The following is a 101341-nucleotide window of genomic DNA, read 5'->3' on the forward strand; positions in this document are numbered from 1 at the left end:
GTCTCCTTCGACATCGACGCGAACGGCATCATGCACGTCACGGCCAAGGACCTCGGCACGGGCAAGGAGCAGAAGATGACCGTCACCGGCGGCTCCTCCCTGCCCCGGCAGGACATCGACCGCATGGTCCGCGAGGCGGAGCAGCACGCCGAGGAGGACCGGCGCCGCAAGGAGGCGGCCGAGACCCGCAACAGCGCCGAACAGCTCGTCTACCAGACGGAAAGGCTGCTGCGCGAGAACCAGGACAAGATCCCGGACGAGGTCAAGTCCGAGACGGAGACCTCGATCGCGGAGCTGAAGGAGAAGCTCAAGGGCGAGGACACCGCGGAGATCCGCGCCGCCACCGAGCGCACCGGCACGGTCGCACAGAAGATCGGCGCAGCCCTCTACGCGCAGTCCCAGGGAGCGTCCGGCGAAACCGGGACCCCGGGGGCCTCGACGGACGGCGAGCAGCACCAGGACGATGAAGTCGTCGACGCGGAGATCGTCGACGAGGAAGGCGCGAAGGGAGGCAGGGGATGAGCGAGCCGGACCGCTCCGGGCCGAGGAAGCGGCCGCCCGCCCCCGTCGTGATCCGGGACAGGCGACGCATCGACCCGGAGACCCTCCAACTGCGGCCCGCCGACCCCGTGGAGGCCGGCGAGCGCCGTGACAACGTCCGTGAGGAGCACCTCGCCGACCCCGGCGGCCCGGCCCACCCGGCCAGCCCCTCCGGGGTCGGCGGCCCGCCGCCCGGCCGCACCGCGGAGGCGGGCGGTGGCGCCGAGGCGGGCCGGATCGCCGAACTGGAAGGGCAGCTCGCCGAGCGGACCGCCGACCTGCAACGACTGAAGGCCGACTACGACAACTACCGCAAGCGCGTGCAGCGTGACCGCCTCGCCGTACGGGAGATCGCGGTGGCCAACGTCCTCGGCGCTCTGCTGCCCGTCCTCGACGCCACCGACCGAGCACGCGAGCACGGCGAACTCACCGGCGGGCTGCGGGCCATCACCGAAGTCCTGGAAACGCAGCTGGCCACGCTCGGGCTGGAGACCGTCGGGACCCCAGGAGAGCCTTTCGACCCGACCCGCCACGAAGCCGTCTCGTACGAGCGGTCCGCCGCCGCCGTCGACCGTCCGACCTGCACCGTCGTGCTGCGCCGCGGCTACGCCGTGGGGGAGCACCTCCTGCGTCCCGCGCAGGTCGCGGTGAGCGAGCCGCCCGGCCCCGAGCCGTCCGGCGATGAGCCGCCGCCCCGTCAAGGGCGGTCGGCGCGAGCCGGGGCGGCCGACTCCTGAGTCGGCCGCCCCGGCTTGAGTAGGTCTGTCAGCCCGCCGTCGGCACCGAGGCGTGGCCGGCGCTTCCGGCGGGTGGCCCCGGTTGTTCCGGCTGGGCGTGCGCGGTGGAGCCGAGCAGGGACGCGCCGTGCCGCTCGGGCCGGTGACCGGCGGTGTCCATGATCTCCTGGCGTGGCGTGCCGACCGGTCCGGGGGCCGCCGGAATGTGCCTGCGGGCCAGCAGGCGGCCCACCCAGCGCCGACCGCACTCGGGACACGGCGGCGCGCCGGCGGGGGTGTACGGGGAAGCCGCGGCGACACCGTCGAGGGAGAAGTACTCCCAGCTCCTGCCCTCATCGTCCCGGTACTGCTGCACGTCGTAATCGACGGTCCACTCGTACCAGCAGCGGCCGCACGTGAACTTCACCCGTTCCAAAGCCAGCCCGGTGATCATGTCTCTCCCCTCCTCCACCGGATCCCGTCGGATCGTGCTCGCGGTACGTCCCGCGACGTCACGCATCCTCACATAAGGGATATACCCGGCACGGGAATCTTGACAACGTTCGATGCCGGTTTTATCCAGGTGTGGAAAGGATGCCAAGGGTGCCTTCCTGTGCGATCCGGAGGTGTCGGCCATGGACAGCCCGCACTCCCGGCCCGACTACTACGCCGTTCTGGGCGTCCAGGCGGCGGCCTCCGCCGAGCAGATCACCAGCGCCTACCGCGCCCTCGTCCGCTTCCTCCACCCCGACGCGCGCGCAGGTCGGCCGTCCGCCGACGAGGAGCTCGCCGAGGTGGTGACCGCGTACCGGGTCCTGCGCGACCCCCGGCAGCGGGCCGCCTACGACGCCGAACGCGAGCGGCGGACCTCCCCACCGCCCCGCCATCGGGTACGCGTGCCGGTACGGGTGAGGTCCACGACGGCGTCCGCCGCACCGCCGACCGTCCCCCTGCGAGCGGGTCCCGTCCGTACGATGCGCGCCGCGCCCGCGCCCGCGCCCGCGTCCGCGGCCGCGCCGTTCGCCGGACCGCTCGATCGCCTGCTGGTCTGGCTGTACGAGGAGTACGGGGAGTACGAGGAGGACCCCTGGTGGTGGTGACGTGGGCGGGAGATGACCGGCTGAGGAGCGATCCGGTCGGGCCGTCTGCCGGGGGAGGCGTCTACCAGGGGATGTGCGCGCGGATGGTCTTCCCGCCGCCGGGCGCGGGTTCGATGTGGAGGCCGCTGGTGAGGTGGTTGACGAGGAGCCATCCCCAGCCCCCGGTCCCCTCGGTGTGAGGTGCGCGGGGCGTGGGCGGGTCGGGGCTGGTGTCGCTGACCGCGATGTCGATTCCGTCGCCGTGCAGCGCCAGGTGCAGCGTGCAGGGGCCCTCGGTGTGCCGGATCGCGTTCGTGACCAGTTCGCTGACCACGAGCAGGACCCGATCGGGGGTTCCGCGCTGCGCGGGGGGCCGTACCCGGGTGACGCGGGCCAAGAAGGTACGGGTCGCCTCCCGCGCCGACGCGGCGGCTTCACCGACGTGGGGCAGCGACCGGTCGAGCACGGGTTCCACGGGGGCTCCCTCCGCCGGCGGGCTCATGCCTGCTGCCTGCCCTGTCCAGGGGACGCGATGCACAGGACCCGGCCCCATCGGCAAAGACCGTACGTAGCCAGGAGCGAGGAGCCATGAGCCGCGCCCGCGGCCGCTCGGGGCCCGCGCCGCCGCCGCGGTGGTTTGGCTGGATCCAGGCCGGTAAGGCGCCGTGTGTACCGCGCCTCCACGGCTTCCCTCCGTAGGCCGGACGCGGTACGCGGAAGGAGGCATCATGCACAGCAGATTCCTGACGGCGGCCGTCATCTCGCTCGCCGTGACGGGCTTGAGCGTGCCCCAGGCGATGGCCGCTTCAGCGGCGGCTCCCGCCGTCGTGGGCAGCCAGGACGTAGCCTTCGCCACCATGGCACACCAGGGCAACCTCGCGGAGATCGCGGCGGGCCAGGACGCTCAGAAGAACGCGACGACATCCTGTGTGAAGGAGGTCGGCGCCGTCCTGGTGCGCGACCACAACAAGCTCGACGCCGACCTGGCCACGCTGGCGAAGCAGGAGGGCATCACCCTGCCGACCGCCCCCACCGCCGAGCAGCGGGCGGCCCTCGCGGACGTCCAGTCCAAGGCGGGCTCGCGTGCGTACGACCAGGCCTGGCTCGCGGTCCAGCAGGACGCGCACACCAAGACGCTCGGGCTGATCGACCAAGAGATCAGGCAGGGACAGGACCCCGATGTGATCCAGGCCGCGCGGGACGCCCGCCCGGTGGTGGCCATGCACCTCGACATGGTCCGGGGTGGAACCTGCAACCGCATGTAGGAGCGCCGACGGCAGCGGCCGGCGGTCAGCGGGCCGGCAGCCGATGGAGGCGGACCTGGGACAGCACGCCGTCCGAGGCGACAGCCGTCATGTACGTGTGATGGGGCTGGCGCCGCCGGTCGGTCGGGGAGCCCGGATTGAGCAGTCGCAGCCCACCGGGAGCCAGTGAGTCCCAGGGAATGTGGCTGTGACCGAAAACCAGTACGTCCAGATCGGGAAACCGCTGCGCGCATCTGCGCTCCCGTCCCTGCGCCGGGCCGGTCTCGTGCACGACGCCCACGCGTACGCCTTCCAGGCAGGCGCGGGCGACCTCGGGCAGCCGGGTTCGCAGCTGGGGACCGTCGTTGTTCCCGTACACGGCGAGGAGGCGCCGGGCCCGGTGCTCCACCAGGTCGAGCGTCGCCACGTCCGTCCAGTCGCCGGCGTGGACGACCACGTCGGCGCGGTCGATCTCAGCGAGCACTGCGGGGGGAAGTCCCCTTGCCCGCTTGGGGACATGGGTGTCCGAGATGAGCAGCAAGTGCATGAGTGCCACGGTAGTATCCCCGCCCGCGAAAGCCGGAGCGCCCCATGGGCGCGCGGCCTATGGGGCGGGCATCGCAGGTGCCGTGCTGCGACAGGGGGCTTGACGGACCCGACGTGGCCGTGGCGGCGGAGGCCCGGGTGCGACCCGAGGCCTCCGCCGCCCTGCCGGCGAACGCCGGCGGTGCAGCGCGGCACGTACCTCGTTGAGGACGGTGCCGGCCGACCGGTCAGCGTCCTTCGCTGAACCTGTCGTCCACGTTCTCGTGCAGTTCCTGGGTCTTCTTCCGCAGCCGCTCCTTCTCACTCTGAGCGCGCTGGGAGGCCTCGTCCTGCCGCCCCTGCTTCCCTTGCTTTCCCTGCATCTCCTGCATCTTCTGCTTGGCCTGCTGACCCTTTTCCTGCATCTGGTCCTTGATACCCATGCGTCTTTCACTCCTAGTGAGAGGTGCGGGCCGCATCGAGCGGCTCCGGCACCAGCCTGCCACGCGCCGTCACGATGAGCACCTCGGACGGCTACGCTGCGTAACCCTCGGGGGTGCGAGTCCGGAGGTCCGGGGGAGGGGCGGCCCTCCTGCGGCAACGCGGCCCTGCAACTGCGCACCACGTACGCCCAGTACGGGCCGCCCTACCACCTTCTGCTGCTTCTCCCCGCGAGAACACGCCGCGCGGGAAGGGCTGAAAACCTCCGAGCGCCGATGTTCCGCCCGCGGTGACTCCGTTCGGGTGGCGTAACCCGTTCGCCTGCCGGACGGTACCGCCGGGGTGTGCCGGCGCGTGCTGTTCTGAGTCAGCGGCCGACGGCCGTACGCGGGCCCGCCCGCTGTTTCCAGGCAGGCCTGCCCGAACAGCGAAAGAGGACTGATGTCTCGACACCAGGACAGCCGGCGAACCGGAACCACCGTCAGGAAGCTGCTCTGCGCAGTGCTCCTGTTCCCCGCTGCCGCACTGCTCAACATGTCCGGCGCCCATGCCGCCGTAACGCATTCCAAACCGCGCGCCGACTGGGACGCCATCGCCCGGTGCGAGTCCGGCGGCAACTGGCGCGCCAACACCGGCAACGGCCATTACGGCGGGCTCCAGTTCACCCAGTCCAGCTGGAGGGCCGCGGGAGGCCGGAGATACGCGCCGCGAGCCGACCTCGCCACGAAGGCGGAGCAGATCGCGACGGCCAGGAGACTGGCCGCGATCCAGGGCATGGGCGCTTGGACCTGCGCCCGCAGGTAGGACCGCCGAGGTCACCCGCCGGCGGTATGCCGCTGGTCGCCCCCCGCCGGAGCTGACCCGCCCGGCGCGGTCCGCCGAGCGCCCGGGCGCAGCGCTACGGCGCACCAGACGGCCGCCGCCGTCAGGGCGGCCGCGGCCATCGCACCCGCCACCGGTGCCTCCGGCCGCCAGCCCAGCGAAAGCCGCGTGCCCAGGGCCGTGAGCAGGGCCGCGATCCGGCCCACGGCGTAGACCGGCACCCTGGCGGCGGTAGCCCGCAATGCTGCTGCCGCCGCCAGGCCGGTCGCGGTCCAGGTGAGCAGGTACGGCCAGAGCGCCCCCGGGGCGGCGGACGGCAGGCCGTACTCCTCGGGACCGATGCGGAACAGTGCGCTTGCCCAGCCCAGGCCCACCCCGAGGGCGGTGACGCCCGCCACCCACAGGGCATGGCGCCACAGCGGTCCCGGCCGCACGGTCTCTTCGTCGTCAGAGCCGGAGGAGTCGATGAATGCGATCACGCAGAGGAGGACGCCGATCGGCGGCCGCGCGTTGCCCCGAGGACCGGGGAAGCGCGTCAGTACAGCGGGCCGGAAGGGAACATGTGGTCCGGCGGGAAGGGATCGGGCAGCGGCGGGGGCGGCTGCGCGGCCGTCTGGGTGGACCGGGTCACCAGCCGCGCGGGCCACTCCGCCGCCCACATGATCGCGGCGGTCCCCGCCAACTGCCAGAAGCCTTCGATGGACAGCCGGGGTTCGGTGAGCGGAAGGACCTGGCAGATCAGCCACAGGAGGAGGCAGTGGTAGGCGACGATGACGAGCGAGGCGGCGCCGGGCACGGGCAGTGACAGGGTCACGCGCGCCAGCATGAAGAGGCACACCACCGCGCACAGCGCGACCGACTGCCGCCAGCCCGGCGCGGCATCGATCCGGACACCGTCGAGCAGGAGCGCGGCGAGCGCGAGGCCGCCGGCGTTGAGGACTAAGGCGGCCAGCCAGCACCCGGCGGCCCGCCTCGTACGCCGGCGGAACAGGGTGAAGCAGAGCCGGGCCGTCTTCGCCACCGTCGCGACGACGAGCGCGGACACGAAGACCGGCCCCAGCCCCGTCAGCCGCGCCGGCAGACCCACCGCCGCGCAGATCCGCAGGCCGGCCCAGAGCGCGAGCGGGTACACGAGCACGACGATCAGCAGGCTGACCAGGGTGTGCAGCACGCCCAGGAGGAACAGGCGGCGCACGGGGGCGAAGAACTCCTTGTCGGATCCCGCGAAGTCCGGCTCTTCGCCCAGGGTCCGCTGGACACGCCGCATGGAGGGCCGGGTCACTACGGCCACCAGGCTCGACGCCATCCACACCGCCGTGGCGACGACCGCGGCCGTGAACACCACCGCCAGCGCCTGTCGGACCAAGTCACCGGTCAGCCGGAAGCCGACGACGAAGAGCTCCGCCACTCCCACCCCGGCAGTCACGGAGGCCAGTCGCGGCAGGACGCCGCTCCACCTCCGTCCGGTCCGTCGCCCGGCATCGGCCGTCATCGCCCCGCCCCCTCACTGGTCGCACACCTGACGAGCCGGACACTGACCGGACGGGCATCGACTGGTCGAGCACCTGACTGGTCGGCGTCCCCTAGAAGGCATGCCCCGGCCGAAACCTCGCCCCGGTCAGCCCGCGATGACGGCGGTACGGGAGTCCACCCGGAGTCCACCCCTTCGGCGACTGCCCCCCCCGGCTGCCGGCAGCGATGAAGGCGGTGCGTGAACAACCAACGCCGGAACAGGGACGACGATGCGGCCCCGACCGGCGGACCTGACCATGCCGGAGGAGGACGCCGCACCACTACGGCGCGACGGTCAGGCCTGCGGGGCGGAGCCGGTGTCCGCATCCGCCGGGGCGGAGCCCGCGGGGGTGTAGTAGACGGAGCGGCCCTGCTTCGCGCGCTCAAGGAGGCCGCGGGCGACACCCTGTTCCAGGGCGTTGCGGATGACGGCCGCCTGCACATTGCGCTCGGGATGCGTCGCGCTCATCACGTCGGTGACTTCGGCGGCGGACTTCGGTTCGGCCTGGCCGGCGACGACGGCGGTGACCAGCTCGACCCAGGTCTGTCCCACCTCGTCCTTCTTCTTCCCCGCATCGGCCTTCGCACCGGTCGCCCGCGCCCGGGAATCCTTGCCGGCCGCCGCCGACTTGGCCGTCCCCGCCTTCTTCCCCGCCGGGGAGGCGCTGCGCGCGGCGGGCACCGAAGCACGCTTCGCACCGCGCTTCGTGACCGCGGCCGACGCGGACTGCGAAGCGATACCCAACGCCGCCTGCATCTTCAGGAGTACCTTTTCGTTGTCCTCCAGCCGAGTCAACTCTTCCTGAAGACGGTTCAGTTCGGCCCGCGTCTGTTCCTGAGCGGCCTGGTTCGCCGACAGGTCGCTGGAAATCTGCTGCGCGTAGTCGTCTTTGATGTGCGCCGTGTGGGTGGCTGTCGTCATGAAACCTTCTCCGTCTTTTGTGGGAAACGTGTGTGACGCGATGGTACGCAGTAAGGGCCGACGCGACACCGCATCGCATCCCGGCTGCCCTCAAAGCACCCTCCAGGGGAGACCTCTCCGGTCTGTTCGACGCGTAGGGTCCACGAGGTGGGTACGGATTCGGTGATCGTCGGACGCGAGACGTCCCGATGTGTCACCTTGCGATGTGTTGTGAACGCGTAGCCACCATCGAGGAGCAGCATGCCCGCGCCCACCGCTGAACAGGACGACGCGATCGACACCTTCCGGCGTGGGGACCACCTCGTCCTGCAGGCCGGCGCGGGAACGGGCAAGACGACGACCCTGTCGATGATCGCCGCCAGCACCGGCAAACGCGGCCGGTACATCGCCTTCAACAAGGCCATCGCCACCGAGGCGGCGCGCAAATTCCCCGGCAACGTGCTGTGCAGGACCATGCACTCGCTGGCGTACGCCGCGGTCGGTCACCGCTTCAGGAACCGGATGGACGCGCCGCGCGTACCGGGGTGGAAGACCGGCGCGGCCCTGGGCATCGGCTTCAACATGCGGGTCCGTATCGGGGAGCGCAACGTCACCAACAAGGCCCTGTCCTACACCGTGCTGCGGACCGTCACCCGCTTCTGCCAGTCCGCCGATCCCGCCATCCGGCGCCACCACGTCCCGCGCCTGCGCGGCATCGAAACCGAAGACCTCCACGCCCAACTGGTCGACCTCGTCCTGCCGTACGCGGACCGCGCATGGAAGGACCTGGAGAACACCGAAGGAGGCGCCGTCCGCTTCGACCACGACCACTACCTCAAGCACTGGGCCCTGACCGAGCCGCGCATCGCCGCGGACTTCCTGCTCCTGGACGAGGCCCAGGACACGAACCCCGTGGTCGAAAAGGTCTTCAACGACCAGCGCGAGCACACCCAGTTGGTGATGGTCGGTGACTCGGCCCAGGCCATCTACGGATGGCGCGGAGCCCGGGACGTGATGAGCGGCTTCGACGGTACCGAGCTCGCGCTGTCCCAGTCCTTCCGCTTCGGTCCCGCCCTCGCCCAGGAGGCCAACCGGTGGCTGAGCATCGTGGACGCGCCCATCCGGCTGGCCGGCACCGCCGCGATCAACACCCGTCTGGAGCGTGTGCGGCAGCCTGACGCGATCCTGTGCCGCTCCAATGTCGGCGCGATGGTGGAAGTCATGCGTCTGCTGGATGAGGGCCGCCGCGTCGCCCTCGTCGGCGGCGGAGAGTCGCTGAGGGCCCTCGCACGGGCCGCCCGTGATCTGAAGGCCGGCAAACGCAGCACCCACCCCGAACTGATCCTTTTCGACTCCTGGGGCGAACTCCAGGAGTACGCCGAATACGACCCCTCCGGGCGGGATCTGCTGCCGCTGGTCGACCTCGTCGATGAACACGGCGTCGACGTCATCCTGGGCGCGGTGGACCGCCTCGCCGCCGAGGAGGGCGCCCAGATCGTCGTCTCCACCGCACACAAGGCGAAGGGCCGCGAATGGGCCTCCGTCCGGATCGGCGAGGACTTCACCGAACCCGCCGACCAGGAGGAGACCGACGAGAACGGCGACCCGTTGCCCGGTGACATCGACACCGCCGAGGCCCGCCTCGCCTACGTCGCCGTCACCAGGGCCCGCCACCAGCTGGATCTCGGTGGCCTGTCCTGGATCAACCAGCACCCCCGAGGCAACCCCGGTGCGGTGCGCGCGCCGCGAGAGGCGACCGGTCCGGCGTCACCCTGGGACCGGCTCGGCAGGGGGCAGACGGACGGCTGACCGGCGGCGCGTCGGGCCACCGCGGCCACCGTGATCGCCTGGCTGCTCACCCTCGACCGTCTCGATTCGATCTCACCCTCGGGCAGGCCATTGCCGCCGCAACGTACCCACGTTGTCCCCCACGTGGAGACACGCGCCTACATTCCTCGCCCCCGGGCCGAGGCCCCCTGCCCGCCCCTGGCCGCCGCACCCGACCCGGACACCGGCCGCACCGACCGGCCCCGCGCCGTGACGCGCCGACGACTGGCCCGGCCGGGTGACCGGGAGGCCGCCACGGCCGTCGGCGAGCCCCTGCCGGGCCACGACCAGGAAAACGGTGCGCCCGGCCGGTCATGGCGGGTCCACGTCGTCATGCTGACGCTGTCCACCGCGACCGTGATCACCGCCGCGGCCCTTCCCTGGGCGTGAACGTGCCCGTACGGGCCCCGCGCCGCGTCCCCCGCACACCGACGCACAAGCGACGCACACCGGTCACTGCTCCGGCACCTGGGAAAGAGAGCGGACCGGGGGCGTAACCGGGGCGGTGGCGGATCGTTTCCCTTCATGTCGCGTCAGATGCACACATCCCCGCACCCCACGGGTACGCGACCCCGGAGGCCCTGAGCACCATCTCTCAGGGCCTCCGGCCTTCTTCCGGCCCCGCCCACAGGGAGTGCCACCCGGCGCGGGCCGTCCGGGGACGGTTCCCCCATGTGCGTGCCTCCTCTGGCCGATGCCGTCCATCGCCTTGAGGCTGGTGCGGTGCCCTGTGATCGCAGGGCAGCGGACCCTGGAAGGATTCACGATGACGGAGCGCAACACGGTTATGCGCAGCATGCACGACATCGGGCTGGCGGCCTGGTTCGGGGGCTCCTTGATGGGAGCCGTCGGCTTGAACGGGGCGGCGAGGGAGACCAGCGGCGGGCCGGTTCCCGCCTCGCGGTTCGTCAGCGCCGGCTGGGCCGCGTGGACGCCGGTGAACGCGGCCGCGATCGCCGCCCACCTGGTGGGCGGCGCTGGCCTGCTCGGCGCGAACCGGGCCCGGCTGGCCTACCAGAGCGGAGTCGGCGCCTCCACAGTGGCCAAGACGGTCCTCACGGGAGCGGCGCTGGCCGCCAGCGCCTACAGCCGCGTGCTGGGCAAGAAGGTCGAGCTCGCCACCTCCCCGGACCCCGAGGACGCCGAGGCGGCCGCCGATCACCCGGTGGGACTGCAGCAGGCGCAGCGACAGCTCACGGTGCTCCAGTGGGCCGTACCGGCGCTGACGGCCGGTGTGCTCGTACTCAACGCCCTCCACGGCGAGCAGCAGCGCCCCCTGCAGCAGAAGCTGGGCATGCTCCGCCGGGCCGCCTCGACCCTGCCCGTGGCCGGAGTCGGCGGTCTGGCCGCCATGGGGCGGGGCGGCCGGCACGGCGTGATGGCGGGGCACTGCTGACCCTCGGCCCGGCCGTACCGGCTGCGCCCCCCCGCACCCCCCCCGCGCCCGGCCGCCGCGCGGCGCCGAGGCGCCGTACGCAACCGAGCAGAGCCGCCTCCAAGGCAAGGAGAATCGTCATGCCCAAGGTCACACAGCCCGTCACGGACGACAGCATCAGGGTCCGTCAGCTCAACCACTACCAGTTCAGCTGGGTCGCCGGCGAACCTGGTGCCCGAGGCACCCTCACCTTGCAACTGGTGCTCGACGAGGGCGCGTGGGAAGAGGTGCTGACCGTCGACGCCGATGACGCCGACGTCCTGCAGGACCTCCTCAGCAGCACGCCGACCGTCCACTACGACATCGGCCGCCGCACCCTGATGTTCGGTGTCACCCCCGTCGGCAGCTGACTGCCGACACCGGCCCGCAGACCCGGCACGGACGGCGACACCCGGCTCCGTCGCCGCACGCACAGTGCCGGGCGGGTGAAGACGGAACCCACCCGGACGCATGCGGGTGCCGAGCCCGAGCAGGGACCGGAGGATGAGCTGAAACAGCCCGCCCCCACCCCCAGGAGCCCCTGCCATGCTCGAACGCCAGCAGCTCAAGGACCGCGCCCAGGTCACCTTCGTCCTGCCCGCCGACACCCCACCCGGACCGGTCAGCGTCGTCGGCGACTTCAACGACTGGCAGCCCGGCACCCACACCCTTGAGCCCCGCAGTGACGGCACCCGCGCGGTCACCCTCGCCCTGCCCCGCGAGCGCGTTCATTCCTTCCGGTACCTGGCGGCGGGGGACTACTGGTTCAACGAGGACCACGCGGACGAGCACGACGGAAGCAACAGCCTCCTGCGCACCTGATCCGATGATCCGGCCCCGGCGGGCCGGGGCCGCACCCGAGCACCCGAGTCGCCCCGTCCGCCGGCCCCGGCGCCCGTCGGGGCCGCCTTGCTCCCCACAGAGAGGAACACCGCCTGATGACCACAGCACGCGAGATCATGACGGAGGGCGCCGAGTGCATCGGCGCCGAGGAGACCGTCCTCGCCGCCGCCAAGAAGATGACCGAGCTCGGCGTGGGAGCACTGCCGATCTGCGGTACCGACGACAAGCTCAAGGGCATGCTCACCGACCGCGACATCGTGGTGAAGGTCCTCGGCGCAGGCAAGGACCCGGCCCAGGTCAAAGCCGGTGATCTCGCTCAGGGCGAGGCGGTCACCATCGGAGCCGACGATGACGCGCAGGAGATCCTGCGGACCATGAGCGAACACAAGGTACGGCGCCTGCCCGTCATCGACGGCCACCGCCTGGTCGGCATCGTCGCGCAGGCGGATGTCGCCCGCGCCCTGCCCGACCCCCAGGTCGGCGACCTCCTGCAGGCCCTTTCCACCGACTGACCCGCCTCGCCCGTCACCTACCCCCCTGGCCCGCGGGCCGGCGTACGGCGTGACCGGGCACCCCTGAGTCACAGCGAACGGGCCCGGCCTCCCATCCAGCGAAGGCCGGGCCCCCCGACGTGCGCGGTGACCCCTGCCGGCACCACGACGCCGTTCGAAGCTGATTCGAGTGATCAGCTGATCGGTAGGATCACCGGGATGGGGCGCGCCGTCCGTCCCCGTCCACCGCCGACAACGCCACGATCCTGGGGGTTCGCCGTGCCTCTTCCACGCCTGAGTCGTACTCCGCTGCCCGGTATCGGGGTCCGTTACGACCTCACCACGCGCGAGCACCGCCGGCTGTCGGTGATTGCCCACCGCGACGGCGCCCGGACGGTGAACGCCTACCGCAGGGACGACCCGGACGAGTGCGCGCTGTCGGTGAAGCTGACGGCCGGTGAGACGGAGGCGCTGATCGACGCGTTGATGCCTTCGCACCACAGCCCGAACCTGCTGTCCACGACCGACCTCGGTCTGGTGGCGGAGCGCATCGAGCTGTCCTCCCTCTCGCACTGGAACGGGCGGGTGCTGGGCGAGACGAGGATCCGTACCGAGACGGGAGCCTCGATCGTCGCCATCCTGCGCCGTGCGGACGCGATACCCTCACCCGCTCCGGACTTCCGGCTGGCGGGCGGCGACACGCTGATCGTGATCGGCACCCGCGAGGGCGTCGAAGCCGCTGCCGCGATCCTCGGCCGGGAGTGAGCGCGATGCACTCCTCCGCTGTCTTCCTGATCGAGTTCGGCGCGATCATCCTCGCCCTGGGCCTGCTGGGCCGTTTCGCCGGACGCTTCCGGTTCTCACCGATACCCCTGTACCTCCTGGCCGGTCTGGCCTTCGGCGAGGGCGGGCTCCTGCCGCTGGGCACGAGCGAGGAGTTCGTCGCGATCGGCGCCGAGATCGGCGTGATCCTGCTCCTGCTCATGCTCGGCCTTGAGTACACGGCGAGCGACCTGGTCTCCAACCTCAAGACCCAGTACCCGGCGGGGCTGGTCGACGCCGCGCTCAACGCGCTCCCCGGTGCGGTCATGGCCCTGCTCCTCGGCTGGGGGCCGGTCGCCGCCGTCGTTCTCGCCGGGGTCACCTGGATCTCCTCCTCCGGCGTCATCGCCAAGGTGATGGGCGACCTCGGACGGCTCGGCAACCGTGAAACCCCGGTGATCCTGAGCATCCTGGTCCTGGAAGACCTCGCGATGGCCGTCTACCTGCCGATCATCACCGCCCTGCTGGCCGGGGTGAGTCTGGCAGCCGGAAGCCTCACCCTCGCCATCGCCCTCGGTGTGGCCGGGCTCGTCCTCTTCCTCGCCGTCCGCTACGGGCGGGTCATCTCCCGCTTCGTCTCCAGCGATGATCCCGAGAAGCTCCTCCTCGTGGTGCTGGGCCTGACCCTGCTCGTCGCGGGCCTCGCACAGCAGCTCCAGGTCTCCGCCGCCGTCGGAGCCTTCCTCGTCGGCATCGCCCTCTCCGGGGAGGTCGCGGAGGGCGCCCACACCCTGCTGAGCCCCCTGCGCGACCTGTTCGCCGCGGTGTTCTTCGTCTTCTTCGGCCTGCACACCGACCCGGCCAGCATCCCCCCGGTGATCCTCCCCGCCCTGGCCCTGGCCGTCGTCACGGCCGGTACGAAGATCGCCACCGGTTACTGGGCCGCCCGGCGCGCCGGGATTTCGGTCAAGGGACGGTGGCGCGCCGGCGGCACGCTCGTGGCGCGCGGCGAGTTCTCCATCGTCATCGCGGGCCTCGCCGTCACCGCGGGCATCGAGCCGTCCCTCGGCCCGCTGGCCACCGCCTACGTCCTGGTCCTGGTCATCGTCGGCCCGCTCACCGCCCGCTACACCGAACCGATCGCCGGCTACGTCACCGGGCGCCGCCGTCGGCAGCCGCCCGAGGTGCGCGTGGCGGCGGGCCTGATTCCGGCCCGGCAGGAGGCGCGGGAAGCGATGGACGACTCGGGAACGCGAGGCCGCCCCTGACCACCCGGCTCCGGCGGTGACCAAGGCCCGGAATACGGGCGGGTGCACCTGTCGGCACGCCGCACCCTCCTTCACCGCTACGCCGCGCCGTCGTTCCCGTTGGGGGGCCGGTTCGTCCCGAGGCGGACGGCGCCGGCGAAGCGGGTCAGCAGCGGGCCGGCGAGGGCGAGGAGGAAGACGTAGGCGGTCACCAGCGGACCGAGGGTGTCGTGCATGGTGCCCACGAGCCCGACCATCACCAGGGAGAACTCGCCCCGGGCGATCAGCACCGTGCCGGCACGCAGCCGCCCGCGCCGGCCGACGTGATCACGCGCCGCGGCGAAGCTGCCCGTCATCACCTTCGTGGCGCTGGTGACGACGGCGAGCGCGAACGCGGCGGGCAGGACGGGCAGGAGGTCGGCGGGGTCCACGGACAGTCCGATGGCCAGGAAGAAGACGGCGGCGAACAGATCCCGTAGGGGGCCGAGCACGGCGCGGGTCCGGGCGGCCGTCTCGCCGGTGAGGGCCAGACCGACGAGGAAGGCCCCCACGGCGGCCGAGGCGTGGACGGCCTCGGCCAGGGCAGCGACGATCAGGGTCAGGCCCAGCACCCGCAACAGGAGCTGCTCCGCGTCCGGGTGGGAGACGAGGCGGCCGACGTGGTGACCCCAGCGGTAGGAGACGGCGAAGGCGACGCTGACGGCGCCCACGGCGGCGAGTACGCCGAGGAGCGCCTGCCACCACTGGCCGCCCGACGCGAGGACGGCCAGGACGGGCAGGTACAGGGCCATGGCGAAGTCCTCCATGACCAGCACCGACAGGACCGCCGGTGTCTCCCGGTTGCCGAGCCGCCGCAGGTCGTCCAGCAGGCGGGCGACGATGCCGGAGGAGGAGATGTAGGTCGCGCCCGCCAGCGCGAGGATTCCGATGCCGTCCAGTCCGAGCAGCCAGCCGGCGACCGCCCCCGGGACGGCGTTCAACCCCACGTCCAACACGGCTGACGGCACATGACGCCGCATGCCGACCGTGAACTCGCGCAGCGAGAACTCCAAGCCCAGGGTGAGCAGGAGGAGGACCACCCCGATGGCGGCGCCGGTCTGCACGAACTCACCGGCGGCGGGTACGGGAGCGATGCCCCCCTCACCGATGGCGAGCCCGGCGAGCAGGTAGAGCGGGATGGGGGAGAGGGTGAAGTGCCGGGCCAGCGTCCCCAGCACGCTCAGCGCGCTCAGGATGATGCCGAGCTCCAGGAACAGCGCGACCGGCGTACTCACCCGCCTCAGCCCCGGAGGATCTCTTCCACGCCCGTGACGCCCTCGTGGGTTCCGATCACCACCAGCACATCTCCACCTTGCAGGATCTCCCGGGGCGTGGGCGAGGCCACGATGTCCGCTCCCCGGACGATCGCGACGACCGAGGCACCGGTCAGCGTCCGCGCCCGGGTGTCTCCGAGCGGCCTGCCCGCGTACGTGCTGCCCGTGGCCACCTTGACCTGCCCGGACAGCAGCCGCGGCACCTCCTTGGTCAGGTCGGCGAACCGCTCGGCGATCCGGTGTGCGCCCAGGATCTCCGCGACCGCCTCTGCCTCCTCGCCGTTGAGCTGGAGGACCGGCTGCCCTTCGTCCGGGTCCTCTCCGCCGTAGACGACCAGCTCGAAGTCGCCCGTACGCCGGGCCACCACACCGATCAGGTCACCACGGTGGTTGGTGAACTCGTAGCGAAGGCCCACACCGGGCAGAAGTACCTCGGTGACGTCCATTTACCCATCATCGGCGGGAAGGGGGCGGGCGGCATGCGGGAGGCCGGGTGCCGGCTTGGCGACGCCTGGCGGGGCAAGGGCTGCTGCGCCGCACCGGCGCGCCGTGATGCCGGCAGGCGGTGCGGCCGACGCGTGCGGCTGCCGTACCGGTGGTGAGTGCCGCGCGGCGTGGAGAGTCCGTCCGGTGCGTCGTCCTGCGCATGCACCGCCGGTGTCATCAACCGTGGGCGGCGTCCACGGTGGGTGTCATCCACGGCGGGTTGGCGGGTTCATCCGCCGTCGGTGCGCGGGCGGGCCGGGAGTGCGCCGGAGACTGTGCTGTCGGCCTTGGCCGCGTCGGCGAGTGCCTCGGCCGCAGCTTCCGCGGCCCGCGCCGCGTCGTCAGCGGCCTGGGCAGCCGTGTCCCGAGTGGGCCTCTCACGGGTGGCCGGCGACTGGGGCAGCACCTCGCTGAAGGCGCGCGAGACTCCCTGGAGTGCGGAGGTGACCTCGCTGGGGATCATCCAGAAGGTGCTGCCGGGGCCCTGCGCGAGCTGGGGCAGCATCTGGAGGTACTGGTAGGCCAGCAGCTTGGGGTCGGGGTCGTTGCGGTGCACCGCCTGGAACACCTCGTCGATGGCCCGGGACTGGCCCTCGGCCTTGAGGATCGCAGCCGTACGGTTGCCCTCCGCGCGAAGCACGGCGGACTGCTTGTCACCCTCGGCGGTGAGTATCTGGGACTGGCGCTGTCCTTCGGCCCCGAGGATCGCGGCCCGCTTGTCGCGCTCGGCGCGCATCTGCTTCTCCATCGCGTCCTTGATGGACTGCGGCGGGTCGATCGCCTTGATCTCCACCCGGTTGACCCTCAGCCCCCACTTGCCCGTGGCCTCGTCCAGTACGCCCCGGAGCTGGTTGTTGATCGTGTCGCGTGAGGTGAGGGTCTTTTCCAAGTCCATGGACCCGACCACGTTGCGCAAGGTGGTGACGGTGAGCTGCTCCACCGCCTGAAGGAAGTTCGCGATCTCGTAGGCGGCCGCTCGTGGGTCGGTGACCTGGAAGTACAGGACGGTGTCGATCTCTACGACCAGGTTGTCCTCGGTGATGACCGGTTGCGGTTTGAAGGAGACGACTTGTTCACGCAGGTCGATCTCGGGATGGATGCGGTCAATATACGGGATGACGACATTGAGGCCGGGTTTCAGGGTGCGGTGGTAGCGGCCGAGCCGTTCCACATTGCGTGCGCGCGCCTGCGGCACGATGCGGACCGCCCGCAGCACGGTGAAGACGGCGAACAGTGCCACGAGCAGGGCAGCGACGAGGAACGCCGAAACTTCCATGGTTCACTCCCGGGGGTAGACGAGGGCGGTGGTACCGCTGATCTCCATGACGTCGACGGTCGTTCCGGGAGGAATCACCAGGGTCTCGTCGTAGGCGCGGGCCGTCCATTCCTCGCCGCCGATGCGGACCCTGCCGCCCAGGCCCGTCACCTCGGAGACGACGTAGGCGGCCTTGCCGACGAGTGCGTCGACGCCGAACCGTTCCGCTTGCGGCGGGAGCAGATGGCGCACGGCGAGGGGGCGCACGAACAGCACGCTGACCGTCGCGACGACGGTGAAGACCAGGAATTGCAGGGGCAGCGGAAGTCCGAGCGCGGCGAATCCCGCCGTGACCAGCGCGGCCCCGCCGAGGAGTCCGAGCGCGGCCGTCAGAGTGAAGATCTCCGCCACAGCCAAAAGTGCTGCGGCGATCAACCAGAGCAGCCATGGATCCATTGCGTGCCCCTCCTGACCCGTACGGGTGCGCGAATGGCTTGACGATTCGCCGTCGACCGCGCCTCAGGTGGTTTTTGTCCGCTTTTAGAATATTTTACTATGCCCGTTTGGGCCACCCACATGGGTGATCGGCTCTGACCCCTTGCGAGGTGCGGACTGGGCTGGGTGGGCTCAGTGCTTGGTGAGTTCCCCGGTGAGCTTGCCGTGGAGGTCCGCGCTGGGATCGTTCAGTCCGATGATCTCGACGATCTTGCCGCGCTGCGCGTATTTCGTTTCGACGGCGTCCAGGGCGGCCACCGAGGAGGCGTCCCACAGGTGGGCGGCGGTCAGGTCGATGACGACCTTCTCCGGGTCTCCGGCATAGTCGAACCGGCCCACGAGCTCGTTGCACGACGCGAAGAACAGCTCACCGGTCACGGAGTACACCACGGTGGCGCCGTCGGGGTCCGTGACGGCGGTGATGTCGGCGAGGTGGGCGACGCGCTGGGCGAAGATGACCATCGCGGTGACGGGGCCGACGACGACGCCGATGGCGAGGTTGCCGGTGGCGACCACGCAAACGACCGACCGCCTCGACGGCGACTCCCACGGCCACGGCCACGGCGACAGCGCGCTCGACGGCGACGGCGACGGCGACGGCGACAAGACGGCCGAAGGCGACGAGGTGCTCGACCCCGCCGAGCGGGAGGCGCTGCTGACCCGCGTGCGCGCGTACGAGTGGGCCGCCACCGAGCAGGTCGACAAGCTCCGCGCCCCGTTGGCGCGTGCGGAGGAATTCGCCGCGACGCTCCGCGCCCGCCTGGAGCAGAGCGTTCCGGCTGCCGACCGCCCCTGAAGCCCTCCGCCGCAGCGCACTCACCGCTGGTTCTGGTCCAGGAAGTGCTCCATCAGCCGGGCGGCGCTGATCGCTCCCGTGGTCCATGTCCGTTCCCCGTCGGATTCGATGACCGCCACCAGGGGGGTGTGCGTGGTCACCATCAGCGCGGCCACTTCCAGTACACCGGCACTGGGGCCGACCACGGTGGGCAGAATCCGCTGCTCCGGCAGCCACTGAGCCACCGACATCCCCGCCAGTGCCTCCGGAAGGCTCTCGGTGGCCCCTGCCGTGAGTGCCTGGGCCAGGGACGGATCTCGCAGCACGAACTCCGGCACCATGATCTTCAGGAGCTGCGAACCGGGCACGATGGCGTACGGGCGCCCATCGCGGTCGACCACCAGCAGCGCCGGCAACCGGCGCTCCACGAACAGCCGGGCCGCCTCGATGGCGTCGTTGTCCGTACACACCGTCGGATACGGCTCCGCGAGATCACCCGCACGCATACGTCTCCCCTTGCGGTCACTACGGCCACGAGTGCGCTAACCGGCCCACCGTGCGGCGGCCAGCTGACCGTGACCGACCAGATTTCTGGACATATCACCTCGAACCCTACCGCCGCTCTTGCAGAACGGATGAATACCGACCCGAGTTCCGTGCACACCCGGGCACCCGCGCCCTGATCCGATGCCGTTCACCCGGGCAGAGCAGAACCGTTTCCGCGACGCGTCGTTGACATGCTGGCGCACAAGACCAGGGCCGTACGGTGCACGCCGCGCGGCCCCGGTGCCGTGGTGAGCGGCGGTTCATGGCGTGTGCGAGCGCCCTGGCCGGGGTTGGGGCCCCGGCCAGGGGCGGCCGGTCGTGCACAGAGGTGTCGCGCCAGGGTTCGGCGAAGGGGCCGACCGGGCGTCGGCCCCGTGCGGGAAGCGGTTACCGGAGCGAGGAGACGGTGAACACGGCTGCTCGGGCGCCGACCGTGGCGGACCAACCGGCTGCTGAGGCGCGCACCGCCCAATAGGCGGCACCTGACCGGTGGGGGGAGCCGGTGCGCGCGCAGGCAACGCGAAGGCCCGTGCCCGTCACGCGACGGGCTGGGTGGTGCAATGCCTACCGCCGACCGCCGGCGGGCGCGGTCCAGGGAGCAGGCGCGATGACCCGTGCCAGTTGCTGCTGGATCTGCTCCGCCTCACGGCGCACCTGGCCCGGAACATCACCGCGTTCCCGTATGAGTTGGGCGTAGATCGGCGCTTCACTGGCGATGGTCACGTTCTTGCTCTCCTTCTCGGGCCGGCGCCCTCAGTCGGGCTGCCCGAGTCTAGGCTGCGGCCAAAGCCCTTCGGAGCGCGGCGTGGACGGACCGATCGCCTCTCGCGGACAGAAGCGGCGCGCGGCCCCCTTCGGCAGGGCGTTCCCGGGACCCCGCACCCGCCCCCGGAGTCAGTGCCGTACCTGTTCCCCTCGGCCGGGGAAGCGGCCCTGCTGCTGCGGAGCAGCTGGGCTTGGGGGAGTAGCCCCCGCTCCGGCGAAGAACTCCCAAGACTTTCTTACCCAGTTGGGCGAGGCGGTGATGGGGCGCGGGCCGTCCCACCAGCCTCTGGCGGGACATATCCCGGTCGCCCGGACGGATTCGCCATGAGAGCCTCACGCCCGTGGCTACTGAAACCGAGGTGGGAGAGCTGCTGCGCCGGCGAGGCCGGACCGCGTTCACGGTGGCGGAAAGGGTGCACGCGTGGGCCGCCCTGGTCAGCGCCATCGAGCGCGGCTACGGCGACGACATCTACGACTACACCAACGGCCTCTACTGCCGCAACTGGCTGCACGAGGCGTGGCTCCTGCTGGACGACCACCTCATCCAGCTCAGGACCCCTCAGATCAGAGCACTGGACGATCAGTACAAGGCCGCGACCGTCGACGACGACGGCCAAGGACTCGGCCAGTTCCACCGGCTGCCCGGCCTCGACCTGTGGTGGTGGCGGCGACACCCCCGCATCCTCACGGGAGACCCCGGGCGTTCGCTTCGCTCGGCCGGTGCCATCGGCACGGACCTGGACCCAGCATGACCCCCAGCACCGCGGGATTGCCGGACAACTTTTGAGGCGGATGAGGCAAGCGCCCTGTGCGCCTCGATCCGGCCCGCTTCACCGGCCGGGCGATGAGCCGGCGAGCCGCAGCCGGATATCTGTGTTCGCCGCATGAGGGTTTAACGAGCCTGGCCGGGAGAGTTTTTGCGGCGACGGGCGGAGCGGAATTACTTAACACCCAAAACGGATCGAGCGTGCTACTGTTGATCTCAGTTGCAGTTGTGGTTCCCAAAACTTCAAGTGCCCTCAGTCGGCTTCCGTGCCGCCTGGGAGTGCTTTTGTATTTCCGGTCATTTCCGGGCGGGGTAATCATCGCGGCGACACGGAATTCGCACAGTGCGGATCCCGATGTACTGCCCCAAAGGAGATATGACATGGCTGCTGGTACCGTGAAGTGGTTCAACGCGGAAAAGGGTTTTGGCTTCATCGAGCAGGAGGGTGGCGGCGCTGACGTGTTCGCCCACTACTCGAACATCGCCGCCCAGGGCTTCCGTGAGCTTCAGGAAGGCCAGAAGGTCATCTTCGACATCGCGCAGGGCCAGAAGGGCCCGACGGCCGAGAACATCGTTCCCGCCTGACGCTGACGCGTACTTCGTAGCTGGGGCCCGCATCCTTCGGGGTGCGGGCCCCAGCTGCACCCTGTGACTGCGGTCCCTTCGTGCGCCCCGGCGATTCCGTCGGCCGCCCGTACCCGGTGGAATCCGCAGCCATCGCACGGTGGACGTTCCACCCCGCTCCGGATGTGCATTCCGTACGAGCTTGCGTGCTGCCGGAGCACCCGACTTCCTCGTCCGGATCGTTCCGCGCACCTCAGTGACTGACTCGCCTCCTTCGCCGGTCAAAGTCGAACCGGATTTAGCTTCTGCTTTCGCTGTGGCCATTCTTACGGTTCCCCGCGCCACCCATTGCCTGGCGCGATAGCCGAGGCCGCCCGGTCACGGCACCCGTCTCCGACCGGCCCGAGCGCAGCGACAATTCCACACGCGGACGGCGCGGTCCCGGCTCCGCGACCCAGCGGGCAGCGACGCCACATTCCTTCGACGCGGCGGCCTCGGCACCCGTGCTCGAAGCTGACCCGCCCGCTCCCTCCCTCCCCCTCTCTGTAGGAGCCACCTTTGACGCTGGTCCAGACGCAGCCCCGCCCGGTGGACTTCGCCCCGACGAACAGGACCGTGGCCGAGGCCATGGACGCGTCAGGGCCGCAGGTCTGTGACGACATGACCGTCGAAGTGGCCCTGTTCGTCATGGCCAGTGCCCGCGCGGGATACCTCCTGGTCTGCGACGAGGACGGCCTGTGCAGGGGAGTGGTCACCGAGGCGCAGCTCACCGCCGTCCGCGACGGCTCCGCGTACACCGACCGCATCCGTCTGCGCGAGATCTTCGGCGGCGACGGACCCTTCACCTCCACCGTGACGACGATGGCCGAGGCCGACCACGCGATGCGCTACCGGCGCCTCGCGGCGCTGCCCGTCGTCGACGAACACGGTTGTGCGCTGGGCGTACTGGCCCTCGCGCGCTGACCGCGTCACCGCCGCAAGACCGTCCCGTTCCGGCTCTCTCCCTGTGAGGCACCATGCGCTGCGTCATCGCCCGTTTCCCGTTCGACCTGACCAAGAGCGGAGTGCTGGCGTCCATGAAGGGCGTGAAGCCCGAGCCGGTCACGGGTGAGTCCGTGATCATCGGCCGCCGCTCCTACCCCGTCAAGCAGGTGGGCCAGGTCATCACCCGGCAGGACCGCCGGGACTTCAGCGCCGGCGAAGTCACCCGTGCCATGACCCTCCTCGGCTTCACCTGCCGCGCTCTGCCCAGGACTGTCGCACCCGCACGGGCGCTCACCCCGCTGCAGAGGGCCTCCGTCATGCTCGGCGTCCCCTCTCCCGTCTGACCGGCCGCGCTCCGGCCCGGGACGGCCGAGGCCGAGCAGGTACTGCGGCGCGAGGGGTTCGCACCGCCCGCAGCAGTTCTGGACCCGAGCGGACAGATGGCCGGAATCCTTCGGCCGGCTGTCGGGGCGGTCAGCCGGCCCGGTCAGCCGTACATCGCCACGCGGTACAGAGTCGCGAGCGCGTCGTCGATGGGATGGGGCTGCGGCTTGCCGGAGGAATCGAGCCTGTTCCACCTCTGCATGTTCACCGCGACCGACATCTGCCGCTCGCCGTCGGCACGGATCATGGCCAGCGCCCCACCACCCCAGACGGAGCCGCCATGGCCCCAGAAGGTGGCCTGACCGGGACCCTCCATGGGGTGGAGGCCGAGGCCGTAGTCGATCGCCCTTCCTTCTTGGGAGACGACCGGGACCATGCGCTGCATCTGTGCCAGCGAGGCCGGGCTGACGATCTCTCCGGCGAGCAGTAGGCGGTAGAAACGGTTGAGGTCCGCGACGGTTGATATCAGCGAGGCCGCCGGGCCCACCCATGACATGTCGTAGACGCTGTAGTCGCGCGGGGGGTCGATCATGCCGAACCATGCCTCGTAGAGCTGCGAGTGCGGCCCGTCGACGTACGGTCCGGCGGGGAATCCGGTGTCCCGGAGCCCGGCGCGCTCGATGACGTTCCGGGTGATGTACCGCTCGGCCGTGGCGCCGCTCACCTCTTCCAGGAGCTGGGCGAGGAGCAGGTAGTTGGTGTTGGAGTACACCCCCGGAGCACCGCCCGGGGCGCCGGCGGCAGGTGCGGTGACCCCCATCTCGATCAGTTCGGTGGGGTCGAACCGCGTGAACCGGTGGTCGTCCAGGCTCTGGGGTCCGGTTTCCGCGAGGGCGGGGAACGCCTTGAGGGAAGGGTAGGCGTACGGGAGGTACTCGGCGAGGCCGCTGGTGTGGTTGATCAGCATCCGGACCGTGATCGCGTCACCGCGTCGTCCGGGAACCAGTTTCGGAAGGTACCGGCCGATCGGTGTGTCGAGACCGATCTGCCCGCTCTCGACCTGCTGGAGGACCGCTGCGGCGGTGAAGGTCTTGGTGATGCTGCCGACGCGGTGCCGCATGTCGGCGGTGACGGGGCGGCCGGTGGCGACGTCGGCGACCCCGGCGGCGCCGCGCCAGACCTGCTCGCCGACACGCACCTCGGCGAACAGGCCCGGCATCCCGGCGCGGTGGACGTTCTCGATGGCGGTACTCAGCGCCGCGGAATCCAGTGAGTTCCTCACGACATGCGTCCTTTCGCAATGCTCGGGATGAGCTCCACGTCGGTCGACCGACCCGGGTGAGGTGACAGGGCGCGCGTGGCACGTCGCCTGCCTGCTGCCGGGTCCCTGGCATGCTCATGCCCTCATTATGCACGCGGTGCGTGCAACACCAAGCGCATAGGTTAGAGTGAGTCCGAAGATAGGGGCGAAATGGCAGGTCGAAGGCGTTGGTCGTCCGAGGAAATCCTGGATGCGGCAGCGGAGTTGCTGCGCACGAGCGACACGGAGTCGTTCAGCGTGCGCAAGCTCGCCGCGACCCTCGGGACCGATTCATCCAGCCTCTACCGGCACTTCCGCAGCAAGACGGAACTGCTGCGCGCGGCCGCCGACCGGATCCTCCTGGCTTCCATGGACGGCTACCGCGCCGAGGGCGACTGGAAGCAGCGCATCACCGCCCTGGCCATGCGGGTGAGAGAGGCGTTCGGCCAGCAGCCCCAGCTCGCCGCGGTCTGGGGACGGTACGCGTCAGGCGGCGCCGGTTCCCGGCTGGTCATGGAAGAGGTCCTGCAGGCCCTGCGCGCGTCGGGGATGCCCGACGAGGAGATCCCGGCGCGCTACCACCGGATCGCGGTCCTCATCGCCGCGTTGATCGCCTCCGAGGCCGGAGTCAGCACCATCACCCCAGAGGAGTACGAACAGGGCATGGAGCTGTTCCGCGTCGCGGTACTCGGCGCCGACCCCGAACGCTTCCCCGCCCTGGCCCACTTCGCCCGCGACATCCGCCCCCTCGGGGCGGATCGCCGCGCCGCGTTCGAAGAGATCCTCGCCGCCCAACTCGCCCACATCGAGGCCGCAATCGGCCCGAGCTAGGGCACCCCCGCCCGCCCCGACAACGCACGGGGTGGCCGGTCGGCTGTGCGGCCGCCCGGATGCTCGTCGGAGACGAGGTCGCCGGGGGTTACCTCTCGCCGCGTCTGCGGATGCGGCTGGCGTCCCCCTGCGGCTGCTGCTCGCAGTCCGCTGCTTCCCGAGGAACCGGAGCAGTGATCCACTTACCGCCGACCGTGGAGAGGGGCATGAGCGGCCCCGCCGGCCGGATGGCGGGCGGGGCGGCTGGGGTTGGAGGCGGCGGTGGGGCGGTCCTAGGATCCGTTGGCGATCCGGGTCTGGGACGGTGCTCCGCGCAGCTGCACGTCGGTGGCCGCCAGGGTGAAGGAGTGGCCGGCCGGGTCACTGAAGAGGCGGGCCTCCCGGGGGCCGTCCTCGGCGTCGGACGACACCGGGCGGGCGCCGAGCGAGACGGCCTCGCGCTCCGCTTCGTCCAGGTCCGCGGCGGCCACGAGGATGCGCAGGTGCGCTTGTTGGGAGTCTTCCGGCCGCGGCCAGCTCGGCGGGGCGTAGCCGTTGTCCCGGCGCACCGCGAGGTGGACGCCGGATCCGCCGACGACCTCCACGAGGTCGGGTCCCTGTCCCGGCCGTACCTCGGCGCCGAGTAACTCGGCGTAGAACAGGGCCAGTGACTCCGGTTCGGCGCAGTCCAGTACGAGAACGCTCGTCTTCGCGACAGTCATGGGCCGCGCTTACCCGCGCAGCGGCGCCCGATGCGCCGACCGTCGGGTGATCGTGCTGTCAGCGGCTGTCAGCGGCTGTCCGGTCGTGCCGGTTCTGGTGTTGGTGACGGTGCTGACGGTGCTGACGGGGCCCGGGCGTAGTCGGCGAGCGCGGGGCCGAGCAGATCGAACGCCAACGGGGCTTCCTTCGCCAGGACTTCCGCGATCGCGGGATTGGTGCTGCCGGCCACGGTCAGGTCCTGGATGCGGCGGAAGAGGACCCGGTGCACACCGCCCAGAAGGGCCGCGGCGGTGCGGGGCGTGATGTCGCAGGCCGGCGCCCCGGTCGCATGGGCGAGGGCCATCGCCAGTGCCTCCTCCCGCTGGTCGTGCAGGCCTCGCAGGCAGGCGGAGAGGGTGGGACTTTCCGCGATCATCCGCGTGAACTCCGGTCCGAACGGTTCGTCGCGACCAAGGAGGCCGAGTCGCCCTCCCAGGAGGCCTACTTGCTGTTCGACGTCGAACGCGGAGAGGAGTTCTGCGGAGCCGTGCCCAACGACGCGATGGCCGCCCTCGCGGCTCGGGGCCGCACGCTGCTCACCATCGAGGAGGGCATCGCCCTGGTCACCCGCGTGCCGCAGGTGCTGGTCAAGAACAAGTGCTTCTCGCTCGGCGGCTCACGCTCCGGTGACCGCCGCGTCCCGGCGATCTGGATCAGCCAGAAGGCCCCCAAGCTCGGATGGTGCTGGGCGGGCAACCCGCATACCTGGCTCGGCATGGCCTCCGCGGCCACCCGCCGCTCTGCGGCGGGCTCGCCGTGACGGCCGTGCACGCGTGTGGGCTGGCCTGACGAACTGAAGGCCCCCTGCCCCGAGCCCAGTTACCGCAACCGGTCGGGACCGGCGACGCCGATCGGGTGATAGCAAGGCCCTAGAGTGACGTTATGTCTGATGATGTGTTTCCCCTCGGAGCCGACGTCGAGGGGATCGGGGCGCGGCTGCTGCGGCTGCGCACCCAGCAGGGTGCCACGCAGGCGTACCTGGCCGGGGAGGCTTTCACCCGCGCCTACGTGTCATCGATCGAGGGAGGCAAGCGCACCCCGTCCGCCCGCGCCAGCGCATACTTCGCGGAGCGCCTCGGTGTCGCCCTGGAGGACCTCTGCTATCCGTACGAGCCGGGCCGGCGCCGGGCGCTGCGGACCGCGGCCGCCGAAGCCCGGCTCGCCCTCTCCCGGGGGGAGGTGGCGCAGGCTTCGGCGGTGTACCAGGAGGTCGCCTCCGCCGCCGAGCTCGACCACGACCCGGAACTCAGCGCGGCCGGCCACTGCGGGCTGGGCCTCATCGCCCGACACGAAGGCGACCCCGACCGCGCCCTGGAGTTGTTCACCGCGGCCGGCGAGCTGCTGGCCCAGCAGCCCCTGACCGTCCGGCTGCCCGCCGTACTGGGCCGGATGGGAGCGCTGCTCGCGCGCGGTGCGCTCTACGAGGCCCTCCGCCTGGCCGAGGACGAGCTGAGGGCGGCACCCCGGAACGGGGAGACGGCCGCCAAGTTCGCGCTCCGCGCGGCAACGGTGCTGCCGCGGGTCGAGCGGGGAGACGTGGAGCAGGCGCGGGCCGCCGCCGACGCCGCGTTGGAGATGGCCCCGCAGGTGAAGGATCCCGAGATCCTGGCCCAGGGCTACTACGACGTCACCCGCGTGCTGATCGCGCAGGGGCGCTACGAGGAGGCCGAGCAGGTGCTCACCCGGGCTGTGGCCCTGTACGAGCACCTGCGGCTGCACACCGAGGCCGGCATGTGCCACGCCGCCCGCGGCTGCCTTTCGGCCCGCAAGGGTGACCTCCCCCGTGCGCAGGACCGGCTGCGTCAGGCGGTGGACGTGTTCGCTGAGACGCACGCACTGCCGCGGCAGGTCACCGCGACGGCCGAACTCGCGGACGTGCTCCGCAGGATGGGCCGTACGAGCGAGGCGGGCGCCTTGGTCGAGGAGTGCAAGGCCCTGGCGCTCGGCTGCCTCGGCCCGGAACAGGCCGCCGAACTGGATCGCGTAGGCGCCCGCATAGCGGTGGAGCGCGGTGACGAGGCCGGTGCCGAAGCGTTGTTCCGGTCTGCGATCGACCGGTACCAGGAGGTCGGCGCGATGCACGAGGTGGCGACGACCTGCCGTCTCCTCGGGGACCGCCTGATCGTGCGGGGCCGCACCGAGGAAGCGGCCGCCGTCTTCCGTCGTGGGCTGATGTCACTGGAGAAGGCGTAGCGGTACGAGATCGCTCATCGACCCGGCGGGCCCGGACGGCCGGGGACCGGTGGAAGCGGCCGGACCCCCTCATCCCGGCGGCGACCTGACAGCCCGAACAAATGCGGGGCCTGCACGCTCTCTTGACGCGCCGTCGGCGCCGCGGGCACACTGCCATCCGGTGACGTAACACACTCCGATATCTCTGTTGACCTAGTGGGCGCGACCTCCGGGCCCGTGGTCCGGCCCCATGCTTCGGTCCGCCCTGCCTCGCAGGCCACACCGAAGGGCGCCCGCACCCCGCCGCCCCGCGGATCGCCTCGTACCTCCCCCCCCCGCATCCACACCGCGCCTCCGACCCAGGGACGCGGCGCACTACAGCCGTACCTCACCGCCATCCGGCCAGCGAAAGGTCTGGTGTACACATGCGACGACCCCCCACACGCCGAGTCAGCGCCCTCGTCCCCGCGTTACTGCTCACGGCGGCCCTGCAGGGCGCGGGTTCACCCGCCCAGGGCGCACCCGCTCCTCGCGGTGACGTACGTCTTGCCCCTGCTGAGACGGCGATCCCCGACAGCTGGATCGTCGCCCTCAAGCCGGACACCACCTCCACCGTTCCCCTCGCGCACGAGCTCACGCATCACCACGGGGGCCGCCTCACCCACGTGTACCGCACCGCGCTGAACGGATTCTCGGCGCACCTGACGCATGTTCAAGCGCGCCGGCTGGCCCTGGATCCCCGCGTCGCCTACGTCGAACAGGACTCGAAGGTCACCATCGCCGACGAGCAGCCGGACCCCACCTGGGGCCTCGACCGCATCGACCAGCGGGAGCTGCCGCTCGACAACACCTACGCCTGAAGCAACACGGCGCCGGGCGTGCGGCTGTACGTCATCGACACCGGGCTGCGTACGAGCCACAGCGAGTTCGGGGGCCGGGCGTCCATCGGAACCGACACCGTCGGCGACGGCCAGAACGGCCAGGATTGCCAGGGGCACGGTACCCATGTGGCCGGTACCGCCGCCGGGGCCACCTACGGTGTGGCCAAGAGGGCCCAGATCATCGGCGTACGTGTACTGAACTGCCAGGGTTCCGGTACCAACTCCGGTGTCATCGCCTGTGTGGACTGGGTCACCGGCAACGCCGTCAAGCCCGCCGTGGCGAACATGAGCCTGGGCGGAGGCGCCAACACCTCACTGGACAAAGCGGTGAAGAACTCCATCGCATCCGGCGTCACCTACGCCGTCGCCGCCGGGAACGGCAACTTCTTCGGCTGGCCCGAGAGCGCCTGCAAGGTCTCTCCGGCACGGGTCACCGAAGCCATCACGGTGGGGGCCACCGACAGCTCCGACAGGCGGGCTTCCTTCTCCAACTACGGTGCCTGCCTCGACCTGTTCGCCCCCGGTGTCAGCATCACGAGCGCCTGGAAGGACACCGACACGGCCACGAGGACCATCAGCGGCACATCCATGGCGTCACCGCACACGGCCGGCGCCGCCGCGCTCTACCTCCACGCCCACCCGTCGGCCACACCCGTCCAGGTCCGCGACGCCCTCGTCAGCGGCGCCACCCCCGGCCAGGTCCAGGACGCCAGGAACGGATCCCCCAACAGGCTGCTCTACACCCGCTTCTGGTAACCACCGGCGGGCTGCCCCAGTTGACCGAGAACGCGCAGTGCGGGAACCGCTCCCGCCCCGCCGCCGCGGACGGGAGCCACCCGGCTCCCGCCCTCCCCCCTCCATCGGAGTTCCTTCATGCGCATTTCATGCCGTGCCGCGCTGGGCACACTGGCAGCCAGTACGCTCGCCGCCCTCTGTCTGCACGCACCGGCAGCCGGTGCACAACCCGGCCCGCTCGGTCCCGATCCGATCGTGTTCGTCCACGGCTGGAATTCCAACGGGTCCACCTGGGACACGATGGCCAGCCGTTTCAGGGCCGACGGCTGGCCGGACAGCCACCTCCACCAGTGGACCTACTACGCCAACCAGTCCAACGCCACCACGGCCTCTCAGCTCGCCGAGGAGATCGACCGCGTACTCGCCGCCACCGGCGCGCGGAAGGTCGATGTCGTCACCCACTCGATGGGCGCACTGTCCTCCCGCTACTACACCAAGAACCTGGGCGGCGACGCCAAGGTGGACGCCTGGATCTCCCTCGGCGGCCCGAATCACGGCACCGACACCGCGTACTGGTGCGGTGGAGCCTCCTGCACGGAGATGCGCCCCGGTTCCACCTTCCTCAACAGCCTCAACTCGGGCGACGAAACCCCGGGGACCTCGCGGTACGCCACCTGGGCGTCTCCCTGCGACAGCGTCATCAACCCCGACAGCACGGTCGCCCTTGCCGGCGCCGTCAACACCAGGACGGCCTGCCTCAGCCACGGTGAACTGCGTACGGACCCCACCGTCTACGGGCAGGTCAGGGCCTTCACCAGCTGACGCGGCAGCCGGCCGGGCCCGGCTCCGTCGAGGGACGGAGCGGGCCCGGCCGGGGTGACACCACGTGCTCTGCCGCAGCGCCGGTCAGGCGCGGCAGCGCAGCATCTCCAGCGGGGGGTTGGCGAGGCAGTCCACCCAGAAGTCCGCCCCGAACTCGCGCACGCCGGGTTCGGACACCTCCACCGGAACCCAGGTCAGCTCACTGAATCCGGCCGCCCGCAGACACTGTTCGTAAACCTCGCGGCGCGGGCGGGCGCTGACGAACGAGATCGGCGGGTCGAGCAGCGCCGTGATCCGGACGCGCGGCCCGGTCTCGATCTCCTCGCCGGTCGCCTCGCAGCGAAAGCCGTACTTGTCCAGCGGCGGCCCGTCGAAACGGAAGCCGGGTGACTGGGCGAACACGAAGAACTCGCCGCCGGGCACCAGGCTCCGGTGGGTGTTGCGGCACATCCGCTCCAGGGCGGCGATGTCCTGCGCGTAGTTGAGCAGCTGCACCCCGATGGCAATGTCGAAGCGCCGCTCCAGAGGCCGCAGTTCGGATACATCGCCCACCTCGTACCGCACGCCCAGCGGCTCGCGCTCCTCGAACCCCCGTGCTACGGCGACCATCTCACCGGAGATGTCCACTCCGAGCACCTCCGCGGCGCCGCACCGCTTGAACTCCCTGCTGTAGAAGCCCGTACCGGAGGCCAGGTCGAGGATCGACTTCCCGCGCACGTCCCCGACCATGGCCAGGAAGCTGGGCACCTCCCCGTACTGCACCAGCGGCAGGGCCTTGAAGCCCTCGAACGCCTCACCGATCTCGTCATACAGCTGACCGCTCATCGTGCTGTTCTCCCCGTGCTACGTCATGTCCTCGGTCTCGGCCCCCGTGCCCCGTCCCCGGGGCGCGCCGCAGCCTTTGGCGAGCAGTCTCCTCGCACCCCGGCGGAGCGTCGTACTGACAGAAGCCACGAAGATCCGGACGTCGTCTTGGCCTCGTGCACGGGCAGGCGTACGAGTCCGAGCGGACGCCGGCCAAGAGCGCGTCCCCGCTGACCTGAGGACGGAGGACCCGTCCGGTCCTGGCGGAGTGAACGGTCTGCTGATGCCGTGTCACTGCGCGTTTTCCGGGCAGGCGCGTGGCATGACCGGAAAAGAGAGTTCTCGGTTACGGGATGTCAGCTGGCTGGTGGGACCGACCTTGCCCGCCTTTCAGCGGGCGGTACTGGAGTCGGTGCTGCGCCGTCATGAAGGCAAGCCGGTCGCGGAGAACGAGAGGAGGCGGCGATGAGCTGGTCGACGGTGGCAGGTCCGGTATGGCTGCACGTGGTGGTAATGGCGGTGGCCCTGCTGGTGTTGGTCTACAACCTGGCCAGGGACAGCAGGTGACCCGGGCGGGGGCGCGGAGGTAGAACAGGTACCTGCGCCGACCGAGCCCGCGGTGAAGCGGGAACGGTGCCCAGCGGCCCGGGCCGGCCTAAACGTCATGGCCCTGAGCGGTCAGCCACCGATGGACGGCCGCCTTGTCGGCCACACTGATGCGCACCGGCCCGTCGGGAACGGGCCCCTCGTCCGCGTTGAACGCCGTATCGGTGACCCGGGCGGTGACCCAGTCGGCGAGTTCCCGGGCGGCTTCGGAGGACAGGCGGCGCCCGTCCCAGTCGCGTCCGGCTTTTTCGGCGGTGGGGGAGTTGTTGCGTGCGGCTTCTGCAAGCCACACCGGTACGAGACGTTCGACCACTTGCTCGTCGGCCGACGGCGAGGGGGTCTTCGCGGATTCGGTCATGGTGACAGAGTGACCGGCTGGTCGGTCCGCCATGCGTTTGCGCGACCATTCGGCCCACGGCGGCACCCCGGCGTACGGCCGCGCATGGTGGCCGTGGCGGCGGGTACGACCCTTCTTGTACGGGGGCGTCGAAGCGGACGAGGACGAGGGGTGTCGGAAGTGATTCGAAAGCTGCAGGCAGTCGCGCTGGACTGCGCCGATCCGGTCCGGCTCGCGGAGTTCTACGCGGAGCTGCTCGGCGGCCGGGTGGTCGCGGACGCGGCGGATGAAGGCTGGGTCGAGGTGCACGGGTTCGAGGGAACGCCGCTGGCCTTCCAGCAGGTGGACGGCTACCGGCCGCCCGAGTGGCCCGGCCGGCAGCACCCGCAGCAGCTCCACTTGGACTTCGACGTGGATGACCTCGACGGGGAGGAGAAGCGGGCGCTCGCCCTCGGCGCGACCGTGCTGGAGCGGACGGACCAGCTCCGCGCTGAGGCCAACTGGCGGGTCTACGCGGACCCGGCCGGCCACCCGTTCTGCCTCTGCCTCCACTGAGCCCACCACTGCCACGGAGGCCGCAAGCACCGCCGGCACACTCCGCTCGCCCGCCTACGGCGGGACCGGCGTCAGGTGTGCCGGCCCGTCGCCTCCGGACGGCAGGTCATAGCCGTGGCCGTGACCGAGAAGACCAGGCCCCAAGGCGCGGCGACCAAGAGCAGGAGCGGCCACCACCGGGAAGCCACCAGGCCCGCGGTGATCGCCGCAGTCGTACCGCAGGTAAAGGCCAGCGCGAGGAGCACCCGCAGGAGTGCCGAGCCCACCCGGTACCGCAAGGCCCGGCTGAGGGACCTCGCCGCCGTCCATGCGGCTGCCGCCGTGAAGAGCGGCAGCAGCGGGCCGAGGAAGCCGTACGCGTTCATCACCCCGTCCAACTGCCCGGGGCAGGGGGTGTTACGGGGCGCTTGTAGTACCGCCAGGGGAAGGAGCCGGCTCCTACCTGAGTCCAGCCGTCGGCCGTCAGGCGCCGGCGCTGGCCGCCGATGGTGCGCCGGTGTTCCCAGGTGAGGCCGGAGGCTTCCACGACCAGGTAGAGCGGTCCGTAGTCCACCAGGTGCCAGCCCGCGCGCGCGGCCTCGTCCAGCTCGGCCATCTCGTTGAACGCCGTGACCGGGCTGATCACCCGGCGCTCCGGGCCGTCGCCCTCACCCGGACCCGAGTCGACGGCGGACGGGGGAGACTTGACGGCGAACCGCTGCTGGGCGGCCTGACGGCTCACACCCAGGAGGCCGCCCACGGTGTCCCAGCTGTGTCCGGCGGACCTGGCTCCCTGCACGGCCTCCCGCAGGAGTCGACTCGACTCCTCGGCACCGACGCGGGCCGCCGCCACCAGACGCAGGAACCCGTCGGGGTCGTGCTCCAGCGAATCGGCGAGTCCCTCGTGCGCCCCCAGGACGGCGCCGGCGATCTCCTCGCGGATGCGCGCGATCTCGTCAGGGCTGAGGAGTTCCGTCGCGCTCATCGGCGGCCGCCCGAAGGTCCGGCGGGAATGCGCAGGGGTTCCAGTGCGTCCAGCAGCTCTTCCTCACGCCGCCGTGATGACGGCTCGGCCGCGGTGGCTGCCTCGGCGAGGCCGGGGGCGGGGGCGTGGCGTACGACCGCGCAGAGCACCCCCATGACGGCGATCAGGACGAGATCTGCGGCGATCAATGCCGCGGTCGCCCCTGCTCCCATGCCATCGGTGAGGGCGAGGGCCATGCTGATCAAGCTCACGGCGAGCGCGAGCATGCCGAACATCATGGTCACCGGGGTCGTACGGGGGTTGGTCGGGGAGTGCGGCTGCGTAACGTTCATGGTGTCAAGGAAACCTTGACGCGGTGGAGGTTGTCAAGAAAACCTTGACGTGGGTCGTCCATCCGCGGCTGAGGGCGCCTTCACCGGGAATCAGCCCGCACGACCCGCCGCCTCCGCCAGCGGGTGCGGCGTACGCCCGGATGGTGGAAGCTGGGTGGTGGCCGCAACGCCGACGCCGGTACAGGCATGCGAGGAGGGCCCGTGGAGGCTTCAGGAGACGACCGGCCCGGCCGGTGCGCTCGCACGATCCGGTCCAGACTGCGCACGACCACTCTGCTGTGCGCGGCGGTGACCCTCGCGGCGGCCACGGTAGCGGCCTCCCCGCAGACCAGGACCGCTCCCGCCCCGGCCCCGGATCCGGTCGTGGTCGTCGACTGCTTCTCCAAGGCACAAGTGCGTCCCGATGAGTACCTGCTGGCCTGCGGCGACGGCAACAACCGCCTCGTCGGTCTGCGCTGGGACTCCTGGGGACCGCGGACCGCGACGGCAACCGGCACCGACATGGTGAACGACTGCCGCCCCTACTGCGCGGCGGGCCGCTTCCGCCCCTACCCGGTGAAAGTGACCCTCAGCGACCCGAAGCCCTGGCAGGCCGGCTCCGATGTCCAGCGCTTCACCGTGATCCGGCTGGTCTACACCGACACCGCACCGTCTCCCGTCCCGAAGGAAGTCACCTACAAGCTCGTGTACTGACAGGGCCCGGCGCGGGGAAAGCCGACCTCCGGTGCAAGCGTGTGGTCTGCCCGCTTACTCTTCGTTGAGCCATCCGCAGACCCAGTAGTTCTGGTTCGGGTCCCGTTCGATGATCCACTGGTAGTGGACGTCACCCGCCAGCTTCCCGGTGTCGGGATCCCGCTGGGTGATCTTCGCTTCCACGCTGAGCGCATCCCTGCCGGTGGGGATCTCGTACGGCAGGAGTTCCCAGCGGGCGACGTAGTAGCCGTTCAGAGCGAAACCGAGCAGTGTCGAGCGCAACCGGGGGCAGGTGCCGCTGCGCAGCGCCGTCATATCGTGGTTGGCCAGCCCGTTCATGTAGATCCCGAAGATCCGGTCGATGGCCGCGCGGTCGAGCGGGGTGTGCGCGGGATACGCCGGGCCGGTCGGTGCGGCGGTCGTGGGCGTGGAGGTCGAAGGCGAGGGAACCGAAGAGACGGCGGGAGAGGAAGGGCCGGAGGCGGAGGCGGACGGGGAAGGCGGGGGTGACGGGGATGGCGAGGGCGAACTGGGCGCCGACGAGCTGCCGTTACGTGCGCCGTCGTCGCGGGACGAGTCCGGCCAGAGCAACCGGGTGGGGATGGCGATCAGGGCCGCCGCGATGATCGCCGTCAGGCCCCCGAGGAGGTACGTCCGCCCCTGACCCGGCGGTTTCCGGGCGGGTGCGGGCTCCCACTCGTGCTCCGACTCGTGCTCCGAATCCCCCGCAGCCAGGCCCGCCGCCGCTAACCGTCGCGTGGGCTGCGCGCCACGCACGGGCGGTGGCGCGGAATCCCGTTCCTGCGGGAGGGGTTCCGCGTCCCGTGCGAGTTCGGCGAGGAGCTCGTGTGCGGCTTCGGCGGTCAGGCGCTGCGCCGGGTCCTTCCGCAGAAGGCCCGTCAGCACGGGCGCGAGCGGACCGGCGTGGACGGCGGGGCCGGGATCCTCGGTGGCGACGGCGACGAAGACCGCCCAGGGGCTGGTGCCGGCGAAGGGCGGGCGGCCTTCGACAGCGGTGTACAGCGTCGCGCCCAGGGACCACAGGTCGGACTCGGCGGTCGCCGGGAGGCCGCGCACCTGCTCGGGGGCCATGAACGCCGGAGTCCCCATGATGGCGCCCGAACGCGTCAGATTCACATCACCCTCGACGGCGGCGATCCCGAAGTCGGTCAGCACCACCCGGTCGCCTTCGAGGAGGACGTTGGAGGGCTTGATGTCGCGGTGAGTGATACCCATCTCGTGCACGGCGCGTATGGCGGCCAGGGCCTGGAGGCCGATGTGAGCGACCCGCTCGGGTGCGAGAGGACCGTCCCTCTTGACGAGGTCGTCCAGGGACCGCCCGTGGACCAGCTCCATCACGATCCACGGGCGCCCGTCCTCACTGGCGACCCGGTCGTGGACGGTGATGACGCCGGGGTGTTTCAGCCGCGCCGCGGCCCGCGCCTCCCGGTCCAGGCGTGCGATCCAGGTCTGGCGCCCGGCGGTGTCCAGATCTTCCGGAAGGATGAGTTCCTTGACGGCGACCTCACGGTCGAGGTGCTCATCGTGAGCACGCCAGACAGTCCCCATGCCGCCTTGGCCAAGCCGTCCAGACAGCCGATACCGTCCGGCCAGCACTCGTCCAAGATCCTCAGTCACGACACGGAACCTAACCCATCGCACGCGGCCATGAAATAGGGGTCGACCACCGCCGACATCGTTGCTGTTCAGCACCCTCGCTCCGGCCACAGCCGCCCGCAGCCGGCGGTCCGCCGGGGCCGGCCACGGCCGATCTCCCGTCGCCGGCGCGAGGGAACGCGTCCCGACCGCGGGCGTCACTCTTCGATGTGCTTCGTCCGGGTGGTTGTGTCTCTCTCGGCGTGCGCGGGGCGGGCACCGGATGCGATGTTCTTGCCATGAACCAGATCAGTGGCACCTCTGTTGCCCGCATCGCAGTGTCAGCCGCTGTGGCGGCCGGACTTCTCGCCCTGTTCCCTTTCTCCGCAGGCGCCGCACCCGCGGCGCAGACGCCCGCGGAGGAGGCACCCGTCGTCTGCACCTACGAGTACCGCCCGGTCATCGGCACGGACGGGAAGGTCTACCCGAACGCCTGCCAGGCCGCCGCTGCGGGTGTTTCGGTCGACCGCGCAGTGGAGGCGTCCACCGGCGCGGGCCCCGTCCTCGTACAGGGCGATGAGCAGGTGTCCCTCCCCGAGCCCACGTAGAAGCCTCTCCACCCTCCGCTGACTCATCGCCGCCACGGGGCGGTGACGGTGCCTACGGCATGCCGGGTAGGTGGACCGTGACGACGAGACCGCCGGCGGGGCGGGGGACGAGGCCGAGGGCGCCGTCGTGGGCGCGGACATGAGCTCCGCGGAGCCGTTGGTCCGGGTGGCTCCGCCGGTGATGTCGAGCGTGATCCCGCGCTGTTCGGCGCCCCGGCGCCCGGCATCATGGTCATCCACAGGAACGGCGCCGTCCCGTGGACCATGCCCACCTCGGCCACCGACATCCGCCACGCCGAGGACCGCCAGGCCGAGAAGGATGATCCTGCGCGTGCTGCGGGGCGGTGCTGACAGGGATGCGTTGTGGTTCATGCCCCCATGGGAGAAGGAGGGCCGTTGCGGTGGCGTATGCGCTTTTCGATACGCCCGCGATATGCGGAAGTGCTGTGCGCCCGGATCAAGCGGTATGTGCCGCCGGTGTCCGCCGGCCGGTTCCGGGCCGCTCGGGATCCTGCCGCTGTGTCAGCAGCCACTCCTCGAAGGTGGTCGGCGCGATGCGGGCGCCCTGACCGGGCAGCATGACGTTGCCGGCCATGGCCGGGCCGAACAGCGCCGACCAGGTCGGCACGAGCTTCACCACGCGGCCGCGCGCCTCGTGCGTGCGCCGGGCCATGTCGACCAGGTCCTGCGGCTCCGGTCCGGCGACATCGGGGTACCGCCCCTGCGGGCTGCCCAGTGCGATCTCGGCGAGGATGTCGGCCACGTCCGCGGGCGCGATCGGCTGCACCAGCAGCGGCGCGATCGTGGCGACGCCGTCCCGCTCGGTCCAGCCGGCCACCATCGCGGCGAAGTCGTGGAACTGCGTGGCCGGGACGATCGTCCACGGCACGGGACCCGCGGCGACGAGGCGCTCCTGCTCCCGCTTGCCGGCGTAGTGGGCATTGCCCTCGACGCGATGGATCGCGGCGATCGAGAGGACTACGTGGTGACGGACTCCGGCCCGCTCCTCCGCGGCGAGCAGGTTCCGGGTGGCGGTACCCACGCACGCAACCGTCTGCGCCGGGTCGGCGGCCGTGAAGTTGGTCGCGTCGACGACGGTCTCCACGCCGGCCAGGGCGGCGTCGAGACCGTCGCCGGTCGACAGGTCCACGCCGAGCGAGCGGCTGATGCGCACGACGTCATGGCCGGCGCGTTCGAGAGCGGCGGCAGTGAGGGCCCCGATGTTTCCGGTGGCTCCGGCAACGGCGATGCGCATGGTCCGCGTGGTCGGCATGGTGATCTCTCCTCGTCTCTCCTGCTGTCCGCACCGTATCTCGGACTAAATAGATCTGCAATGTCTTGGATAGACTCGGAGGCATGAAGCTGCCCGTGAGCACCGAATGGCTACTGCACTGCGCTTCGACGCTGGCGCAACTCGAACCCGGGGCCACCGCATCGGCGGCCCAGCTCGCGCAGTACTACGACCTGCCGTCGGCGTACCTCGCCAAGCAGTTGCAGGCCCTCGTCAAAGCCGGTGTCCTCGCCGCGACGACGGGCCCGCGGGGCGGGTTCCGGCTCGCGCGGGAGGCTTCGGAGATCACGCTCCTGCAGATCGTCGAGGCGGTCGACGGCACGTCCTCGCCGTACGAGTGCCGCGAGATCCGCCAGCAGGGGCGCGGGGCGCTACCGCCCGAGGAGTGCCAGAGCACCTGCGTCATCGCCCAGAAGATGGCCGACGCACATGAGGCCTGGCGGCGCAGCCTCGCCGGGACCTCGCTCGCCGACATCCTCGGCGCGCTCTTCCCGTCGGCGCCGTCCCGGACCCGTCGGCGCCTGGCGGGGACGACGTAACCGCTCGACCGCGGCGCCCGCTGCGTCCCTCCTGCTGCGGGCCGACCGTCAGCCGGCGGCGTTGTCGACGCGCAGCCGCACCTGCTCCTCCAGCCGCTGGAGGCTGGTCTCCAGGGCCTGGTTCACGGCCTGCTCGCCGGGGTCGTGGCTGGCGTCGAAGAACGACAGGTGCACCGTCACCTCGCTGGCCCCGCTCCCGATCCCGGCGACCTGGAGCCAGCCGGTGTAGGCGCCCTGCTCGCGGGTGCCCCATTCGATCCGCATCTGGTCGCGCTGGGCTCGGAGCAGGGCGGGCATGTCCTCGTCGGTGCGGTCCTCGTGCACGGTGACGGCGGGAAGATCCTCGGCGTGCACGTGCAGGGCTTCGGGAAGCCAGGTGTCCAGCTGGTCGACGTTGGCGGCCTGGTCGAAAACGTGCTCGGGCATCGCCGGCATGGTGCGGGAACGTTCGTACTCGGTCATCGCTGCGCCTTCCCTCGGCTCTGGATCGTTCGAGCACACGCATGCCCGGCCCGCCGGGACGGAAGCCGCGCGGCGCGGCAAACCCACCCGTTCGCGGCGCAATGGCCGCCCGTGGAGGGGGGCGCCGCGCCGTAAGGGCGCGCTGAGGCGTACCGAGCGGTGGGCGCGGACCGTACCGAAGGGGTGAGCACGCGGACCGTGCCGAACGTGAACGGAGAGGCGGAGGGTGCGGGCTACTCCTCCAGGGCCCTCTTGCGCAGCTCTGCCAGCGCGGCGCCCTGTTGGCGGGACTCCTCCGGCAGTGATGCCTCGATGCGCTCCTGCACCGTGCGGACCGCCGCGGCCATACCGCTCTCGCGCTGACAGGCCGCGTCGTGACCGGCGAGCCGCAGCTCCCGGCGGCCCAGCTCCCGCAGGCGGGCGCGGTCGTCGCCGATGGCGCCCAGCGCGTCCTGGATGGAGGCGCGCGCCTCCTGGAGGGTCCGGGCGGACTCACTTCGCCCGCGCATGCACCGCGCCCATGACCCTTGCGCCGCCACGAAGGCCTCGTCCGCGCTGACTTGGGTGACGACCTGCGCCGTCAGGCCCTCGACCGTGAGCTCGGCCTGGTCGTACGCGCTGCCGTAGAGGCCTTGCCGCCCCAGATGTACGCAGCCGTCCGTGTTGATGTGCAGGGAGGGGCTGCCGGGTGCGTTCAGCGTGCGTTGCTGCCCGCCCGTACCGATCAGGGCGTTCCGCCAGGCCGCGCGGCGGTCCTCCGACAGTGGGGCGAGGGCTTGCTCGTTCGGGTCCTCGGCGGGGCCCGCCAGCGCGGCGGAGGTGAGCCCGTACCCGTCCGCGGCCGCCTGGGCCCCGGTCAGCAGCCCGTACGGGTTGTCGGTGGTGGGGCGGGCGGCGGGGACCGGCAGATAGGAGAAGCCCCGGTCCCGCATGCAGGAAGCGATGGCCCGCTCCTCGGCTCGGTGCAGGGCGGACGACTGCTGCGCTGTGGCACTGCCGGCGCCGTCGAAGGGGGCGGGCAGCGCGCCGGCGTCCCGGCGAGCGGGTGCGTCGGAGCACCCGCTCACCGCCAGCAGACACAGAGCGATCATGGCCGCTGGACGGGGGCTCACCTGCTCAGCACCACTTGTTGGAGGCGACGTTCCTGTAGTACGCGGTGCCGGAGAGGTTCCCGATGCCGTAGCCCCGCGGGATGTTCACGGAGCTGCCGGTGCGGCTGGTACCGCTGTAGATCCGCACACTGCACTGGGTCCCGGAGTTGGACACCGAAACCGCGTTGTTGAACTTGTTGTACTGGAGCAGGTTGTTGTTGTTGCCGTAAACCGTGCCCGGATCGCCCTGGTAGTCGGTGTACAGGTACGCGCATAACGCCCCGGAGGGGCAGGGGCTGGCCGACGCGGGCGCCGCGGCCACCCCGAGGCCCAGGCTGACCGCCGCGACGGCGGCTCCGCTCGCGAAAAGATTCTTGAACATGCCGTACTCCCTTCAGCTTTCCAGCTATGAAGGCAAAAGTGCCACCATGTCGCTCCACGTGAATGGAACGGAATGATCCTGTACTGGCATGCATGTCATGAACAAGGCAGATTCCCGCCAAAACGGACCCCATGCGTGGCGCCTCTCCCGTCCCCCGTCCCCCGTCCGTCGTCCCCCGTTCGAGGGAACGTGCGGTGTGCCGGACAGCCGCGGGCCGGACGGCGGCGCAGGGTCATTCCCATGTGCCGCGTTCGGCACACGCCGGTCAGCCGCAGAGATGGGGAGGCGCAGATGCGCACGTTCAGGAGCATCGCAGTCGCGGGTACGGCCGCCGCTGCCTCGGCCGTTCTGTTCGCCGGGAGCGCGCTGGCGAGCCCTTCGTACGCGGACGGGCTCGTGGTCAGCTCCGCCGGCGTGAAGGTCCGCGCCAACGCGACCACCGCCTCCCGCGTCGTCGGCTCCCTCGGCCCGTGGGAGAAGGTCCGGCTGTCCTGCCAGGCCGAGGCCAAGTGGGTGGACGGCCACAACATCTGGTACCGGCTGCACGGTCAGCCGGGCTGGGTGTCGGCCCGCTACGTGCACAACTACACCGTCGTGGACTGGTGCTGACCCTCGGCCCCGAACACTCATGAGCCGGGCTACTGCTGCCGGAGCGGTATCTCGGAGCTCCCGGCCTTTTCGACCGGTATGCCACACGGCACGGACACGAGGCGTCAGGGCTGGCGGATCGCGGATACCTCGAACTCCAGCACCACCTTGTCACCCACCATCACACCGCCGCTCTCCAGCACCGCGTTCCAGGTGATGCCGTACTCCTTGCGGCTGATCGACGCCGAGCCCTCGAAGCCCAGCCGCAGATTGCCGAACGGGTCCATGACGCTGCCCTGGAACTCGAAGTCGATGCTCACCGGTTTGCTGACCTCCTTGATGGTGAGGTCTCCCGTCACCCGGAAGCGGGTGCTTTCGAGCTGCTCCACACGGGTGGATACGAAGGTGATGTCCGGGTGGGCCGGCGCGTCCAGGAAGTCGTTGGCGCGCAGATGGGTGTCGCGCTGCTCGTGGTGGGTGTCGATGCTCGCGGCCTTGATGGTGACGGACACGGAGGACCGGGCCGGGTCTTCGCCGTCCAGGTACGCGGTGCCCTCGAACGTCCTGAACGCGCCGCGGACCTTGGTAACCATGGCGTGCCGCGCCACGAACCCGATCTGCGTGTGGGCCGGGTCCAGGGCGTAGGTCCCGGTCAGGGTGGCGAGTGAGGTGTCGGTCATGGACCTGCTCCGCGGGGGCTCGGGGACATGGAGGGGCGCCGCGCAAGGCGCGGCCGGGGCAGCGAGACGCTCAGACCGTCGCCAGCTGGGGGATCAGGCGCAGTGCGTTGTCGTGGTAGATGCCCTGGAGCTGCTTCGGTGTGAAGGCCGGGTCCGCGTCGAGCGCGGGGAGCGCCAGGTCCAGGACCGTGTCGGCAGGGGCGGCAGGCCAGTCGGTGCCGAAGAGGATGTGGTCGGCGGGCACATGGGCGAGGAGGGTTCCCGCGCTCGCCATGGGGCCGGCGGTGTCGTAGTAGAAGCGCCCCAGGTGGTCGATGACGGCGGCGGGTTCGACGGGCGGGTCGCAGAACCGCCCGAGAGCCTGCATGCGCGTGGCGATGTAGGGCAGGAATCCGCCGGCGTGCGGAAGGATGACCGAGATGTTCGGGAAGCGGTCCAGGGTTCTCTTGCTGATCATGTTCACGGCAGCCCGTGTGGTGTCCAGGAGGAAGTCGCACATGAAGTTCGGAATGCCCGGAACCGTCGCCGCACCGGGCGGGCCGCCGGGGAGATTGTGCGGATGGGTGTCCACCACCGCGGAGCAATCGTTCAGCTCGTCGAACACCCGGTCGTACGAGGGATCCCCGAGGTAGACGCCCCCGTAGTTGGCGGTCACGTTCACGCCGACCGCGCCGAGCTGACCGAGCCCGCGGCGCACGGCCCAGGAGGACGCGTCAGGGTCATCCAGGAAAAGGGGCACGTAGAACGAGAACCTGCCGGGATGCGATTGCGCGACATCGATCATCGACTGAAGCGTGATGTTGATGGCTTCACGCAGTTGTGCCGATGAGTGGTAGCGCGCCGGCAGCATGGGCTTGAGGACGGCCGTCGTGATGCCCGCACGGTCCATGAAGCGGATCGCTGCCTCGGTATCGAGTTTCGCCCACGGAGGCAGCTGCTCCGGCTTGATCAGCTCATGGCGCTCGGCCCACTGGCGCCACTCCGGTGCGCAGAAGTGATGATGCATGTCGATCGTCGACTGACCCGCGCGTGATCCGTCCCGGACGGGGGCGGAATCGTCCCGCGCGACCCGGACGATCTCACGGGCGCCTGCCGTCGAGATGTGCAGCTCGTCCGTCGGCAATCCGAGGAGGGTCAGCTTGGAGGTGCTCGTAGAGTGGTCCGGCATGCCAATCCACCGCCTGTCAGTTCTGGATCATCTTTTCTGAGGCTGCCGAGGGCACTGAAAGCCCCGAAGGCCCCGAAGGCGCGGAAGGCACCGGGGACGCTACCGGAGCCGGGGACGCTGAGGCGAGGTCCTCGCCCCGCCGCGACGGCTCCAGGACGATCTGGAGTCGCTCAAGACCCCGGAACGCCGCCACCGGACCCTTCAGCCACGCACTCTTGCTCTCCTCGGCATCGGCCAGTTCCATCTCCGGGAATTCCCGCAGCAGGGACGAGAGCGCGATTTCGAGTTCGAGCCGCGCCAGCGGCGCTCCCAGGCAGTAGTGCGTGCCGTGTCCGAAGCCCAGGTGCGTTCCCTGGATCCCCTCGCGCGTCACGTCGAGGACGTCGGGGGAGTCGAACTTCTCGGGGTCCCGGTTCGCCGAGGTGATCGCGATCTGTACGAGGGACCCCTTGGGGATCACCGTGCCGCGGATCTCCGCGTCCTCAGCGGCGTACCGGAAGGTCGACGTCTCCACCGAGCCCTCGAAGCGCACGATTTCCTCCACCGCCCGGGGGATGAGCAGCGGGTCCTTCCGGAGCATCTCCAGCTGATCCGGACGGAGCAGCAGATTGAGGACGGAATTGCCGATCTGGTACGCCGTGGTCTTGTGACCGGCGAAGAAGATGACCCAGAGCGAGGAGATCAGTTCAGCGTCGTCCAGAGCTTCCTCCGCCTGGATGAGGTCGCTGAGGAAGGAGTCCGACGGGTGGTCGCGGGTGTGAGCGATGAGCCGTCCCAGCCGGTCCCGCAGCCACTCCTCGGCCGCCCTCAGTTCCGCCCGCATCCGGGGGTCGAACCTGGCGCGGGTCACCACCCCGAAATGCCGCAGGATCTCGGGACGGTCCGCCTCGGGGATGCCCATCAGCTGACACAGGACCGCGATGGGAAGCGGGAACGCGAACGACGACATCAGGTCCACCGAGTTGCTTTCCCGGCATCGGCGGAGAAGGTTCTCGGCGATCTCGGTGATTCCCCGCCGCATCTCCTCCACCCGTCGAGGGGTGAAGGCGCTCCTCAGCGTGCGGCGCAGCCGCGTGTGCCGGGGCGGGTCGGAGAAGAGCACGTTGTCGTCGAGCGCGTCGAAGAAGCTGCCGTACACGGCATGGTAGGTGTCGATGGCCCCGCGCATGTTCTTGCTGAAACGCGGGTCCGACAGGGCGTCCCGGGCGTCTTCGTACCGCGTGATGAGATAGGTGTCGACCCCGTGCGGAGGCGTCAGCAGGCATACCGGGGCCTGCTCGCGCAGCGCGGCGTAGAGCGGATGAGGGCACGCCCGGTATTCCGGGGCGCCTCTGGACACGGCTGACACGATGTCTTGCAGCGCTGCTCCGCTGTTCGGTGCCGCATTCTCCTGCGCCATGTCCGTACCCTCCGTGAAACTCGCGTTCGGCGCAGACACCGGTTCCCTGCGGGAGCGGATCGCGAAACCCCCCTGGCTCGTTCGAGTGAGCCCGCGCCGGGCGAGCGCGCGGCGTCGCGGCGAGGGCCACCCGCACCGCACCGCGGAGGTGCCCGGCCGGCCGGTCCGAGCCGCCCGATCGCACCGATCCTGGATCGACCCTGCACCGAAGACCGGACTGACCGGCCGCCCGTCCGCGCTGTCCCGCCGTCAACCGACCGGCGGTCAGCCGTCCGCCCCGGCTGTGTGGCGGTCCAAGAGCGCTGGGGTGAGGCTGCCCGTGCAGCCGACCCGTCCCAAGGAGTCTCCTATGGCCCGCAGTTTCGTCCTGGTCCTCACGACAGCCGCCTCGCTCGCCGTGGCGTCCTTCGCAGCGCCGCACGCCGCGGACAGCGGCAAAGCCGCGACCGAGCGCGCCCGCGCATACCGGGCGACGGCCGCGTACAACTGGCACGCCAACGCGGTGAAGGCCGGCTACGTACCGGACAAGTACTGCGTCATGGACCGGGCCGGATCGGGCGCGCTCGGCTACCCGCACTTCAACCACGCCCTCGACAACTCCGTCGACCCCGCCAAGCCCGCAGCGCTGTTCTACGAGGACGACGGGCGGGGCGGCAAGCGCCTGGTCGGGGCCGAGTGGATGGTCTACGACCGCGACCAGGTGATGACGACGGACGACGACCGTCCCACGCTGTTCGGCGTGCCCTTCACGGGTCCGCAGCGAGGCCACTACCCCGGCCAGCCCGTCCACTACGCCCTGCACCTGTGGCTCTGGAAGAAGAACCCCAAGGGCATGTTCCAGACCTACAACCCGGCGGTGACCTGCCTTCCCGGCACCACCCGTCCCAAGCCGTCCGCGCCGCTCCTGCGGGCCGGGTCACCGATCGTGCAGGAGGACCGCTGACAGGCCGCCCCGCCCGACCGGCGCCGGTTCCTGAGGCACAGGCCCGACGGCGGCCCGTTCCCGTCTACACCCGGCCGAGGTCCGAACTCACCCACCGTGCGGGGCGCATGTGGATGATGACCTGCTCGCCGTGGTTCTTCCACGCGTCCTCGACGTAACCGTCCACCTTCTCCGCCGGCAGGTACCGCGAGGAGATCCACTCCAACTGCTCGCGCACCGCCGGTACGGTCGAGACGACCGGGCCCTCGACCGACACGTACCGGATCGTCGGCTCCACGCGCTCGACCATCAGGCTGAACCGGCCCGCGGCCGCGATCAGTTCGGCCTTGCGGGAGTCGCGGCCGGTCATGATCCAGGCGTCGCCGCCGGGGGAGTAGTGGTACCAGATCGGTACGACCAGCGGCGCGCGGTCCTCGCCGGCGCTCACGGCGAGGGCGGCGATGTGGGGTTCGGCGAGGAACTGCTCACGCTCGGTCCGGGACAGTGCCATGGCATTCTCCTTCGGGAAGGGAGGCCTACTCCGGGAGAACCAAGCCCCGCGCCTGCCCATTCCCGCGCGTCGCCTCCTGCCCGTAGGGCCCGTACGACCAAGGGGTGAAGCGAGGCGAGCCCGCCCCCTCAGGAACCGACCCGCTCTCAGATCGATTGCCACGGACGGGGTTTGCCGCAGCCGGCACGGGCCATACGCGCTTCAGGGGCCCCACCTGGCGAGGGGCCCCGGAGCCGGTCGGGGTCGCGCGCCGCCCTCCCCGGGTGCGCGACCCGACCCGGCCCTGTGCACCGTGACCGCCGTCCGGGTCCGGACGGTGACCGGCGCCCGCGTGACCCGCTTCCCCCGGTTGGGTCACGTGGAGCCGGCAGACCCCCGGCGAGGGCTGCGAGGCAGGTCTCCCCGGGCTCTCGGGCCACGAGCGGTGGCAACAGGCAGGGGTGTCGGCTCCTTGTACCGAGACCGGGCTGGCCGTGATTGCTGCCCGGATAGCGTTCGATGCGAAGCCCCGGACACCCTCAGGGTGGCCGGGGCTTCGCATCGAACGCCCAGGGAGGCGGTTGCCTTCACCCGTTCAGCGGTAGGGCGCCGGGCACCGGTGTTTCCCGCTGCCGACTGGTCAGCACCCCGGTCCACGGCTCCGTTCGGGAGCTGCTGGGCGGTAAAACCCCTGCTCATCGTGGGTGCTGCCGCCCCGGTCCGGTGGAGCGGTGAGCGGACATCCCCGAACGGTGTTGGCAGCGGAAGGTTAACTCCGCCCTCAGCGCATCGAAATCTATGCTCGCCAGAGTAGACATTGGGTGCTCGGGTGGTTATGGTTTCTCACGTAGCCGAGATCGAGCAGAGCCCGGCAGACATGAACTGCCGGGCAGTGGTAAGCAGTTGGCAGTGCGGTGCGGTGGTGGAGTTCCGGAGCCAGTGTGGTTGCAGGACGGCGACGGGACTGACGACCGCACCGGGTGGCCCGCAGTGATCAGGGGCCGCCATGAGCAGTACCGCAGTAAGTAGTTCCGCTAGTTGCAGTACCAGCAGTACCAGCAGTACCAGCAGTACCAGTACCAGCAGTACCAGCAGTACCAGCGGCGCGGTATCCAGTGGTCTCTCGGTGAAGGCGCCTGCCGCGGGCGCGCGTGCTGAGAGGTCCGGCAGTGGGGTTCTAAGCCAGAGCAGACGCAGGATGGGCGACGGGGCTGGCTGCCGGACGACAGTGGCGCTTGATGGCCACGAGCAGTTCGCACCACCAGCAGTACCCGTAGTAATCAGTGGTTCGCAGTACAGCAGTCAAGTGCGGTACCAGCAGTTCGCAATGTCAGCAGTTCGCAGCACCAGCAGTTCGCAGTGCCAGCAGTTCCTTCCAAGTAGTTCATTTCAGAGGGAAAGAACGGAGGAGTAGAGCGCCATCAGGATCGCCCGGGCGGCAGTGAGAGCCCGGGTACCGCAAGACCTCGGATAGGCAGGTGGTCTCCGGTCACGCATCCGCGATCCCCGCACTCCCGCCCATCCCCCCGGGCAGGGCTGCGGACACAGTAGGCCGGCGCATGATCAGGGCCGGCAGATGGTGTTTGTCATTCCTTCGGGGCCCTGGTGCCGTACGGCACCAGGGCCCCTCCAACGTTCGCCCTCCACCGGTCCTCCAGAGAGGTGCAATGACAGCAGAGGATTCCCTCGGCCGACTCGATGACGACGACTACCCCGCCTACACCATGGGCCGGGCCGCCGAAATGATCGGCACCACCCCCGCCTTCCTCCGCGCTCTGGGTGAAGCCCGCCTCATCACGCCCCTGCGCTCCGAGGGCGGACACCGCCGCTACTCCCGCTACCAACTGCGCATCGCCGTCCGCGCCCGCGAACTCGTCGACCGAGGCACCCCGATCGACGCCGCCTGCCGCATCGTCATCCTCGAAGACCAGCTGGAAGAAGCCCAGCGCATCAATGCCGAACACCGCCGCACCGCGGACCACTCCCATCCGCATGCGGCGGCGTGACCGCGGAGCCCGCCGGTTACCGGCGGGCTCCGCCCGTATCCACCCCCGTACGTTCTTGCCCTCGGCGTCAGATAGCAGGGCCGGGCGGGCGCATGTGCGCACTCAGGGTGAGGTTCAGGCCGGTACTTGCCGGTAGCACGTGCGGACAGCGCCGGATTTGATAGTCCTGAACTTCACCGGTGTGTGAACGACTGCCTGCGGGAAGGACACGGCCGTGTTCGATCTTCTACGCCCCATGACCCTTCTGTGTCCGTTCTGCCGCGCCACCGCCGCTGATGGGACAGCACGGACGCTGTGCACGGCGGAGGGGTCGCTGTCCGTCACCTGGCACCGGGGCGACTGCCCCCATTACGCGGCTGACCGCATCCTCGCGGCGGAGGAGAACTGAGCGGCTGTGCGCCAAGCCGCTCTATGCCACGCGGCTGAACGGGACGTACGCGCGCCGCCCGTCAGTGCGCTCGGACGACCGCGCGGACGTTGTCGATGTGCCCGCAGTCCGCCTTCAGGTGCTTCTCCCGGTCGCGGAGGAAGACCGCGCCGAGCTCGGCTCGGCGCTCGTCCGGCACGTTCTCCCGGGCACCGTTGAGGATGGTGCGTTCCTCCTCGTCGATGTGGTGGGTGATGGCCTTGGCGAGCTCTTCCAGTTTCTCGTCCCACTCGTCGGAGCCGACCTCTTCCACCTCCATCAGGGCGAGGAGCGCCTCATTGCCCTCGTGGTGCTCTTCTTTTCCGTGCTCGACTTCCTCGTTGTCCACGTTCCGGTACCGCTTGAGGGCGGGGTAGACCTCCGCCTCCTCCGCCTCTCCGTGGGCGATCAGCAGTGCGGCGAATTCCTTCAGAGCCGCCCCGCGGTCCTCCTCGACGCTCCGCATCCGGCGGAACAGCTCTTCCATGGTGCGGTGGTCCTTGAGAATCACGGCCACCACGTCCTGCGCTGCCTGCGCGTCCTGCGCTTTCCGCACCACAAGCTCCTCTCGTCGGCTGGTGTTCCCGCTGCTACCCCGACGAGGCGCCGACAAGCAGCTCAGAACTCCCCGTCGATTCCGGTGACCGCCGGAGGCCCCAGAGGGGCGTCCTTCGCCGAGAGTCCCAGCTCTTCGAGGGCGCCGGCGGCCAGGTGGACGGCGTCTTCCTCGGCAGTGGCCCGGTCTCGGGCATCGACTTCGAGCCGGACGGAGAAAGTCCCGTCCTCATGGACCGTCAGCAGTTCCACGTCTTCGGTCTCGCTCAGGTCGGTGTGGTGCGAGGCCAGCTTCCTCGCCAGCGCTGAGCGTGCCGCATCGTCGACATCGGTCAGGAACGTGCCGGGCACGGTGATGACATAGGTGGTCACTGCTGCCTCCAGTCGGCTGGTAAAGGCTGGGCTTCGTTGGGGGATGCCCCGGTCCCGGGGTTCAAACCCCCCTGCTCCTCAGATCGGGACTGCCGGACGCCGTCCCACAGACCCGCCACGGCACGCCGCAGTCGCCAGGTCAGTGCTGCGGCCTCCGCTCATCAGCCACACCGGCCTCAGGCCGGCGCGCCCGCGAGGGCTGTATCTGCGTCCACTCCGAGAACCACCAGGCACCGGTGACCACGCCGGCCCACACCAGCCCGCTGAGGACGGCCGACCGCCACGGGGCGTGCTCGACCCCGCGCTCCACACCGGTCAGCACCACCCAGCTGATCACAAGGACAACGGCTGTACGCACACGTCGATGGTTGAACATGCGTCCCTTCTACCCCCGCTGCACGCGTTGAACAGCAGGGCCGTGCTCGGCCCGCGCGGACGAAGAGCCGGGAAGCGTTCGCCTTAGGGCCGCATAGAGCCGCCGGTAGCGGCCAGGAGGGTGAGGAAGGATCCGGACGAACTGGATGGAGGCATGACGATGAACTGGCGCCACGAGGCCGCCTGTCGGTGGGAAGACCCTGATCTCTTCTTCCCGGTGGGCTCCAGCGGCCCGGCCCTGCTCCAGATCGAAGAAGCCAAGGCGGTGTGCCGCCGCTGCCCGGTCATGGAGAACTGCCTTCAATGGGCCCTCGAAGCAGGCCAGGACCTCGGTGTGTGGGGCGGCATGAGCGAGGAGGAACGACGGGCCGTCAAGCGCCGGATGGCCCGGGCCCGCGCCCGATCGGCGGGCTGATCATCGTCCGGCGACCCACCGCCGGTGCTGACGGGCTCGATCCTCCCGTAACAGCGCCATGTCCGCGCTCGGCGTGGACATCGACCTCGCCCAGACGCACCAGATGGGCAGCGGCTTCCGGATCGACCCGAGGACGCGCGCGATCGGCTACGTCGCCGCACACGAGCTCCACCACCACGTGCGCTACGCCCACGTGATTACGACAGCGTGCCAGCGCTGTCCGGCGCGGCCGGGGCGCCCCCGAGTGAGCACGCTGACACGGCCGCTTCCAGGACGGGCCTGGAAGCGGCCGTGGAAGCCGCCACCCCGGGGTGGGAGGACGCTCGCGTCCGTCCGATCCATGATCGGCCGCGGTCGCCCCCGGGGCGTGTCTTTCGGATCTTGCCGGGCCCGCGCTGCCCGGCACCGTACCTCCCTGCGTTGTCGGAGCTTCCCAGTACGTCCAGTACCAGGCAAGCTCCTCCGCCTTGGGATGCACAACACCGGAGAACGCGGGCTCGACCGACAAGATCCAAACGGCGCGCCCTAGCTCATCTTCACTCCTGCGGCCGTACTCGCCCGGCGGATCGGCGCTGTGCGTCGGTGTTCGGGGTGAGCGCGTCGCCCTCCTCGCCCTCGCCCTCGCCGGTGCCGGGCACCACGGCTTCCTCAGCCTCCTTGCGGGCCTCTTCGTCACCGCTCTCACCCGGGGCCTGCGAAGGTGTGCTCGTCCTCGGGTTCTTGCGCTCGGTCATCTACTGCTCCTGGGATCGTGGTGCGGTGGTGCGTGGTGGGGCAAGCCGCACCGGGCAGTGAGCCCGCCCGGTGCGAGGCTCCTCCGTACGTGTGGCGGCGGCGCGGCCTCAGTCGCCGAGAGCGCTCTTGAGCTGCTGCTTGTTCATGGTGGAGCGGCCTTCGATACCGCGCTTCTTCGCCTCCTCGTACAGCTCGTCCCGCGTGCGCTCGGACGAAGAGGAGGAAGACGAGGCGGAGGAAGAGCCGCCGCCCGACTTGGACTTCTGCCCGCCACGCTGCGACGCCGACTTGCCCTGCGTGGAGCTGCGGCTGGACGTCTTCGACTCGCCGGAGCGGGCCCGTTCCTTGTTCACCGTGCGCGAGGCCATCTCCTTGGCGCGGCCCTCGGACATGCCGCGCTCCTCGCCGGACTCCTTGATGTGCTCGTACTGGCGCTCTCGTTTGGCGCTGGATCCTCTTGGCATGACAGACCTTCCTTTCACCAGCTGGGTGGTGCAACGGTCAAGCTGCGCGTACCCACATCCGCCCGCGTCTCACAGGTGAGGCTCGTCGGCGCGCGGCTTCTGCTTCCATCATGGGTCGGCGCCGCCGCTCCGGCCTGCCGCCGACACCCCGTCAACAGCCCCGGCTCACCCCGCGCGGCTACCATCGGCAGGAGCCGGGCGCCGGCTCCGCGCGCGCCCGGGTGATCGCCGCCCGCCGAAGATGATGGGTGAGCCCTGCGCCGACCGGGCGACGCAACTCCTGCCGCGGCCCGGCACGCGGGCGGCGGCGCCTCCCTGCCGGCCTTCGCTCTGCGCGTCGCCGCCGCGGGCCGGTCTTTGGTCTACTCCCGGGACACGGCGCCGTGCACCGGCCTCAAGGCTCTGGCCGAGGGATGCGACGTACTGCTGTGCGAAGCCGACAGTGACCAGCCGCCGGCCGAAGGCACACCGGTCCACCACACGCCCGAAGCCGCCGGCGACACGGCCGGCGCGGCGCGCGCCGGCCGCCTGATCGTCAGGCACGTCGGCCGCTTCCTCACCCCGCAGCGAGCGGTGGCCCGCGCCGCGGCCCGCTTCGACGGCCCCGTCGACTACGCGGTCCCCGGTGTCACCTTTGCGATACGTTGAGCCCACCACCTGGCGCGAGCGGGCACCATCCGGCCCCGCGGTGACAGCGCTGCGCCAGCCGGCCCAGGGGCCGACTGGCGCGACCAGTCCGTTCGTTACCGCGGCCGCACCGGCCGCAGCCGGGAAACGGCGCTCTCATGGTCGGCGGTGCCGTCCATGATGGCCTGCGCCCGGTCCATCTGCGCCCAGCCCGTACCGGCTTCGGCATTGACCTCCTCGCGCGCGTCCCTCATGCCGTAGTGCCGGAACAACTGCTGCTCCTCCGCGACGGACAGCACGTTCCCGCAGTCCAGGGCCGCGCACGGCGCCTGTTCGATCAAGGCCACGGGGTAGGGGACCACCAGGCGCTCCTCCTCCAGCGTCGCGTGCCGCAGCGGAACGAACACGCCGCCCAGGCCCGAGGCCCGGTCGGTGATCCGCGCCCATTCGGGCCTGCCGGTGGTGTCGTCGACCAGGAGGTATTCCACCACCCCCAGGCGCTGTCCCTGGGTGGTGAAAGCCGTACATCCGGCCATGGCCGCAAACTGCTCCTGAGTGATCACCGCTGCTCCTCGCCTGTCCTGCCGCGCTCCCTGTTCCTCGTCGGCTACCCCGGAACGGGTCTGCGAAAAGCCCGTATCAGCAGGTGGACGCGCGTCTACAGGTGAAGGGGGGCGGTCAGCCGTGCGTGGTCCTGGGCGTGGGAGGCCAGCGCGATGGTCGCGAGCCATGCGGCGACCGCCAGCCAGGACAGCGCCTGCGACCGGGACGTGACCGCCCCGACGAACAGCAGCACCGAGGCAGGTGCGAGGAGGAACGCGAGGAAGGTGGCCGCCGCGGCGCCGAGCGCCCTCCTCGGCCGGGGAGCGGGGGCGCGCATCGCGGCTTCGATCTGGTCGAGGGCCGCCACCTCGCGCGCTGTCAGTCGGGATGTGTCCGGCATGTGGGTTACTCCTCCGCACGGCTGGCCCGCGGTTCCACCGCGGGGCGCTCTGGTCGCTCGACACACGCGTTGGGCTCGGTCGGGGCGGTGTGGTCACGGCGGTTGCCCGCTCTCACGCGCTCCTCGACAGCGCCTGCTGATCGTCTTGGCGGGCCTGGAGGCGGCGCCGCTCGGCTTCGCTCAGCCCTCCCCACACCCCGTACGGTTCTTGCACCTGGAGGGCGTGGTCGAGGCAGTCGGGCTGCACCGGGCACAGTGCGCACACTTCCTTCGCCGCGGCGTCCCGGCGCTCACGCTCCCGTCCCCGTTCGCCGACCGGGTGGAAGAAGAGCCGTGAGCCGAGACTGCGGCATGCGGCCTCCTCCTGCCACAGCCAGTGGTGCTCCGCGCGGCCCGGCAGCCGGGAGACGTTCCCCACCCCAACCTCCAGCGACATCGAATCCCGAATAGACGTTCACCCCTCGTCTGGCCAGGGATCGCCTCCCCAAACTCCCTTCCGCGGAAGGAAAGCCGTCGGGCGGGGGAGGGCACACACCAGAGCCCCGGCCGGTTGACATCCCGGCCGGGGCTCTCGTCTGCTACGCCGCTGAGGGCGGTCGCGGGTTAGACGGGGGTGATGTTCTCCGCCTGCGGGCCCTTCTGGCCCTGCGTGACGTCGAAGCTCACCTTCTGACCTTCCTGGAGCTCACGGAAGCCCTGGGCGGCGATGTTCGAGTAGTGGGCGAAGACGTCAGGACCGCCGCCGTCCTGCTCGATGAAGCCGAAGCCCTTTTCCGCGTTGAACCACTTGACGGTTCCGGTGGCCATTTGTCCTCCAAGGGGACTCGTAGTCGGCCTCCGCACGGTGCGGGGGCCGGAGGTGATCGCCCTGGTCCTCAGAGACGTTGTTCAGCAAGACGCCCGTGAACTCGCGCTCACGGGCAACCGGTACTTCGGAACCATGACAGCTACCGCAGACGCTACACGCACAGAGCGCACCTTGCTGGGGAACACCGCTACGTCACCAGCGAACGGAGGGCCCGCTTACCGCTGTTAGGGTGACGTGCGCCCGTCAACGCGGGCTCTCTCACTCACGACACTTCAACGGGGGTTGAACGTGAAGCTTCGCCATGTCCGCGCGGTCGCCGTGTTCGGCATCGCACTGGTGGCACTCACCGGAGCCCGTGGCTCCAACGGCGGCAGCTGCGGTGGCGGCAGCACCAGCAGCAGCAGTCACGGCTCCGACACGAGCTCCGGCGGCTCCAGCGGGGGCACCACCACCGGTGGCAGCAACGACAGCGACGGCACCAGCGGCAGCTCCGGCGGTGTCTCCGTCCCCGGCGGCTCCAGCAGCAACAAGGCCGAGCGCGACATCAAGATCGACGGGTGCAAGCTGGACGACGCGGGCAAGAACCTAGTCGCCCGGCTCACCGTCACCAACAGCGGTTCGGTGGACTACACCTACAACATCACCATGAAGTTCCGCGGGGACGCCGGCTCCGGCGCGAACCTCGCCATGGCCAACGTGACCGGTCTCACGGTGAAGGCGGGGGCGTCCCGCCAGGCCGAGGCCACGACGACGTACACCGGCAAGGGCAACGGCAGCGAGTACAAGGAATGCGTCGTCGCCAGCGCGACGAAGAAGGCCCTGTGACACAGCGCGCCAGCTGAGGACGGAGCCGCCGCCCCGCACCCCGTCGAGGACCTCTACGGCGAGTTGACGAGAGGTCAAAGACGGCGGTGGCGGGGCCGGCTACGCCGCCGTCCGGGCGTAGCGGGTCCCGCCCTCCGCGGTTCCCGTCCTGGTGAAGCCCGCCCGGGCCACCACCGCGTGGGACGGGGCGTTGTCCGGCTCGACGGTGGCCGTCACCCGGCTCACGCCCGGCCGGGCGAGGGCCCAGGCGGACAGGGCGCGCAGGGCCTGGGTGGCATGGCCGTTGCCGCGGGCCGAGGGTACGACGTCGTAACCGATCTCCACCGTGCCGTCGGCATCGGGCGCGGCATGGAAGCCGATGCCGCCCACCGCCAGCTGATCGGTGGCGCGCACCATGGCGTACGTGCCCCAGCCGGGCCGGTAGCTGCCGTCCTCGTGCGCCTTCACCACCATCCCGGCGGCGAAGCGCGTGCCCTCCGCCGGGCCGTCCGCGGCCCAGGCGAAACCGCCGGGGCCGCCCCTGTGCAGGTCCGCCGCCACGGCCGGGGAGATCTCGCAGAGCGTCATGCCCTCGGCGCGGACCGGGTCGGCGTACCAGCGCCACGCCGTCAGCCTCGGCAGGCCGGGGAGTTCCGCGCGGCCCGTCATCCAGCGCAGGACCGTCCAGGGGTCGCCGGTAGCCGGGGCCTGCGGGAAGAGCCGGTCGAGCACCCGCCGGCACAGGTCGGCGGGGGGCTGCCAGCCGTGCACGCCGAGGCCCGTGAGCACGTCGTGGGTGTGCAGCAGCGCCTCCACGACCCCCATGGCCGCGAAACCGTCGGCTCCGGCCATGCCGCAGGGGTGCCAGGCGCGCACATCGGGTCCGGATGTCCGCACGGCGGCGGACAGCAGCCCGCCGGTGGCCTCGATGACGCGGATCAGCCCCGCGGGTGTCGTGCCGGGCTCGGCGGTGATCTCGAAGGGAACGTAGTCGGCGGTGGCCCGGCCGGTGAGCTGACCCGCGTAGCCGACCAGGTCGCTCGCCATGTGGACGGCGGTGTCGTAGCAGCTCCACTCCAGTCCCGCCGCGGGCACGGACCAGTCGAGGTGTGCGACGTCTCGCAAGGCCTGTGTGCTGAGTGCCGCTGCCTGGTCCACGTCCGATGCGCCGGTGATCGTCATGGCAGGACCCTAGGTTCCGAAGGCCACCGGTACCACCGTATTACCGGGCGCCCGGGGTCGTGCCGTCCCCGTCCCCGAAAGCGCGTGCCGAGCCGTCGACGTGGGCCAGGCGGCGCAGGGTCGCGAACAGCGCGTCACCCAGCACGGTGCCGACCACCGCCCGTTCCACCACGGCATCCGGGCCGGCCCAGCGCCCGACGTAAGCCAGATCGACGCGCGCGACCCGTTCCGCGGCGTCCGCGTACTCGTCCAGCACCCCGGTGAACTCCCCGTGCCCGACGCGTTCCACCGCGGCCAGCGCCCCCGCGAGCGCCTCCGCGGCCGGGTGGGTGCCATCGACCTGCCAGCCGCGCCGTCTGATCAGCTCGGACACCTCCTCGCGGGCGTCCTCCAGTTCCTCTTCCCGCGCGCTGTCCGCGTAGCGCGGGACGATCCGGTGCGTGGCCTCGCCCAGGATCTTGTGCGGGGACATGCCGGGGTCGTCCACCGCCGCGAGGACCTCCGCGACGGCCGCCACCTTGAGACCGCCCACATCCAGCAGTACGCGGATCAGCCGCAGCCTGCGCTCGTGCGCCTCGTCGTAGCTCGCCTGGTTCGGGCTCGTCAGCCGCCCCGCGGGGAGCAGTCCCTCGCGTACGTAGTACTTGATCGTCGGGACGGGAATCCCGGTCCTGCGACTCAGCTCTCCGATGCGCACCGCGCGTTCACCCCTTCACGTCTTGCCAGGCCCGCCCCCCATCATAGATAGTTCCGCTATCGGATAGCGGAGAGCTCCACTATCCATAACTCTGGGGGTAGCTCTATGTCCTCGCGGACCTCGTACTCGTGGATGTCCTGGCACCGGCCACTGATGGCCTTCGCGGCGTCCATGGCCGTCCTGGCCGTCATCTCGGCGGTCGGCATCGTGGTGGACGACCGTGTCCTGGTGGACGCGCCGATCTGGGCCAAACCGTTCAAGTTCTCGGTGTCGTTCGTGGCCTTCTCGCTGTCGCTGGCCTGGATGCTCTCCCTGCTCACCAGAGCCCGGCGGGCCGGATGGTGGGCCGGCACGGTGGTGTGCGGGGCGAGCCTGATGGAGATGATCGCCATCACCGGCCAGGTCATCCGCGGCAAACGCAGCCACTTCAACAACGAAACGCCCTTCGACTCGCTGGTCTTCAACGTGATGGGCGCCTCCGTCGTCATCCTGTGGGCCGCCACGCTGGTCATCGCGCTGCTGCTGTTCCGGGCACGTATCGCCGACCGGGCGTCCGCCTGGGCCATCCGGCTCGGCGCGGTCCTCGCACTGGCCGGTGCCGGCATCGGCTTCCTGATGACGGGGCGCACCCCCGCCCAGGAGGCGGCGGCCGAAGCGGGCGTCGCCGACGTGACCGGCGCGCACAGTGTCGGCGTACCGGACGGCGGGCCGTCCATGCCCCTCATGGGCTGGTCGACCACCGGCGGCGACCTGCGCATCCCGCACTTCTTCGGCATGCACGCCCTCCAGATCCTCCCCTTCGTCCTGCTCGCGCTCCTCCTCCTGGCCCCGCGCTTCGCCCGCTTGCGCGACGGGCGCGTACGGCTGCGCCTGGTACTGGTGGCCTCGGGGACCTACGCCGCCGTGCTCGCCCTGCTCACCTGGCAGGCGCTGCGCGGTCAGCCGCTGATCCACCCGGACGGTGCGACCCTCGGCGCCGCCGCGGCGATCCTGCTCGGCTGCGCCGTCGGCGTACTCGCGGCGCTGCGCACACCTCGCGTGCCCGCGGTCACGAACCGGCAGTCCGACAAGCACCTGCAGCCCGACAAGCACATGGAGTCGGTGGCATGACCGGCTTCCGGTCCGGTGACGGTCCGACCAGCCGGAGCGCCGAAGAGTGATCCCGTCCCCCACGGGCGCGCCGGCGCGTGTCGGTCGCGCCCGGTTTCCCCGGACTGCGGCACGGTGGTCGCGGCCGTCCGTACGCGACGGCCCGAGGCATACGGGAAGGGCTGCGCATGGCCGAGAACGAAAGCTCCCGCACCAGCCGCCGCGCGGTGCTGCTGGCCGCCGGCTCGGCCGCCGTCACCGCGCTGGCCTCCGCCTGCGGCATTTCCGCCATGGTGCTCCGCGAGCCGCGCCAGCAGGCGGCAGAGCGCCCGGGCCGGCCTCCGGGCGCCCCCACCCCGGGCTGCGTCCTGACCACGGAGCAGGGCGCGGGACCGTACTACCTGGACCTCGACCGGGTCCGGTCGGACATCACCGACGGCCGCGAAGGCGTGCCCCTGCGCCTGGAACTGACAGTGGTGCGGGTCTCCGACGGCTGCCGCCCGCTGAAGGGCGCCGAGGTCGACGTGTGGCAGGCCGACGCCCAGGGCGAGTACTCAAGCGGCTCGGACCTGTACCTGCGCGGCACGCAGGTCACCGACAGCGCCGGCCGCTGCGTGTTCCGTACGATCGTGCCCGGCTGGTACGCGGGGCTGGCGCCGCACATCCACTTCAAGGTGCGCCCGGACACCCGTACCGAGACCACCTCGCAGCTCTTCTTCCCCGAGGACCTGCTGCGGCGCGTCTACGCCGCGCAGCCCTACGCGCGCCGCCCGGTGCCCGAGCACCCCAACGGCCGGGACGACCGCTACGAGGAGTCCGGAGCCGCCATGACCCTGGCCCCCGTACGCGACGGGGCGGGCTACCGAGCCGCCTACACGGTGGGAATCGCCTGAGCCGTGCAGCGGCCCCGGCCCCGGTTCCGGCCCCGAGCGCGGCGGACCGTGCGCCGCGGCGGAACTCGGAAGGCCCCGCACCGGTCACGGGATGCCGTTGGTTAATCCGGGGCCTGGCGTGACGTCGGCCTTCAAGACCCTGTTGTGGTCTTGGAGGCCGACGTTGTCGTTTGGGGAGGGTGTCGATGTCGATGCAGCCGAGGGAGCCGGGGGCGTCCCGGTGGAGACGGTGCGAGTGGCACGGGCGGCTTTCCCGAAGGGCAGTCTGGCGATCCGGTTGCGGGATGAGCTGGGGATGCTGTTCACCGACGGGCAGTTCGCGGGTCTGTTTCCCGTTCGGGGCAGGCCGGCGTGGTCGCCGGGCCGGCTGGCGCTGGTGTCGGTGTTGCAGTTCGCCGAGGGGCTGCCGGATCGGCAGGCGGCCCTGGCGGTGCGGGCCCAGATCGACTGAAAAAAAGTACGCCTTGGGCCTGGAGCTGACCGATCCGGGTTTCGACTACTCCGTGCTCAGCGAGTTCCGGGCCCGGCTGGTCGAGGCGGATGCCGGGCAGCAGGTCTTCGACGGGTAGCCGGCGTTGCTGGCGCGCCCCCGGCCGGCCCGATCGCCCCGACGACCGCCAAGGCGCGCGCGGGGTCCTTGCCCGTAAGCGTCGCCTCCGGCGTGCCGCTGAGCGGCAGGCCGCAGCACAGGGCCGCTCGGCCCTGTGCTGCGGCCTCCGGGGGTGCGCCGCAGGCTCCGGCGGCCCAGCCGGGAGACGAGGTCAAGGTCAAGGTCGATCTGCACGGACGCGACGCGGCGAGCAAGGCGGGAGACCCGTCCTTCACCCCCGTGAACGCCGCAGGTGCCTTCAGTGGAAGGTGTTCAGGGGTACGACGACCTCGATGCGTTTGCCGCCCCCGGGCACCGGGCTGACGACGACGCTCCGCGTGAGGCGGCAGATCAGGGGCCAGCCGTACCCCCCGGCGCCGAACGCTCCGACCTGCCGCGGCAGGGTGACGGGGAGCTCCGTACTGGCGTCCGCGACGACCAGTCGCAGGCCTTCCTCGGACAAGGAGGCACTGAACTCCACGATGCCGCCCGCGTGGCGTATCGCGTTCGTGACCAGTTCCGACGTCACCAGGAGGGCGTCGGTCATTATCTGTTCCACCGGCGCCGCGCCGCCTGGCGCGAAACCAGCGGATTCCATGAGCACCCGTACGCGGTCCCGCGCCTGCATCGCGGTCAGGGGTGCGGGGGGCGGCGGCATGCTCGCACCCTTCATCTTGATCTCTCCCCCGCTGCGGTCACCGGCATACCTCAACCGAATGCCCCGTACATTCGCCTGCAATCCCATCTGCAAAGTTCGGCATCATTCCCTCTCCCCGCATGCCGTCGCGGAGCACCGGCTCACCCGTGCACCGCCGCCGGGGAAGGGCCCGGCCCACGAGGCCGTTGAACTTGCGACCCAGCCCTGCGCCACACCCCGCCCCTCGATCCGACCGGACGGCCCGCACCGTCACGCCGTCAAGTCTGGGAGCCTACCCGTAAGGCCGAGGAGGCTGTCCAGACGGTGACACCTCTCAGTAGCCACGGGGCGGGATGGCCATGGTCCTGGCCTCCTCCTCGGTGGGAGCCGAGGCGAAGACCCGGTCGGCTCCGGTGACTTCGAGCAGCCGGGCGAAACGGGGCGGCACCTCGCCGGCCAGGATCACCGGCCGGTTCAGGGCCGGCTGGAGGATGACGCTCAGCGCGGTGGAATCGGCGAAGGTGATCCCCGAGACGTCCAGCACGTAGCGCGAGACACCGCTCGCCTCCGGCTCCATCGCCCGGCGCAGCTCACCGACGTTGTCCATGTCGAACTCGCCGGCCATCACCACGACCCGCACGTCCTGTTCGGACCGCACCTCGACGTAGCAGCGCGCGTCAGCCCTGTCCATGTGTTCCATCTTCCCTCTCCCCATGTCAGACGGACCGCGGCAGCTTGACCACGGTGACGAAGAAGTCATCGATCTGCTGGATGGCCCGGATGAACTGATCGAGGTCCACGGGCTTGGTCACGTACGCGTTGGCGTGCAGCTTGTAGCTGCGCAGGATGTCTTCCTCGGCCGCCGAAGTAGTGAGGACGACCACTGGGATGTGGCTCAGTTCCGGGTCGGTCTTGATCTGTTCGAGCACCTGACGCCCGTCGTACTTCGGGAGGTTCAGGTCAAGGAGGATCAGGTCAGGGCGCGGGGCTCCCTCGTGCTCGCCTCGGCGGTAGAGGAAGTCCAGCGCCTCCAGCCCGTCGCGCACGACGTGCAGGATGTTGCCGATCTTGTTGTCCTCGAAAGCCTCACGCGTCATGAGCTCGTCGCCCGCGTCGTCCTCGACGAGGAGGACTTCCGCGGGCTGCGCCGGGGGCCTGGGTGTGGGGGCGTTCACTTGTTCGTTCCTTCGCTCGACGCGGATTCGGACGCCGGTGCAGGTTCGGAGGTTACCGATGCGGATGCGGATACGGATGCGGGTGCGCGTGCGGAGGCTACCCATTCGGATGCGGGGGCAGGTCCGGATTCGGACGCCGGTGCCGGCTTGGCGGAAGCGGTCTCCTCGCCACCGATGACGGGGAGCGTGAAGGCCAGCCGGGCACCGCCGGTGTGGGCGCCGTCGATCCAGATGCGCCCGCCCGCGTGCTCCACGATCTTCTTGCACAGCGAAAGGCCGATGCCGGTGCCTCCGTAGGTCTCCCGCCCGTGCAGCCGCTGGAAGATGACGAAGACCTTGTCGGCGAATTCGGCCGGGATGCCGATGCCGTTGTCCGTGACCGTGAAGGTGTGGAACCCGGCGTCGGCCTCGCCCTCGCTCCGTACGGCGATCTCCACGCGGGGCGTGCGGTCGGGATGGCGGAACTTGACGGCGTTGCCGATGAGGTTCTGCCACAGCATGGTCAGCAGCGTGGGGTCGCCCATCACCTCGGGCATCCGGTCCGGCAGGACGACCTCGGCGCCGCTCTCCTCGATCGCGGCTCCCAGATTGCGCAGAGCGCGGCGGACGGTGTCGTCGAGGGCGACGGGCTCCCGGGCGTCCTGGACCCGGCCCACGCGGGAGAAGGTGAGCAAGTCGTTGATCAGCACCTGCATCCGCTTGGCACCGTCGACCGCGAAGGTGATGTACTGCGTGCCGCGCTCGTCGAGCTGGTCGCCGTACCGCTTCTCCAGCAGCTGGCAGAAGGAGGCCACCTTGCGCAGCGGCTCCTGGAGGTCGTGCGAGGCCACGTAGGCGAACTGCTCCAGCTCGGCGTTGGAGCGGCGCAGCTCCACGGTCTGCGCGTCGAGGTCCGCGGCCGTCCGGTTCAGTTCGTCCGTGTTGTGCCGGGAGGCCGCCAGCTCGTCCACCGTCCGCCGGCGCATGGCTTCCACCGCCCGGGCGAGCGACCTCAGATCGGAGGGGCCGCTCTGGGGTATCTCTTCCTCGAACGCGCCGTCGGCGACCCGCTGGGACGCCGCGCGGACCTGGGCGAGCGGCCGTACGACGCTGACGTGGAGCAGGACGGCGAGGCAGGCGCCGGTGAGCAGGAAGGCCGCGGTGAAGGCCAGGAGGATCCGGTCACGGTCCGATCGGGCCAGCCCGAAAGTGGCGCGCGCCTCGGCGTGCGTCCGAGTGAGCCGGGTCTGCTGCGCCTCCGCCTGCCGGCGTACCTCCTCGAATCTCTCCTGGCCGAGCTGGACCGCGGGGGCGAGTGACGGGGACCGCGTCGAGTCGATGCTGGGCACGGCGAAGTCCGCACGCCAGGTGTTCGCCGCCTTCTCGACGGCGTCGGTGGTTGCCCGCGCGGCCGGATCGTCCCGCAACAGCTCAGCCAGCCGCGCCGTCGAGCGGCGCTCGGCCTCCAGACCGCGCTCGTACGGTTCGAGGAGCGCCGGGTTGCCCGTCAGCAGGTAGCCGCGCACGGCCGTCTCCTGGTCCAGGAGGGCCGACTCCAGGTGCAGCGCCTCCATCCGGGCGGGGGCGATCCGGTCGACCAGACGGTCCCCCGCTTCGGTCGTACGGGAGAACAGGGCAGCGCCCACGGCGGCCGTGGCCAGGATCATGACGCCGAGCAGGCCGAGCGTGAGCCCGAACCATGCCTGCACGCTCAGTCCTGGGCGGCCGGACGGCGCGCCGGCGCCGGGCGGCGACATTCGCGGAGTCACAGTTGGTCTTTCCATTCCAGGTGGAGTACGGCTACGTCGTCGGCCAGGCCGCCGCTGTCGGCGGCCAGCCTCTCGGCGGTCTCGATCAGGGCGTCCACGAAACCTTCGGCGGGGAGTCGTTCGTACTGCCGGGCGATGTCGAGCAGTCCGTCCTCGTCCAGCCGGTCCGGGCCGGCTCCGATCCGCCCCTCGATCAGCCCGTCGGTGAAGAGCATGACGGCGCCCTCCGGCTCCACCGGGACTTGCGTCTCGGGCCAGGTGGACTCCCAGTCGGGCACCATGCCCAGGGCCGGCCCGCCGGGGGCCACTTCGAGCCGTACCCCCGCCGGGGACCGGACGAGGAAACCGGGGTGGCCCGCCCGCTGGACGATGACCCGGTTCTCACCCGGGAGCCGGGTGAGGGAGGTGAGTGTGGCGAAGATCTCGGGCCCGGAGCGCTCGGCCAGCAGGATCTTCTCCAGGAGGGTCAGCAGGTCCTGCCCCCGGGAGCCGGCCAGGACGAAAGCGCGCCAGGCGACGCGCAGACACACCCCGAGCGCGGCCTCGTCGGGCCCGTGCCCGGACACGTCGCCGACCACGGCGTGCGTGGCGCCGTCCGGCGTCTGGACGACGTCGTAGAAGTCCCCGCCCAGGAGTGACTGGGCGCGGCCGGGCCGGTAGCGGGCACAGACCGAGACGGCCGAATCCAGCAGGAGGGGCGTCGGCAGCAGCCCGCGCTCCAGGCGTGCGTTCTCCTCGGCGCGCAACCGGCCGGCCTGCAGCGCGGCCGCCGCGATCTCCGTCTGCTTGCGCTGGATCGCGTAGCGGATGGCCCGCATGAAGACATCGGCTTCCAGCCGGCCCTTCACCAGGTAGTCCTGCGCTCCCGCCGCGACCGCGGCCAGACCCGCCTCCTCCTCCGACAGTCCGGTCAGGACGACCACGGCCGTGTCCGCGGAGGCCGCCAGGACCTTGCCGAGGGCGTCGAGTCCCTGCGCGTCGGGGAGGTGCAGATCGAGCAGCACGCATTGCGGCGCCTCGGTCCGCAGCTGGAGCAGGGCCTGCGCGAGGGAGCGGGCCCGTCCGAGCCGGACGTCGGCTCCGCTGTCGGCCACCAGTTCCTCGACCAGGAGTGCGTCGCCCTCATCGTCCTCGATGAGCAGGACCCGGGGCGGAGCGCCGCTCCACAGTGCGCGGGTACGGTCTGTACCGTCTCCCTGCAGTAAAGAGGGCAGCCGTGGCCTTCCCACGCCGGCCGGTGCCGCCCCTGCCCATGTCTTCCCGTCGACGGGGAAGCCTGACTCCGGGCCCCGAACAGTCCCCATGGCTGTGTGTGTCTCCTCTCGCCAAGAGACGTGTAGGCCCGCGGGGCCGCCTGCTGCGTCGGGGCAGAGCCTAGAACGATCATTTGCCATAGGGCAACATTTTAGCTGGTGAATCGCCGCACCCGGGACAGACCGGGTCCTTCTTCGGCCGCGGGCCGGCCGAGATGCGCTAAGCGCTGTCCGACATTCCGGCAGCCGCGTCCCGTAGGGCCGGATCACCTACGCCGATCCGCGCTTCCGGATCCGCCGCGAACAGCTCTGCCGCCGCCTCGCTGAAACCCGTGAGGCCGACCAGGAGCGCATCGATGGCGTCCGGGTCCATCCGGTCCAGTACGGCGGACAGCTCCCGCAGCCGAACCGCCCGGTGCTCCTCCAGCAAAGTGCGCCCCCGTCCGGTGAGCCTCAGTTCCACCTCGCGCCGACTGGTGGGGCTGGGGCACCGCTGCAGCAAGCCCATCGCCTCCAGCCGGTCGCAGAGCCGGGTGACCGACGGCGGGCGGGAGCCGAGCACGGCCCCCAAGGACCGCAGGTTGATCCCCTCCGCCTGCTCCACGACGAGCATGGCCCGCAGCTGGGAGGGGGAGACGGCGGGCGCCAGGGCGTCCTGCCCGCGGGCGCGCAGCACTTCGAGCAGTTCCGCGGCGCCGGCCGCCACGGCGGCTGGGTGGTCCTTCGCATGAGACCCGCTGCTGGGATGGCCCATGACCCCCACTCTGCTGCCACCGCGGTACGTCAGATGTCTGTTCGGCACTGGCCCCTCTTATCGCGTCACACGTTCGATGGGTCCGAGGCGCACCGTACGTCCTGGAGCCAGGGCGACGGGCGAGCCCGCCTCTCTTCACCGCTGGGCGACACAACAGTTTCCCTGTGGCAACCATCTCGTATCCTGTGGCGCGACGCAACAAGCCGGCCCGCGTTCCCGCGGCCGGCCGACCCGCGTCCGCATCACCACCCCCGAACCGTCGCGGCGGCGCCGAGAGGCGCGCGCCGACACCGGCAGAGCGGTGTGTGACGCGATGGGCACAGAGGGGTCCGCAGGCATGTGAGACTCCCTACCGGACCTACGAGCCACCCGGCGCCGGCTCCTGCCTGTGTCCAGCCCCGACGCGACCTTCTGAGAAAGCAGGCCCCACACCCGTGCCTAGACGTGAACCGGTGGAGCGTGTGCTGCGCGCTGCCGCACCGCACGAGCTGCTCGACAAGATCCGTGCCGTGGTCGCCGAGCGATACGGAGCAGTCTCCGCCGACCTGCTGATGGCCGACTACTCCCTGAAGAAACTCCAGCACGTAGACCCGGTTCCCCACCTGCCGCAGCCCTTGTCGGCGCACGCCACCGCGCCCGGCCGAGCCTTCGGTTCGCAGGAACCCCACGTCGTCGTAGGCCCGGAACAGGACACCGTCCACCTGCCCGTCAGCGTACGCGGCGACCGGCTGGGGGTGCTCAGCATCGTCCTGCCGAAGAACGGCCTCACGCCTGAGGTGCAGGAGGAGCTGGCGGAAGTGGCCGAAGCCCTCGCCCACGAGATCGTCGTCGCCGAGCGGGACACCGACCTCTTCCTGCGCGCCCGGCGGGCGGACCGGCTCACACTCGCCGCCGAGATGCAGTGGCAGTTGCTGCCCGGACGCTCCTGCTCCCGCCCCGAGTACAGCCTCGGAGCGCAGCTGGAACCGGCGTACGCCATCTTCGGAGACAGCTTCGACTGGTCGTCATCGGCCGACCACCTCACGCTGACCGTGAACAACGGCATGGGCGAGGGCATCGAAGCGGCCCTGCTGACCAATCTGGCCGTCAACGCCCTGCGCAACGCGCGTCGCGCGGGGCTGGGCCTGGCCGACCAGGCCGCTCTGGCCGACCAGGCCGTCTACGGGCAGTACCGGGGGGAGCGCTACCTGGCGATGCTCCTGCTCGACTTCCACCTGCCGAGCGGCGACGTCCAGATCGTCGACGCGGGATCGCCCAAGATCTGGCGGCTGCGTGACGGCGCCGTGGAGGCGGTCGAACTGGAGGCGCAGTTGCCGCTGGGCATGTTCGAGGACACGGTCTACACCGTTCAGCACTTCCGCGTCGAACCGGGCGACCGGCTCTTCTTCGTCAGTGACGGCGTGTACGACGTCGCCTCACCGGCTGGGGAGCGTTACGGCGAGCGCGCACTGACCCGTGCCATCACCAATACCCGCCTCCTGCCTCCCTCCCAGGTCCCGGGCGGGATCCTGGAGGCACTCTCCGGCCACCGGGGACGGATCGAGGCCGGTGACGACGCGCTGGTCGTCTGCCTCGACTGGCACGGCCGGCCCGGGGCGGCCCGGGAGGGGTGACCCGCCCGGACGGCGGCCGCGCCACCGCACCGCCCGGCAGGCTCCGGACCACACCACCATCCGTCACACCACCCTCCGTCATGCCATCGTCCGTCACGCCAGCTGGATTCCGATCAGGCAGGTGTCGTCGTCGGTGTCGGACTTGCTGTGGGTGAGGAGGCGGTCGAGGCGCCGTTCCAGGTCGTGCGGGGACTCCAGCGTGCGCAGGAGGAGTTCCTTGACGGAATCGTTCACCGACAGGTCCCGGCGTTCCACCAGCCCGTCGGTGAACATCAGCAGGGTGTCGTTCTTCTCCAGCCGCATCTCCTGCTCCGAGTACGTGACGTCGTCGAGCACGCCGAGCAGCAGGCCGTCGGAGAGGGGCAGGGACTCGGCGCCGCCCGCGCGGATCAGGACGGGCGGCAGGTGGCCGGCCCTGGCCCAGCGCAGCATCCCGGTCTCCGGGTTGTAGAGGCCGCAGACGGCCGTGGCGGTGACCTGGTCGGTGAGGCGGTGAGCCACCTTGTTCAGCCAGCCCAGCAGTTGGCCCGGACCCGCACCGGTCACCGCGAGTCCGCGCAGCGCGTTGCGCAGGACGACCATCCCGGTCGCCGCACCGATCCCGTGCCCGGCCACGTCACCGACGCACAGCAGCACCTCCTTGGACGGCAGCAGCACCGTGTCGTACCAGTCCCCGCCGACCAGCGCCTCGGATTCGGCCGGCCGGTAGCGTACGGCGATGCGCATGCCCGGCACCTTCAGGGGATGCGGAGCCGGCGGCATGATGGCCTGCTGGAGCTGCAGGGTCAACCGGATGCGGTCGGCCGACTCGGCCTCGGTGTGGGCCAGTTGGTCGCGGGTCGCGGCCAGCGCGACCTCGGTCCAGTGCTGTGCGGAGATGTCCTGGTAGGCGCCCCGGACCGCCACGGGCACGCCGTGGGCGTCGAGGACCGGTTCGGCGACCACACGGATGTGCCGGGTGATGCGGTCGGGGCGTTGGAGACGGAAGTCGACGGACGCGTCGCGCCGGTGGTACATGACGGTGCGCAGGAAGCGCCGGATCTGGACCCTGTCGTCGGGGTGGGCGTGTGCCACCAGCTCTTCCATCGGGATGGGGGCGGCCGACGCGGGCTGCCCGTAGATGTCGAAGAGCTGGCTGTTCCAGGTGATCTCGCCGGTCACGAAGTTCTCTTCGAACCCCCCTACCCTGCCCAGGCGTTGGGCGTGCTGGAGCAGTCCCGCCAGCTGCGCCGTGCGGTCCTCGGTCCGCCAGAGCAGGAGCAGGGCCGTTCCGTGCCGGCTGATGCTGACGTCCGTCACCGCCGGCAGGGCCACCTGCCCGATCAGCGCGGTGAGGGTCGTGCGGTGGGTGCGCAGCGCCTCGCCCGTCGCATACGTCCGCTCGATCTTCTCGTACAGGCCGTCGTCCTCCACGGCCGTGGGGTAGGCCTCCAGCAGCAGAGAACCGCTGATGGCACCGCGAGGACGGCCGACCGGATCCACGAAGTGTTCGTTGACGTGATGGATCCGGAAATCGGCGAGCCGCCCATCGGCGTCCAGCGCCGGGGTGAGGACCAGGGCCGGATCGTAGAGGTTGTCGGCGAGGTCGGTGAGTTCCGCCAGGTCCGGCGAGGCGACCGGTCCGGCGGGGGACCGGTCCGGCGCCGGGGCGGGCTGGTCGTTCAGGGTGTGGGCGCACAGCTCCGCGAGGGCTTCCAACTGCCGGATGATCTGCGGCGGCTGCGGGGTGGTGCGCGTGGGCCAGCAGACCTCCAGCACGCCGTGGACGCGGCCGCCCGCCCCTGAGGGCAGCGCGATGCGGCCGCCCTCGGGCCAGGTGTGGCGGCCTACGGAGGGAATGCCGGGTTCGGTGGGGTGACAGGCCACCGGACCGTATCCGGTCAGGGCCCGCCGGGCGAAAACCGCCACGTCCGGGGGCACGTAGTGCCAGCGGGCCGCTTCAGCCTCGGGAAAGCCGGCATGCCCGGCGAGGACCAGGGAACCGTCGGTTCCGGCTCTCCACACGGCGACGGCCACCGCCCCGAGGGGGTGCAGGGCGTTGTCCAGCAACGCGCGCGCCACCGCCTGCGGTTCGTCGGCCGCGAGGACGCCGCTCTCGGCGGTCCGCAGCCGCACGGAGAGCGCCGGGGCCGCCGGGTCCGGGGCCGCCTCCTGGGCCGGGGCCGGGTCCGGGGGAGCCTTCAGCCGCTCGGCGAAGCCGGCGGAGACCTCGCTGACGCGGTCGCGCGCCGCCTGGTTGGTGATGTCCGCGGCCAGCTCCAGCCGGGAGATCCCGGCCTGCGCGGCGAGGGTTTCCAACTGTGAGTCCGCCTGGGCCGGGCCGCAGCCCAGCCGCTCCACCAGGATCCCCTTGGCCAGCTCGACCAGGGCGCGGCCGTCGGCCGCGGCCTCCGCCTCCCGTACCTCCCGGCGCAGGCGTTCCACCGTGGCGACCAGCCGGGCGACCGCCGTGGGGGAGGGGGACGGGGCCGGCGAGGACGCCGGCTGCCCATCCGGGGAGGTCCGTGCCGGCGGGCGAGGTGTCTTTTCGGTGGTCTGCGGTCGGCTGTCCGGGGTGGTCACTGCGTTCCCCATTCCTCGCTGTGGTGGTTCCTGTGGGCATGCGCCCTCGGGGCCGGCGGGCCGGCCCCGGCGCTACGGGGCCGCCCAGCGGCGGACTCGGGTGATGAGGTCGACGGCGTCCACCGGCTTGGTGACGTAGTCGCTGGCGCCCGAGGCGACACTCTTCTCCCGGTCACCGGGCATCGCCTTGGCCGTGACGGCGATGATCGGGAGGTGGGCGTAGGCGGGCATACGGCGAATCTCGGCAGTAGCGGCGTACCCGTCCATTTCCGGCATCATCACATCCATCAGGATGAGATCGATGCCGGGGTGCCGGAGCAGGGCATCGATACCGCGGCGGCCGTCCACCGCGTGGAGGACGTTGATGCCGTGCAGCTCCAGGATGCCGCTGATGGCGAACAGGTTGCGCGCGTCGTCATCGACCACCAGAACCGTACGGCCGGCCAGTCCCGCGTCGGTGTGCGGGAAGGCCTGCGGACGGTTCTGCTCGCCCCGCACCGGGGCGAGCGCGTTGCCGGGCTGCTCCGCGCGAAGGTGCAGGGCGATGCGCTCGCGGAGCTCGTCGAGACTGGTCAGCAGTTCCAGCGGCTGCGTCGCGGTGCGCTCGGTCAGGGTGCGTTCCACCGCGGCGGCCAGGCGGCGGTTGTTGTGGGCCAGTACGGGGAGGGTGGTGAGGGCCGAGTCTCCGTCCAGGGCGGCCAGGAAGCGCAGGGCCTCGTCGTCGGGCATGCCGAGATCGAGGACGACGCAGTGCAAGGGCTGCGACGCCAGGGTGGCTGCGGCGTCCCGGGCGCTGACCGCGGTGACGATGTCGATGCCGTAGCGCTGCCGGTTCGCCTCCTCACCGGCCGACAGCTCCGCGACGGCGCTCTGGGCGACCAGCGACAGGAGCCCCTTCGCGTGCTCCTCGATGACGAGCAAGCGGCGTTCCGGCGCGAGGCCGTGAGCGGGAGCCCCGGCGGCGCCCGGCAGGGCGGGCGCGGCGGGCAGGGCGAGGAGCCCGGTCCCGGACACCGGCGCCGCTCCGGCGGTACCTTCAGGCGCGGACCCTGCAGGAGCGGACCCTTCTGGGGCGGAGGCAGGGGCGGAGGCAGGGGCGGCGACGGGGGCGGCCGACCGCTCCGCGGCCGGGGCCACCGGCAGATAGAGCGTGAAGGCGGAACCGCTGCCCAGGGCGCTCCGCGCCGTCAGCGCCCCGCCGAGCTGCTGGGCGATCTCCCGGCTGATGGACAGCCCGAGCCCGGTGCCGCCGTACCTGCGGCTGGTGGTGCCGTCCGCCTGCTGGAAGGCCCCGAAAATCACCTCCAGCTGCTGTTCCGCGATGCCGATACCGGTGTCCGTGACGCGGAAGGCCACCACGGGGCCGCCGCTCTTGAGCCCGGCCGGGCGCTCGGACGGCTCGACGAGCTCGATGCGCAGCTCGACGTGGCCCCGCTCGGTGAACTTGACCGCGTTGGACAGCAGGTTGCGCAGCACTTGGCACAGCCGGGTGTCGTCGGTGAGGAGGGTGCTGGGAACGCCGGGGCCGGTGATGATCGTGAAGTCGAGGTTCTTCTGGGTGGTCATCGGACGGAAGGTGACCTCGACGTATTCGAGCAGCTGCCGCAACGGCACGTCTTCGGGGTTGACGTCCATCTTCCCGGCCTCGACCTTCGAGAGGTCGAGGATGTCGTTGATGAGCTGGAGCAGGTCCGAGCCGGCCGAGTGGATGATGCCCGCGTACTCGACCTGCTTGGGGGTGAGATTGCGGCCGGGGTTCTGCGTCAGCAACTGCGCCAGGATCAGAAGGCTGTTGAGCGGCGTACGCAGCTCGTGGCTCATGTTGGCCAGGAACTCCGACTTGTAGCGGGAAGCGAGTGACAGCTGGCGGGCGCGGTCCTCCAGTTCCTGCCGGGCCTGCTCGATCTCCAGGTTCTTCGTCTCGATGTCCCGGTTCTGGGCGGCGAGGAGGGCCGCCTTCTCCTCCAGTTCGGTGTTGGAGCGCTGGAGCTCCTCCTGCTGGGACTGGAGTTCCGCGGAGCGGGTCTGGAGCTCCGCGGTCAGCCGCTGGGACTCGCCGAGGAGTTCATCGGTGCGGGCGTTGGCGACGATGGTGCTGACGTTGACGCCTATGGTCTCCATCAGCTGGCCCAGGAAATCGCGGTGGACCGCGGTGAAAGCGGTGAAGGAGGCGAGTTCGATGACGCCGAGGACCTGGTCCTCGACGATGACGGGCAGGATGATCAGGCTGCCCGGAGCGGTCTCGCCCAGGCCGGAGGAGATGATGTAACCGGCCGGTACGTCATCGCTGGAGATGGTACGGCGGCTGCGCGCCGCCTGGCCCACGAGGGACTCGCCGAGGCGGTACCGACGGGGTCCGGAGGCGTCCTCGGCGACGCCGTACGAGCCGACCCGCGTCAGGACGACGCCCCCGGGGCCCTCCTCGGCCAGGTAGAAAGCCCCGTACTGGGAGCCGACCAGAGGGGTCAGCTCGTCCATGACGAGCTCCGCGACCACCGCAAGGTCCCGGTGGCCCTGCATCAGCCCGGAGATCCTCGCGAGATTGGACTTCAGCCAGTCCTGCTCCTGGTTGGCGATCGTCGTCTCGCGCAGCGAGCCCACCATCGAGTTGATGTGGTCCTTGAGCTCGGCGACCTCACCCGAGGCGTCGACCGTGATGGAGCGGGTCAGGTCACCCTGCGCCACGGCGCTGGCGACTTCGGCGATCGCCCTCACCTGCCGGGTCAGGTTCCCGGCGAGCTCGTTCACGTTCTCCGTCAGCCGCTTCCAGGTCCCGGAGACTCCCTCGACCTCGGCCTGGCCGCCGAGCCGGCCCTCGCTGCCGACCTCACGGGCCACGCGGGTCACCTCGGCCGCGAAGGCCGAAAGCTGGTCGACCATCGTGTCGATGGTGTTCTTCAGCTCCAGGATCTCGCCGCGGGCGTCCACATCGATCTTCTGCGACAGGTCGCCTCGGGCCACCGCGGTCGCCACCTGCGCGATGTCGCGTACCTGGGTGGTCAGGTTTCCGGCCATGGCGTTGACGGATTCCGTGAGGTCCGCCCACGTACCGGACACTCCGGGCACGACGGCCTGGCCGCCGAGCGTGCCGTCGGTGCCCACCTCGCGGGCCACCCGGGTCACCTCCGAGGTGAACTGCGACAGCTGGTCCACCATGCCGTTGAAGACGGTCGCGATCTCGCCCAGCAGATCGTCGTCCTCGTACGGCAGCCGGGTCCTGAAATCACCGTCGCGTACGGCTGTCAGCCCTCTCAGCAGCTGACGCAGTTCCGCTTCCCCGACCGTACTGTGCGGCCGCGGGCCTCTTCCCGAACCGTGCTTCCCCGGCGCACACTGCACGGTGGACTCGGCCATCCCTGCTACCCGCCTCTGTCTTCCGCAGCTGCCCCGGCGCAGGACGGCGCAGGCCGCCGGCGCTCCGCCTTGTCCTTGCGCGTCATCGTGACGATGCTCCACTTGCCTTACGGCAAGCATTCGGAAGGCTACCTTGCACTCGTCAGGGGATGCCGATGTGTGGCCTCGGTCGAGGCCCGGACCTAGGTGTATTGATCACGGGCGAGCGGGGCTGGGGCCACGGCGGAGCGGCCGGGCGGAGGCGGCCGCCGACGAGGGCGGGGCGCGACGAGGGCGGGGCGCCGGAGCTCCTCTCCCCGGGCGGGCGGGGAGAGGAGCGCATCCGGCGCCCCGCGTCAGCTCTCAGCCGCATCACCGCGGCCGAGGCGGCCGGCCGGACGCTGCGCGCCTGTATCAGAGACGGCCCCCGGTGAGCCGCGACAGGGGGCCTCGGCGGCGCAGCCCGGCGCGGCGGCCCGCCGCGTACGAGCCGGCGGTCACGGCCACCGTGGAGGCCATGGCGCTCAGGGCGACGACCTTGCGGCCCTTCACCATCGTCCACGCCGCGGCGGCCTTGCCGAGGGTGTGCCGGGTGGCGGTGCCCACGGACTTGCGTGCGGTGTGCGCGGCGGTCTTGGTCCGCTCGGCCACGGGCGCGACCACGGACGTGAGGTGCCCGGCGCCCTCGGACGCCGCGCTCATGCCGCGGCTCGCCGGCTTCGCGGCGCCGCCACTCGGCCCCCCGGAGGACGGGCCCTTGTGCTGGGAACTGGCGGTGGGCGTGTTGGCGTTCGCACTCCTGCTGGATTCAGTCATGCCGCGCGTGTGTCCGGCCAGGGCGGAGGCAAACCGTCCGCCCCGCCCCGACCGGCCCGGGCATGGCCGCCAACTCTCCATCCGCGACGGCGAGGCGGCCTCGGCTGTCCCGCACGACACCTGCGGCCGCCTCGGCTGTCCGTCACGACACCTGAGCCGGCCTCCGCACCAGAGGCCCGACCGCACCCTTACGTTCCGGGCTTGCGGCCGTAGACGTAGACGTCCTCGCCATGCCCCAGCAGGCTCCAGTACGCCTTCGCGTCGGCGGGCCGCATGTTCACGCAACCGCCCGAACCGGGCGGGTTCCACATGCTCTTGGCGGTGGAGTGGAAGGCTATCCCGCCGTCGAAGAACTGGGAGTAGGGCATCGCGACGTCGTAGATCGTCGACCAGTGGCTGATGCTGCGGTAATAGATCCTCTTCAGGCCGGTCCGGGTCTCGGTGCCGTCCTTGCCGGTGCGCACCGGGACCGGGCCGTACTGCAGAGCGGCACCGTCCTGGATCCAGCTGAGCTGCCGCGTGAGGTCGACGCACGCGATCCGCCCCCGGTCGACCGGGCAGTTATGGGTCTTGTCGGGGGTGGTGCCGGCCTCCCGCTGCGCCAGCATGGTGCTCATGGTCTGCCAGGTCAGCGGCCCGGCGTACCCTTGCGTCGGTGTGATCCCGTGGGCCGCCTGGAAGGTCTTGATGGCACGGCAGTCGGCCCCCGACTGCCTCCCGTCCACCGGCCGCCCCAGGAACCCTTCCACCTGCCGCTGATGCGGCCCGGTGGTGAGGTTGCAGAAGCCCGAGCCGGAGCCGGCCTGCGCCGTGCCCCCTCCCGCGACCACCATCGGTACGGCCAGCGCCACCGCCCCGCCGAACACCGCCGCCGCCCGCCGCCACGCACGCATGCGCTTCGCACCCATCCGATCCTCCCCAGCTCCTGTGCGTCCTGAGGGCTCCCTACCCGCCTGGCCGGGGGGAGTTGCGGCCCGAGCGTCCGTGAACCGGTGTGCGGTTCTCCTCGTCGGGGCACCGCGCGCCGGTCGCGCACTCCAGGCGACGGCGCACTCCAAGGCGACCGCGCACGCCAGCGCGATCCTGACCCCGCTCTCGGTGTCCCGGTACACGCCTTCCACGCTGATCAGCGGCGCCGCCTCGTCGAGGACCAGGTCGAGGCCGACCCCGTACGCGAGCACCACCCGGGCGCGCGCCCGCGCCGAGCCCCCTCATACGCCTTCTCCCGCCGTGAACTGCCGGATCAGCCGTGCCACGGCGTCGGGCGCGCCGTAGTGGGCCGCGTGCGCGGCGCCCGGTACCTCGACCGCGCGGCCGTCGCCGACGAGTCCGGCCACGCGCCTGGTCCAGGCAGCGGAGGCGATGGGGTCACCGGATCCCCGTACGACGAGGGTCGGCGCGTGCACCTGGGCCAGATTCCTCTCGAATGACGCGGCGGCGTCGCGCAGGGCGTGGCGAAAGGAGAGCGTGCAGCGCAGCGGACCGGTCATCAGATAATCGGTCACGGCCACTCCGAGCAGGGAGACCGGCTCCCGCGGCGCGTCCGCCAGGAGCCGGCCGCACTGGCGCCAGCCGGACACTCCTGGTTCGAGTGCCGGGCCGACGAGCACCATGCGGCGCACCAGACGGGGGTGGCGGGCGGCGAAGGCCGCGACGACCTGGCAGCCGACCGAGTTGGCCACGAGCAGACTCGGTCCCGGGCCCAGCCGCTGGTGCCAGCCTGCCAGGGCGCCGGCGAGTTCCCCGATGCCGGGTGAGCGCGGCGCGGCGGCGCGTGACCAGGCGATGCCCGGCAGGTCCGGTACGAGCACGGTCATCCCGCCTGCGGCCAGCCGCCGTGCCAGGGGAGTGAAGTACCGTCCCGAGATCCCGAGTCCGTGCACGAGCACCACACGGGGAGTGTCCTCCCGAGGCGGCGGCCCGAACCGGCGGGTGAAGAGCCCGGCGTGTGTTGTCTGTTCCATCCCTCCACCATCCCCCCTCACCGCACGAGCCCGAAGGTTTCCGGGCTCCGGCTCACCGGCCCGTCCGGGTCACGGGCCAGTCGGCGGGGCGAGGTCACTTCACGTAGTTGTAGACGGTGGCGCGGGACACGCCCAGGATGTCGGTGAGTATCCGCACCGCGTTCTTCACGTCGAGGAAGCCCTCGTCCCGCAGCAGGCGGACCAGCTTCTTCTTCTCCGCGGAGTCGAGGCTGCGCGGCGTTTGACCTCGCTTGGCCGCGTAGTCCTCGACCAGTGCGCGGAGTTCTCCGGCGGTCCGTGCCCGCAGGCTTTCCGTGAAGGACTGCTCCTGCTCGTCGGTGCGGACCAGGTGCTGCAGGCTTCGGGCGACGGTGGCGAACAGCGAGACGTCGAGGTTCAGGCACACCGCGGCGACGTAATCCCCCTTGCTGTTCTTGATTCCGATGGAGGTGCTCTTGGCGGGGCGGCCGTCGGGGAAGGTGTTGGCGTAGTTCTGGACGACCCGGGGATGGCCGGGGTCCCGGATGCGGGCGACGCCGAGCTCGGTGGCCGGATCGCCGACGCAGCGGCCGGACAAGTTGTTCTCGATCGCACGAATCGCGTTCTGCGGGTTCCGCAGGTCGTGCAGGACGACCTCGCACAGACCGGGGAACATGCGGCCGATGGCGGTCACGATCGTCTCGGCCTCGCGCAGCAGCAGTTCGTCCTCGTTCACGCGAAGAGCCTGCTCATCGCGGTGGCGGCCTTGAGGCCCGACCCCGTCAGGATGACGACGACCGTTTCGTCCGGGCGGATGGCGCCCCGGCCGGCGAAGACCTCGATCGCGGCGGCGGCGGAAGCGGAGGTCGGCTCCGCGTACAGCCCGAGTCCCGCCAGGCGGCGGGTCGCCGCGATGATGTCGTCCTCCGGGATGGCCGCGGTGTCCCCGCCGGACCGCCGGATCGCATCCACGACCTCGGGCAGACGGACCGGCGCCTTGATCGCGGTCCCTTCCGCGATCGTGGGCCCGAACTCCACGGCCGCGCCGCCCTGAAAGGCTGCGTGGATGGGCGCGCATCGTTCGGGCTGGGCGACCAGGAGCCGGGGGAGCCGCTCGATGAGGCCGGCGGCGAGCAACTCGCCGAACCCGAGGTCGCAGCCCAGCACGATGCTGCCCGCGCCGGCCACCGTGACGACCACGTCCGGCGCGGTGAAACCCAGGTCCTCCCACAGTTCGTAGGCCAGCGTCTTGGTGCCCTGGAGGAAGAAGGGATGCCAGTTGTGGCTGGCGTAGGGAGTGGTACGGGCTTCACACAGAGCCTGCGCGGACGTCGCGGCCCGGTCGCCCGCCACGAGCGCCACCTCGGCGCCGTACGCCCGGGCTTGCAAGACCTTCGCCGGAGAGGTCGCTTCCGGAGCGAGAATGCGGGTACGGATGCCCGCGGCCGCGCAATAGGCCGCCACCGAGGAGCCACCGTTGCCGGAGCTGTCCTCCAGCACCGATTCGACCCCGGCCTGAGCGAGCAGCGAGAGCATGACGCTGCTGCCGCGGTCCTTGAAGCTGCCCGTGGGATTGAACCATTCCAGCTTGAAGCGCACGGCGTGCTCACCCCAGCGCTTTTCGATCAGCGGCGTGCAGCCCTCGCCGAGGGACACGGGGTGGGTGATGGCCCCGGGAATCGCCGCGCGGTAGCGCCACAGGGAGCGGGTGGAGGTTTCGATGCTGTCCGGCCCGATGCCCGGCCGTGGCGCGACCGTGAGCGGGGCCCCGTCATCACCTTGCCAGCGCCGTGGGTCGAGGGGATACGTCCGCCCCGAGCGCGGGTCGAGATACACGTCCGTGATCACCATGAGCACCAGTCACCTTTCCGGTCTAGACGGAAAGTCTAGCAGTGGACGGACCGTCTATGCGAGGTGATCACCGGCGTTGATGTGCGGGGCGTGGCCGTCGTGCGCGCTGGGCATGCACATTCACGGGCTGTCGAGGAGCACGGCCAACGGTGTGGCGAGCACTCGCCGTGGTGGCCGGGGCGTCACGAGAGCTCGGCGCTGCCCGACCGCTGTGAGGCCTGCGCCGGCTCCGCTGCTGACCTGCTTCCGGCGGGTGTCCCGGTGGCTGAGGCCGACGACGACGCAGGGTACGGGCCGACGGCGGACTGCGGCTGGAACGAACCCGACGGGCCGCGCCTGCGCCTCTCGTACTACCTGGTTCGCTGGCCGGGCAGCTTCGGCGGCACGGCGGCGACCGAGAAGGCCCATGAGGCTTTCGCCGAACACCCGACGGGCGGGACCGCGCTGCCCTGGCCCGGCGTCGGCGACGAGGCGGAGCGGTCTGTTTCCGAGCTCTCCGTCGACCTGCGGGCCCGCAAGGTCAACGTGATCGACGGGTGACCTACTACGGTATGTCCGCCCGCGAAAGGCTGCCCACGCTGGAAGAGCCGCTCCGTGCGGCCCTGGAACAGGTCCGTACCGACTGATCCCGGCCTGTCTGTCCGTCACACCGGTCCCCCGTGTGGCGTTGGCCGATGCCCGAGCCGGCCCAGGTGCGTGATACCGCCGGGCGCGTGTGCATGTGTCGCCCGGCCGGTGGGGTGCGCGGGGGAGTGGCATAACGCGCGGTCCGAAGCCCCGACCGCCAAGGGGCTGCGGTGGGGCGAGGGCATGGTGGGGCCCCCGGGCGGCGTTGCCGTGACCGGGGGGGAGCGGATCGGGTCCGGGGGAGGACCGGGGAGCCGGGGGAGGAGCGGCCGGACTACATCTGGGCCGGGGTGAGCACCACGAAGTCCGCGCCGGCCCCGTCGGTGCACACCGCCAGCCTTCCGACTCCCTCCGCGTCCTCGGGGCCCATCAACACCGAACCGCCGTTCGTCCTGACCCGGTCGAGCGTGGCGTCGCAATCCGCGGAGGCGAAGACCGGGTGCCAGGACGCCTTCCCGCCGGTGAGGGCGAGCTGGTCGGCGGGCATCTCCATGAAGCCGCCGTGCATCCGCTCCTGCGGCTGGCCCGCCGGGGTGATCATCGAGTACGTCCCGCCGCCGCCCGGCAGGGGCATGTCGTCGGTCGTCCAGCCGAACAGCTCCCCGTAGAACTGCTTGGCGGCGGCCGCGTCGGTGGTGTACAGCTCGGTCCAGCACAGGGCTCCCGGCTGGTCCGCGGCCTCCATGCCCTTCATCTTCCCCGGCTGCCAGACGGCGAACTGGCCCCCCTGCGGGTCGGTGTACTGCGCGAACCGGCCTTCGCCGTCGGCGTCCACGGGCTCCACCCGTACCGCGCCGCCGAGACGCCGTACGGTCTCGGTCGTCGCGGTGGCGTCCCGCGTCTGGAAGTAGAGCATCCACGCCGAACGGGCTCCCGCCTCGGTGAGCGGGCCGAGGCCGCCGACCGCCTTGCCGTCCAGCTTGAAGAAACCGTACTCCTCGGCGCCGGGGCCCATGTCCTGGAACTCCCAGTCGAACACGGCGCTGTAGAAGGCGACCGCCGCCGGGACATCGGGTGCGCCGAGGTCGAGCCAGCACGGGGAGCCGGGTACGAAGTCAGTAGTGATCACGGTGGTTCCTTGGGTCGCGGAAGATCACGGACGGTCGGGAAGGCGCGGTCGCGTACGCAAGCAGCGTGCCACCGGGCACGGGCGCGCGCTCCCCGGGCACGGCGAACCGGTGACCCGGCGGTGACCGAACATGACCGGTGACGCGCAGGTCCCGTCTCTCCCGCTCCTGAGTCCTCGGGCGCAGGGCAACCGTCGACAATCCGCAGCGTCGGTTCCAAGGGCACACGGCCGTGAGGCGGCCACCACGAGACGCGTGCCGCCCGTCTGAAGGGCCGGCGGCCTCGGGCGTGTCTTTCGGATCTTGCCGGGCCCGCGTTGTCCGGCACCGCACCTCGCTGCGTTGTCGGGGCTTCCAAGTACGTCCAGTACGAGGCAAGCTCCTCCGTCTTGCGATGCAGGGCGCCGGACAACGCGGGCTCGGCCGACAAGATCCGAAAGACACGCCCTAGGCGGCGGGGGCGGGCAGCAGGCGCCGCGAAACCCTTACAGCCACCTGTTGCGGCGCAGGGCGCGGTAGATGACCGTGCAGACGACGGCGATGAGGACCCAGACCGCGGGATACCCGTACGGGGATTTGAGTTCGGGCATGTACTCGAAGTTCATCCCGTACACGCCGACGATCATGGTCGGGACGGTGATGAGCGCCGCCCAGGCGCTGATACGGCGCATGTCCGCGTTCTGCTGGACGCCGAGCTGCGCGATGCTGGCGCTCAGCATGCCGGTGACGAGCTCGTCGAAGGTGACGATCTGCTCGGTGACCCGCTGGTGGTGGTCGGCAACGTCCCGGAGGTAGGCGATGACCTTCCGCGGGATCTGCTCGATGGAGCCGTCGCTCAGACGCTGCAGGGCCGGGGCCAGGGGCATGACGGCCCGCTTGAATTCGAGGAGTTCCCGCTTGAGCTGGTAGATCCGTGCGGCATCGACCGGACCGGGGGAGAAGACCTCGGTCTCCAGGGTGTCGACGTCCCCGGCGAAGGCGTCCGCCACGTCGAGGTAGCGGTCGACGATCATGTCCGCGACCGCGTGCAGGACGGCCGCCGGCCCCCGCCCCAGCTGCTTCGGATCCTCCTGGAGCTGTCGGCGTACGTCCTCCAGCGAGGGAGCACTGCCGTGGCGGACGGTGATCGCGAAGCCCGGGCCGGCGAAGACCATGATCTCGCCCGTGTCGACGATCTCGGTGCTCGCGGTGACCTTGTCGTGATCGACGTAGACGATGGTCTTCAGCACCAGGAAGAGCATGTCGCCGTAGCGCTCCAGTTTGGGCCGCTGGTGCGCATGGACCGCGTCCTCCACCGCCAGAGGATGCAGCCCGAACGCCTCGGCCACCTCCTGGAGCTGCTCCGCGGTGGGCTCGTACAGGCCGATCCACGCGAACCGGCCGGCCTCCGGGTCTATCCGCTCCAAGATCGCACCCAGGCCCACCTGGCCCGGAAGCCGGTGCCCGGCCTCGTAGAGAGCGCAGTCCACGACCGCCGACGGGAGAGTCGTCGCATCCTCGCCGCGCTGCTGCGCCACCCGTGCCTCCTCGTATCGTCCAACGCTAGAGCGCAACCTACCGTCCCCTCCCCACAGCCGACGATCTGATGCCGGTCCGCAGGGACGCGGAGCGCCGGTCCCGGGACGAGGTGCTGCCGGGCGGCGGGAGGTGGCGGGCCTTTCCCGGGACGAGGCGCTGCCGGCCCGCGGTGGAGGATGGTCAGTCCGGGCACGCTGAGCGGTATACCGTTCTGTTGGCCCTATGTCCCGCGTGTACGAAAGGCAGGTGAAACCACGATGTGTGGTGAACCTCCCAGTCGCATGCCGCGGGACGCTGCCCCGTCCGGACGCTGAGCGGACGGGAAGGCGGTGTCTGCGGCGTGCCTCGCGCATCCCCCACCTCTTTCTCCCCGTGCCCGCGGAAGGACTCCGTCGTGTCCGAGCGTCGCCTGCGTGCCCTGCGCGCTTTCAAGAAGCCGGCCAAGCGCCCTGCCGAACCCCGCCCCGCCCACGACCGGTCCAGCGCATCCGTCGCCGCCGAGCAGCAGCCGTCCCAGACGAACAGCGTGGTCACCGCCGCGCTCTACCGCGACGGCGTACGCACCAGCACCCACGACTCGCTCGCCGAGACCTTCGCCAAGCTCCGCGAGTCCGAAGGCGGCATGGCGTGGATCGGCCTGTACCGGCCGACCGAGGCCGAGCTGCTGTCGGTCGCCGACGAGTTCGACCTGCACCCCCTGGCGGTCGAAGACGCCCTGGAAGCCCACCAGCGGCCCAAACTGGAACGCTACGGCGACACCCTCTTCGTCGTACTGCGCGCCGCCCGGTACCTCGACGCCGACGAGGAGGTCGACTTCGGCGAACTGCACGTCTTCGTCGGACCCGACTTCGTGATCACCGTCCGCCATGGCGCCGCCCCCGACCTGGCAGTCGTACGCCGCCGCATGGAAGACAACTCCGACCTCCTCAAGCGCGGCCCCGAAGCCGTGCTGTACGCCATCCTCGACGCGGTCGTCGACGGCTACGCGCCCGTGGTGGCGGGCGTGGAGAACGATGTCGACGAGATCGAAACCGAAGTCTTCAGCGGCGACCCGCAGGTCTCCCGCCGTATCTACGAACTCTCCCGGGAAGTCGTGGAGTTCGCCCGCGCGACCCGCCCCCTGACCCGCATCCTGGAAGGCCTGAGCGCCGGATTCGAGAAGTACGGCATCGACGAGGAACTGCGCCGGTACCTGCGCGACGTCGCCGACCACGCCACCCACGTCACCGAACGCGTCGACGGCTTCCGCCTGGCCCTGCAGGACATCCTCGCCGTCAACGCCACCCTGGTCAGCCAGCAGCAGAACGAGGAAATGAAGCAACTGGCCCGGGCCAGCCACGCGCAGAACGAGGAGATCAAGAAGATCTCCTCCTGGGCGGCCATCCTCTTCGCCCCCACGCTTGTGGGCACGATCTACGGCATGAACTTCGAAACCATGCCGGAACTGAAGTGGGCTGCCGGCTACCCCTTCGCGATCCTGCTGATGGCAGTGGTCTGCGTCAGCCTGTACGTCATCTTCAAGAAGCGCGACTGGCTCTAGCCAGCACATCGACGCCATTGATCAACTTAGCGCTTGCGAACGCATGAAAGCGGCCCGCAGGGCCCCCTGGGGAGAATCTGGGGAGAATGCGCAGCCCGCCCCCGCAGGCCACTCCCCCCGCGCTCCGCGCTGCCCCGCCCGTGCCGTCAACCGCCTTCAGTGACACGTCATGTCGCCTCGCGCAGGTTGGGGAAAAGCGCAAAGGCCGTGGGTTCGAGTTTTCCGAAGGGGGCTCGTAGCCGAACTCGCGGATGGTGCGTCCAGAACGGCACCGGAGCGGGCCAGGGTTCGTCCGGGCCCGCCGAACCGAGGGCCAGGGCGAAACCCCGAACGAGTGACGGACGGCTGGGTGCCGTTCCGCAAGGGCCCGCGCCCTCAGTAGGGTCCGATCATGCCACAGCATCAAGAGCTCATACATGGGACGCTCGTCGTCACCCAGGAGGTCGCCTACATCACCCCCGCTCAGCGCCGTGATATGGGCATGACTAGTCGTGACGTGGTCGAGAACGCGCTGTACCTCATCGACCCTTCGCGGATGGCTCCTCCAGAAGCGCGACTGGCTGTAGGAGTCAGTTGATCCCTCACGCACCAACGGGGGGCGCCGGCAGCGGTAGCCCGTCAGGCATGCACGAGGCCATCCGCCATCACCAGCCGAACGCGGCGCAGCGCCTGGAGATCGCTCAGGGGATTACCCTCGACGACCAGGAGGTCCGCGCGGAGGCCGGGGAGCAGGCGCCCCGTGACCTTGCCCAGCCCGAGTGCCTCCGCCGCCTCGCAGGTGGCCAGGTCGACGATCTCCTGCGAGGTGCAGCCCAGATGGGCGAAGAACTCGAGACTGGACACGAAGTCATCGAAGACCGCCCGGCTCACGCCCGCGTCCGTGCCGGTGAGCAGCCGCACCCCGCGCTCGCGCATGCGGCGGATCCCGCCGAACATCTCCTCCGCGCGCTCATGTCCGAAACGCTCGGCGAAGCCGCGCCAGTCGGGGCTGGCCGCCGGACAGACCCCGATGCCCCGGGCGGCGATCTCCTCGACGACGTCGTCGAGGAGCCGGAAGCCATCCTGGTCGATCCACGTGCAGTGCTCGATCGTACTCACTCCGGCCTCCACCGCCGCGACGATGCCTGCGGTGCCGTGCGCATGCGCCGCCACCGGGAGGCCGGCACTCGCCGCCTCCTGCACGATGATCCGGAGCTCCTCGGCCGTGAACTGGGGCGCCCAGATCGGCGGCCCGCCCTTGGTGATGCCCCCGCCCGTGGCCATCACCTTGATGAGGTCCGTGCCCCGCTCCACGTTGCGGCGGACCAGCGCCCTGGCGGCGTCCTCGCCGGACACCTCTCCGCCCAGGAACCAGCAGTGTCCGCCGGGTCCCGTCACAGGAGTGCCGGCCGCCAGGACACGGGGTCCGGGCAACCGTCCCACCCTGACGGCGTCGCGGAACTCCGTCACCAGTCCGTTCCGGTCGCCGAGGTCCCGCACTGTGGTGACGCCGGCGTTCAGCAGACCGAGTGCCCGCTCCGCAATGCCTTTGGCCACCGTCGCATCGTCCGCCTCCCGCAGCGCCGCGACCGGATCGGGCCCCGCGTCCAGAACGAGGTGGACGTGCGCGTCGATGAGCCCCGGCAACAGCGTGCCGTCGGGGTAGTGGTGACGGAGAGTGCGCGCGGGGGCACGGGACTCCACCTCGTGGCGCGGTCCGGTGTCCGCGATGACGCCGTTTCGCACCAGCACGGCGCCGTCTGCCAGGACCTGGCCGTGCGGTCCGATCACCACGCGCCGGGCCGAGATCAGGGTGTCCATCGCGACTCCTCGTTCAGAATTGCGCTGTCAGAGTTTCGGACAGCCGGATCAGTTGCCGTACATCACTCTCCAGACTGCCGTCGCCCTCGCCGGGCAGGGCGACCGGGACGGCCTGGGAGGGCGCATCCTTTCCGGAGGCGTACGCCCGCAACGCGCTCCTCAGATGGCGCGCCGCGACCTCGGGCGTGAGTGGTGCCTCGGCGTCGGCGGTGGCCGCCTCCAGCGCCAGATAGGGACTGATCCGGACGAGCCCGTCCCGGCACTCGATGACACGCCGGTAGTAGCGCCGGTGCACCCCCCGCGGACTCAGCGCGTCCCAGCGGCGACCGCCCCCGCTGCGTCCGAGTGCGTCCTCCGGGAACGCCAGGTGCAGAGCCTCCCAGAGGGGGGCCAGCCTGTGGTAGACGCGGCCGTGGTGCCACCACAGACGGATACTGGCCCAGCGCGTCACCAGCCCCGGGTAAACCACGCCCGTTACGAAGAGGGGGATCGCGAGGTCGAGCAGGAGCTTCGCGCCGGTGATCACCGGGTGGGGCACACCGCCGCCGAGCAGGCGCACGAGCGTCAGGCACTCCCGTACCGCCGAGGCCAGCACCATGCCGGTCAGCGCGGCGGCCACCATCCGCAGCCCGGTCGCCAACGGCCGGCTCGCCAGCCGCGCGTACCGCACCGTCCAGAACAGCGCCGCCGCCAGGGCAAACGTGAGGTAGGCGCCGGCCGAGAGGTAGAAGACCGCGACACCAGGGACCCGCATGTCGGCCGTCGCGTACGTATGGCCCCGCTCGGCGTGCGGCGTCACGGCCATGGCTGCCGAGGCGATCACCGCAGTCGCGGCGAACGGCACCGCATGCCACCGCACCCGCGTCCGGGCCGCGGCCGGGTCGGACGCCGAGTGAATGAAGAAGCACCCCAGGAAGTACACGGCTCCGAGCAGGCAGAGGTTCTGCAGCAGCTTCGCGGTGCCGTTCCCGGCGAGCCCGTCAATGAGGCGGATGACTACCGGCAGGCCGAACGGGAAGGAGAGACCCGCACTGAACATGCAAAGGAAAACCGCGCCCAGCAGCCGGTCGGAAGGATCGCGTACGACCTGCCGCCCCGTCCAGAGCAGCGAGCCGTACAGAACAACGGCGAGCACCAGGGACAGCACGGTCACAACCACCCCTGCCGGTCCGCAAGCGCCGTGTGCACCCGTCGGGCCGAGATGTCACCCGGCGCGCGGGGCGTGACCCGGTCCAGGACCGACGCCCACTCGAGGATGATCGTGGCGACGAGTTCCGCCTCCCGCTCCCTTTCCTCGGCGTAGGAGGTGCGCCGGAGCGCACGGTTGATCACCTCGGTCGAAAGGTCCGGCAGCACCTCCTGCCAGACGGCGTCCTCGGACTCGTCGCTCCCGTGGTCCGCCAGGATGTGCCCGACCTCGTGGAGCACGATGTGGTCCTGGTGCGCCTGGCTGGTCTCCTTCTGGTAGAAGATGAAGTCCGCCTGCGCGCCGGCGATCCACAGACCGTACGGGCCGGGGACGGACAGCGAGTACGGGACCAGCCGGATCGGCCGTCCGCGGTGTTCACCGAGGAGCCGGCACAGCTCGGGGACCCGCAGTGGAGCAGTGATGCCGAGTTGCCTGAGGATGCTCCGACATCGTTTGCGCAACGTACGTTCGGTCACGGGCCAACTCCGTTGGTGAATCTCCTGGGGCTTGGAAATTCCATCCAATGACGTCAGACCATCATGATCCAGGATGATTCAGGCCATCGTTTCGGCCGGGACCGCCCTCGGCCTGCTCCAGGCGGTAGACCACGTCCAGCAGATCCATCACCTGTTCGCGGTGCTTCTGCGACAACTGACCCGCCCGCATGGCCATCAGCTTCACGTCACTGCCCTGCGACGCCTCGTGCAGCCGCGCCTGCGCGGCGGCGAGGGCCGAGAGCTGCTCCTCGATGCGCGCGGTGGCCGAGTCATCCACGAAATAGGCCGTGGACACCCCGAAGAAACCTGCCAGCGCCTGCAGATGACGCAGCGTCGGATTGGTCTTCTTGCTCTTCCGCAGCTGCCAGATGTAGCTCTGCGAGATCGACACCCCGGTGTCCCGGATGGCGGAGGCCACCTGCTCGTTGCTGTACTCGTGGTCGGGATCCGGTCTGACGGTCTCGAAGAGCCGGTTCAGCTTGTCGGCGAAACCGTGTTCCGGCTCCTCTGGCATGACGCCCCCCTGGTCTGGCCAGCTCTGTTCTTCCACTCAGATGAATCGGTGCAACGTCCACTATCGCCACACTGGTTGAAGAGCGTCAAGGTGCGGACTACGGTACAACTGCACCGGCCGTCAACCGACGTGAAAGAACGGTCTACCCAAGAATCGACATGGGTCGATGCCGGACCTGGGGGAAACGACGAAGGCAGCCATCGGCTCCGCACCGACCACGCGGGAGTCGTCCCTCCGGCTGCCCCCGTCCCCCGCCCCGGCGAGCCGGCGGCGTGGCGCGAGTGCTTGAGCACAACGTGAGCCAGAAGGGGGAGCAGCACATGTCAACTGCGTCTGGAACGGGGCACATCCGACGCCACAGCAGTGCCGCCGAGATACCGCTCTACGCCCGGATCCGGGCGAAACTCAGGATGGACATCGCGTCGGGCCTCTACCCCCAGGGGGAGTACCTTCCGCCCGCCGACCAGCTCGGCAAGGAGTACGGCGCCAACAAGAACACGATCCTCCGGGCGCTGCGGATGCTGCGCAGCGAAGGCGTCGTGGACTTCGGGCGCGGGCGCGGTGCTGTCGTCCTGCCGACTTCCCTCCCCGTGGGCCTCGACGACATCTCCGACCAACTCCAGCGGGTCGTCAACCTCGCAGACGTCTCGGGTATCCCGCGCGCCGCCATCATCTCCGCCATCGAACGGATGCCCAGGATGGCCGCCCGCAATGGGAGGGCGGCGCGGCGCGGGCTGCCGGCGGTGCGCGGCCGCAGGCCGGGATGGAGCCAAGGAAGCTTAAGCGGAGAGTAGCCAACAGGCCAAGAAGACCAGGCTGATCCCGCACGCCCGGACCGGCGGACCCTTCTCACGCCGGTCCCTCTTCTGCCAGGTGGCGGCCCCTGACAAGAGGTGCCGGGCAGCCCGGCCGCCCCGATCGCGGACCGTGTCGGCCACCGGTTGCTCCTTGAGCGGAGGGTGGCCACCGGCCGAGGATCTTTCCAGGCGGCCACCGAGATCCCGGGAAACGGGGTCGTCTCGTCAGCAACCCACGCGAGAATGGATGAAAACCATGGCCAACAAGGTCTACGAGGTTCCGGCGCTGTCCAAGGCCGGCGACTTCCGCAAGGACACCGGATTCCTGAAGCGCGGACCGCACGAGCCCAAGGTCCGTCTGCCCCTGGGCTGGTAGTCCGATGACAAGCCACGGCGAGGGATGGTTCGCGCTGTTTCCGGACTGTGAGGCCGCCCTCGCCGTGGCCTCCCGACTTGGGATACGCGGCGAACGCACCCTCACACACCCGTCAGGAAGACCGTTCGTGCTGGGCAGCTGGGCCACCTCCGTCCAGGCCCGAAACGACCAAGGACTCTTTGTGGCGCTCATCGGACACACTCCCGTCGGCGCACCCGAACTCACCGCGCACATCGCCGGGGTGCGCGATCCCGGCACGGTCCACCAAGTCGCCGCGCGCCTCCCCGGCGACTTCCACGTCATCGCCGAGGCACACGGCGAGATCCACGCGCACGGCACCGCCTCGGGGATGCGCCGGCTCTTCCACGCCACCGAGGACGGCATCACCGTCGCCGCCAACCGCGCCGACGTCCTGGCCCGGCTGTTCGACGCGCCCGTCGATGAGGACGTCCTCGCCCTGCGGCTGCTGGACTCCGTCCCGGACCCGCTGGGTGACGTGCCCCTGTGGCGCGGTGTGCACTCCGTCGTCCCCGGCGAACTCCTGCGCTTCGGCCGCTCGGCCCCCCGGACGGTCCGCTGGTGGCAGCCCCCGCAGACACAAGTCCCGCTGGCCGAGGGTGCGGAGGCGCTCCGCACGGCGCTGGACGAGGCCGTACGCCTGCGGGTGGACATCGCCGGGAGCGTCAGCGCCGACCTCTCCGGCGGCCTCGACTCCACCACCGTCTGCGCCCTCGCCGCAGGCGTGAGCACCGCACCATTACCCGCGCTCACCATGCCCAGCAGGGACCCGGGCGACGACGACGTGCACTGGGCCCGACTCGCCGCCGCCGAGATCGACGGCCTGGAGCACATCCTGCTCGACATCGACGAGATCCCGCTCTTCTACAGCGGTCTACTGGACGTGCGCGGACCCGTCGACGAACCCCTCCCCACCATCCTCGACCAGCCGCGCCAGCTGGTCGGCCACGACCGGCTCCTCGCCGGCGGGTCCCGCCTCCACCTCACCGGCATGGGCGGCGACCACGTCCTGTGGGGGCATCCCGCCCACCACCGTGACCTGCTGACCACCCGTCCCCTCACGGCCCTGCGCAGCATCCGCGGCTATCGTGCCCAGAACCGCTGGTCGCTGCGCGAGACCCTGGCCGTCCTCGCCGACAGCCGCCCCTACGGCCGGTGGCTCGCCGAAGTCGCCGACGACGTCACCGCCCCGCGACCCGCCCCGCACAGCCCGGACGTCTTCGGCTGGGACATCCCGCCCCGTCTGCCGGTCTGGGCCTCCGCCGACGCCGCCGCCTCCGTACGCCGGAGCCTGCGGGAGGCCGCCCGCACGGCACAGCCGCGCGGCACCACCCGCGCCCTCCACAACGAGATCCACACCCTGCACCACGGCACGCGGACCACCCGCGTCCTGCACCAGGTCGCGGAGCACAGCGGGCTGCCGCTGGCGAGCCCCTTCCTCGACGACCGTGTCGTCGAGGCGTGCTGGTCGGTCCGCTCCGAGGAGCGCGCCACGCCCTGGGAGTTCAAACCGCTGCTCAAGCGCGCGATGCGCGGCCGGATGCCCGACGCGCTGCTGCGCCGCACCACCAAGGGCGAGGCCTCGGCCGACGCCGCCAATGGGCTGCGGGAGAACCGCGAACGCCTCGCCGAGCTGTGGCGGGACTCGCTGCTCGCCAAGGCCGGACTGGTCGACGCCGAAAAGCTCCTGGACATCACGATGCGGCCCTCGTCGCCCGAACTCCGGCACGGCGGCCTCGACGCCACTCTCGCCTGCGAGATCTGGCTCCGCACCATCTGAAGGGGAACCCATGCAACTGCGTGAGGACGTGTCCGTGGTGGACACCGACTACGGCAAGGTCCTGCTCGACGGCAGAACGGGTGAGTACTGGGAGCTCAATCCAACCGGCAGCTCGGTCCTGGCGGGCCTGCTCGCCGGCACCCCGGCGAAGGACATCGCCGATGCCCTGTGCGCCCGGTTCGACGTCGATGCGGACCGGGCGCAGGCCGACGTGAGCGCCCTGCTCTCCGCCCTGCGCAACGCCCGGCTGGTCAGCCCGTGAGCTTCCATCCGGTCCCGGAGACCCACAACGGGACGTCGTTCGCTCAGCGCGCCGGAGCCCGCCTCGCCGTGGCGGTGGGCCGACCCCTGCTGCTCCTGCCGCCGGCCCGGCTGGCGCGGGTGCTCGGCGTGGTGTCCCGCGGGGCCCGCCCGGCCGGCCACGACCGGACCCACTGGGCTCGGCGGGCCGTCACCACGGTCAGCGCGGTCTGCGCCGGCCGCGAGGGCTGCCTGCCGCGCTCGGTCGCCACGGCCCTGCTGTGCCGGGCCCGCGGCGAGTGGCCCACGTGGTGCGTCGGCGTCCGCGCCGCGCCGCCCTTCGGCGCCCACGCATGGGTCGAGGCGGAGGGCCGACTGGTGGGCGAGGAACTGCCGGAGAGCTACTTCCGGAGGCTGATCACCGTGGGCTCCGGGAGCGAGGAGAGGAGCCCTTCATGACCGAACACTCGGATCCGTCCGGCGCGGCAACCAAAACCGGTCGGCGAACCGAGGGCGGGCCCGCAACCAAGGCGCACCCGGGGGAGAACCCCGCCGACGGCGCCCGCCCGGGCACCCGTGATCTGCTGCGCCTGCTGCGCGGCAGCGGCCGGACCGTGGGAGCCGCGCTCGCGCTGACCTTCGTCGGCACCGCCCTCGGACTGCTCCAGCCGCTGCTGACCATGCGTCTGATCGACCGGGTCTCCGCCGACCGGGCCGTAGCCGCGCTCGGCGTGACGCTGGCCGCTCTCTTCCTCGTCCAGGCCGCCCTCGAGGCGGCCGGTCAGTACCTGTTGGACGTGACCGGCGAGAGCGTGGTCCGGCGCCTGCGCCGCGGGCTCGTCGAACGGCTGTTGTTCGTCCGCCTCCGAGAACTCGACGGCCGGCGCGCCGGCGACCTGCTCTCCCGGGTCGGCACCGACACGACCATGCTGCGGGACATGGTCGCGGGCAGCTTCGTCCAGCTCGTGACCGTCACCATCACCGGAGTCGGCGCCGCCGGACTGATGCTGTGGATCGACCCCGTCATGTTCCTCGTGGTCGCCGGGACGCTGGTGGTCGCCGCCGTCCTCGTCGCGGGCGTGATGGCCGGCATCCGGACCAGCACCGAGCAGGCCCTCGCCGGTGTCGGTGCCATGACCGCCGACCTCGAACGCGCCCTCGGCGGCATCAGGACCGTACGGGCGGCCCGCGCCGAACACCGGGAGGCCGAGCGCATCGGCGCGGACATCGACGCCGCCTTCACCGCCGGCGTTCGCTCCGCGAAGCTCGGGTCCGTCGTGGGGCCCGCCATGGAGATCGCGGTCAACGGCTCGTTCCTCCTCGTCCTGCTCGTCGGCGCGGTCCGGGTTTCCGACGGCTCCATGTCCGTCAGCGAACTCGTCGCGTTCCTGCTGTTCGCGACCTACCTGGTCATGCCGCTCGCAGGCCTCTTCAACGCGCTCAGCCTGATCCAGCGCGGCCTCGGCTCGCTCCGCCGGATCGAGGACGTCCTGCGCCTGCCCGTCGAGCAGGACCCGGAGGACGGTACGCCCGTACCGCTTCCTGGCCCTGCCGCGTCGCCCGCGACCCCGCTCCTCGAACTGCGCCGGGTCTCCTTCGCGTACGACGACCGTCCTGTACTGCGCGACGTCTCGTTCTCCGTGCCGCGCACCGGGCTCATCGCCTTGGTGGGCCGGTCCGGCGCCGGCAAGACGACGATCGTCTCCCTCGCCGAAAAGTTCCACGAACCGGACGGCGGACACGTCCTCTTCGACGGCGCCGACGTCAGGGGCATCGATCCGCGCGACCTCCGGGCCCGTATCGCCCTGGTCGAGCAACACGCGCCCCTGCTGTACGGAACCCTGCGGGACAATCTCGTCTACGCGAAACCCGGGGCGGATGAGAGAGAAATCCGGGAAGTGCTCCGGATGGTGAATCTCGAAGAACTCGTGGAACGTCTGGCGAACGGACTGGAGACAGAAGTCGGCGATCGGGGATTCAACCTCTCCGGCGGCGAACGCCAGCGCGTTGCCATCGCCCGCGCCCTGCTCGCCCGGCCCGACCTCATACTCCTCGACGAACCCACGTCGCAACTCGACCCCATCAACGAACGGGAACTCACCGACGTCCTGCGGGACATCTCCCGGGAACGCGCCCTGCTCGTCGTCGCCCACCGCATGTCCACCGTCCGGGCGGCCGACCGGATCGTCGTCCTCGACGACGGCCGTGTCGGCGCCGAGGGCACGCACGAACAACTGCTCGCTGAGAACCCGTTCTATCGCAGGCTGACCACCGACCACCTCACGCGGCCGCTCGGCCGGCCCGCCCCAGACAGGAGCGTCGCAGCACCGTGAGCCCCACCACTCCCCGCACCCCCACCGCACCCCACGCAACCGCCGGCGACCGCGCGCCGGGCGCACCGCACTGGACACCGGCCCTGGAACGGGTCAGCCGACTCACCCCGCGCGAGCAGGAGACCTTCCTCCTGCTCGCCGAAGGGCTCTCCAACGAAACGATGGCCCAGCGGCTGCACGTGACCGAACGGACCGTGCGCGCACATGTCGCCGCGGTCATGGAGAAACTCGAACTCTCGTCACGCCTGGCCGTCTGCCTGGCTTCGTACGTGTTCTCCACGGAGCACGCGGACGCCGGGAACCGGCTTGGTCCGTAAAGAGTTCCGAAATGCCATCCGTTCGGAATCCGGGCCCACGGCGAATACTGTCGCCACGGCCAATGGAACGGACGCAAGGAGCTCGACATGATTTCCCTGGCGCCGGAAAAACCTCCGGAGCCCCCGGCGAATCAATTCGCCGGGCGGAATGACGAAAGGAAAGACATGACTGACGCATTCGACCTGGACGCCCGGATCGCCGCCCCCGCCGGCCCCACCGGTGAGCAGGCGCCCCCGCCGTCCATCTCGGGGATCGCCACCCGCACCGTCTGCACCCGAGTGACCTGCCAGGCCAGCAAGACCTGTGTCTGCACCTCGCTCTGCACGACCTTCTGCGTGGGCGGCAAGTAGCCACGGGCCAAGTCCCGACGGGTGCTGCCGTGGTCGAGACACGGCAGCACCTGTCGTCGCAGAGCGAGAGATGCACGCCGAACAGACAGGGGTCGACCACCATGCACCTCACCCACCACGGTACCGAAACCTGGGCCCGCGTGACAGACGACGGCCTCGTGAGCCGCGCGCGGACAGCCGTCCGGCAGGTTCTGAGGGAGACCACGACCACCGCTCAGGTCGAGGAGCTCGCGCTCCGCGCCGCCGAGCAGAGCGACACCGCCGGCGCCTGGTATCCGCCCAGTCTTGCCCACGGCCAGGCCGGTTCCGCGCTGCTTCACCTGTACGCCGCCCGGGCCGGGCTCGGCGACCTGGACACGGCCTCCGGCCACATACGCGAGGCGGTCCTCTCCACCCAGACCGAACCTCTCCAGCACCACGGTCTGTTCGCCGGCACCAGCGGCCTCCTCCTCGCCCTCGCGGACGTCACCCGCGACGAACCACGCTTCCGACCCAGCCTCGACCGGCTCACGGACCAGCTCGCCGAACAGGTCCGCGCCGCTCCCCCGCACCGCACCGAACGGGCCGTCAGCGACCTCGACTACGACCTCGTCACCGGCGCGGCCGGCACCCTCGCCCAGCTGAGCTCCGTCCCCGAGCCCTCCGAGCGGGTCGCCGAGGCCGCCGCCGTCCTCGCCGACTACCTCATCTGGCTCACCGGACCCGCCGAGACCGAGGGCACTCCCCAACGCTGGCTCATCATGCCCGCGTACTACCCGCCCGTCGCCGACCACCTCGTCAAGTACCCCTACGGGTACCTCAACCTCGGTGTCTCGCACGGCGTCCCCGGCATCGCCGCAGCCCTCGCCGCCGCCTGGGCGGCGGGCAACCGCCGCCCAGGCCACCTCGAGGCCGTCACCGCCCTCAGCCGCTGGATCCGCGCACAGGCGGACACCGACGCACACGGCCCCCTGTGGAGCGACGGCACGCCCGTCGACGAACACGGCCACGAGGTCTCCGCCGGATGCGTGCACGACCGGATCGCCTGGTGCTACGGCACCTTCGGCGTCGCCGGCGCCCTCCTCACGGTCGCCGAGGCCACCCGCGACGACGAACTGCGCGCCGAAGCCGTCACCGCCTTCGAGGGTGCGCTCGCCCGCCTCGGGGACCTGCGGCCACTGTCGCCGACCCTCTGCCACGGCCTCGCCGGACTGGTCGTGCTGACACTGGAGTTCGCCCCCTGGAGCGCCGCCGCCCGCGAGCGGCTGCCGGAACTGGTCGGGGACCTCCTCGACCGCCACGAGCCGGACCGCCCGCTCGGTTTCGCCGACCTGGAGGAGCCCGGCAAACCCGTCGACGACCCGGGACTCCTCACCGGTGTCACCGGCGTCGCGCTCACGCTGCTCGCCGCCACCGGCGACCGGCGGCCCGACTGGTTCCGCGCCTTCCTCGGCCGGTGACGGCCATGACCCCGTACGAGCCCGTCGGCTTCTTCCTCCTGCGCTCCCCGACCCTGCCCGCCCGCACCTGGCTCGACGTGACCGCGGACCCCGACGACACCCCGCGGGCCCTCGTCGACCTCGCCCGCCGTCCCGACGTCACGCGCGCTCTGCTCGTCGCAAGCGAGGACATGACCGACAGTCTCGACCGGATCGGCGACCTCAGCGAGAAGCGCCTGCGCCGGCTGCACTCCGGGCTGCTGCGCTACGTCACGCGCATGGCGACCCGGCCCACGCCCTTCGGGGCCTTCTCCGGTGTGGCGATGGGCGAGTTCGGCCCCGCTACCACCGCCCGGCTCGGCCGGCCCGAGGAGCACCGGCTGCGCGTGCGCGCCGACATGGGCTGGCTGCTCGGGCTGATCAAGCGCCTCGACGAATCCGACGACCTGCTCCGCAGGCTCCGGCTCGTCCTCAACCCGATGGCGGACACGGCCGGCGACCGCGTGGTCCTGCCGCAGGCCGACAAGTACGGTCGGCACGACGCCCGCACCGTGCGCATCCGGGCCACACCCGCCGTCGAGCTCGTCATGCGGACCTCCGCCACTCCCGTCCCGTACGAGCGGATCACCGCCGAACTCGTCGCCGCTTTCCCCGAGGTCACGGCCGAGACCGTCGAGGGCCTGGTCCGGCAGATGTGGGACCTCGGCTTCCTCATCAGCGACCTGAGGCCCCCGCAGACCGCGGAGCGGCCCGAACACCACGTCCTGAAGAGGCTCACCGGCATCCCCGCCGCGCAGGAGACGGCCGACCGGCTCAGCGCCGTCGCCGACCTCGCCGACCGGGCGGACGACGCCGCCTCCCTGCGCCGACTCGCCGCCGCACAGCAGGACCTCGTCCCCGGGCACGACGGCCGCTCCTACCAGGCCGACACGGCGCTGCACTTGGACGATCCCGTCCTGAACGCGTCCATCGGCGAGGCGGCGGCCGAGGCCGTCGGCGTCCTGGTGCGCCTGAGCGCCGCCCACGGCAGGGGCAACCACCTCACGCGATACCGCAAGGAGTTCACCGAACGCTATGGCGAGGGCACCCGCATCCCGGTGCTCGGTCTGCTCAGCCCCGACACCGGGCTCGACGCCCCGCCGACCTACACCAATCCGCCGCGCAGCATCGAACTGCCGGCGGCGACGCGCGAGCACACCGCCGGACTGGACGCCCTGCTCGTCGAGTTCGCCCAGCAGGCCTGGTGGGACAGGTCCTTCGAGGTCGAGCTGACCGACGCCTGGCTGGAGCGCCTCGCCCCGCGCGGGCCGGTGCCCGACCCGCCGCCCGCGATGGAGGTCTACCTGCAACTGCACGCCGCCGACCGCGCCGCCCTCGACCGGGGGGACTGGCGGGCCGTGCTGCGCTACGACAGCCTCACCTACGGTGGCCGCACCTTCGGGCGCTTCAGCGAGCTGCTGGGCAAGTCCACCTCCGAGCGGCTGCGCGGATACGCCCGCGCCGAGGAGGCGCTCTTCCCCGACGTCGCCTACGCGGAGCTCGCGTTCCTGCCCCCGTACGGCCGTGCGGCCAACATCACCCTGCGCCCTTCCGTCCGGCCGTACGAGATCCCCGTCAACACCGCGCCGTCCGTCGGCCCTGACCAGGTCCTCCCGCTCGATGACATCCTCGTCGGCGTCAGTGGGGACCGGTTCCACCTGTGGTCCCGGAAACTCGACCGGGAGGTCGTGGTCGCCCAGCACCACATGCTCAGCCCGACGATGGCGCCGAACGTGGCCCGGTTCCTGCTCGAGGCCTCCCAGGACGGCTGCATCATGCCCTCCGGCTTCCACTGGGGCCCCGCCGAAGCGGCCCCCTTCCTGCCGCGCGTCACCCGCGGGCAGATCGTCCTGCGCCCCGCGCAGTGGCGGCTCACCGCAGGACCCGCGACCACGGACACCGCGGACGCGCACGGCAGGGCCGGTCTCGCGGCACCCGCAGCCGGCCCACCGTCCGCGCACCCGCTTGACGACCTCGACGGCTGGCGCCGCCGCTGGAACGTGCCCCGCCACGTCTATCTCGTCGAATCCGACCAACGGCTGCTGCTGGACCTCGGCCACCCCGCCTGCCTCGCCGAACTCCGAGCGGAGCTGGACACGCGCGGCACCCTCGTCCTCCATGAGATGCTGCCGTCCTTCGACGGCATGTGGCTCCAGGACGCCTACGGCGAGCGCTACGCCGCCGAGGTGGTCGTGCCCGTCCTCGCCCGCGACGCGGAACGCGTCACCCGCGCTCCCGTGCCGCGGCAAGGACGCGAGGTGCCCGTGGAGCGCCACCTGCCCGGCGGCGCCTGGACGTTCCTCAAGGTCTACGCGGCCCCCGAGCGGCAGGACGAGATCATCGCCGGCCCGCTGCTCGACCTCGTCGCGGGACTGGGCCGCGAAGGACTGCTGGACCGCTGGTTCTACATCCGCTACGCCGACCCCTTCCCGCACCTGCGCCTGCGGGTCCGCGGCACCGACGCCGACCGTACCCTCACCCACGTCACCGCGTGGGGACGCGATCTCGTCGCCCGCGGACTAGCCATGGACCTCGAGCTCGCAGGCTATGCACCGGAGATCGCCCGCTACGGCGGCCCGGAGGTCTTCGACACGGCCGAGCGGCTCTTCGCGGCCAACAGCGGAGCCACCGCCCTGCTGCTGTCGCGACAGCCCGACATCAGGCCCGAGTTCCTCGCCGTCGCCGCTCTGGACACCCTTCACACCCAGTGGGGCGTGCCGCCGGGCGGCGCGCTCACCCACCACACCGGCGGCCACGACGAGGCCCACGTCCGGGACACCCGGACCCTATTCCGCGAACACCGCGCCTACCTGTGCGAACTCCTCAGCCCGTGGGAGCGCGACCCGCACGAGGAAGGGCGGGCCCACCGGCTGCTCCTCCAGGAGACGTTCGCCACGCAGGCTCCCGCCGTCGCCGAGACGGCCGCAGCCGTCCGCGAGGCGGCCCGCCGTGGCCTCCTGGTCGGCTCCGAGGACGCCATCCTCGCCAGCCTCGCGCACATGCAGATCAACCGGCTCCTCCCCATCGACCTCCAACGGGAGGCCCGCAGCCACGTCCTGTGGGCCCACGTCCGGCGCGCCGTCCGGGGCCGCACGGCCGCGAGGGAGAGGGAGGGCCGATGATCTGGCTGCGCGTGAGTACGCTGTTCTGGCGGCTCAGCCCACTGCGGGTATCCGCCTTCACCGGCGTCTCCCTCCTCCTCGCCCTCATACCGGCCGCGCAGATCGGGCTGGTCGCCGCCGCCGTGCAGGGTGTGGCCGACGCCGTCACCGGCGACCGGGACGCCGGACGGGCCGCGCTCATGGCGGGCGCCGCCCTTCTCGGGGTGGGCCTCGCCAGCCATGTCCTGGGCACCTTCCTGCAGTACCTCGACACTCTCCTGCGGCTCGAACTCACCGCTCGCATCGGCGAATGGGTGATGCGCAAGGGCACCATGCTCGACCTCCAGCAGTACGAGGACGCCGAGGTCTACGACAAGATGCAACGCGCCTTCCAGGAGAGCAGCGGAGGCCGCGTCTACCAGGTCTTCACCCAGCTCCTGGAGGTCGCGAGGGAGTTGGTCACCCTGGTGACCGTCAGCGTGGTGCTGTTCTCCTGGAGCCCCTGGATCGCCCTGGTGATCCTGCTTTCGCCCATGCCGTCCGTCGTCTCGTACATGCTCTTCAGCCACAGGGCGTACGAGATCGAGTACGACCGGACCGCCGACCGGCGACGCGTGTACTACTACCAGCACCTCACCACCACCGACCACTCCTACAAGGAGGTCCGTCTCTTCCAGCTCGGCCCGCACCTGGTGGACCTCTACACCCGGCTCATCCGCGCCTTCTTCGACGTAGACCGCCGTCTCGCCCGCCGACAGTCCGTGCTCGGCGGCGTCCTCGGTCTCCTCAGCGTCGCCGCTTCCTCCGGCGCCGTGCTCTGGGCGATCCACACCACCACCCACGCCGGACAGGTCGGCCAGCTCGCCGGCTACCTCCAAGCCGTCGGTTCGATCCAGGTCTCCGCTCACGGCATGTTGCTCGGCATCGCCGCTCTCTACAAGGACAGCCTGTTCCTCGGCAATCTCTTCGACTTCTTCGCCCTGCCTGAGCGTCAGATCAAGGGCGGCACCCGCCCGTTCCCGGACACGCTCCGCAAAGGCATCGAGTTCCGCGACGTGCGCTTCGTCTACCCCGGCACCGGCCGCGTCGTCCTGGACTGCGTCAGCTTCACCCTGCCCGCGGGTGAATGCGTCGCGCTGGTGGGGCAGAACGGCTCCGGCAAAACGACGCTGGTCAAGCTGCTCACCCGGCTCTACGAGCCGACGAGCGGCCAGATCCTCGTCGATGACGTCCCGATCGAGGAGTACGACCTCGACGACCTGCAACGCCACATCGGCGTCATCTTCCAGGACTTCATCCGCTACGAGCTGCCCGTCCGCGACAACATCGGCTTCGGCAGCGTCGAAGCCCGCGAGGACACCGCGCGCGTCGCCGAGGCGGCACGGGCCGCCGGCGCCGACGGGTTCGTCGAGGCGCTGCCCCGTGGCTACGACACGACGCTCGGCCGCCACTTCGAGGACGGCCACCAGCTGTCCGGCGGCCAGTGGCAGAAGATAGCCCTGAGTCGAGCCTTCATGCGCCGCGCTCCCGTCGTCGTCCTCGACGAGCCGACGGCCGCCATCGACGCGGAGGCGGAAGCGGAGATCTTCGGCCGGCTCAAGGACGTCGCCCGCGGCGCCACTTCCCTGGTCATCGCCCACCGCTTCGCCACGGTCCGGATGGCCGACCGGATCGTCGTCCTGGAGAACGGCAAGGTCATCGAGGACGGAGTGCACCATGACCTCCTGAGGGCCGACGGCGTGTACGCCCGGCTCTTCCGTATCCAGGCTTCGGGCTACCTGACCGAAGCCGCGTCCCCCTGAAGGCCGAGTGATGCGCGTATCCGTCCTGTACCCTGCCATGCCGACGGACCCCCGGCACGTCGCCCCCTTCGCCGCGCTCGTCCGCGACGGAGGCGCGGCCCGCCTCTGGCAGGGCCAGTCCCTCTGCGCCGACACCCAGCAGGTCTTCGCCTACCTGGCCGGCATGGGCTACCGCGTCCCGGTCGGGACCAGCGTCGCCCTCATGCCGCTGCGGCATCCGCTGGACGCGGCGATCCAGGCCCGCTCCCTGTCCGCCCTCACCGGACACCGCACGACCATCGGACTCGGTCCCGCGACCCCCGACGTCGTCGCCGGACTGCACGGAAAGCCGTACGACAGCCCACGCGATGCCTGTGTGGAATACCTGACCGAGGTGCGGCGCCTGATCGGCACCGCGGACGGAGTCGCCGGACCCGGCCTCGGCGCCTCCCTCGGTCTGCCAGGCCTGCCGCACCCGGGAGTGGAGATCGGGCTCGGTGTGCTCCGGCCGACGCTCGCGCGGGCCGCGGGCCGGGCGGCGGACGCGGCGATCAGCTGGATGACCCCGCCCGGCTACGTCCGCGACACCCTGCTGCCCGCCATGGCGAAGGGCGCGGCCGAGTCGGGCCGCCCGGTGCCCCGCATGGTCACCGTCGTGCACGCCGCCGTCGACCGTCCCGGACGCCACGCCTACCGGCTCGCCTTCGCAGCGGCCCACGTCCACCTCGCCGGGCCGCACTACTGCGACATGCTGCGCCGCGCCGGCCTTCGCGTCCACCACAGCCGCCCGGGCCTCGGCGCCCGTGCCCTCGTCGACTCCGGAGTCTTCCTCTACGGCACGCCCGGGAACATCGCCGCACAGCTGGCCGAATTCGATCGGGCAGGGGTGGACGAAGTTGTCGTCAACGTCGCGGGAGTGTATTCCGAGCATGGCCGACCGGACGCCGTACGGGACCTCCAGGAGATCCTCGCGGCCTGCCGGGAGGCGACGAACTGAACCATGAACGGGTGCGAGAGGCAGGGGCATCACCGCGTGCCGCCCTCCCGCACGCGGTGAGGAGAGGCAAGACGGTGCCCGACGACATCGCCCGATGGCTGAACGAGCACGCGAACCCCTTGAGTACCCTGACCCCCGGCGCGCCGGTGGAGGACCTGAAACCCCTGGGCGAGGCACTGCGGGGGACACGGATCGTCGGCCTGGGGGAATCCACCCACGGCACGGGCGAGTTCTTCCGGCTGAAGCACCGCATCGTGGAGTTCCTGGTCTGTGAGGAGGGGTTCACCACCCTCGCCATGGAGGCCAGCCAGTCCGCCGCCCGCGCGCTCGACGCGTACGTCCGGTACGGCGCGGGCTCCCCCGAACGGCTCGTCGCCAGGCTGGGCTTCTGGACCTGGCGCACCCGCGAGATGGTCGACCTCGTCGAGTGGCTGCGCGCCCACAACCGCGACCTGCCCGAAGGGCGCCGGATCCGCTTCGTGGGAACCGACCCCCAGCTCTGCGCCGACTCGGTCGCGGCCGTCGCCGCTTTTCTGCGCCGGACGGCGCCCGATCAGGCCGGGCGCGTGGGCGCCTTGGACGTGCTAGTGCGGGCCCGCCCGGGCTCGCTCCCAGACCCGGACAAGGCCCTGTTGCGGCGTGCCGAGGAGATCGCCCGCCTCGTCGCGGACCAGGTCGAGCGGTCGGGTACCGGCGACGACGCCGACGAGGCTCTGGAACACGCGCGGATCCTGGTCCGCGCCGCCGACCTGGTGACCCGGCCCTTCGAAGCCCCGGGCGGCGAGGACGGCGTGTACGCCGCGCGTGACCGCTACATGGCCGAGGCCGTCGCACGGCTCGTGGACGACGACCCCGAGGCGCGCGTCATGGTCTGGGCACACAACGGGCACATCGCGAAGAGCACGTACGGGGACCAGGTGCCGGCCCTCGGCAGCAGACTCCGCGAACGGTACGGCAACGCCTACTACGCGCTGGCCCTCCTCTTCGGCAAGGGCTCCTTCCTGGCCCGCCGCGGCAACGACCTTCAGCGCCCGCCGGCCCGCCACCGCATCGGCACCGGCCTCCGCTCCCTGGAGGCCAGACTCACGCACGCCGTACCCGGCGACTACTACGCGGACCTCCGCGCCGCGGGTTCCCCCGGCGACCCCGCGACCTGGCTGCACGCCCCGCACGCGCAGCGCAGCTTCGGCGCCAACGTCCAACGGTTCCTCTACCGCTTGAACACCGCCCCGCTCGTCCCGGCCGAGGACTACGACGGCATCGCGTTCGTAGCACGCTCGACCTGCTCCCACCTGCTGCCCCCGGCGGAGGACTGAGGTTCTCTCACGGCCACAGGTCGAGTGCGGCGTTCAGAGTGAGCTGCCACATCGGGTCGGCACCGGTGCCGAATGCCGCAGCGAGCCCGTACCCCACGGACGCGTCGTACGGGTCCCTGGCACGCTCGGACTCGCCCTCCGCCTCCCAGTCGACCGACACGCGCCCGTCGCCGCTCGATGTGAAGACGCCGAGCAGCCGCTCGTCCCGCAGCAGCCGGCTGGTGCCGAGGGAGTCCGGAACCAGCAGATAGCGGCACTCCCGCGCCGCTGAGACGACCTCGACCCGGTACGAGCGCCGGGTCAGGAATCCCTTGGACGGCCGCAGGTTCTCCTCTGCACCGTCGACGAGCAGAGTGAGGTGCTCGGGGTCGCGCGTCCCGATCGGCACATGGCTCTCCGGCACTTTGTTCGGGGCCCGCCGGATGTCGACCGGCGGCAGACCGTCCCCGCTCACGCCCAGCGTCCCGGCCTCGTGGTCGAGTTCGATCCGGACCGCGCCGAAGAGCGGATCGTCGGCGGGCACGTACGCGTACGGATTCATCGGGACCCTTGCCTCCTGTTCATCCTGGTGATCGTCTTCCCTCAGTCTCGTCCGGACGCGGAGGGCCGGTTCCCTTTCCGGCCAGAGGCGGGCCGGTGGGCAGGAGCGGCGCCGCGGCCTGGGCGTCGAGGAGCGCAGCGGTTGTTCCCCTGTGAACGAGCAGCCGTACCCAGCCACGAGCTGCCGCCAAGCGAATGACGGCCACCTACTCCTGCCTCACTGCCACTACGTCGCGTAGCCGGTCACGCCAGGCGGTTCGCGGTCCCGACCAGCGGCGATCCGTCTTCAGAGGCAGCCGCGGCTGGGGAGAATCTGGGGAGAACGAAGCCGCGTTGGGGAGCGGCTGGGGAGGATCGGCCGTACAAACGGGCAGCACGGTGAAAGGGACGGAAAGGCTGATCGCCGCAGATCAGAGGGCCTCTCCGCGCGCTTTCCACAGGTCAGCCGCGTGAGGGTGACGACTTCAAGAAGATCTCCTCCTGGGCGGCCATCCTCTTCGCCCCCACGCTGGTGGGCACGATCTACGGCATGAACTTCGAGACCATGCCGGAACTGAAGTGGGCTGCCGGCTACCCCTTCGCGATCCTGCTGATGGCGGTGGTCTGCGTCAGCCTCTACGTCATCATCAAGAAGCGCGGCTGGCTGTAGCTGGCAGGGCGGACTAGGTGTATTGCCCCGGGAGCTTGTGGACGGGTGATGGAGGTCTCGGCTGAGGCTTCTTGAACGTGAGGGCCTTCCGGGTTCGGTGTGGATTGCGACATCTCCACCGAACGACAGAAGGCCCTCATGCCCCACCGTAATGCACCCTGACCGAGACTGGACGGCTGCGGCTGGCCCGCTGCGTGGTCCAGGACGGCTGGACCTACCGCCGGGCCGCCGAGCGCTTCCAGGTCTCACCGACGACCGCCCAGCG

At 70.8% G+C, this 101341-nt stretch carries 111 protein-coding genes and 6 pseudogenes; 55 read left to right on the plus strand and 62 right to left on the minus strand.

Features of this window, described 5'->3' with window-relative positions; genetic code table 11:
* Together ACWDX7_RS22100 and grpE are read left to right on the plus strand one after the other, a co-directional pair.
* Positions 1-522 (plus strand): Hsp70 family protein (locus ACWDX7_RS22100; protein WP_451492869.1); only part of this gene is annotated, 522 nt, incomplete at its 5' end.
* On the plus strand, positions 519-1277 hold the full coding sequence (gene grpE / locus ACWDX7_RS22105; protein ID WP_451492870.1) for a nucleotide exchange factor GrpE: 759 nt from the start codon (positions 519-521) through the stop codon (positions 1275-1277). The genes ACWDX7_RS22100 and grpE, both read left to right, overlap by 4 nt.
* Positions 1278-1305: 28 nt before the next feature.
* On the opposite strand, the gene ACWDX7_RS22110 is transcribed toward grpE, so the two are convergent.
* Positions 1306-1710, minus strand: coding sequence for a hypothetical protein (locus ACWDX7_RS22110; RefSeq protein WP_451492871.1), 405 nt, complete (start codon positions 1708-1710; stop codon positions 1306-1308).
* Positions 1711-1891: 181 nt separating this feature from the next.
* Here ACWDX7_RS22110 and ACWDX7_RS22115 point away from each other — a divergent pair, with 181 nt between their 5' ends.
* Positions 1892-2356 (plus strand): J domain-containing protein, encoded by a 465-nt coding sequence (locus ACWDX7_RS22115; protein WP_451492872.1) that lies wholly within the window; start codon positions 1892-1894, stop codon positions 2354-2356.
* 61 nt (positions 2357-2417) lie between these two features.
* On the opposite strand, the gene ACWDX7_RS22120 is transcribed toward ACWDX7_RS22115, so the two are convergent.
* The gene (locus ACWDX7_RS22120; RefSeq protein WP_451492873.1) at positions 2418-2810 is read right to left on the minus strand and encodes an ATP-binding protein; all 393 of its coding nucleotides are present in this window, start codon (positions 2808-2810) and stop codon (positions 2418-2420) included.
* 253 nt (positions 2811-3063) lie between these two features.
* Here ACWDX7_RS22120 and ACWDX7_RS22125 point away from each other — a divergent pair, with 253 nt between their 5' ends.
* On the plus strand, positions 3064-3600 hold the full coding sequence (locus tag ACWDX7_RS22125; RefSeq protein ID WP_451492874.1) for a DUF4142 domain-containing protein: 537 nt from the start codon (positions 3064-3066) through the stop codon (positions 3598-3600).
* A 25-nt stretch (positions 3601-3625) separates the two neighbouring features.
* Here the strand turns inward: ACWDX7_RS22125 and ACWDX7_RS22130 are convergent, their stop codons facing one another.
* Complete coding sequence (locus ACWDX7_RS22130; protein WP_451492875.1) at positions 3626-4126, minus strand: metallophosphoesterase family protein; 501 nt, start codon at positions 4124-4126, stop codon at positions 3626-3628.
* A gap of 226 nt (positions 4127-4352) precedes the next feature.
* Positions 4353-4547 (minus strand): hypothetical protein, encoded by a 195-nt coding sequence (locus ACWDX7_RS22135; protein ID WP_451492876.1) that lies wholly within the window; start codon positions 4545-4547, stop codon positions 4353-4355.
* Between the two features lie 532 nt (positions 4548-5079).
* Here ACWDX7_RS22135 and ACWDX7_RS22140 point away from each other — a divergent pair.
* Positions 5080-5349 (plus strand): transglycosylase family protein, encoded by a 270-nt coding sequence (locus tag ACWDX7_RS22140; RefSeq protein WP_451492922.1) that lies wholly within the window; start codon positions 5080-5082, stop codon positions 5347-5349.
* Between the two features lie 11 nt (positions 5350-5360).
* On the opposite strand, the gene ACWDX7_RS22145 is transcribed toward ACWDX7_RS22140, so the two are convergent.
* The 3 genes from ACWDX7_RS22145 to ACWDX7_RS22155 all read right to left on the minus strand — a co-directional run bounded on the left by ACWDX7_RS22145 (position 5361) and on the right by ACWDX7_RS22155 (position 7801).
* Positions 5361-5843: a hypothetical protein gene (locus ACWDX7_RS22145; RefSeq protein ID WP_451492923.1), complete on the minus strand. Its 483-nt coding sequence runs from the start codon at positions 5841-5843 to the stop codon at positions 5361-5363.
* Between the two features lie 59 nt (positions 5844-5902).
* Positions 5903-6793 (minus strand): hypothetical protein, encoded by an 891-nt coding sequence (locus ACWDX7_RS22150; protein WP_451492877.1) that lies wholly within the window; start codon positions 6791-6793, stop codon positions 5903-5905.
* 381 nt (positions 6794-7174) lie between these two features.
* A complete protein-coding gene (locus ACWDX7_RS22155) occupies positions 7175-7801 on the minus strand; it encodes a hypothetical protein (protein WP_451492878.1) in 627 nt (208 codons plus the stop codon).
* Positions 7802-8041: 240 nt separating this feature from the next.
* On the opposite strand from ACWDX7_RS22155, the gene ACWDX7_RS22160 reads away from it, so the two are divergent.
* From ACWDX7_RS22160 to ACWDX7_RS22195, 8 genes are all read left to right on the plus strand, one after another.
* Positions 8042-9589: a UvrD-helicase domain-containing protein gene (locus ACWDX7_RS22160; RefSeq protein WP_451492879.1), complete on the plus strand. Its 1548-nt coding sequence runs from the start codon at positions 8042-8044 to the stop codon at positions 9587-9589.
* A 123-nt stretch (positions 9590-9712) separates the two neighbouring features.
* Positions 9713-9997, plus strand: coding sequence for a hypothetical protein (locus ACWDX7_RS22165; RefSeq protein ID WP_451492880.1), 285 nt, complete (start codon positions 9713-9715; stop codon positions 9995-9997).
* A 376-nt stretch (positions 9998-10373) separates the two neighbouring features.
* Positions 10374-11003: a hypothetical protein gene (locus tag ACWDX7_RS22170; RefSeq protein WP_451492881.1), complete on the plus strand. Its 630-nt coding sequence runs from the start codon at positions 10374-10376 to the stop codon at positions 11001-11003.
* A gap of 119 nt (positions 11004-11122) precedes the next feature.
* Positions 11123-11392: a hypothetical protein gene (locus tag ACWDX7_RS22175; protein WP_451492882.1), complete on the plus strand. Its 270-nt coding sequence runs from the start codon at positions 11123-11125 to the stop codon at positions 11390-11392.
* Positions 11393-11567: 175 nt separating this feature from the next.
* Positions 11568-11843 (plus strand): isoamylase early set domain-containing protein, encoded by a 276-nt coding sequence (locus ACWDX7_RS22180; RefSeq protein ID WP_451492883.1) that lies wholly within the window; start codon positions 11568-11570, stop codon positions 11841-11843.
* A gap of 116 nt (positions 11844-11959) precedes the next feature.
* Positions 11960-12376 (plus strand): CBS domain-containing protein, encoded by a 417-nt coding sequence (locus tag ACWDX7_RS22185; RefSeq protein ID WP_451492884.1) that lies wholly within the window; start codon positions 11960-11962, stop codon positions 12374-12376.
* A gap of 258 nt (positions 12377-12634) precedes the next feature.
* Entirely contained in the window at positions 12635-13120 is a 486-nt protein-coding gene (locus tag ACWDX7_RS22190; protein ID WP_451492885.1) for a cation:proton antiporter regulatory subunit, read from the plus strand.
* A 5-nt stretch (positions 13121-13125) separates the two neighbouring features.
* Positions 13126-14385, plus strand: a complete 1260-nt coding sequence (locus tag ACWDX7_RS22195) for a cation:proton antiporter (RefSeq protein WP_451492886.1) — start codon at positions 13126-13128, stop codon at positions 14383-14385.
* Positions 14386-14462: 77 nt separating this feature from the next.
* Here the strand turns inward: ACWDX7_RS22195 and ACWDX7_RS22200 are convergent, their stop codons facing one another.
* The 5 genes and pseudogenes from ACWDX7_RS22200 to ACWDX7_RS22220 all read right to left on the minus strand — a co-directional run.
* Positions 14463-15638 carry a cation:proton antiporter gene (locus ACWDX7_RS22200; protein ID WP_451492887.1) on the minus strand — a complete coding sequence of 392 codons (1176 nt, stop codon included), beginning with the start codon at positions 15636-15638 and terminating at the stop codon, positions 14463-14465.
* A 5-nt stretch (positions 15639-15643) separates the two neighbouring features.
* A complete protein-coding gene (locus ACWDX7_RS22205) occupies positions 15644-16123 on the minus strand; it encodes a cation:proton antiporter regulatory subunit (RefSeq protein ID WP_451492888.1) in 480 nt (159 codons plus the stop codon).
* Positions 16124-16392: 269 nt separating this feature from the next.
* Positions 16393-17439, minus strand: coding sequence for an SPFH domain-containing protein (locus ACWDX7_RS22210; protein WP_451492889.1), 1047 nt, complete (start codon positions 17437-17439; stop codon positions 16393-16395).
* Between the two features lie 3 nt (positions 17440-17442).
* Positions 17443-17874 (minus strand): NfeD family protein, encoded by a 432-nt coding sequence (locus ACWDX7_RS22215; RefSeq protein WP_451492890.1) that lies wholly within the window; start codon positions 17872-17874, stop codon positions 17443-17445.
* A 171-nt stretch (positions 17875-18045) separates the two neighbouring features.
* Positions 18046-18441 (minus strand): annotated as a pseudogene (locus ACWDX7_RS22220) (STAS domain-containing protein); the annotation flags it as partial.
* On the opposite strand from ACWDX7_RS22220, the gene ACWDX7_RS22225 reads away from it, so the two are divergent.
* Entirely contained in the window at positions 18419-18709 is a 291-nt protein-coding gene (locus ACWDX7_RS22225) for a hypothetical protein (RefSeq protein ID WP_451492924.1), read from the plus strand. The pseudogene ACWDX7_RS22220 and the gene ACWDX7_RS22225 sit on opposite strands and share 23 nt — an antisense overlap.
* 20 nt (positions 18710-18729) lie before the next feature.
* Here the strand turns inward: ACWDX7_RS22225 and ACWDX7_RS22230 are convergent, their stop codons facing one another.
* Together ACWDX7_RS22230 and ACWDX7_RS22235 are read right to left on the minus strand one after the other, a co-directional pair.
* The gene (locus ACWDX7_RS22230) at positions 18730-19194 is read right to left on the minus strand and encodes a CBS domain-containing protein (protein WP_451492891.1); all 465 of its coding nucleotides are present in this window, start codon (positions 19192-19194) and stop codon (positions 18730-18732) included.
* 604 nt (positions 19195-19798) lie between these two features.
* Complete coding sequence (locus ACWDX7_RS22235) at positions 19799-19957, minus strand: hypothetical protein (protein ID WP_451492892.1); 159 nt, start codon at positions 19955-19957, stop codon at positions 19799-19801.
* A 383-nt stretch (positions 19958-20340) separates the two neighbouring features.
* Here ACWDX7_RS22235 and ACWDX7_RS22240 point away from each other — a divergent pair, with 383 nt between their 5' ends.
* The 4 genes from ACWDX7_RS22240 to ACWDX7_RS22255 all read left to right on the plus strand — a co-directional run bounded on the left by ACWDX7_RS22240 (position 20341) and on the right by ACWDX7_RS22255 (position 22657).
* Positions 20341-20751 (plus strand): hypothetical protein, encoded by a 411-nt coding sequence (locus ACWDX7_RS22240; RefSeq protein WP_451492893.1) that lies wholly within the window; start codon positions 20341-20343, stop codon positions 20749-20751.
* A gap of 395 nt (positions 20752-21146) precedes the next feature.
* Complete coding sequence (locus ACWDX7_RS22245; RefSeq protein ID WP_451492894.1) at positions 21147-21350, plus strand: cold-shock protein; 204 nt, start codon at positions 21147-21149, stop codon at positions 21348-21350.
* 537 nt (positions 21351-21887) lie between these two features.
* A complete protein-coding gene (locus ACWDX7_RS22250; protein ID WP_451492895.1) occupies positions 21888-22292 on the plus strand; it encodes a CBS domain-containing protein in 405 nt (134 codons plus the stop codon).
* Positions 22293-22345: 53 nt separating this feature from the next.
* Complete coding sequence (locus ACWDX7_RS22255; protein WP_451492896.1) at positions 22346-22657, plus strand: SCO5918 family protein; 312 nt, start codon at positions 22346-22348, stop codon at positions 22655-22657.
* Positions 22658-22800: 143 nt separating this feature from the next.
* On the opposite strand, the gene ACWDX7_RS22260 is transcribed toward ACWDX7_RS22255, so the two are convergent.
* Complete coding sequence (locus ACWDX7_RS22260) at positions 22801-23919, minus strand: serine hydrolase domain-containing protein (RefSeq protein WP_451492897.1); 1119 nt, start codon at positions 23917-23919, stop codon at positions 22801-22803.
* Between the two features lie 189 nt (positions 23920-24108).
* On the opposite strand from ACWDX7_RS22260, the gene ACWDX7_RS22265 reads away from it, so the two are divergent.
* Positions 24109-24768 (plus strand): TetR/AcrR family transcriptional regulator, encoded by a 660-nt coding sequence (locus ACWDX7_RS22265; RefSeq protein WP_451492898.1) that lies wholly within the window; start codon positions 24109-24111, stop codon positions 24766-24768.
* Between the two features lie 272 nt (positions 24769-25040).
* Here the strand turns inward: ACWDX7_RS22265 and ACWDX7_RS22270 are convergent, their stop codons facing one another.
* Both ACWDX7_RS22270 and ACWDX7_RS22275 read right to left on the minus strand, forming a co-directional pair.
* Positions 25041-25469, minus strand: coding sequence for a VOC family protein (locus ACWDX7_RS22270; protein ID WP_451492899.1), 429 nt, complete (start codon positions 25467-25469; stop codon positions 25041-25043).
* A gap of 68 nt (positions 25470-25537) precedes the next feature.
* Entirely contained in the window at positions 25538-25885 is a 348-nt protein-coding gene (locus ACWDX7_RS22275; RefSeq protein ID WP_451492925.1) for a hypothetical protein, read from the minus strand.
* A gap of 63 nt (positions 25886-25948) precedes the next feature.
* Here ACWDX7_RS22275 and ACWDX7_RS22280 point away from each other — a divergent pair.
* From ACWDX7_RS22280 to ACWDX7_RS22295, 4 genes and pseudogenes are all read left to right on the plus strand, one after another.
* Positions 25949-26269 (plus strand): annotated as a pseudogene (locus ACWDX7_RS22280) (DUF5701 family protein); the annotation flags it as partial.
* A 122-nt stretch (positions 26270-26391) separates the two neighbouring features.
* On the plus strand, positions 26392-27702 hold the full coding sequence (locus tag ACWDX7_RS22285; RefSeq protein ID WP_451492900.1) for a tetratricopeptide repeat protein: 1311 nt from the start codon (positions 26392-26394) through the stop codon (positions 27700-27702).
* A gap of 404 nt (positions 27703-28106) precedes the next feature.
* A pseudogene (locus ACWDX7_RS22290) lies at positions 28107-29318 on the plus strand (S8 family peptidase).
* A 117-nt stretch (positions 29319-29435) separates the two neighbouring features.
* Complete coding sequence (locus ACWDX7_RS22295; RefSeq protein ID WP_451492901.1) at positions 29436-30119, plus strand: esterase/lipase family protein; 684 nt, start codon at positions 29436-29438, stop codon at positions 30117-30119.
* Positions 30120-30203: 84 nt separating this feature from the next.
* On the opposite strand, the gene ACWDX7_RS22300 is transcribed toward ACWDX7_RS22295, so the two are convergent.
* Both ACWDX7_RS22300 and ACWDX7_RS22305 read right to left on the minus strand, forming a co-directional pair.
* On the minus strand, positions 30204-30944 hold the full coding sequence (locus ACWDX7_RS22300) for a class I SAM-dependent methyltransferase (RefSeq protein WP_451492902.1): 741 nt from the start codon (positions 30942-30944) through the stop codon (positions 30204-30206).
* 634 nt (positions 30945-31578) lie between these two features.
* Positions 31579-31887, minus strand: a complete 309-nt coding sequence (locus tag ACWDX7_RS22305) for a hypothetical protein (RefSeq protein ID WP_451492903.1) — start codon at positions 31885-31887, stop codon at positions 31579-31581.
* A gap of 159 nt (positions 31888-32046) precedes the next feature.
* On the opposite strand from ACWDX7_RS22305, the gene ACWDX7_RS22310 reads away from it, so the two are divergent.
* A complete protein-coding gene (locus ACWDX7_RS22310; RefSeq protein ID WP_451492904.1) occupies positions 32047-32421 on the plus strand; it encodes a VOC family protein in 375 nt (124 codons plus the stop codon).
* A 71-nt stretch (positions 32422-32492) separates the two neighbouring features.
* On the opposite strand, the gene ACWDX7_RS22315 is transcribed toward ACWDX7_RS22310, so the two are convergent.
* The 3 genes from ACWDX7_RS22315 to ACWDX7_RS22325 are packed head-to-tail and all read right to left on the minus strand — an operon-like array spanning position 32493 to position 33717.
* Entirely contained in the window at positions 32493-32786 is a 294-nt protein-coding gene (locus ACWDX7_RS22315; RefSeq protein ID WP_451492905.1) for a hypothetical protein, read from the minus strand.
* A complete protein-coding gene (locus tag ACWDX7_RS22320) occupies positions 32786-33385 on the minus strand; it encodes a hypothetical protein (RefSeq protein ID WP_451492906.1) in 600 nt (199 codons plus the stop codon). Before ACWDX7_RS22320 ends, ACWDX7_RS22315 begins: the two co-directional genes overlap by 1 nt.
* Entirely contained in the window at positions 33382-33717 is a 336-nt protein-coding gene (locus ACWDX7_RS22325) for a hypothetical protein (RefSeq protein WP_451492907.1), read from the minus strand. The genes ACWDX7_RS22320 and ACWDX7_RS22325 overlap by 4 nt, the downstream gene beginning before the upstream one ends.
* A gap of 201 nt (positions 33718-33918) precedes the next feature.
* Between ACWDX7_RS22325 and ACWDX7_RS22330 the strand changes: the two genes are divergently transcribed.
* A complete protein-coding gene (locus ACWDX7_RS22330; RefSeq protein ID WP_451492908.1) occupies positions 33919-34410 on the plus strand; it encodes a hypothetical protein in 492 nt (163 codons plus the stop codon).
* Between the two features lie 54 nt (positions 34411-34464).
* Here the strand turns inward: ACWDX7_RS22330 and ACWDX7_RS22335 are convergent, their stop codons facing one another.
* Entirely contained in the window at positions 34465-35979 is a 1515-nt protein-coding gene (locus ACWDX7_RS22335; RefSeq protein ID WP_451492909.1) for a serine/threonine-protein kinase, read from the minus strand.
* A 326-nt stretch (positions 35980-36305) separates the two neighbouring features.
* On the opposite strand from ACWDX7_RS22335, the gene ACWDX7_RS22340 reads away from it, so the two are divergent.
* Positions 36306-36614 (plus strand): Kazal-type serine protease inhibitor family protein, encoded by a 309-nt coding sequence (locus tag ACWDX7_RS22340; RefSeq protein ID WP_451492910.1) that lies wholly within the window; start codon positions 36306-36308, stop codon positions 36612-36614.
* Between the two features lie 457 nt (positions 36615-37071).
* Here ACWDX7_RS22340 and ACWDX7_RS22345 read toward each other — a convergent pair whose 3' ends face one another.
* Positions 37072-37887 carry an SDR family oxidoreductase gene (locus ACWDX7_RS22345; protein ID WP_451492911.1) on the minus strand — a complete coding sequence of 272 codons (816 nt, stop codon included), beginning with the start codon at positions 37885-37887 and terminating at the stop codon, positions 37072-37074.
* A gap of 83 nt (positions 37888-37970) precedes the next feature.
* Here ACWDX7_RS22345 and ACWDX7_RS22350 point away from each other — a divergent pair, with 83 nt between their 5' ends.
* A complete protein-coding gene (locus ACWDX7_RS22350) occupies positions 37971-38444 on the plus strand; it encodes an RrF2 family transcriptional regulator (RefSeq protein WP_451492912.1) in 474 nt (157 codons plus the stop codon).
* Positions 38445-38492: 48 nt separating this feature from the next.
* Here the strand turns inward: ACWDX7_RS22350 and ACWDX7_RS22355 are convergent, their stop codons facing one another.
* From ACWDX7_RS22355 to ACWDX7_RS22365, 3 genes are all read right to left on the minus strand, one after another.
* Positions 38493-38906: an SRPBCC family protein gene (locus tag ACWDX7_RS22355; RefSeq protein ID WP_451492913.1), complete on the minus strand. Its 414-nt coding sequence runs from the start codon at positions 38904-38906 to the stop codon at positions 38493-38495.
* Between the two features lie 233 nt (positions 38907-39139).
* Positions 39140-40018, minus strand: a complete 879-nt coding sequence (locus tag ACWDX7_RS22360; RefSeq protein ID WP_451751416.1) for a hypothetical protein — start codon at positions 40016-40018, stop codon at positions 39140-39142.
* 4 nt (positions 40019-40022) lie between these two features.
* Entirely contained in the window at positions 40023-40379 is a 357-nt protein-coding gene (locus ACWDX7_RS22365; protein WP_451492915.1) for a peptidase inhibitor family I36 protein, read from the minus strand.
* A 291-nt stretch (positions 40380-40670) separates the two neighbouring features.
* Between ACWDX7_RS22365 and ACWDX7_RS22370 the strand changes: the two genes are divergently transcribed.
* Positions 40671-40988, plus strand: coding sequence for a hypothetical protein (locus ACWDX7_RS22370; RefSeq protein WP_451492916.1), 318 nt, complete (start codon positions 40671-40673; stop codon positions 40986-40988).
* Between the two features lie 104 nt (positions 40989-41092).
* On the opposite strand, the gene ACWDX7_RS22375 is transcribed toward ACWDX7_RS22370, so the two are convergent.
* The 3 genes from ACWDX7_RS22375 to ACWDX7_RS22385 form a co-directional block, all read right to left on the minus strand.
* Positions 41093-41647 (minus strand): YceI family protein, encoded by a 555-nt coding sequence (locus ACWDX7_RS22375; RefSeq protein ID WP_451492917.1) that lies wholly within the window; start codon positions 41645-41647, stop codon positions 41093-41095.
* 70 nt (positions 41648-41717) lie between these two features.
* Positions 41718-42815, minus strand: coding sequence for an amidohydrolase family protein (locus ACWDX7_RS22380; RefSeq protein ID WP_451492918.1), 1098 nt, complete (start codon positions 42813-42815; stop codon positions 41718-41720).
* Positions 42816-42831: 16 nt separating this feature from the next.
* Positions 42832-44154: a cytochrome P450 family protein gene (locus ACWDX7_RS22385; protein WP_451492919.1), complete on the minus strand. Its 1323-nt coding sequence runs from the start codon at positions 44152-44154 to the stop codon at positions 42832-42834.
* A 409-nt stretch (positions 44155-44563) separates the two neighbouring features.
* Here ACWDX7_RS22385 and ACWDX7_RS22390 point away from each other — a divergent pair, with 409 nt between their 5' ends.
* Positions 44564-45157 (plus strand): hypothetical protein, encoded by a 594-nt coding sequence (locus ACWDX7_RS22390; RefSeq protein WP_451492920.1) that lies wholly within the window; start codon positions 44564-44566, stop codon positions 45155-45157.
* Between the two features lie 64 nt (positions 45158-45221).
* Here ACWDX7_RS22390 and ACWDX7_RS22395 read toward each other — a convergent pair whose 3' ends face one another.
* On the minus strand, positions 45222-45647 hold the full coding sequence (locus tag ACWDX7_RS22395; RefSeq protein ID WP_451492921.1) for a pyridoxamine 5'-phosphate oxidase family protein: 426 nt from the start codon (positions 45645-45647) through the stop codon (positions 45222-45224).
* A gap of 1646 nt (positions 45648-47293) precedes the next feature.
* Between ACWDX7_RS22395 and ACWDX7_RS22400 the strand changes: the two genes are divergently transcribed.
* On the plus strand, positions 47294-47632 hold the full coding sequence (locus ACWDX7_RS22400; RefSeq protein ID WP_451493237.1) for a MerR family transcriptional regulator: 339 nt from the start codon (positions 47294-47296) through the stop codon (positions 47630-47632).
* Positions 47633-47867: 235 nt separating this feature from the next.
* On the plus strand, positions 47868-48020 hold the full coding sequence (locus ACWDX7_RS22405) for a hypothetical protein (protein WP_451493238.1): 153 nt from the start codon (positions 47868-47870) through the stop codon (positions 48018-48020).
* Positions 48021-48081: 61 nt separating this feature from the next.
* Here the strand turns inward: ACWDX7_RS22405 and ACWDX7_RS22410 are convergent, their stop codons facing one another.
* From ACWDX7_RS22410 to ACWDX7_RS22420, 3 genes are all read right to left on the minus strand, one after another.
* Positions 48082-48594 (minus strand): hemerythrin domain-containing protein, encoded by a 513-nt coding sequence (locus ACWDX7_RS22410; RefSeq protein WP_451493239.1) that lies wholly within the window; start codon positions 48592-48594, stop codon positions 48082-48084.
* Positions 48595-48656: 62 nt separating this feature from the next.
* A complete protein-coding gene (locus tag ACWDX7_RS22415) occupies positions 48657-48965 on the minus strand; it encodes a hypothetical protein (RefSeq protein WP_451493240.1) in 309 nt (102 codons plus the stop codon).
* Positions 48966-49104: 139 nt separating this feature from the next.
* Complete coding sequence (locus tag ACWDX7_RS22420) at positions 49105-49323, minus strand: hypothetical protein (RefSeq protein WP_451493241.1); 219 nt, start codon at positions 49321-49323, stop codon at positions 49105-49107.
* A 177-nt stretch (positions 49324-49500) separates the two neighbouring features.
* Between ACWDX7_RS22420 and ACWDX7_RS22425 the strand changes: the two genes are divergently transcribed.
* A complete protein-coding gene (locus tag ACWDX7_RS22425; RefSeq protein WP_451493263.1) occupies positions 49501-49755 on the plus strand; it encodes a WhiB family transcriptional regulator in 255 nt (84 codons plus the stop codon).
* A gap of 536 nt (positions 49756-50291) precedes the next feature.
* Here the strand turns inward: ACWDX7_RS22425 and ACWDX7_RS22430 are convergent.
* Together ACWDX7_RS22430 and ACWDX7_RS22435 are read right to left on the minus strand one after the other, a co-directional pair.
* Entirely contained in the window at positions 50292-50489 is a 198-nt protein-coding gene (locus ACWDX7_RS22430) for a hypothetical protein (RefSeq protein ID WP_451493242.1), read from the minus strand.
* A gap of 108 nt (positions 50490-50597) precedes the next feature.
* A complete protein-coding gene (locus ACWDX7_RS22435) occupies positions 50598-50954 on the minus strand; it encodes a plasmid stabilization protein (RefSeq protein ID WP_451493243.1) in 357 nt (118 codons plus the stop codon).
* Positions 50955-51209: 255 nt separating this feature from the next.
* Between ACWDX7_RS22435 and ACWDX7_RS22440 the strand changes: the two genes are divergently transcribed.
* The gene (locus ACWDX7_RS22440) at positions 51210-51602 is read left to right on the plus strand and encodes an MBL fold metallo-hydrolase (RefSeq protein ID WP_451493264.1); all 393 of its coding nucleotides are present in this window, start codon (positions 51210-51212) and stop codon (positions 51600-51602) included.
* Between the two features lie 95 nt (positions 51603-51697).
* On the opposite strand, the gene ACWDX7_RS22445 is transcribed toward ACWDX7_RS22440, so the two are convergent.
* The 4 genes from ACWDX7_RS22445 to ACWDX7_RS22460 all read right to left on the minus strand — a co-directional run bounded on the left by ACWDX7_RS22445 (position 51698) and on the right by ACWDX7_RS22460 (position 53331).
* Positions 51698-52117: a PRC-barrel domain-containing protein gene (locus ACWDX7_RS22445; RefSeq protein WP_451493244.1), complete on the minus strand. Its 420-nt coding sequence runs from the start codon at positions 52115-52117 to the stop codon at positions 51698-51700.
* A 122-nt stretch (positions 52118-52239) separates the two neighbouring features.
* On the minus strand, positions 52240-52524 hold the full coding sequence (locus ACWDX7_RS22450; RefSeq protein WP_451493245.1) for a hypothetical protein: 285 nt from the start codon (positions 52522-52524) through the stop codon (positions 52240-52242).
* A 112-nt stretch (positions 52525-52636) separates the two neighbouring features.
* A complete protein-coding gene (locus tag ACWDX7_RS22455; RefSeq protein WP_451493246.1) occupies positions 52637-52960 on the minus strand; it encodes a WhiB family transcriptional regulator in 324 nt (107 codons plus the stop codon).
* A 167-nt stretch (positions 52961-53127) separates the two neighbouring features.
* Positions 53128-53331, minus strand: a complete 204-nt coding sequence (locus ACWDX7_RS22460; protein ID WP_451493247.1) for a cold-shock protein — start codon at positions 53329-53331, stop codon at positions 53128-53130.
* Positions 53332-53620: 289 nt separating this feature from the next.
* Between ACWDX7_RS22460 and ACWDX7_RS22465 the strand changes: the two genes are divergently transcribed.
* Positions 53621-54157: a hypothetical protein gene (locus tag ACWDX7_RS22465; RefSeq protein WP_451493248.1), complete on the plus strand. Its 537-nt coding sequence runs from the start codon at positions 53621-53623 to the stop codon at positions 54155-54157.
* A gap of 99 nt (positions 54158-54256) precedes the next feature.
* On the opposite strand, the gene ACWDX7_RS22470 is transcribed toward ACWDX7_RS22465, so the two are convergent.
* Both ACWDX7_RS22470 and ACWDX7_RS22475 read right to left on the minus strand, forming a co-directional pair.
* Positions 54257-55318 (minus strand): GNAT family N-acetyltransferase, encoded by a 1062-nt coding sequence (locus ACWDX7_RS22470; protein WP_451493249.1) that lies wholly within the window; start codon positions 55316-55318, stop codon positions 54257-54259.
* Positions 55319-55358: 40 nt separating this feature from the next.
* Positions 55359-56015 (minus strand): MerR family transcriptional regulator, encoded by a 657-nt coding sequence (locus tag ACWDX7_RS22475; protein WP_451493250.1) that lies wholly within the window; start codon positions 56013-56015, stop codon positions 55359-55361.
* 171 nt (positions 56016-56186) lie between these two features.
* Here ACWDX7_RS22475 and ACWDX7_RS22480 point away from each other — a divergent pair, with 171 nt between their 5' ends.
* The 3 genes and pseudogenes from ACWDX7_RS22480 to ACWDX7_RS22490 all read left to right on the plus strand — a co-directional run.
* On the plus strand, positions 56187-57125 hold the full coding sequence (locus ACWDX7_RS22480; protein WP_451493265.1) for a hypothetical protein: 939 nt from the start codon (positions 56187-56189) through the stop codon (positions 57123-57125).
* 167 nt (positions 57126-57292) lie between these two features.
* Entirely contained in the window at positions 57293-57997 is a 705-nt protein-coding gene (locus tag ACWDX7_RS22485) for a dioxygenase family protein (RefSeq protein WP_451493251.1), read from the plus strand.
* Positions 57998-58182: 185 nt separating this feature from the next.
* A pseudogene (locus ACWDX7_RS22490) lies at positions 58183-58563 on the plus strand (transposase); the annotation flags it as partial.
* A 282-nt stretch (positions 58564-58845) separates the two neighbouring features.
* Here ACWDX7_RS22490 and ACWDX7_RS22495 read toward each other — a convergent pair.
* The 6 genes from ACWDX7_RS22495 to ACWDX7_RS22520 form a co-directional block, all read right to left on the minus strand.
* On the minus strand, positions 58846-59259 hold the full coding sequence (locus ACWDX7_RS22495; protein WP_451493252.1) for an ATP-binding protein: 414 nt from the start codon (positions 59257-59259) through the stop codon (positions 58846-58848).
* A gap of 298 nt (positions 59260-59557) precedes the next feature.
* A complete protein-coding gene (locus tag ACWDX7_RS22500; protein WP_451493253.1) occupies positions 59558-59914 on the minus strand; it encodes an STAS domain-containing protein in 357 nt (118 codons plus the stop codon).
* A 25-nt stretch (positions 59915-59939) separates the two neighbouring features.
* A complete protein-coding gene (locus tag ACWDX7_RS22505) occupies positions 59940-60398 on the minus strand; it encodes a response regulator (protein WP_451493254.1) in 459 nt (152 codons plus the stop codon).
* Positions 60395-62134 (minus strand): sensor histidine kinase, encoded by a 1740-nt coding sequence (locus tag ACWDX7_RS22510; RefSeq protein ID WP_451751454.1) that lies wholly within the window; start codon positions 62132-62134, stop codon positions 60395-60397. Before ACWDX7_RS22510 ends, ACWDX7_RS22505 begins: the two co-directional genes overlap by 4 nt.
* Positions 62135-62142: 8 nt before the next feature.
* Positions 62143-63375, minus strand: a complete 1233-nt coding sequence (locus ACWDX7_RS22515) for a PP2C family protein-serine/threonine phosphatase (RefSeq protein ID WP_451751430.1) — start codon at positions 63373-63375, stop codon at positions 62143-62145.
* A gap of 244 nt (positions 63376-63619) precedes the next feature.
* On the minus strand, positions 63620-64153 hold the full coding sequence (locus ACWDX7_RS22520) for a MarR family winged helix-turn-helix transcriptional regulator (RefSeq protein ID WP_451493257.1): 534 nt from the start codon (positions 64151-64153) through the stop codon (positions 63620-63622).
* Between the two features lie 434 nt (positions 64154-64587).
* On the opposite strand from ACWDX7_RS22520, the gene ACWDX7_RS22525 reads away from it, so the two are divergent.
* Positions 64588-65766 carry a PP2C family protein-serine/threonine phosphatase gene (locus ACWDX7_RS22525; RefSeq protein WP_451493258.1) on the plus strand — a complete coding sequence of 393 codons (1179 nt, stop codon included), beginning with the start codon at positions 64588-64590 and terminating at the stop codon, positions 65764-65766.
* Between the two features lie 93 nt (positions 65767-65859).
* On the opposite strand, the gene ACWDX7_RS22530 is transcribed toward ACWDX7_RS22525, so the two are convergent.
* The 7 genes from ACWDX7_RS22530 to ACWDX7_RS22560 all read right to left on the minus strand — a co-directional run bounded on the left by ACWDX7_RS22530 (position 65860) and on the right by ACWDX7_RS22560 (position 76271).
* Positions 65860-68340, minus strand: a complete 2481-nt coding sequence (locus tag ACWDX7_RS22530; RefSeq protein ID WP_451493259.1) for a SpoIIE family protein phosphatase — start codon at positions 68338-68340, stop codon at positions 65860-65862.
* A 60-nt stretch (positions 68341-68400) separates the two neighbouring features.
* A complete protein-coding gene (locus ACWDX7_RS22535) occupies positions 68401-71682 on the minus strand; it encodes a response regulator (protein ID WP_451493260.1) in 3282 nt (1093 codons plus the stop codon).
* Between the two features lie 393 nt (positions 71683-72075).
* Positions 72076-72477 carry a hypothetical protein gene (locus tag ACWDX7_RS22540; protein ID WP_451493261.1) on the minus strand — a complete coding sequence of 134 codons (402 nt, stop codon included), beginning with the start codon at positions 72475-72477 and terminating at the stop codon, positions 72076-72078.
* A gap of 188 nt (positions 72478-72665) precedes the next feature.
* On the minus strand, positions 72666-73370 hold the full coding sequence (locus ACWDX7_RS22545) for a L,D-transpeptidase family protein (RefSeq protein ID WP_451493266.1): 705 nt from the start codon (positions 73368-73370) through the stop codon (positions 72666-72668).
* Between the two features lie 318 nt (positions 73371-73688).
* Positions 73689-74441, minus strand: a complete 753-nt coding sequence (locus ACWDX7_RS22550) for an alpha/beta fold hydrolase (protein ID WP_451751434.1) — start codon at positions 74439-74441, stop codon at positions 73689-73691.
* A 94-nt stretch (positions 74442-74535) separates the two neighbouring features.
* Entirely contained in the window at positions 74536-75156 is a 621-nt protein-coding gene (locus ACWDX7_RS22555; RefSeq protein ID WP_451493369.1) for a helix-turn-helix transcriptional regulator, read from the minus strand.
* A complete protein-coding gene (locus ACWDX7_RS22560; RefSeq protein WP_451493368.1) occupies positions 75153-76271 on the minus strand; it encodes a threonine synthase in 1119 nt (372 codons plus the stop codon). Before ACWDX7_RS22560 ends, ACWDX7_RS22555 begins: the two co-directional genes overlap by 4 nt.
* Before the next feature lie 261 nt (positions 76272-76532).
* Between ACWDX7_RS22560 and ACWDX7_RS22565 the strand changes: the two genes are divergently transcribed.
* Positions 76533-76811, plus strand: coding sequence for a hypothetical protein (locus tag ACWDX7_RS22565; protein WP_451493367.1), 279 nt, complete (start codon positions 76533-76535; stop codon positions 76809-76811).
* A gap of 361 nt (positions 76812-77172) precedes the next feature.
* Here the strand turns inward: ACWDX7_RS22565 and ACWDX7_RS22570 are convergent, their stop codons facing one another.
* A complete protein-coding gene (locus tag ACWDX7_RS22570; protein WP_451493366.1) occupies positions 77173-77967 on the minus strand; it encodes a VOC family protein in 795 nt (264 codons plus the stop codon).
* Between the two features lie 483 nt (positions 77968-78450).
* Positions 78451-79482, minus strand: a complete 1032-nt coding sequence (locus ACWDX7_RS22575) for a magnesium and cobalt transport protein CorA (RefSeq protein ID WP_451493365.1) — start codon at positions 79480-79482, stop codon at positions 78451-78453.
* Positions 79483-79877: 395 nt separating this feature from the next.
* On the opposite strand from ACWDX7_RS22575, the gene ACWDX7_RS22580 reads away from it, so the two are divergent.
* Positions 79878-81023, plus strand: a complete 1146-nt coding sequence (locus ACWDX7_RS22580) for a magnesium and cobalt transport protein CorA (RefSeq protein ID WP_451493364.1) — start codon at positions 79878-79880, stop codon at positions 81021-81023.
* A gap of 618 nt (positions 81024-81641) precedes the next feature.
* On the opposite strand, the gene ACWDX7_RS22585 is transcribed toward ACWDX7_RS22580, so the two are convergent.
* The 4 genes from ACWDX7_RS22585 to ACWDX7_RS22600 all read right to left on the minus strand — a co-directional run bounded on the left by ACWDX7_RS22585 (position 81642) and on the right by ACWDX7_RS22600 (position 85023).
* Positions 81642-82823 carry an amidohydrolase family protein gene (locus ACWDX7_RS22585; RefSeq protein WP_451493363.1) on the minus strand — a complete coding sequence of 394 codons (1182 nt, stop codon included), beginning with the start codon at positions 82821-82823 and terminating at the stop codon, positions 81642-81644.
* A gap of 13 nt (positions 82824-82836) precedes the next feature.
* Complete coding sequence (locus ACWDX7_RS22590; protein WP_451751440.1) at positions 82837-83976, minus strand: MAB_1171c family putative transporter; 1140 nt, start codon at positions 83974-83976, stop codon at positions 82837-82839.
* Positions 83973-84488 carry a hypothetical protein gene (locus ACWDX7_RS22595; RefSeq protein ID WP_451493137.1) on the minus strand — a complete coding sequence of 172 codons (516 nt, stop codon included), beginning with the start codon at positions 84486-84488 and terminating at the stop codon, positions 83973-83975. Before ACWDX7_RS22595 ends, ACWDX7_RS22590 begins: the two co-directional genes overlap by 4 nt.
* 61 nt (positions 84489-84549) lie before the next feature.
* Positions 84550-85023 (minus strand): helix-turn-helix domain-containing protein, encoded by a 474-nt coding sequence (locus ACWDX7_RS22600; RefSeq protein WP_243339092.1) that lies wholly within the window; start codon positions 85021-85023, stop codon positions 84550-84552.
* 320 nt (positions 85024-85343) lie between these two features.
* On the opposite strand from ACWDX7_RS22600, the gene ACWDX7_RS22605 reads away from it, so the two are divergent.
* The 13 genes from ACWDX7_RS22605 to ACWDX7_RS22665 all read left to right on the plus strand — a co-directional run bounded on the left by ACWDX7_RS22605 (position 85344) and on the right by ACWDX7_RS22665 (position 99887).
* Entirely contained in the window at positions 85344-85817 is a 474-nt protein-coding gene (locus tag ACWDX7_RS22605) for a GntR family transcriptional regulator (protein WP_451493136.1), read from the plus strand.
* Between the two features lie 259 nt (positions 85818-86076).
* Complete coding sequence (locus ACWDX7_RS22610; RefSeq protein ID WP_451493135.1) at positions 86077-86196, plus strand: keywimysin-related RiPP; 120 nt, start codon at positions 86077-86079, stop codon at positions 86194-86196.
* A 181-nt stretch (positions 86197-86377) separates the two neighbouring features.
* On the plus strand, positions 86378-87994 hold the full coding sequence (locus ACWDX7_RS22615; protein WP_451493134.1) for an asparagine synthase-related protein: 1617 nt from the start codon (positions 86378-86380) through the stop codon (positions 87992-87994).
* Between the two features lie 10 nt (positions 87995-88004).
* Positions 88005-88256 carry a lasso peptide biosynthesis PqqD family chaperone gene (locus ACWDX7_RS22620; RefSeq protein WP_451493133.1) on the plus strand — a complete coding sequence of 84 codons (252 nt, stop codon included), beginning with the start codon at positions 88005-88007 and terminating at the stop codon, positions 88254-88256.
* Positions 88253-88693, plus strand: coding sequence for a lasso peptide biosynthesis B2 protein (locus tag ACWDX7_RS22625; RefSeq protein WP_451493132.1), 441 nt, complete (start codon positions 88253-88255; stop codon positions 88691-88693). Before ACWDX7_RS22620 ends, ACWDX7_RS22625 begins: the two co-directional genes overlap by 4 nt.
* Entirely contained in the window at positions 88690-90567 is a 1878-nt protein-coding gene (locus ACWDX7_RS22630; protein ID WP_451493131.1) for an ABC transporter ATP-binding protein, read from the plus strand. The genes ACWDX7_RS22625 and ACWDX7_RS22630 overlap by 4 nt, the downstream gene beginning before the upstream one ends.
* Positions 90564-90884, plus strand: a complete 321-nt coding sequence (locus ACWDX7_RS22635) for a response regulator transcription factor (protein WP_451493130.1) — start codon at positions 90564-90566, stop codon at positions 90882-90884. The genes ACWDX7_RS22630 and ACWDX7_RS22635 overlap by 4 nt, the downstream gene beginning before the upstream one ends.
* Positions 90885-91049: 165 nt before the next feature.
* Positions 91050-91235 carry an FDLD family class I lanthipeptide gene (locus tag ACWDX7_RS22640; RefSeq protein WP_451493129.1) on the plus strand — a complete coding sequence of 62 codons (186 nt, stop codon included), beginning with the start codon at positions 91050-91052 and terminating at the stop codon, positions 91233-91235.
* 140 nt (positions 91236-91375) lie between these two features.
* Positions 91376-92674, plus strand: a complete 1299-nt coding sequence (locus ACWDX7_RS22645) for a lanthionine synthetase C family protein (protein ID WP_451493128.1) — start codon at positions 91376-91378, stop codon at positions 92672-92674.
* A 5-nt stretch (positions 92675-92679) separates the two neighbouring features.
* Positions 92680-95814 (plus strand): lantibiotic dehydratase, encoded by a 3135-nt coding sequence (locus tag ACWDX7_RS22650; protein ID WP_451493139.1) that lies wholly within the window; start codon positions 92680-92682, stop codon positions 95812-95814.
* Positions 95811-97595: an ABC transporter ATP-binding protein gene (locus ACWDX7_RS22655; protein WP_451493127.1), complete on the plus strand. Its 1785-nt coding sequence runs from the start codon at positions 95811-95813 to the stop codon at positions 97593-97595. Before ACWDX7_RS22650 ends, ACWDX7_RS22655 begins: the two co-directional genes overlap by 4 nt.
* Positions 97596-97632: 37 nt before the next feature.
* Complete coding sequence (locus tag ACWDX7_RS22660) at positions 97633-98571, plus strand: LLM class flavin-dependent oxidoreductase (protein ID WP_451493126.1); 939 nt, start codon at positions 97633-97635, stop codon at positions 98569-98571.
* Positions 98572-98645: 74 nt separating this feature from the next.
* Complete coding sequence (locus tag ACWDX7_RS22665; RefSeq protein WP_451493125.1) at positions 98646-99887, plus strand: erythromycin esterase family protein; 1242 nt, start codon at positions 98646-98648, stop codon at positions 99885-99887.
* A gap of 7 nt (positions 99888-99894) precedes the next feature.
* Here the strand turns inward: ACWDX7_RS22665 and ACWDX7_RS22670 are convergent, their stop codons facing one another.
* Positions 99895-100428 carry a hypothetical protein gene (locus ACWDX7_RS22670; RefSeq protein ID WP_451493124.1) on the minus strand — a complete coding sequence of 178 codons (534 nt, stop codon included), beginning with the start codon at positions 100426-100428 and terminating at the stop codon, positions 99895-99897.
* Between the two features lie 462 nt (positions 100429-100890).
* Here ACWDX7_RS22670 and ACWDX7_RS22675 point away from each other — a divergent pair.
* Positions 100891-101076: pseudogene (locus ACWDX7_RS22675) on the plus strand (CorA family divalent cation transporter); the annotation flags it as partial.
* A gap of 138 nt (positions 101077-101214) precedes the next feature.
* A pseudogene (locus tag ACWDX7_RS22680) lies at positions 101215-101341 on the plus strand (helix-turn-helix domain-containing protein); the annotation flags it as partial.

This window comes from Streptomyces sp. NPDC003034, from assembly GCF_053591375.1.

What these genes read in the sequence shown, in the direction of transcription:
- grpE (WP_451492870.1), top strand. Translation starts at nt 519, where the DNA reads ATGAGCGAGCCGGACCGCTCCGGGCCGAGGAAGCGGCCGCCCGCCCCC.
- ACWDX7_RS22110 (WP_451492871.1), bottom strand. Translation starts at nt 1,710, where the DNA reads ATGATCACCGGGCTGGCTTTGGAACGGGTGAAGTTCACGTGCGGCCGC.
- ACWDX7_RS22115 (WP_451492872.1), top strand. Translation starts at nt 1,892, where the DNA reads ATGGACAGCCCGCACTCCCGGCCCGACTACTACGCCGTTCTGGGCGTC.
- ACWDX7_RS22125 (WP_451492874.1), top strand. Translation starts at nt 3,064, where the DNA reads ATGCACAGCAGATTCCTGACGGCGGCCGTCATCTCGCTCGCCGTGACG.
- ACWDX7_RS22130 (WP_451492875.1), bottom strand. Translation starts at nt 4,126, where the DNA reads ATGCACTTGCTGCTCATCTCGGACACCCATGTCCCCAAGCGGGCAAGG.
- ACWDX7_RS22135 (WP_451492876.1), bottom strand. Translation starts at nt 4,547, where the DNA reads ATGGGTATCAAGGACCAGATGCAGGAAAAGGGTCAGCAGGCCAAGCAG.
- ACWDX7_RS22140 (WP_451492922.1), top strand. Translation starts at nt 5,080, where the DNA reads ATGTCCGGCGCCCATGCCGCCGTAACGCATTCCAAACCGCGCGCCGAC.
- ACWDX7_RS22155 (WP_451492878.1), bottom strand. Translation starts at nt 7,801, where the DNA reads ATGACGACAGCCACCCACACGGCGCACATCAAAGACGACTACGCGCAG.
- ACWDX7_RS22160 (WP_451492879.1), top strand. Translation starts at nt 8,042, where the DNA reads ATGCCCGCGCCCACCGCTGAACAGGACGACGCGATCGACACCTTCCGG.
- ACWDX7_RS22170 (WP_451492881.1), top strand. Translation starts at nt 10,374, where the DNA reads ATGACGGAGCGCAACACGGTTATGCGCAGCATGCACGACATCGGGCTG.
- ACWDX7_RS22175 (WP_451492882.1), top strand. Translation starts at nt 11,123, where the DNA reads ATGCCCAAGGTCACACAGCCCGTCACGGACGACAGCATCAGGGTCCGT.
- ACWDX7_RS22180 (WP_451492883.1), top strand. Translation starts at nt 11,568, where the DNA reads ATGCTCGAACGCCAGCAGCTCAAGGACCGCGCCCAGGTCACCTTCGTC.
- ACWDX7_RS22185 (WP_451492884.1), top strand. Translation starts at nt 11,960, where the DNA reads ATGACCACAGCACGCGAGATCATGACGGAGGGCGCCGAGTGCATCGGC.
- ACWDX7_RS22195 (WP_451492886.1), top strand. Translation starts at nt 13,126, where the DNA reads ATGCACTCCTCCGCTGTCTTCCTGATCGAGTTCGGCGCGATCATCCTC.
- ACWDX7_RS22205 (WP_451492888.1), bottom strand. Translation starts at nt 16,123, where the DNA reads ATGGACGTCACCGAGGTACTTCTGCCCGGTGTGGGCCTTCGCTACGAG.
- ACWDX7_RS22210 (WP_451492889.1), bottom strand. Translation starts at nt 17,439, where the DNA reads ATGGAAGTTTCGGCGTTCCTCGTCGCTGCCCTGCTCGTGGCACTGTTC.
- ACWDX7_RS22215 (WP_451492890.1), bottom strand. Translation starts at nt 17,874, where the DNA reads ATGGATCCATGGCTGCTCTGGTTGATCGCCGCAGCACTTTTGGCTGTG.
- ACWDX7_RS22230 (WP_451492891.1), bottom strand. Translation starts at nt 19,194, where the DNA reads ATGCGTGCGGGTGATCTCGCGGAGCCGTATCCGACGGTGTGTACGGAC.
- ACWDX7_RS22245 (WP_451492894.1), top strand. Translation starts at nt 21,147, where the DNA reads ATGGCTGCTGGTACCGTGAAGTGGTTCAACGCGGAAAAGGGTTTTGGC.
- ACWDX7_RS22255 (WP_451492896.1), top strand. Translation starts at nt 22,346, where the DNA reads ATGCGCTGCGTCATCGCCCGTTTCCCGTTCGACCTGACCAAGAGCGGA.
- ACWDX7_RS22265 (WP_451492898.1), top strand. Translation starts at nt 24,109, where the DNA reads ATGGCAGGTCGAAGGCGTTGGTCGTCCGAGGAAATCCTGGATGCGGCA.
- ACWDX7_RS22270 (WP_451492899.1), bottom strand. Translation starts at nt 25,469, where the DNA reads ATGACTGTCGCGAAGACGAGCGTTCTCGTACTGGACTGCGCCGAACCG.
- ACWDX7_RS22275 (WP_451492925.1), bottom strand. Translation starts at nt 25,885, where the DNA reads ATGATCGCGGAAAGTCCCACCCTCTCCGCCTGCCTGCGAGGCCTGCAC.
- ACWDX7_RS22285 (WP_451492900.1), top strand. Translation starts at nt 26,392, where the DNA reads ATGTCTGATGATGTGTTTCCCCTCGGAGCCGACGTCGAGGGGATCGGG.
- ACWDX7_RS22295 (WP_451492901.1), top strand. Translation starts at nt 29,436, where the DNA reads ATGCGCATTTCATGCCGTGCCGCGCTGGGCACACTGGCAGCCAGTACG.
- ACWDX7_RS22300 (WP_451492902.1), bottom strand. Translation starts at nt 30,944, where the DNA reads ATGAGCGGTCAGCTGTATGACGAGATCGGTGAGGCGTTCGAGGGCTTC.
- ACWDX7_RS22305 (WP_451492903.1), bottom strand. Translation starts at nt 31,887, where the DNA reads ATGACCGAATCCGCGAAGACCCCCTCGCCGTCGGCCGACGAGCAAGTG.
- ACWDX7_RS22315 (WP_451492905.1), bottom strand. Translation starts at nt 32,786, where the DNA reads ATGAACGCGTACGGCTTCCTCGGCCCGCTGCTGCCGCTCTTCACGGCG.
- ACWDX7_RS22320 (WP_451492906.1), bottom strand. Translation starts at nt 33,385, where the DNA reads ATGAGCGCGACGGAACTCCTCAGCCCTGACGAGATCGCGCGCATCCGC.
- ACWDX7_RS22325 (WP_451492907.1), bottom strand. Translation starts at nt 33,717, where the DNA reads ATGAACGTTACGCAGCCGCACTCCCCGACCAACCCCCGTACGACCCCG.
- ACWDX7_RS22335 (WP_451492909.1), bottom strand. Translation starts at nt 35,979, where the DNA reads ATGGGGACTGTCTGGCGTGCTCACGATGAGCACCTCGACCGTGAGGTC.
- ACWDX7_RS22340 (WP_451492910.1), top strand. Translation starts at nt 36,306, where the DNA reads ATGAACCAGATCAGTGGCACCTCTGTTGCCCGCATCGCAGTGTCAGCC.
- ACWDX7_RS22345 (WP_451492911.1), bottom strand. Translation starts at nt 37,887, where the DNA reads ATGCCGACCACGCGGACCATGCGCATCGCCGTTGCCGGAGCCACCGGA.
- ACWDX7_RS22350 (WP_451492912.1), top strand. Translation starts at nt 37,971, where the DNA reads ATGAAGCTGCCCGTGAGCACCGAATGGCTACTGCACTGCGCTTCGACG.
- ACWDX7_RS22355 (WP_451492913.1), bottom strand. Translation starts at nt 38,906, where the DNA reads ATGACCGAGTACGAACGTTCCCGCACCATGCCGGCGATGCCCGAGCAC.
- ACWDX7_RS22365 (WP_451492915.1), bottom strand. Translation starts at nt 40,379, where the DNA reads ATGTTCAAGAATCTTTTCGCGAGCGGAGCCGCCGTCGCGGCGGTCAGC.
- ACWDX7_RS22370 (WP_451492916.1), top strand. Translation starts at nt 40,671, where the DNA reads ATGCGCACGTTCAGGAGCATCGCAGTCGCGGGTACGGCCGCCGCTGCC.
- ACWDX7_RS22375 (WP_451492917.1), bottom strand. Translation starts at nt 41,647, where the DNA reads ATGACCGACACCTCACTCGCCACCCTGACCGGGACCTACGCCCTGGAC.
- ACWDX7_RS22380 (WP_451492918.1), bottom strand. Translation starts at nt 42,815, where the DNA reads ATGCCGGACCACTCTACGAGCACCTCCAAGCTGACCCTCCTCGGATTG.
- ACWDX7_RS22390 (WP_451492920.1), top strand. Translation starts at nt 44,564, where the DNA reads ATGGCCCGCAGTTTCGTCCTGGTCCTCACGACAGCCGCCTCGCTCGCC.
- ACWDX7_RS22395 (WP_451492921.1), bottom strand. Translation starts at nt 45,647, where the DNA reads ATGGCACTGTCCCGGACCGAGCGTGAGCAGTTCCTCGCCGAACCCCAC.
- ACWDX7_RS22400 (WP_451493237.1), top strand. Translation starts at nt 47,294, where the DNA reads ATGACAGCAGAGGATTCCCTCGGCCGACTCGATGACGACGACTACCCC.
- ACWDX7_RS22405 (WP_451493238.1), top strand. Translation starts at nt 47,868, where the DNA reads ATGACCCTTCTGTGTCCGTTCTGCCGCGCCACCGCCGCTGATGGGACA.
- ACWDX7_RS22425 (WP_451493263.1), top strand. Translation starts at nt 49,501, where the DNA reads ATGAACTGGCGCCACGAGGCCGCCTGTCGGTGGGAAGACCCTGATCTC.
- ACWDX7_RS22430 (WP_451493242.1), bottom strand. Translation starts at nt 50,489, where the DNA reads ATGACCGAGCGCAAGAACCCGAGGACGAGCACACCTTCGCAGGCCCCG.
- ACWDX7_RS22435 (WP_451493243.1), bottom strand. Translation starts at nt 50,954, where the DNA reads ATGCCAAGAGGATCCAGCGCCAAACGAGAGCGCCAGTACGAGCACATC.
- ACWDX7_RS22445 (WP_451493244.1), bottom strand. Translation starts at nt 52,117, where the DNA reads ATGGCCGGATGTACGGCTTTCACCACCCAGGGACAGCGCCTGGGGGTG.
- ACWDX7_RS22450 (WP_451493245.1), bottom strand. Translation starts at nt 52,524, where the DNA reads ATGCCGGACACATCCCGACTGACAGCGCGCGAGGTGGCGGCCCTCGAC.
- ACWDX7_RS22455 (WP_451493246.1), bottom strand. Translation starts at nt 52,960, where the DNA reads ATGTCGCTGGAGGTTGGGGTGGGGAACGTCTCCCGGCTGCCGGGCCGC.
- ACWDX7_RS22460 (WP_451493247.1), bottom strand. Translation starts at nt 53,331, where the DNA reads ATGGCCACCGGAACCGTCAAGTGGTTCAACGCGGAAAAGGGCTTCGGC.
- ACWDX7_RS22470 (WP_451493249.1), bottom strand. Translation starts at nt 55,318, where the DNA reads ATGACGATCACCGGCGCATCGGACGTGGACCAGGCAGCGGCACTCAGC.
- ACWDX7_RS22480 (WP_451493265.1), top strand. Translation starts at nt 56,187, where the DNA reads ATGGCCGTCCTGGCCGTCATCTCGGCGGTCGGCATCGTGGTGGACGAC.
- ACWDX7_RS22485 (WP_451493251.1), top strand. Translation starts at nt 57,293, where the DNA reads ATGGCCGAGAACGAAAGCTCCCGCACCAGCCGCCGCGCGGTGCTGCTG.
- ACWDX7_RS22495 (WP_451493252.1), bottom strand. Translation starts at nt 59,259, where the DNA reads ATGAAGGGTGCGAGCATGCCGCCGCCCCCCGCACCCCTGACCGCGATG.
- ACWDX7_RS22500 (WP_451493253.1), bottom strand. Translation starts at nt 59,914, where the DNA reads ATGGACAGGGCTGACGCGCGCTGCTACGTCGAGGTGCGGTCCGAACAG.
- ACWDX7_RS22510 (WP_451751454.1), bottom strand. Translation starts at nt 62,134, where the DNA reads ATGTCGCCGCCCGGCGCCGGCGCGCCGTCCGGCCGCCCAGGACTGAGC.
- ACWDX7_RS22520 (WP_451493257.1), bottom strand. Translation starts at nt 64,153, where the DNA reads ATGGGCCATCCCAGCAGCGGGTCTCATGCGAAGGACCACCCAGCCGCC.
- ACWDX7_RS22530 (WP_451493259.1), bottom strand. Translation starts at nt 68,340, where the DNA reads ATGGGGAACGCAGTGACCACCCCGGACAGCCGACCGCAGACCACCGAA.
- ACWDX7_RS22535 (WP_451493260.1), bottom strand. Translation starts at nt 71,682, where the DNA reads ATGGCCGAGTCCACCGTGCAGTGTGCGCCGGGGAAGCACGGTTCGGGA.
- ACWDX7_RS22540 (WP_451493261.1), bottom strand. Translation starts at nt 72,477, where the DNA reads ATGACTGAATCCAGCAGGAGTGCGAACGCCAACACGCCCACCGCCAGT.
- ACWDX7_RS22545 (WP_451493266.1), bottom strand. Translation starts at nt 73,370, where the DNA reads ATGCGTGCGTGGCGGCGGGCGGCGGCGGTGTTCGGCGGGGCGGTGGCG.
- ACWDX7_RS22550 (WP_451751434.1), bottom strand. Translation starts at nt 74,441, where the DNA reads ATGGAACAGACAACACACGCCGGGCTCTTCACCCGCCGGTTCGGGCCG.
- ACWDX7_RS22560 (WP_451493368.1), bottom strand. Translation starts at nt 76,271, where the DNA reads ATGGTGATCACGGACGTGTATCTCGACCCGCGCTCGGGGCGGACGTAT.
- ACWDX7_RS22585 (WP_451493363.1), bottom strand. Translation starts at nt 82,823, where the DNA reads ATGGACACCCTGATCTCGGCCCGGCGCGTGGTGATCGGACCGCACGGC.
- ACWDX7_RS22600 (WP_243339092.1), bottom strand. Translation starts at nt 85,023, where the DNA reads ATGCCAGAGGAGCCGGAACACGGTTTCGCCGACAAGCTGAACCGGCTC.
- ACWDX7_RS22605 (WP_451493136.1), top strand. Translation starts at nt 85,344, where the DNA reads ATGTCAACTGCGTCTGGAACGGGGCACATCCGACGCCACAGCAGTGCC.
- ACWDX7_RS22610 (WP_451493135.1), top strand. Translation starts at nt 86,077, where the DNA reads ATGGCCAACAAGGTCTACGAGGTTCCGGCGCTGTCCAAGGCCGGCGAC.
- ACWDX7_RS22620 (WP_451493133.1), top strand. Translation starts at nt 88,005, where the DNA reads ATGCAACTGCGTGAGGACGTGTCCGTGGTGGACACCGACTACGGCAAG.
- ACWDX7_RS22630 (WP_451493131.1), top strand. Translation starts at nt 88,690, where the DNA reads ATGACCGAACACTCGGATCCGTCCGGCGCGGCAACCAAAACCGGTCGG.
- ACWDX7_RS22640 (WP_451493129.1), top strand. Translation starts at nt 91,050, where the DNA reads ATGACTGACGCATTCGACCTGGACGCCCGGATCGCCGCCCCCGCCGGC.
- ACWDX7_RS22650 (WP_451493139.1), top strand. Translation starts at nt 92,680, where the DNA reads ATGACCCCGTACGAGCCCGTCGGCTTCTTCCTCCTGCGCTCCCCGACC.
- ACWDX7_RS22655 (WP_451493127.1), top strand. Translation starts at nt 95,811, where the DNA reads ATGATCTGGCTGCGCGTGAGTACGCTGTTCTGGCGGCTCAGCCCACTG.
- ACWDX7_RS22660 (WP_451493126.1), top strand. Translation starts at nt 97,633, where the DNA reads ATGCCGACGGACCCCCGGCACGTCGCCCCCTTCGCCGCGCTCGTCCGC.
- ACWDX7_RS22670 (WP_451493124.1), bottom strand. Translation starts at nt 100,428, where the DNA reads ATGAATCCGTACGCGTACGTGCCCGCCGACGATCCGCTCTTCGGCGCG.